The organism is Proteiniclasticum ruminis (assembly GCF_900115135.1).
Classification (GTDB): domain Bacteria; phylum Bacillota; class Clostridia; order Clostridiales; family Clostridiaceae; genus Proteiniclasticum; species Proteiniclasticum ruminis_A.
This window is the reverse complement of the sequence record NZ_FOVK01000005.1, coordinates 115,344-198,800: the sequence shown is the minus strand read 5'-3', so window position 1 is coordinate 198,800 and position 83,457 is coordinate 115,344. Positions and strand designations below refer to the sequence as shown.

63 protein-coding genes, 1 pseudogene and 1 riboswitch (1 of these 65 cut by a window edge) are annotated in these 83,457 nt (G+C 43.7%); of the genes and pseudogenes, 58 read left to right on the top strand and 6 right to left on the bottom strand.

The annotated features are described in order from the left end of the window. The 4 genes from BM243_RS09410 to BM243_RS09395 all read right to left on the bottom strand — a co-directional run. On the bottom strand, positions 1–443 hold a 443-nt coding region (locus BM243_RS09410), incomplete at its 3' end, for a helix-turn-helix domain-containing protein (protein ID WP_143093570.1). A gap of 59 nt (positions 444–502) precedes the next feature. Then, a complete protein-coding gene (locus BM243_RS15265) occupies positions 503–982 on the bottom strand; it encodes a DUF6431 domain-containing protein (RefSeq protein ID WP_074912115.1) in 480 nt (159 codons plus the stop codon). A 202-nt stretch (positions 983–1,184) separates the two neighbouring features. Continuing rightward, positions 1,185–1,310, bottom strand: coding sequence for a helix-turn-helix domain-containing protein (locus tag BM243_RS15580; protein WP_431602448.1), 126 nt, complete (start codon positions 1,308–1,310; stop codon positions 1,185–1,187). Next, positions 1,292–2,425 (bottom strand): hypothetical protein, encoded by a 1,134-nt coding sequence (locus BM243_RS09395; RefSeq protein ID WP_074912114.1) that lies wholly within the window; start codon positions 2,423–2,425, stop codon positions 1,292–1,294. Before BM243_RS09395 ends, BM243_RS15580 begins: the two co-directional genes overlap by 19 nt. A 262-nt stretch (positions 2,426–2,687) precedes the next feature. Between BM243_RS09395 and BM243_RS09390 the strand changes: the two genes are divergently transcribed. From BM243_RS09390 to BM243_RS09295, 20 genes are all read left to right on the top strand, one after another. Further along, positions 2,688–4,544: an FAD-dependent oxidoreductase gene (locus BM243_RS09390; protein WP_074912113.1), complete on the top strand. Its 1,857-nt coding sequence runs from the start codon at positions 2,688–2,690 to the stop codon at positions 4,542–4,544. A 493-nt stretch (positions 4,545–5,037) separates the two neighbouring features. Then, positions 5,038–5,628 carry a DUF5317 family protein gene (locus BM243_RS09385; RefSeq protein WP_074912112.1) on the top strand — a complete coding sequence of 197 codons (591 nt, stop codon included), beginning with the start codon at positions 5,038–5,040 and terminating at the stop codon, positions 5,626–5,628. After that, positions 5,610–6,095, top strand: a complete 486-nt coding sequence (locus tag BM243_RS15260; protein WP_074912111.1) for a hypothetical protein — start codon at positions 5,610–5,612, stop codon at positions 6,093–6,095. The genes BM243_RS09385 and BM243_RS15260 overlap by 19 nt, the downstream gene beginning before the upstream one ends. Beyond that, entirely contained in the window at positions 6,085–6,744 is a 660-nt protein-coding gene (locus BM243_RS09375) for an accessory gene regulator ArgB-like protein (RefSeq protein ID WP_074912110.1), read from the top strand. The genes BM243_RS15260 and BM243_RS09375 overlap by 11 nt, the downstream gene beginning before the upstream one ends. Positions 6,745–6,796: 52 nt before the next feature. Beyond that, entirely contained in the window at positions 6,797–6,925 is a 129-nt protein-coding gene (locus BM243_RS09370; RefSeq protein WP_074912109.1) for a cyclic lactone autoinducer peptide, read from the top strand. 438 nt (positions 6,926–7,363) lie between these two features. Next, positions 7,364–8,659, top strand: a complete 1,296-nt coding sequence (locus BM243_RS09365) for a bifunctional diguanylate cyclase/phosphohydrolase (RefSeq protein ID WP_177213498.1) — start codon at positions 7,364–7,366, stop codon at positions 8,657–8,659. Positions 8,660–8,976: 317 nt separating this feature from the next. Continuing rightward, positions 8,977–9,098: riboswitch (cobalamin riboswitch) on the top strand. Positions 9,099–9,359: 261 nt separating this feature from the next. Then, positions 9,360–10,838 (top strand): DUF4430 domain-containing protein, encoded by a 1,479-nt coding sequence (locus BM243_RS09360; RefSeq protein ID WP_074912107.1) that lies wholly within the window; start codon positions 9,360–9,362, stop codon positions 10,836–10,838. 67 nt (positions 10,839–10,905) lie between these two features. Continuing rightward, positions 10,906–15,663, top strand: coding sequence for a cadherin-like beta sandwich domain-containing protein (locus BM243_RS09355; protein WP_074912106.1), 4,758 nt, complete (start codon positions 10,906–10,908; stop codon positions 15,661–15,663). Between the two features lie 74 nt (positions 15,664–15,737). Next, positions 15,738–16,628, top strand: coding sequence for an energy-coupling factor transporter transmembrane component T (locus BM243_RS09350; RefSeq protein WP_074912105.1), 891 nt, complete (start codon positions 15,738–15,740; stop codon positions 16,626–16,628). Beyond that, positions 16,601–18,283 (top strand): ABC transporter ATP-binding protein, encoded by a 1,683-nt coding sequence (locus BM243_RS09345; RefSeq protein ID WP_074912104.1) that lies wholly within the window; start codon positions 16,601–16,603, stop codon positions 18,281–18,283. Before BM243_RS09350 ends, BM243_RS09345 begins: the two co-directional genes overlap by 28 nt. Then, positions 18,280–19,005 (top strand): ECF transporter S component, encoded by a 726-nt coding sequence (locus BM243_RS09340; protein ID WP_074912103.1) that lies wholly within the window; start codon positions 18,280–18,282, stop codon positions 19,003–19,005. Before BM243_RS09345 ends, BM243_RS09340 begins: the two co-directional genes overlap by 4 nt. After that, positions 18,995–19,888, top strand: coding sequence for an energy-coupling factor transporter transmembrane component T (locus BM243_RS09335; RefSeq protein ID WP_074912102.1), 894 nt, complete (start codon positions 18,995–18,997; stop codon positions 19,886–19,888). Before BM243_RS09340 ends, BM243_RS09335 begins: the two co-directional genes overlap by 11 nt. Before the next feature lie 311 nt (positions 19,889–20,199). Then, entirely contained in the window at positions 20,200–21,570 is a 1,371-nt protein-coding gene (locus BM243_RS09330; protein WP_143093566.1) for a hypothetical protein, read from the top strand. Between the two features lie 319 nt (positions 21,571–21,889). After that, entirely contained in the window at positions 21,890–26,704 is a 4,815-nt protein-coding gene (locus BM243_RS09325) for an InlB B-repeat-containing protein (protein ID WP_074912100.1), read from the top strand. A gap of 307 nt (positions 26,705–27,011) precedes the next feature. Continuing rightward, positions 27,012–28,247, top strand: a complete 1,236-nt coding sequence (locus tag BM243_RS09320) for a Fic family protein (protein WP_074912099.1) — start codon at positions 27,012–27,014, stop codon at positions 28,245–28,247. Between the two features lie 483 nt (positions 28,248–28,730). Then, positions 28,731–29,408, top strand: a complete 678-nt coding sequence (locus BM243_RS09315; protein WP_347499606.1) for a DUF969 domain-containing protein — start codon at positions 28,731–28,733, stop codon at positions 29,406–29,408. Further along, positions 29,409–30,338, top strand: coding sequence for a DUF979 domain-containing protein (locus BM243_RS09310; RefSeq protein ID WP_074912097.1), 930 nt, complete (start codon positions 29,409–29,411; stop codon positions 30,336–30,338). Between the two features lie 84 nt (positions 30,339–30,422). Next, the gene (pcp, locus tag BM243_RS09305; RefSeq protein ID WP_074912096.1) at positions 30,423–31,067 is read left to right on the top strand and encodes a pyroglutamyl-peptidase I; all 645 of its coding nucleotides are present in this window, start codon (positions 30,423–30,425) and stop codon (positions 31,065–31,067) included. Between the two features lie 284 nt (positions 31,068–31,351). Then, entirely contained in the window at positions 31,352–31,765 is a 414-nt protein-coding gene (locus tag BM243_RS09300) for a hypothetical protein (RefSeq protein WP_074912095.1), read from the top strand. A gap of 36 nt (positions 31,766–31,801) precedes the next feature. Further along, positions 31,802–32,845, top strand: coding sequence for a type II TA system antitoxin MqsA family protein (locus BM243_RS09295; RefSeq protein WP_074912094.1), 1,044 nt, complete (start codon positions 31,802–31,804; stop codon positions 32,843–32,845). Between the two features lie 244 nt (positions 32,846–33,089). Here the strand turns inward: BM243_RS09295 and BM243_RS09290 are convergent, their stop codons facing one another. Further along, on the bottom strand, positions 33,090–34,118 hold the full coding sequence (locus tag BM243_RS09290) for a LacI family DNA-binding transcriptional regulator (protein WP_074912093.1): 1,029 nt from the start codon (positions 34,116–34,118) through the stop codon (positions 33,090–33,092). 393 nt (positions 34,119–34,511) lie between these two features. On the opposite strand from BM243_RS09290, the gene BM243_RS09285 reads away from it, so the two are divergent. The 27 genes and pseudogenes from BM243_RS09285 to BM243_RS09155 all read left to right on the top strand — a co-directional run bounded on the left by BM243_RS09285 (position 34,512) and on the right by BM243_RS09155 (position 67,077). Then, the gene (locus BM243_RS09285) at positions 34,512–35,561 is read left to right on the top strand and encodes a BMP family lipoprotein (RefSeq protein WP_074912092.1); all 1,050 of its coding nucleotides are present in this window, start codon (positions 34,512–34,514) and stop codon (positions 35,559–35,561) included. Positions 35,562–35,629: 68 nt separating this feature from the next. After that, complete coding sequence (locus tag BM243_RS09280) at positions 35,630–37,180, top strand: ABC transporter ATP-binding protein (RefSeq protein WP_074912091.1); 1,551 nt, start codon at positions 35,630–35,632, stop codon at positions 37,178–37,180. Beyond that, complete coding sequence (locus BM243_RS09275) at positions 37,170–38,216, top strand: ABC transporter permease (protein ID WP_074912090.1); 1,047 nt, start codon at positions 37,170–37,172, stop codon at positions 38,214–38,216. Before BM243_RS09280 ends, BM243_RS09275 begins: the two co-directional genes overlap by 11 nt. Positions 38,217–38,226: 10 nt before the next feature. Beyond that, on the top strand, positions 38,227–39,171 hold the full coding sequence (locus BM243_RS09270; protein ID WP_074912089.1) for an ABC transporter permease: 945 nt from the start codon (positions 38,227–38,229) through the stop codon (positions 39,169–39,171). 22 nt (positions 39,172–39,193) lie between these two features. Continuing rightward, positions 39,194–40,135 (top strand): ribosylpyrimidine nucleosidase, encoded by a 942-nt coding sequence (gene rihB, locus BM243_RS09265; protein ID WP_074912088.1) that lies wholly within the window; start codon positions 39,194–39,196, stop codon positions 40,133–40,135. 5 nt (positions 40,136–40,140) lie between these two features. Continuing rightward, positions 40,141–41,418, top strand: coding sequence for a M20 family metallopeptidase (locus BM243_RS09260; protein WP_431602447.1), 1,278 nt, complete (start codon positions 40,141–40,143; stop codon positions 41,416–41,418). 20 nt (positions 41,419–41,438) lie between these two features. Then, positions 41,439–42,185: a glutamine amidotransferase gene (locus tag BM243_RS09255; RefSeq protein ID WP_074912087.1), complete on the top strand. Its 747-nt coding sequence runs from the start codon at positions 41,439–41,441 to the stop codon at positions 42,183–42,185. A gap of 10 nt (positions 42,186–42,195) precedes the next feature. Continuing rightward, positions 42,196–43,371 (top strand): M20 family metallopeptidase, encoded by a 1,176-nt coding sequence (locus tag BM243_RS09250; protein ID WP_177213497.1) that lies wholly within the window; start codon positions 42,196–42,198, stop codon positions 43,369–43,371. Further along, a complete protein-coding gene (locus BM243_RS09245; protein WP_074912085.1) occupies positions 43,368–44,258 on the top strand; it encodes a ribokinase in 891 nt (296 codons plus the stop codon). The genes BM243_RS09250 and BM243_RS09245 overlap by 4 nt, the downstream gene beginning before the upstream one ends. A 256-nt stretch (positions 44,259–44,514) precedes the next feature. Beyond that, a pseudogene (rbsB, locus tag BM243_RS09240) lies at positions 44,515–45,279 on the top strand (ribose ABC transporter substrate-binding protein RbsB); the annotation flags it as partial. A 321-nt stretch (positions 45,280–45,600) separates the two neighbouring features. Then, positions 45,601–47,028, top strand: a complete 1,428-nt coding sequence (locus BM243_RS09235) for an ATP-binding protein (protein ID WP_074912084.1) — start codon at positions 45,601–45,603, stop codon at positions 47,026–47,028. A gap of 98 nt (positions 47,029–47,126) precedes the next feature. Then, a complete protein-coding gene (locus BM243_RS09230; RefSeq protein WP_074912083.1) occupies positions 47,127–48,800 on the top strand; it encodes a hypothetical protein in 1,674 nt (557 codons plus the stop codon). Positions 48,801–49,046: 246 nt separating this feature from the next. Next, a complete protein-coding gene (locus BM243_RS09225; RefSeq protein WP_177213496.1) occupies positions 49,047–50,360 on the top strand; it encodes a M24 family metallopeptidase in 1,314 nt (437 codons plus the stop codon). Between the two features lie 435 nt (positions 50,361–50,795). After that, entirely contained in the window at positions 50,796–52,121 is a 1,326-nt protein-coding gene (locus tag BM243_RS09220; protein ID WP_074912130.1) for a fucose isomerase, read from the top strand. A gap of 18 nt (positions 52,122–52,139) precedes the next feature. Further along, entirely contained in the window at positions 52,140–52,826 is a 687-nt protein-coding gene (locus tag BM243_RS09215; protein ID WP_074912082.1) for a transaldolase family protein, read from the top strand. Between the two features lie 11 nt (positions 52,827–52,837). Continuing rightward, a complete protein-coding gene (locus BM243_RS09210; protein ID WP_074912081.1) occupies positions 52,838–53,707 on the top strand; it encodes an NAD(P)-dependent oxidoreductase in 870 nt (289 codons plus the stop codon). Next, complete coding sequence (locus BM243_RS09205) at positions 53,704–54,372, top strand: DUF4867 family protein (protein WP_347499605.1); 669 nt, start codon at positions 53,704–53,706, stop codon at positions 54,370–54,372. Before BM243_RS09210 ends, BM243_RS09205 begins: the two co-directional genes overlap by 4 nt. 47 nt (positions 54,373–54,419) lie before the next feature. Then, positions 54,420–56,201 carry a solute:sodium symporter family transporter gene (locus BM243_RS09200; RefSeq protein WP_074912079.1) on the top strand — a complete coding sequence of 594 codons (1,782 nt, stop codon included), beginning with the start codon at positions 54,420–54,422 and terminating at the stop codon, positions 56,199–56,201. Then, the gene (locus tag BM243_RS09195; protein ID WP_278335454.1) at positions 56,198–58,207 is read left to right on the top strand and encodes an alpha-glucosidase; all 2,010 of its coding nucleotides are present in this window, start codon (positions 56,198–56,200) and stop codon (positions 58,205–58,207) included. Before BM243_RS09200 ends, BM243_RS09195 begins: the two co-directional genes overlap by 4 nt. A gap of 51 nt (positions 58,208–58,258) precedes the next feature. After that, positions 58,259–58,969: a sulfite exporter TauE/SafE family protein gene (locus BM243_RS09190; RefSeq protein ID WP_074912077.1), complete on the top strand. Its 711-nt coding sequence runs from the start codon at positions 58,259–58,261 to the stop codon at positions 58,967–58,969. A gap of 34 nt (positions 58,970–59,003) precedes the next feature. Continuing rightward, positions 59,004–60,125 carry an ROK family transcriptional regulator gene (locus BM243_RS09185; RefSeq protein WP_074912076.1) on the top strand — a complete coding sequence of 374 codons (1,122 nt, stop codon included), beginning with the start codon at positions 59,004–59,006 and terminating at the stop codon, positions 60,123–60,125. Positions 60,126–60,854: 729 nt separating this feature from the next. Continuing rightward, complete coding sequence (locus tag BM243_RS09180; RefSeq protein WP_074912075.1) at positions 60,855–61,664, top strand: nuclease-related domain-containing protein; 810 nt, start codon at positions 60,855–60,857, stop codon at positions 61,662–61,664. 80 nt (positions 61,665–61,744) lie between these two features. After that, a complete protein-coding gene (locus BM243_RS09175; protein WP_074912074.1) occupies positions 61,745–62,176 on the top strand; it encodes a UPF0158 family protein in 432 nt (143 codons plus the stop codon). Continuing rightward, a complete protein-coding gene (locus BM243_RS15400; protein ID WP_143093571.1) occupies positions 62,173–62,304 on the top strand; it encodes a zinc ribbon domain-containing protein in 132 nt (43 codons plus the stop codon). The genes BM243_RS09175 and BM243_RS15400 overlap by 4 nt, the downstream gene beginning before the upstream one ends. 693 nt (positions 62,305–62,997) lie before the next feature. Further along, positions 62,998–65,049: a methyl-accepting chemotaxis protein gene (locus BM243_RS09165; protein WP_074912073.1), complete on the top strand. Its 2,052-nt coding sequence runs from the start codon at positions 62,998–63,000 to the stop codon at positions 65,047–65,049. Between the two features lie 163 nt (positions 65,050–65,212). Then, the gene (locus BM243_RS09160; RefSeq protein ID WP_074912072.1) at positions 65,213–66,184 is read left to right on the top strand and encodes an NAD(P)-dependent alcohol dehydrogenase; all 972 of its coding nucleotides are present in this window, start codon (positions 65,213–65,215) and stop codon (positions 66,182–66,184) included. 200 nt (positions 66,185–66,384) lie between these two features. Further along, positions 66,385–67,077 (top strand): nuclease-related domain-containing protein, encoded by a 693-nt coding sequence (locus BM243_RS09155; RefSeq protein WP_083422721.1) that lies wholly within the window; start codon positions 66,385–66,387, stop codon positions 67,075–67,077. A gap of 65 nt (positions 67,078–67,142) precedes the next feature. Here BM243_RS09155 and galE read toward each other — a convergent pair whose 3' ends face one another. After that, positions 67,143–68,135 carry a UDP-glucose 4-epimerase GalE gene (gene galE, locus BM243_RS09150; protein WP_074912071.1) on the bottom strand — a complete coding sequence of 331 codons (993 nt, stop codon included), beginning with the start codon at positions 68,133–68,135 and terminating at the stop codon, positions 67,143–67,145. A gap of 385 nt (positions 68,136–68,520) precedes the next feature. Between galE and BM243_RS09145 the strand changes: the two genes are divergently transcribed. From BM243_RS09145 to BM243_RS09095, 11 genes are all read left to right on the top strand, one after another. Further along, entirely contained in the window at positions 68,521–71,076 is a 2,556-nt protein-coding gene (locus tag BM243_RS09145) for an SH3 domain-containing protein (protein WP_074912070.1), read from the top strand. A 129-nt stretch (positions 71,077–71,205) separates the two neighbouring features. Continuing rightward, positions 71,206–72,372 (top strand): tetratricopeptide repeat protein, encoded by a 1,167-nt coding sequence (locus BM243_RS09140; protein WP_074912069.1) that lies wholly within the window; start codon positions 71,206–71,208, stop codon positions 72,370–72,372. Between the two features lie 175 nt (positions 72,373–72,547). After that, entirely contained in the window at positions 72,548–73,576 is a 1,029-nt protein-coding gene (locus BM243_RS09135; RefSeq protein WP_074912068.1) for an ABC transporter substrate-binding protein, read from the top strand. A gap of 62 nt (positions 73,577–73,638) precedes the next feature. After that, positions 73,639–74,712, top strand: a complete 1,074-nt coding sequence (locus BM243_RS09130; protein WP_074912067.1) for an ABC transporter ATP-binding protein — start codon at positions 73,639–73,641, stop codon at positions 74,710–74,712. A gap of 2 nt (positions 74,713–74,714) precedes the next feature. After that, positions 74,715–76,391 (top strand): ABC transporter permease, encoded by a 1,677-nt coding sequence (locus tag BM243_RS09125; RefSeq protein ID WP_074912066.1) that lies wholly within the window; start codon positions 74,715–74,717, stop codon positions 76,389–76,391. A 43-nt stretch (positions 76,392–76,434) separates the two neighbouring features. After that, on the top strand, positions 76,435–77,853 hold the full coding sequence (locus BM243_RS09120; protein ID WP_074912065.1) for a phosphoglucomutase/phosphomannomutase family protein: 1,419 nt from the start codon (positions 76,435–76,437) through the stop codon (positions 77,851–77,853). Between the two features lie 74 nt (positions 77,854–77,927). Next, positions 77,928–78,815: a nucleotidyltransferase family protein gene (locus tag BM243_RS09115; protein ID WP_074912064.1), complete on the top strand. Its 888-nt coding sequence runs from the start codon at positions 77,928–77,930 to the stop codon at positions 78,813–78,815. A gap of 47 nt (positions 78,816–78,862) precedes the next feature. Continuing rightward, entirely contained in the window at positions 78,863–80,620 is a 1,758-nt protein-coding gene (locus tag BM243_RS09110; RefSeq protein ID WP_074912063.1) for a sensor histidine kinase, read from the top strand. Continuing rightward, positions 80,621–81,418: a response regulator transcription factor gene (locus BM243_RS09105; protein WP_074912062.1), complete on the top strand. Its 798-nt coding sequence runs from the start codon at positions 80,621–80,623 to the stop codon at positions 81,416–81,418. It begins immediately after the preceding gene. After that, positions 81,405–82,034 (top strand): HAD family hydrolase, encoded by a 630-nt coding sequence (locus BM243_RS09100; RefSeq protein ID WP_074912061.1) that lies wholly within the window; start codon positions 81,405–81,407, stop codon positions 82,032–82,034. The genes BM243_RS09105 and BM243_RS09100 overlap by 14 nt, the downstream gene beginning before the upstream one ends. Positions 82,035–82,489: 455 nt before the next feature. Then, positions 82,490–83,457, top strand: partial view of an ABC transporter substrate-binding protein gene (locus BM243_RS09095; protein WP_074912060.1) — the 5' portion only. It continues 259 nt past the right edge of the window; 968 of the gene's 1,227 nt are visible here — the first part of the coding sequence; it begins with the start codon at positions 82,490–82,492; its stop codon lies off the right edge, out of view.

Below are 83,457 nucleotides of genomic sequence, written 5' to 3'. Positions count from 1 at the left end.
AACCTTCTTGTAGCCAGTTGTCCAGAATTATGATAGATTGCCATATGCTTACCGCTAAAGCCCTTTTCTTGGAGATTCTCCTGTAGAGTACTCCTTTTGATACTTCCCGGTGATACTAATCCATCCCATTCAAGAATTCTAATAATCTCGGACACGCTGCGGCTGGGGACTTCTTTCCGTAGTCTTATCGCTTCATCAAGAATTTCAGGAGAAATCACTCGGGAGGATTCACTGGATTTGGATTTAGGAATCAGACCGTTGAATCCCTTTTTCTGGTAATCAGAGAGATAGCGACGTATTGTCCGTTCAGAAAGTCCTGTCTCACGACAGATTCTTTCTTTGATGAGTCTGGCCTCTCCACGATCAAGTCCGTGGGAAAGAAGAGGTGCTATCAGCATAGCCCTCTGGGTTGCAATATCTTGAGCTTTTTCTTTGTCTTTCATGTCATACCTCCATTTTTTATTGGTTATGACATGATTTTATGAGAGTTCTTTCTGGACACCTACACGAACTGGGTATGTATCCAATGATTATTATTTACCAATATTCGGACAAGCCTCTTCAGCCAACCTGAAGACTTATCCACAAAGAAATGTATCCTTGAGAGTATGGATCTGGGAAGGGTGGACAGATCAACCCCAGAACCCTTATTGAGCACGGTATATACACCAATCAAACCACCAACCAGAGCGTCCGCTCTGTGATAGAACCAGTTTCTAATTCTCTGGATGGTGGATTCTTCTAAGGGAACCTCCTGAGTATCCTTCTCGATGATCTTCTCCAAGATCTCAGCTGCATGTATTTTATAAGGAACTAGGATGTCAGGCAATTCGTGGTGGATTTTCCTGCAAACGTTGTTAAGACATCTCATTCTTCGCACGATAAGGGTTTGTCTGCTTCCTGTACCTTCTATCACATAACGCCTTCTAGACCCTATAACTTCAAGTTTCCCCATACAGATTGGGCATACACTTTTCTCCATACTCCTAACAAAAAACGCTCTTTTCGCTATTCCATTCCAATTCAAAGTTTGTTATAATTACCATGCTATTAAGTTAGTAAGGGACCCTTCCAAACACTCTGGGCAAACATGAGGTGGAAGGGTCTCTTTCTATTTCTCCTTAAGTATTCTTAAGGACAGTATATCCGTCTATTCACGGACAAACAACTCCGTCATATTTATGTCATTTCACGAGAGCAAAAACATTATAGGTTAATAAGATTCTGAAAAGATCCTCTTCTTCAAAGGATTTGATTCCACTAATCTCCATAATTCGGTTAAGTCGGTGAATCATGGAGTTTCTATGGATAAAAAGTTTCTTCGCTGTTTCTGATAAATTGTACTGCGTATTAATATATAAGAGCAGCGAGATGCATAGGAAGAGTTGTGGTCTTTATCATATTGCAGCAGATTCTGAATGCCCCCATGAGCATAGTCAGAAAGAGGTGTTTTCAGTTGAAGTTCACGGATGAGATAAAGATCATAGTATTCATCATAGGAATAAATCGGAGATTTAGGTGAGAGTTTTTTGCCGTAGGTGAAGGCGTAAGCTGCCTGCTCATGGGCTGTCCTTAGTTTTCTCAAATGGTCAAAGGGAAAACTGACACCACAACACAGGTCATTGGTAGTGAGAAGCGTTCTTAGCGTCTCCCAAAAAGGGCTCAACTCTTCTTGGTCACGGAAACTTACAAGAATGAGAACTGATTTGTTGATGTAGACACGCTGAACCTGGCTTGAATATGTAGAAAGGTAAGAACATACGTATTCTATCTTGTAATGAGTATATATACTGGCCTCTATAGGAATGTAGAGCAGGTAAAAATTTGGATGGGGATACCACTTGGAAGCTCGCAATCGGTGTTCAATCTCATCCTCTTCCATGGCTGTATCCTGAATAAGATCAATGAAAAGATTTTCAAGCAATGTTCCCGTCAGTTTTGAAACTGCAGGGTTCTTTGAAAGTTCCACAGACAATACTGAAGAGAGGATGCTTGTTAGAAGTATATCTTCTTCAGTAAGAGGGTGGTTGACCTCAAAAACACCAACATAACCAACGGCTTTATCAGCGATGCAAATCTTGCCAAGAATACGATTCATATTCTTCCCAATACCATCCGATATGAGAATGGGCTGATCACTTGTAAGAACCCGATCAATGATTTGTTCTTTATTAAACTTCTCAATTACCTCCAAAGAGGACATGCCATGAACGATAATATCATGCCATACAGGATCATCTACTTCAGTATCTCTAGAATAATCTAGTAGACGGAAGGATGAGTCTGATACGGAAAGAGGATTACCCAGAATTTTCGAAGCCACCTGAACTAAATTACTCATTCCTCTCCCTGATACCAGGGCTTCATATAGCCGCAATGATTTTTCCTGAATTGAAGATTTTGCTGAACTTTCTTTATGATTCATCCCTATACTCCTCAAGCGAAATAATAAAACTGTGCATAATGCACAGTTTTGTTAATATTATATCATATGTTCATCACGATGCTAAGGTGAGAACTAGATGGTATGATTATTAGCAGTGATAAAAAAATAACAAATCTAGGGGGAGAGATGAAGTTTTATGAACTAAAAGAGCATTGAACGATGGATGAGTACCATGCAAGTCATATTAGTAACGAAGAAAAGGAATCAAGTAAAAATGATCTATGAACATTAGGAGGCTGACATGAAAAAGACTATTACAAGACTGATTGCTATATCCTTAATCCTTGGGATGTTCTCGGGCTGCTCTAAAGAAGGAGCAGAGGAGACACCTGTGGTGGAGTCACCAGGTCAAGTGGAGCAGAAACTCAAAACATCAACAGGAGAAGATGCGCCAGATTACAGTGAGACGCTTACCACAGATGTTCTTGTTTTGGGTGGTGGTGGAGCAGGGATTACCAGTGCACTTACAGCTTCCGAAAATGGAAGTAAGGTCATACTGGTAGAAAAAATCGCATACCTTGGGGGTGCCACCATTATTTCTGGTGGGATTGTTCCTGCAGCAGGAACAAAACAGCAGAAAGAAGCTGGAATAGTTGACAATAACGAATTATTCGTTCGGGATATTTTTAGGCCAAGCTCTTACAGTGTTCGGAAAGATCTGGTGTATACCATAGCGGAAAATGCCAAAGGGGTCATCGAATGGCTGGAAGAACAAGGAGTTGTCATGAGCCTGATTACAAATAATCTGTTCTATGGTCAGTCCAACTACCGAATGCATATTGCGGAAGGTAGTGGAGCTGGTATGACTCAGAAGCTTATTTCAAATCTAAATGATGACGAAAACATTGAAGTGATGCTTAATTCTCCAGCAGTGGAACTTGCTATAGAAGATGGTGCTGTGGTGGGTGCATTTATCCATAAAAATAACAGTGAAACCATCCTCATTCGTGCAGAAAATACAATTTTAGCCACCAGTGGCTTTGCCGCCAATAAAGAAATGCTGGAAGAGTATATTCCGGAAATGGTCGATGCGTATCCGCTGGTAGCTCCTGGAGCAACAGGAGAGGGAATTCTTTGGGGTCAGAACCTTGGAGCGGAAGTAGCCAATATGAAAGCTTACCAAGGCCATGGAGTGTTCAGTGAAGAACTGGGAAGATCAGTAGATCTTAATATTCTATACCGTGGCGGAATTCTAGTGAATATGAATGGTCATAGATTTACAAATGAACATAAAGGCTATTCAGAGCTTTCACCAGAAGTGCTGGCTCAAGACACAAATAATGTATATATGATCTTCAACAAGGCAAATGCGGAACAGACCAGTCAGTTTCAGGATTATGTTGATGCAGGGATTATAACAGAGGCCAACAGCATAGATGAGCTGTCAGCTAAGCTGAATTTAGATCAGAAGAAAGTTGCAGCATCTGTGGAAGACTTTTTGAATGGCATAAAGACTGGGCAAGATAGCTTGAACAGAACTTTATTTCCGGAACATTTTGATGGACCTTATTATGCATTGAAAATCACAGCTGACTTAAGGCATACACAAGGAGGGCTGGTGACCGATGTAGTGGGCCAGGTCTTAAAATCAGATGGAACACTTATAAAAGGACTCTATGCGGCTGGTGGAGTGATGGAAGGATTCTCAGATACTGCAGGCCCTGGTTATATGTCTGGTAATGGATTGTTACAAGCTTTTGTTTTTGGAAGGCTTGCTGGTAAACAAGCAGCCACTACTAAAAGAGATGAAGCGAAAGTTGTGGTAATGGAATTTGAGAAAGAGGTTTCAGAAGAAAAACCTTCAGACACAGAAACACCGGACGGCGATACTGTTTTTAAAGATGGTGTCTACGAAGGTACTGGAAAAGGATACCATGGAGACATAAAAGTGAAGGTTCTAGTTGAGAACAGTAAAATTAAAAATGTGGAGATTCTTGAGCAGTCAGAAACGGAAACCATTTTTAAAGCTGCAGAGAAACCGATTATTGATTCTATTGTAGCCAACAACACGTATTCTGTTGATGCTGTTACCGGATCAACAAAGTCCAGTAAAGGCATAATGATGGCAGTTGAAAATGCCTTAGAATCAGCGAAATAGGCAGCAACATATTCTATGTGGATTAAGTTTTATCGACGAGTAACGTATTAAAAACAGTGTAATAGAGGTACGCAAGAGCAGTTTGCTAAAGAATTGCTCTTGTGTGCTTTTTATTTTGAATAACTTACCGACGATATACTACGATATTTGATGTTCCTATGAGGATACTGTTTTACAAAGTCATCATTTGATGTCATATTTTGCCTATTGATAGCTATAATGAAGAACTGAAGTTAGGAAAGTGATGAGTCAGATACCTATCTTCCTATGTATGAAGGTATCAACCGATTCATTCAGTAGAACTTAAAAACTGAAACTGGTTCGTGGCAACCTACAACATAGTCATAACAATCGTTCACGATTTGTGAAAAGCACTACATAATGATTGATAACTATCTATAAGGTGTGTTATGCTTATAGAGGAATTGCATAACATTGCATAAAATTGTAATTTATAAATAAGAGTATATACGTTAAGCGTTGAGGGCTAAGAATGATCATTTATATTCTCCTGGCATTTCTTATCGCCAGAATGAAAGGCTACAGCATAAAACCTATCCTGAGAGACAGATCGCTCTACCCATTATTTGTGGCAGAAATTCTGTATCTTATGTTGCAGACTTCTGTGTTCCTTGGATACTACAGATTCATTCCTTATGCAGGAACTTTTAAAACCCTATATCTTTACACACTCATCGTTCCCATTGTGGTGCATAGGCTCTATAAAGCAGGATTTTTAGGATCTATCATGCTCACTGTGGGCTCTTTTTTAAACAGATTCGTCATGAGTCAAAATGGCGGGAAAATGCCTGTCTATGCTACGCTTTCCAAGTATACAGGGTACTTTGATGAAAAGGTCCTGGGGACCATAGATCAAGTGCATATTCTAGGAACCGAACAAACGAAATATAAAATCCTGACAGATTTCATTGATGTGGGATACAGTATCCTAAGCATTGGAGATATACTTATACACGCATTCATTTTTATCGTGGTCTATGACACAATAAAATCATACCATAGCAGTAAAACAAATCAGACTGGAAAAGAAAGGGAAACAACTTTATGGAACAACTTGAGCTAATTCTTATTAAATATATCTTAGGCTTCGGACTTCAGAGCTTTCTACTTGTCCTTGGCATCTATACCTTCAATAAAGAAAAGTTTCACCTTAAAAATTACTTGATTACATCCCTTGTTGTGACTTTAGTCACCTTCATTATGAAACTTCTGCCTATTTCTGTAGGAGTTCAGACCATTATGAACATGCTTTTTTTGTACCTCATCTGCGTTACTTATCTGAAGATGCATCCATACATTACCATACGTTCTACATCGTTTTGTGTGGTATTGATTTTGCTCTCAGAAATGATAGTTACTGCTGTAACAGTGATGTTTATCGGACAGGATAAGTTTCAAATGATTATTCGAGATACTTTCCAGAGGAACTATATCGGAACATTTGCAAATATTGTATTTGCCGTTATAATTGCAGTATTCTTCTTTATGTTCCATCGAAAGGGTGAGTACCATAGAAGCATTGGCAACTAGAATCGCTGAAGTAATTACTTTAAGACTCAGTTTGGAAAAAGAAAAACAATCAGTAATACGATACGGTCTCATAGGAATGCTTCAAATACTTACACTTTTTTTTATGACTGTTATCATGGGGCTACTAACAAAGACCCTTTATGAGAGCATAGTAGTCTTTCTTGCTGTAGGATTCATCAGAAAATCAACTGGTGGTGCCCATGCTAAAACCATGGGTGGTTGCAATAGTGTAAGCATTCTGTCTATCGCTATCCTAGCAATTACCTCTAGATATTTTTTGGGCGTACCCATAGATTTGATTATGAATATTGGAATCACAACAATAGTGTTTTTGATTTCATTTTATATTTTTTATCTAAGAGTACCAGTAGATAGCCCGAATAAACCCATCGTGAATCCTGAGAAAATCAGAAGACTAAGACGAGAAAGTTTTGGGAAACTGATATTGCTTATGATACTCACCATTATCGCTTTTTTAGCAGCGACCGAAGTAGAGAGACTCTACAGTATTGCTAGTAGTTTAAGGGTGGCTGTTTTGTGGCAAACCTTTACCCTGACAAACAGGGGCGGAGCCGTTCTAGCAACAGCAGATACAATGGTGGGGGAATTTTTTAATCAAGTACAACAAAGGGTACGAAGGGGTCATTAAATTGCGGTCCAATATTATGATATAGGATATTACATGGAAAGGGGGAAAGAACATGAAGAAAAAAAATCTATGGACACTTCTAGCTGCCATTGCGACTGTATTTGCCACCACCATGGCAACTTCAGCATGCATTTATTATTTCTATCAGCCTGAAGAGCCAGAGTCACTAAAAGATCTGTAACAGAAAACGTGAAAAGACTTGTTTACACAAGTCTTTTCATCATTTATATAGAGAAAGCGGGGGAGAACCATGTGGAATATAATTCCATCCTTGAGCAGCAGGAAACGAGAACAGATCAGAATTATGTTCTTTACCGTGAAAATTCTTGCTCTATTCTTCAGTGCCATTCCCATACTGGAGTATTTTAATAAAAAATATCAGGGTTATGACATTTACAATATTTATTACATAGGGATGACATTCATTATTTTTAGTATCATTATGTTATTTCTTATGTTTATTTTTAATAAGAAGAAACACGAAAAAGAATATTATATATTAGAAATCATTATTTTCACAATAGTATTTATTTTTTCTATCTATATTAGCGGTGCCAATGTAAGCGAAAATAAGTACATTTTTTTGTTCCTTATTATTTCTTATACAATAGAACATGGTATGAAGATTGGGATTATAATGGCTGCCATCTCCACAGGAGTCATAGCCTTTATGGATCTATTCCTTGGTGATAATACAGGTGTGAATATACAGTTTGAAAATGATTTAGCGCTTTTTGCCATGTTCTTTTTAGTAGCGTGGACCATCGGATATTATTCAAAGTTGGAACAGAGGCATATCCGAGAACTTACAAATTTTGCCAATATTGACGGACTTACTGGGGCTTATAACCATAGGTACTTTTATGAGGTTTTAGAAAAACTATTTGAAAAAAGTAGAATTGACGAGACACCACTGTCCCTGGTGATGCTGGATCTGGATAACTTCAAGACCTATAACGATGTTTATGGTCATGCCCAGGGAGATGCCTTCCTGAAAGAAATCGCAGGGGTACTAAAAGAAACCATCAGAGAGACAGATCTACATTGCCGCTATGGTGGAGACGAGTTCTGCGTCATCCTGCCGGATACGGACAAGGAAGAAGCCTGCAAGATGGCAGACAGATTACGGGAAGCCATCTGCAATTATGACTACCATGGCAAAGAAAACATGAACAACCAGATGATGACCGCCTCCATAGGCGTCTCCACCAGCAGCATGCAGATGGAACGACATATGAGCCTCATTGAGAATGCGGACATGGCTCTTTATCGGGCAAAGTTCTTAAGAAGAAACAAGGTGGAAGTCTATTCCTCCATCTTTGACCACATCATGGAAAAAGAACCCAATGAGGACCTCTTGGAGGAAATGAAGCCTCTAAAAACCCTCATGACGGTGATTAACTCCAGAGACACCTACACCTTCAATCATGTGGAACGGGTCTTCCACTATTCAAGGATTGTGGCAGACCATATGAAGCTTTCTCCAGAAGACAAGAGAAGTCTCCTTTTTGGGGCATATCTCCATGATCTTGGTAAGATCAATACGTCTAAGGAAACCCTCATCACCAATCAGAGGCTCACCGATGCCCAGTGGGAAGAACTGAAGAAGCATCCCCAGGACAGTGCGGACATCCTCAGTCAGATCCGTGGATTTGAGAAAATCGTACCCATTGTACTTCAGCATCATGAGAAGTATGACGGCACGGGCTATCCGAAAGGGCTGAAGGGAGAGGAAATCCATCCTCTGGCAAGGATTCTCACCATCGTGGATTCCTTCGACGCCATGACCAACCAAAGACCGTACCAGAAGGCCAAAACCTTCCAGGAGGCTTTTGAAGAAATCAAACGCTGCAAGGGCACCCACTTTGATCCCTATATGGCGGATCAGTTCATGGAAGCGCTGAAAGAAATGTAGGAAGATCCTAGAGGATGATAAGAAGGCGTAAAGGAATCTTTATACCATAATGCAGAAAGAAGCACTGATAGAGAATGAACTGCTCCCTGTCAGTGCTTTTAATCTGCATATAAGCCCTATAAAATGGAAAATCTGGCTCTAAGGAAATTTTCCTGAGGCACCAAAAGAATAGAAATCGATAAAGAAGAAAATATTACAGCAATAAAGTGCATTGCATATCGGAAGTCTTAATGTTATAGTATCTGTAGATTCAGGTTTTAGTATACTAGATGGAAAAAAGAAATGAATCTACACAAAAAAATATCAGGCACAGATAAAAGGAAGTCCGGTGAAACCGGCACAGGCTTGCCCCTACTGTATGCGGGTACGAATGATGACCATTGTTCTTTCAAAGAATGAGAAGGTCTCAGAGTAGAATGATCCGTAAGTCAGGATACTTTTATCAACGTGCTGATTAGGTTATTCTTGGGTAAGAGAATGAGACGATTTGAGATGCAGCAGCGTTTCCGTTCTCTACGGTACGCTGTTTTTATTTTTAGAATAATCTGACGTTTTAAGATCCATTAAAAGGCAAAAGAAAAACTGTACAGATGAAATGTTTGGTCGACGCCCATCTGTACAGTACCCGCAAAAACAAGCATTCAAGGAATGCTCTCTTTCTTGCGCCTTAAATTATACCTAAAAGGAGGTCGGGAATCAAGTGCGAGAACAGAAGGATGAACAGAAGAAGAAACGGCCCTCCAAGGCCAGAAAAAACAGCATCTATAACGGAGTAATGATTCTGATTCTAGTGGCCATTGTATTTTCCGCAGCCATGTTCGTCGGAAATATCCGCGGATGGTTCACAGAAGGCGGAAGCATTCTGGTGACAGGAAAATCAGGTCTTGCCCATGTGGAGAGAAAGGGCATCGCCTACAGTCTCCAAGAAGGAACTATTCTAAAAGAAGGGGACCGTCTGAAAACCCTGGATGGGGCCAGTGTCCACCTTGAGATTCCAGGCCAAGGAGAAGCGGTGCTCCATGAGGATACCACCCTAATGATCCAGGAAGAAAAAGAAAACACGCTAGGACTCCAGGTCATGAACGGAGAAGTGTTTTTTCATACGAACACCAAAGATAATAAATCACTTTCAGTCTTTGCAAAGGAAGAAGAACTGTCCTCTGCTACAGGAGTCTTCTCTGTCAGTGTCCGTCAGGGGACAAGCACCGTTTATGTCTATGGTGGTGAGGTAATACACTGCAGAATAGAGGAAGAAACCCTTCTTCAGAAGGGAGACATGCTCACCATCCTGAAAACTGAAAAAGAAGAGAACCTTTATGAGAAAAGAAGGCTTACGGAAGAGACTCTTTCAGACTTCATTCTGCGTCAGCTGCAGAAAGACTATGAAGGAAAAGATCTGTTCCTCACAAAGGAGGAGGCAGAAAGAATCCTAGGGAAGAGGCAGGAAACAGTAAGCCTTGTGCTGGAAGAGCAAATAAATCAAGAAACCCTCTCCAAGAAAGAGGAGGGAGACAAAGAACCGGGGAAGAGTCCGGAAGAAGAAGTGAATGAAACCCAGGCTGGAGGAGAAAAAGCACCTTCCGAAAGCCAGGAAAAAAATCCTTCAAAGGAACCTCAAGATGAGAAAAAGGAACCAGGAATCGCATCAGGTAACATAGAAGCGCAGCCAGGAAAGACCAAAGAGACAGAAAAGGAAAAGAAAGAAGAACAGCCCACGGAGATTGTGCCACCGGTGGCTGAACCAGAAAAACCTCAGAAACCTGCGGCCAAAGTTCTGAAAGCTACCATCTCCATCCGGGTGGACAGCATTTTGGACAATATGAAAGATCTCACCCCAGGGAAAGAACAGTACGTGCCTCAAAATGGGGTTCTGTTAAAAGCCACCACGGTGGAATTCACCCAAGGGGAAACAGTGTTTGATGTGCTGAAAAGAGTGGCAAAGGCCGCGAACATGCAGCTGGAATATGCCTATACGCCGCTATATAAGAGCTACTACGTGGAAGGCATCCAGCATCTCTATGAATTTGATGTGGGTTCTGAATCCGGATGGATGTATCAGGTGAACGGATGGTTCCCCAATTACGGAAGTTCAGCCTACAAGCTGAAAGACGGGGATGTCATCCTCTGGGCCTACACCTGTAAAGGACTGGGCGCAGACATAGGCGGATCTGTACTGTAGAGGAAAGTAAAAAGAGCAAAATAACAGCAAGAAGAAACAAGAAGGAACAAGAAGGAGCGTTATTTCAATGAAATTAAAAAACAGATGGATCTCCTCCCTACTACTACTCCTCATGATGATCAATCTGCTGCCGGTTTCGGTAAAAGCAGAAGAAGCACTGGGCTTTGTCAAGGTCATCGTCGAGAACACCACCTTCCTGGAGGAAGTGGAGGGCACTCCGCCCGCCTGGACAGGAGTACTCATAGAAGAGAATGTGCCCCTGGAAGACGAGTCCACCATGATGAGCCTTGTGGCCGATGCCCTGAAATCAAAAGACTATGAAATAATAGGGGCAGAGTATAACTACATCTCCTCCATCCATGGACTGGAAGCCTTCCATGGGGGCAGCATGAGCGGCTGGATGGGGACACTGAACGACTGGTTCACAGACCGGGGATTTGGAGAGTTCACCGTGAAAAATGGAGAACTGAAAAATGGAGACGAGATCCGAATCCAATATACGAAAAACTGGGGAGAAGACCTGGGGATGAACTGGTCCAGCTCGGACCAGAGCCTAAAAACCATCCAGTTCAATGAGGGCACCCTAAGCCCAGCCTTTGACAGCGGTGTGACGGCGTATACCCTGACCCTGCCAAAATCTCTTCAAAAGCTTCGGGTAACACCCACCGCTGCGAACAAGAATTTTAAAGTGGAAGCGTTTTTAGAAGATGAGGGGTACCGACGAAACGACGACATCCCTGTGGCCTTTGGGAAAGACCTCCGTCTTACCGTAGGCGGAGAGACCGGTAAAGTCTACACCTTCTTACTGGTTCCAGGAAATGAGGTGCCAGTAAGAAAAGAGAATGTGCAGGAGAAAGCCGAAGGTTTCCTCACCCTAGGAAAGACCCTGGAGATGAACCTGTCTGATTTCTTCACCGATGAAGATGGAGACGATCTGACCTATACCGTGTCCATAGACGGAGAGAAAGAAATAGAAGCCCTGAATGCCTTTTTGTTCACCCCGGAAGAAGAAAAGACCTATGAACTGGTTTTCCGTGCCCATGATGGGGAAGCATACTCTAAAGACACGTATACCCTGATCCTTCAGGTGTCGAAAGAGAAGGAAAGCCTTCTGCAGTCTCTTCTCATCCACACTTCCTACAGCCCCACTGATGCCACGGTGCTTCTGAAAAATCCTGGCGAAGCCTATAAAACAGAAGCGGTCTTTCAGAAGGAAGAGAAAAGCTATACCCTAGCTGCCCAGACCGATGGGGTGACCCAGCTGAGATTCCGGGCAATGCCGGAAGAAGGCAGTGCAAAAGTGATCCTTTACTATGGGGAAGGACAAAGTAAAGACATCACCTGGAAAAGCGGATCCTCCAAATGGGCGGATGTGCTGGTGCCAGGAAAGAACGAGTTCCGGCTGGAAGTGCAGCCGGAAGAAGGATCAGAGAAGAAAGCCGGTGTGTACTACTTTTCAGTAGATGTTCTGCCCACCCTTACAGATCTTCGCCTCTTGGAAGGAAAGACCCCTTACGATCTGGACAAGGCTTTTAGTCCAACAGAAAAAGAGTATACGGTGATCCTTCCAGAGGATCTAGACACTGTGAAGATTGAGGCTGAACCAGCCAAGAGCGGCTATGTGATGACATATGACGGAGAAGCGTCCAGCATAGTGGATCTTCGCGGAAAAGACAAAATCACCGTTTCGGTGTCCACCTCAGACGAAAAAGATGCTTTGTCAGAAACCTATACCCTGAACCTTCAACGGGCACAGCGAAAAGCAGTGCAGTTTGAGGTTTCACCAGAAGATGCTCTGGTGAAAGTCTATGATGAAGAAGGAAGAGCCGTGGAACCGGATGAAACCGGAACCTACAGAGGACTCTTTGGCGTGAAGTCCTATACCTACAGCATCACAAAATATGGCTATATCACAAAGCAAGGTCCAATTCCTGCCGAAGGCGGAGTCCTTACAGCTTCCTTGGAGAAAGTCACTGGAAATAAGCTCCCTGAAGTGGATGCCTACTGGAAAAATTTCAGAGGCAGCGACAGCAACATGGCCATCACAGATGTGAAACTGCCCATTGATACAGAAAACATCAACCTCAAGTGGAACAAGAAGCTTGGCAGCGGCTGGAGTGCAGCACCCAGTGTGCAGATCATTGTGGATAATGCCCTGATCGTCATGGCAGGCACGGTGATCTACAAGCTGGATTTAAGAACCGGTGAAATTCTCGCCCAAGGGGACATGGTGGGTTCTCCAAGTTTTGGGTATACTCCCCCCACCTATGCAGAAGGGATGATTTTTGCACCACTTGGCAATGGCACCATCCAGGCGTTTAACGCCAAGACCCTGGAATCTGTCTGGGTCTACAAGGATGCGCTGGGGGGCCAGTCCTTGAGCGCCATTGCTTATGAGGATGGATACATTTATACAGGATTCTGGAACGGAGAAACAAGGGATGCAAATTTTGTCAGCATCAGTGTCACCGATGAGGATCCAGAAAATACAAAGGAAGCAAAAGAAGCCAGCTGGAAATACACCCATAAGGGTGGCTTCTACTGGGCCGGAGCAGTGGTGGTAGGAGATACCGTCATTGTGGGATCTGATGATGGAACCAGCGGATTTGGCGGCACATCCACCTTATTTGCCTTCCACCAGTTCACCGGTGAAGTGATTTCAGCCCTGGAAATTGTTGGCGATCAGAGATCTGCCATCGCTTATGAGAAAGAAAGCGGCAGGGTGTATTTCACCACGAAAAATGGGTATCTCTACCGGGCAGACGTGGATCCTGTCACGGGCGTTCTCTCAAACCTTCATGGGATAAACCATAACGCCCAGTCCACCGCAACCCCTGTGGTCTACAAGAACCGTGTGTATGTGGGGGTAGGTTCAGGCATCAGCGCTACAGGCTCCTCAGGGAACCTTCTGGTGGCGGATGCAGAAAGCCTGGAAATGATCTATGCAGTGGGACTGAAAGGCTATCCTCAGAACGCAGTGCTTCTCACCACGGCTTATGAGAAAGAGACAGGATTCATCTATCTCTACTCCACCTACAACGCCCTGCCTGGTGGTATATCCATGATCAAAGCCGATCCTAACGCCACCTCCGGGGAAGACGCAGAACTCATCGAGCTCTATGATGCGGCAGGCTTTGCCCAGTACAATTTAACAGGCATCATTCATGATGCCCGTGGAACCCTGTTCTATAAAAATGACTCTGGAAATGTTCTGGCTGTGGGGGTGCCTGAAGCTCTGGGGGTCATAAAGCTCATCGACGCCATCGGCGACGTGACACTTGACTCCAAGGATGCGCTGATCATTGCAAGAAATGCCTATGAGGCCATGTACGAGGAAGAAAAAGCCCAGGTCACAAACTATGAGGTTCTTGTTCAAAAAGAGAAGACCTATAGAGAACTGATCCTCCATCATGTCCACGGACTCATTGAAAAGATCGGAGCGGTGAGCCTTCAGAGTGAGCCACAGATCCTTCTTGCACGAGTAGCCTATGACAGCCTGACAGAAGCTGAAAAAGAAGGGATCAAAACCCTTGATGTTCTTCTGGATGCAGAAAGAAGCCTTGGGCTTCTGAAAAATCAGATCCAGAGGGTGATAGAGCTCATCGATGACATTGGCGACGTGACCCTTTTGAAAGAAGAAACCATCAGATCCGCAAGAAGATCTTATGAAGCTCTCACCATGGAGCAGAAAGAGCAAGTGCATAATGTGGACTGGCTCCTTTATGCAGAAGAAAAACTGTTGTATCTGCAATCTGAGGAAGCGGACAAAACTGCCGCAGGGAAGGTGATGGACCTCATCCGCAGCATCGGCGCTGTGAGTGAAAAGAGCAAAGAGGCTCTTGTTGAGGCAAGAAACGCCTATGAGGCCCTCACCCTAAGGCAGAAAAGTCTCGTGACAAACCTAAAAGTTCTTCAGGAAGCAGAAGCTTTCTACGAATTCCTTCTGAACGAACCAGAAGAAGACAAGGAAGAAGAGAAAAATGAAGATCAAGAAGTGCCGAAAGAGGAAGGGAAGAATCCACAGGAGGGACCATCCAAGGAAGAAAAACCTGATAAAGCGCCATCCACGGGAGGAGGAGTCCCTCTAGAAGAGGAAAAAGACGATGCAGTCAAGGAGGAGAGCTCAGTTTCTGAGGATGCGGAAGAAGAAGAAACTCTAGAACGCGTCAGAAACATGATCCGCAGTCTGAAAGTGGAGTCTGACGGCTTGACTGACCTGAAGGCCCTTTTTGAAGCATACAGCGCCTATGAATCTCTTTCTGAGGAAGAGAAGAAGGAAGTGGAAAATGCAGAGAATCTTAAGGCCTATACAGAAGCTTATAAAAAGCACCATCATCAGGACCCTGAGACCCAGATAAAGGTCCAGGGACTGCCCTGGTATGTGAAAATCCAGGTAGAGGTGCACTCTTTGGAAGAAGAGTCCCTGAAAAGATTTAAAGAAGAAGCCGCGGCCCACAAGATCCTTGGCATCTTCAACCTATCCATGCTCAATGCCCTGACAAAGGAGGAGTACATCCCAGAGGAAGCTCTGGAGGTCCGTATCCCGCGTCAAGAAGGCCATGAGGGACAGATTCTCATCCTCCACGAAAAAAAGGATGGAACCTTTGAATATCTGGAGGCGGTCCTGAAAGACAAAGAACTGGTTTTCAAGACAGAAAGCTTCTCCGTCTTTGGGGTCCTTGGACTGGAAGCCGGAGAGGCCTTAGAAGCGGCAGAAGTGGAGAAAAGCAGCGCCACCTTGTGGCTGGTGCTGGGGGTACTTCTGGCAGGGGCCTTGGTAGGAGTAACTGTCATGAGAAAGAAAAACACCAAGAGGGAATCCTGATTCCAGGCTGCCCCAAGAGAAAGAAGGTAAAGGGGAGATGTTTTCCTTTACCTTCCTTTTTGAAAGGAGATTACATGCATAGAGACAGACTGTTTTCTCATCATCCTTATGTAGGGGGGTTATATTTTTTGGGAGTCTTAGGCTTTGGCATGTTTTATACAAAGCCTATGTTCCTTCTTTTGTCTGGAGGTCTGTCCACGCTCTACTACAGATCATTAAAGGGAGACCAGGCGTGGAAACGTATTTCAGGTCTTCTTCTGGCAGCCCTGGTGATTTCTCTTGTGAATCCGTTTTTTTCAGAATTTGGTGAGAGGGTTCTATTCACTTACCTTGGCGGCAGAAAGTATACGGCGGAAGCACTGGTTTATGGGCTTTTTACCGGAGGCCTCTTCTACACGATGATGATGTGGTTTGGCAGTTATCATCTCTTTATGACCAGTGATCGCTATGCGTATCTCTTTCGAAACATGGCCCCTTCCATGTCCCTTCTGCTGGTGATGATCGAAAGGCTCCTGCCACTTCTTCATAAGAAGTACAAAGCCATGGAGACTGCCCGCAGCGTCATGGGGAGGGAGAAGAAGGAAGAAACCCTCCTGGAAAAGATACGGGAAAGGGCAGTGCTCTTCAGCGCTCTTCTTGGATGGACCCTAGAAGGATCCATCAGCACAGCAGATTCCATGATCAGCAGGGGATATGGACTGCCTGGACGAAGGAGTTTTTCATTGTATACGCTGAAGAAGGAAGACTGGATTCTCCTGATCTATATGGCCTTTCTTATTCTGATGCTGATGCTCGCTCTTTTTCTTGGAGACCAAGGAGGAGGAAGAACAGCCTTTATAGAAGATATGGGACCCTTTTTCCGTTCTATGCTTACGCCAGGAGTCTATGGGCTCTTTCTGGCTACCCCACTCATTTTAAACCTGTTGGAGGAGATCAAATGGTTCATTTTGAAATCAGAAATTTAAGTTTTGCCTATCCCGAGACCAAGAAGAAGATCCTGAAGGACCTTCAGGTGACCATCCGGAAAGGGGAATTTGTTACTCTTTGTGGGAGAAGCGGCAGTGGAAAAACCACCCTTCTCCGTCACTTGAAAAGCGTTTTGAGTCCCGTGGGAAAAAGAGAGGGGCAGGTGCTTTATAAAGGAAGAGATTTGGAAAAATGGGATCTTTCAAATCAGGCAGGTGAAATCGGATTTGTCCTGCAAAACCCGGATCATCAGCTTGTCACAGACAAAGTGTGGCATGAACTGGCCTTTGGTCTGGAGAGCCTAGGCATGGAGGAGAACGCCATGAGAGGACGGGTGGCGGAGATGGCAAACTACTTTGGCATCCATCACTGGTTCCACAAAAAAGTGACAGATCTTTCAGGAGGAGAAAAACAGCTTCTTAATCTTGCCTCCATCATGGCCATGCAGCCGGAGGTCCTCATTTTAGATGAACCGACTTCACAGCTGGACCCCATTGCAGCGGCAGACTTCATCGATACCCTCCGGAAGATCAATGAAGACTTAGGCACCACCGTGATTCTTTCAGAGCATCGTCTGGAACAGCTTTTTGCCCTTTCAGACCGGATTCTTGTGATGGAGGAGGGGGCACTCATCGCCGATGATAACCCGAAGCGTGTGGGGAAAAAGATCCAAAAGACCCATCCGGAGATCTTCACCTCCTTCCCAACCCCCATGCAGATCTTTGAAGACCTGGAGGAAGAAGGCGACAGCCCGCTGACAGTGAAAGAAGGAAGACAGTGGCTTTTAAAGAAAGCCGATGGAATCCATGAAGAAAAACACTTGGTTGCGCCTTCTTATGAGGAGGCTCCAGAGGCACTAAGACTGAAGGAAGTGTGGTTCCGTTATGAGAAAGACAGTGCCGATGTGCTTAAAGGACTCAGCCTAAGCGTTCCGGAGAGAAGCCTATTTGCCGTCATGGGCGGAAACGGCTCTGGAAAAACAACCATGCTGAAGATTCTCAGCGGGGTAAAACGGCCCTACAGAGGGAAAGTGGAGATTGGCGGAAAACGCATTGAAAAATACAAAGGGGGTGCACTCTATGAGCATACCCTGGCTTTTCTGCCCCAGGATCCCCAGACCCTTTTTGTCCGGAAAACCGTGGAGGAAGACCTCTTGGAAATACTGCCCAAGAACATGGGGGAAGAGGAAAAAAGAAGGCGCATCGAAGACTTGGCAAGAAAAACTGAAATCACGGATCTTCTTTCTGCCCATCCTTACGATCTGTCTGGAGGAGAACAGCAACGGGCAGCCCTTTGTAAACTTCTCCTTACAGAGCCAAAGCTGCTGCTTCTGGATGAACCCACCAAAGGCATTGACACCTATTTCAAAAAGAAGCTTGCATCCATTTTACGAAGACTGATGGTAGAAGGCATGACTGTTCTTCTGGTATCCCACGATGTGGAGTTTTGTGCAAGCTATGCAGACCACGTTGCCTTCTTTTTCGACGGGCAGATTCTCACCCAGAATACGCCCCGGAACTTCTTTTCTGCCCATGCCTACTATACCACCACAGCACACCGGATGAGCCGGGGCATCTTTCAGCAGGCCATCACCAAAGAGGATGTGCTGGACCTTTTAAGAAGTGCCCCTTTGGAAGGAGGAGTAAAAATATGAGAAAAAGTACATGGAGTAAAAGAACAAAGCTGTCCTTCGTCCTTATTCTTCTGGCCATGCCCCTGGTGATCTATATGGGGATGAACCTTGCAGACCGCAAGTATTACGTGGTCAGCGTGCTTCTCATTGGCCTTTCCATGTTTCCCTTCCTGTACAGATTTGAAAAGAGAAAACCCCAGGCGCGAGAACTGCTGATCCTCTCTGTGCTATCGGCCATGGCCGTGATCAGCAGGACCGTCTTCATCTTTGTGCCCTTTTTTAAGCCCATGGCGGCAGTCGTCATCATCACGGGCATTTCCTTTGGACCGGAGGCCGGCTTCCTATGTGGGGTCCTCAGCAGCTTTGTCTCTAACTTCATTTTTGGACAGGGACCCTGGACGCCCTATCAGATGTTTGCCTTTGGGATGGCGGGATTTCTTTCCGGATTCTTCTATAGGACAGGACTTTTAAAGAGAGATCGAAGCTCCCTGGCCATTCATGGTGCATTTACTATACTTCTGGTGGTGGGGCCTCTTTTGGATCTCTCCGCACTCTTTACCTCCGTTTCTTCCATCACCTGGAAAAATGCTGGAATTTTTATCCTATCAGGCGTTACGGTGAACACCATCCATGCCTTGGCCACGGCGGTGTTTCTATTCCTTCTTTCCGGGCCGATCTTTGAGAAGATTGATCGGATGAAGCTGAAATATGGCCTTCTTGAGGAGACAAACCATGAGATTTGATGCGTATCACCCGATGATCAGTGCACTGTATTTTCTATTTCTCCTTTCCTTTGTAATGTTCATAGAGCATCCGGTGTATCTTGTGATTTCCTTTCTGACCGGCCTTATTTATGCCACAAAGCTGAAAGGAAAAAGTGCGCTTCTTTTTGGCTTGCTGCTTCTTCCTGGCGTAGGGGTTTATGCCTATTATTATTCTAGATACAACCATTTTGGCGTGACGAATCTGAGAGAAACAGCCATTGGTAATATGATCACCTTGGAGTCCATCCTCTATGGAGGCCTGCGTGGGCTGAAAGCGTCTAGTCTCCTTTTATGGCTTCTTTGTGTCCACGAGATTTTCACCACGGACAAAATCGTCTATCTTCTTGGAAGAATCAGTCCAAAGCTCTCCCTTTACTTCGCCATTTTGTTACGCACCGCACCGAAAACCGTCACCACAGCCCACCGCATCCAAAGCGGACAGGAGGCCATGGGCAGAGGAATTCGCCAAGGAAACTTCTACAAGAGGGTACGGAATCTTCTTCGGGTGGGATCCATACTGCTTACCTTTATGACTGAAAGCTTTGTGGAAACAGCAGATTCCATGAGAAGTAGAGGTTATGGCCTCAGGGGAAGAACCGCATTCTCTCTGTACCGGTTTGACAACCGCGACCGGGCAGTGGTGGTCACTCTTTTCCTAGGAGGCACCCTCCTGGGAAGTGCCTGTCTTCTGGATCAGATGGTTGCACTCTATGACCCTGAGATCATCCTCAATCCCATCACGGGGGTCAGTGTTCTTTTTTATGTCATCTACACATTTTTAGCACTCCTTCCCATGCTTCTTCAGTGTTTGGGAGAGTGGTCCTTTGAGAAGAACCGCAAGATGCTTCCGGAGAGAGGATAAGAAAAGGCTTTCTGTTTTTTATCGCTTTCTCATATCAATTTTATCGTCACTTGGAGTTTTTAAAAGGATGCACCTATGTGAGGCAGTCGCCTCATCTTGAAGGCATCCTTTCTCTTTTCTTAGGATGTATGACGGAAGATTCTCCAAGATGTGAAAGGGAGAAGGAAAATCAAAAATGATTCCGATGCACTCGTCAAGAACACAGGAGCCCGATATAATAAAGGAAAGGAGATTTTTACTATCCATACGATAGAAGTCATTTTATGAAAAGATGATATTGAATGAAACTTTATGAAAGAAGGGAAGAAAGCATGAAACCGAAAGCATACCTGGAAACAATAGATGATCTTGAGGCATGGGGAAAGCAACTGGAAGGAAAGACCAAAGAAGAACTGATTGAGTTCATCCTCATTAAAGCCATGGGAGACCCGAAGTTTCAAAGAGAAGTCTATTATCGGCTGTTTCCTGAAGTGATGAGTACGGAAGAGTATCTCTCGGGGTATCTCTCCTACATGGAAGAAGAAAGAGGGGAGGAGAATCCTTCTCTGGATGACATGATCTATTTTACGGAAGATCTTCTGGAAAAGGCAGAGGATGAGATGAGCTTACTTCTTCAGGTGAAAGTCTACACCTCTATCATCCGGGCGCTGAATGATGCTCTGGAAGATGGGATAGAAAGAGACCAGAAGCAAGAGGATCTCATCATAACCCTCATGGATGAATGTCTTACTTTCATGGAAGAAGTGATGGAAGAAAAAACAGACGATATGAGTGTGGAAGAGATTCTAGAAGTAAGGGACGCCCTGGTTTCCATGGAAAGGAAGTATAAGCCCGTGGATGGGGAAAACCGCATAGAAGAAGCCTTGCAGATTCTTACCGACCTCACCATAGAGAGAACAAAGATCAATGAGAAAGAGGGCTATATAAGAGGGGCGGCGTACTACGCAGGTGTAGATGAAAGGACTCTTCAGCATGATGCTGAAGAAAGAGCGAAGAGAAAAAAAGAAAAAGCACGAAAGAAAGAAGTAAGTGACTACGTCATCGCCCTCTGCAATCTCTATGGCATGGTCCATAAAAAGAAAGTGGTGGACATCTATAATATGCAAAACACCGAAAAGATTACGCTAAAAGAGGTGGAAAGCATTCAGGAAAAACTGCCTAAGGAAATAGAGGAGGCCTGGATCGATGTGCATCAAGGATACTTTGTTTCAATGTCCATCTTAGAGCATCGGGAGTTTCTCTACTACATCCGGGAAAAGGGATCAAAGCCCTACTATATTCCAGAGAAACAAGAACTTCTGAACTATGTGAGCGGCCTGTATTTTGAAAAAACCAAGGAGTATCATCAGTTTGTGCTGACGCTGAAGAAGGATTTTGGGGTGGATCAGGAGAGAGCGGAGGATATGGCTCATGAGGTGGTGGCCGATTGCCAGGTGGATTACGGCATGGATCAGATACTAGAACACCTGGAGGAGATGGGCCTGGTCTTCGAAGAAGAAAAAGAAATTCAGAAGATGGTGAAGCTCATCATAAACCTAAAGAACAATACCAGAATCTGGGAGAATAATGGATATACCCCTGAAGAACTGTTCCATTTGGAAGAAAAAGACAGGCTGAAGCCAGCCCCTTTACTGTCCACCGCCTATCTGCCAACAGACAGAAACATAGGAAAGAAGAAATAAGAAAGAAATGGAGCATAGAACTCTTGAGTTTGAGGAGTTCTAAGAACAAAAAAATAGAAAAGAGACCAGCCAAATCATGTGAAGAGTCCATCATAGCAGCCTATGGTGGTCTTTTTTTGTCTGAAAAAAGAAGAGAAGAAATCAAGAATTACCATTCAAGGCGTAAAAATAGCATTTCACGCCATGGAGATTCATAACCCTTTACCGGATGCTATAGTAAGCAGAGTAAGGAATCATCTTCGCCATAGGTGATATGTTAAAACTTTATCCCAAAAGGTGATACTTGTTAAATCAATGCTATATCGAAGGAAGGATGAACATGAAAAAAAGAGAAAAAACAAAAAAGCAGATGATCTCTCTGGGGTTATCTGTCATGGTCCTCACCTCTTATTTGCCCCTCACCCATGCAGCGGAAGCTCAGGAGGTTACATCACAAAAAGAATCTAAAACCCTCATGAATGCTTCTCTTCTGGATGCAGGCGTAGAAGGAGTCGGCACCGGTGGGACAGGACCTAGAAGCCTCTCAAATGCAATGGGAGATGTTTTCTTAGGCAATGATTTCATTGAAATTGGTATTTCAAGGGCAGGGTCTTATGGGACAAGTTGGGATGCTCCAATCAGTGGGACGAAATACTTTCATCCAGATGCTGATTGGAGTTCTAGAATCGGTTTGCGATCTGATGGAGATGGTTGGGAAAAAGGAAATGCACCAACCACAAGAGACTTTTTTCTACCAGGAACCATAGATGAGGGATTCATGGTGGGATGGGCTGGAAGCAAAGAAGGAGAGACGACCTTGAAATCCAGCGTTTCTACCATCGGTGCTGGCGGTGTCATGGGATATGCTCCAGTCTATTCCCTAGATAAGAGCACATTGTCTCACCTTCAGGCTGAAAATAAAGGAATCATCGCAGGTGCGCTGGAATACACGCAAAATATCATCTTTGGACAAGAGGACAAACGGTTCACCACAGTGATCACCATGAAGAACACCACAGGAGAAACCCTCAATAATGCCAGCTATATCAGGAAGTTTGATCCGGATCAGAATCCTTTAAGCCATGAAACAGACAATTACTTCTTTAAAGACGGTACAGGAGGCATCTGGGCCGTTGCATCCTCCTCCCGGATCGACGCCCCAAGTCCTGTAGCGCCAGACGAGCATAAGGCGGTCCTTCAGCAGGTGGAGAACCCCTTCATTTTCTACACCAGCGACCATCGGGCTCAGGTCATCAGCTGCGGAGTTGGTACATACACCTACTCAGAAATTATGTATCGCGGAGAAGATTTGTATGGAAGACATGAGTATAACGATGTAGGAATGGGACTGGAGTTTATTTTCTCTGAGATTAAACCCGGTGAAACCGTCACCTTCAGCTATGAGTCTTCTCTGGACCCGGACATCGAAAGTGCTCAGGAAGCCATTGAAAACCTGGCGGTGTTCATCTCTAAGCAGCCTGTCTCCAGAACCTATGCCGTAGGCCAGGTGGAGGGAAAACTCGTGGTTCAGGGAAATGCCGTGGTGGATGGAGAAGTTTCAGAAAGCGGTTCTCTTTCCTACCAGTGGTACCAGAATGAAGAGAACTCCTTAGAGGGAGCAACTCTGATTCCAGGGGCTACAGAGAACAGTTATGATCTGCCAAAGGATCTCCCTATAGGAACAGAAATCTACTATTTCTGTAGAGTCACGGCGGAAAAAGACGGTGTCCTTGCAAAAGTTGATTCCGGCATTGCTAAAATCAGCGTGGTGGCAGAAGATACCAGCATCCATGAAGTGAGATTTATAGAAAACACCACAAATCTCGTTCGTAATATGCCTGGAAAGCAGACCGTGAAAAATGAAGACCAGCCCATGAAACCACTGGATCCTGCCAGTGAAGGACTGGAATTCATGGGATGGTATACAGAAAGCACCGGTGGAGACCTCTTTGATTTTACAAAAGGGATCACAAGTCCCACCGCAGTCTTTGCCCAGTGGCTTCCCGTGGACACGATAAAACCGGAGATCACAGAAGTTACAGGAAACCCTGAAACCTGGATGAATAAGAATGCCCTCATCACATTCAAAGCCACAGACAACAGAGGCATTGAAAAAGTGACGCTATCTAAAGATGGAGAAGATGAAGTTACATTAAGCAGTGAGACATCAGAGTATTCCTTTACAGCAGAAGAAAACGGAAGGTATGTCATAACCGTGACAGATGTCAAAGGAAATGCAGCGACGAAAGAAATCATTGTCAGCAAGATTGATAAAATAGGACCTGTTATAGAAAGCATGGTAAGAACTCCCGCGAACTGGACCAATGGAACTGTGCAGGTCATGGTCTTCGCAAAGGATGCGGAAAGTGGACTGTCTCCTCTGGCCTACAGCTTTGATGGAGGAATAACCTATCAAGCAGAACCCAGTAAGACCCTTAACGTAAATGATAGATTAGGGATCAGGGTAAAGGATGCTTCCGGAAATGAATCCAGTGTAGTATCCATCAGCGTGGACAACATTGATAAAAAAGCACCGGTGATTTTAGACGCCACAGGAAACCTTACGGGGTGGACAAAAGAGGTGCTTCTTAGCGTCAGCGCAGAAGACAAAGAAAGCGGTCTGTCTCCCATGGCATACAGTTTTGATGGCGGAAAAACCTGGAAGAATACAAACGAGAAAACCGTCACTGAAAATGGAAAAGTGGAGATTCTGGTGAAGGATCTTGCCGGAAATCTTTCTTTACTCAAAACCGTTGACATTCAGAACATAGACGATCAAGCACCTAGTATCAGTGGAATCAAGAAAACCCCTGACACCTGGACAAAAGATCAGGTTCTTGTGGAAGTCAGCGCAGAAGATGAAGAAAGCGGTCTTGCAGCGGACGCCTACAGCTTTGACGGAGGAAAAACCTGGCAAAAAGAAGCCGCAAAATCTGTATCCGTAAACGAAGTGCTTGAAATTCAAGTGAAGGACCAGATGGGAAATATCTCGGAGATGCAAAGAGTGGCTGTGGAAAACATCGACAAAACAAAACCTGAGATTTTAACAGTGAGCGGAAATCCCACAGCATGGACAAAAGAGGAAGTGCTCCTTACCGTCAATGCACAAGACATGGAAAGCGGACTTGCGGTAGAAGCTTACAGCTTCGATGGCGGAAAAACCTTCCAGAAAGAAAACTATAAGCTCTTCAGTAAAAATGAAGCCGTAGAAATCCTGGTCAAAGATCTTGTAGGAAACCTCTCAGAGGTAAAGGTCACAGAAATCACAAAGATCGATCAGGCGAAGCCTGTGGTGGTGGGTGCCCTTCTAAAACCAGAAACCTGGACCAACGGATCTGTGACCATAGAAGTCACAGGAAGCGATACAGGAAGTGGCCTTGCAGTAGAAGCCTACAGCTTCAATGGCGGAAAAACCTGGCAGAAGGAAAACGAGAAAATCTTCACTGAAAATGGAAAAGTGGAGATCCTGGTGAAAGACATGGCAGGAAATGTCTCCTTGCTCAAAATCGTCGACATCAAAAACTTGGATCATAAAGCACCTGTTGTCAGTGAAATCAAGAAGGCCCCTGACACCTGGACAAAAGACCAGGTTCTTGTGGAAGTCAAGGCAGAAGATGAAGAAAGCGGCCTTGCGGCGGACGCCTACAGCTTCGACGGAGGAAGAACCTGGCAGAAAGAAGCCATAAAATCTGTATCCGTAAACGAAGTCCTTGAAATTCAAGTGAAGGATCAGGTGGGAAATATCACGGAGATTCAAATAGTGGCTGTGGAAAACATCGATAAAACAAAGCCTGAGATTCTAGAGGTGACCGGAAATCCCACAGCATGGACAAAAGAAGAAGTACTCCTTACCGTCAATGCAGAAGACAAGGAAAGCGGCCTTGCGGTAGAAGCCTACAGCTTCGACGGAGGAAAAACCTTCCAGAAAGAAAACTATAAAACCTTCAGTAAGAATGCAGCCGTAGAAGTCGTGGTGAAAGATCTTGCTGGAAATCTCTCAGAGGTGAACATCACGGAGATCACAAAGATCGATCAGGCGAAGCCTGTGGTGGTGGGTGCCCTTCTAAAACCAGAAACCTGGACCAACGGAACTGTGACCATAGAAGTCATAGGAAACGATACAGGAAGTGGCCTTGCGGTAGAAGCATACAGCTTCGATGGCGGAAAAACCTGGCAGAAAGAAAACGAGAAAACCTTCACTGAAAATGAGAAAGTGGAAATCCTGGTGAAAGACCTGGCTGGGAATATTTCAGAAGTGTACCATACTGAGGTGAAAAGCATTGACAAAGTAGCCCCCACTGGGACCATCATCCTTCAGGAGACTCCATGGAAGAGCATGCTGAGAGTACTCACATTGAACCTGCTCTTTAAGGACAACCTGGAAGTGAAGGTAGAAGCAGAAGATGAGCTAAGTGGCGTGGAAAAGGTAGAGGTATATCGTGCATTCAAGAAGCTCACAGAGGAAGAACTTAAAGACGTATCCTGGAGCGATTATACCGGGGCCATTTCTGTGAAGGCTGCAGACAAGGATCAGTTCATCTATTATGCAAAGATCACCGATGAAGCCGGAAACAGCGTGGTGATCCACTCCGAAGAGGCCGTATTTGACACACAGGCTCCAGTCATTCTACATCTAAAAGATGGGGGAGAGTACTACACATCCCAAAGGCTCATGGTCACCGATGATCATTTAGGTGAAATCCGCGTCAATGGAGAAGTGGTGCAGAGTGGGACAGTTCTTGAAGGAAATAAAGAGGCTGTCTATAAGATCGAGGCCATGGATGAAGCTGGAAACATCACGGTCTATGAGATCCTCATGAAGCCTGTGACAGCACTGACAGAAGAGACAGAGAACCTCAAGAAGGACACCGTGAAGAAAGAGGATGAAAAAACCATCAAAGAAGCCTTGGAAGACCTTTCCGCTTTAGATCTCACTGATGCAACAGCGGAAGAAAAGAAGCAGGTGGAAGATCAGATAGAAAATCTTCAGGAACTTCTTCTTGAGATCGAGAAGATTAAGGCAGAAAACAAACTTCCAGAAACAGGAAGCAGAAAAGATGCTCCTCTATGGATGGGACTTGCTGCCATAGCCCTGGGTGGATTCGTGCTCTCTGAAGCCGATAAGAAAAGACAGAAAGCAGAAAGACAAGAATAAAGAAAAAGCAGCGACAAGACAGCACTGGAACATAGAGACTCTGTTCCGGTGCTGTTTTTCTTTTCTATCTCCTATAGGCAATTATGCGGTAGTTATAACTGCACGAGTATTGTGAATAACTGCAGAAACTGTAGAGGAATCATAAAAACAGAAGAAGTATAGGAGAGAAAATAAGAGGTTCATCTAACTTGAAAGTAATATTATTCTTTACTAATTGCAACTATTTGAGTTAAAACTCTTGAATATATATCTATAAATTAAAAAATGGGGTATATTTTAATTAAGGATATTATTTGGGGTGATATTAATGAAAAAATACAAAACTTTAAGAGTAATGAAATATGAAAGTGTTGAAAAAGCCAGAATGGAATACGAAAAGAGAATTAATGATTATTGTACGTATAAGACCGGGGTGGAGATAAACCCAATGCTAAGAGGTTTAAGGCAATCTAAATCCTATGAAGTATTTGTCGTAAATAATATTGAGCTGGATATGATGCAGGAAACAATAGAAGAGAATGCAGCTATAATTAATAATATGCTTAGAAAGGTTCCTGCTGTTGGCAGAAAGCAATATTTTCACACTGTGTTGATTGAAGAAATTCAAAGCACAAATGAAATAGAAGGAGTGAGAAGTACAAGAAAAGAAATAGATGATGCAATAGTCTCAATACAAAACAATGATACAAAAAATGAAAGATTTACAGGCATTGTAAAATCATATCAGTCACTATTTTATGATCAATTTTCACCTATAAAAGATGTTAAGGAAATCAGATTTATTTATGATCAGATGGTAGAAGATGAAATTGATCAAGAAAACAAGCTGGATGGTGAATTATTTAGGGCTGGACCAGTAGTGATTCAAGGGGATAAAAATCAAGTACTACATCGTGGAGATTCTCATGAGTCTAGTATCATAGAAAATTTAGGATTGTTTCTTGACCTCATGAACTCTGAAAGCTATCCATATTTAATAAAAATTATGATAGGTCATTATTTTTTTGAATACATACACCCTTTCTATGATGGAAACGGTAGAGTTGGCAGATATATTGCTTGTAAGTATTTGGCACAAAAATTAGATCCTTTGACTGCTATTAGTTTCTCTTTCATGATTAGCAGTAAAAAAAACAAATACTACGAAGCTTTTGCAGAAACATCTGATCCCAATAATTATGGAGAAGCTACTATGTTCGTTTTTCAAATGCTTAAGATTGTAAGAGAAGGGCAGAAGCGCCTCATTGAAGATCTAGCTAAGAAAATTCAGTTATTGAATAAAGCAAAATATGTACTAGGTGAGCTTAATATAAATAAAGATGATAAAGGCGTTCTCTATTTACTGTTTCAATCGTGGTCATTTGAAAAACCAATTTTTGATATGCAAATTAGTAAACAATTGAAGATATCAGATTATAGAACCAGAAAATCCTTGGCAAATCTGATAGAACTGAATTACATTGAAAAAATAAGTAAAAGGCCATCCAGACACAGGATAACAAAAGAAACCCAACAGAGAATAGTGGATGCTCCTACAGAATGAAGACCCGGATGATACATCAAACTTTTTCATAACATGATTTTCTGATTTTAAACTACTGTTATTGTTTTCATGCCACTTTACAGGCAGAAACATACCGATAATTCATTAGTTTTAAGGATAAGTCATACAAAAGTTCTAATAGCTTCATCAGATCACTCGAAAGGGTGGTCTTTTCTATTACACTTGTAATCCCATGACCTTATATTGCCATTTATAGACTGAGACCTCCATGAGATCTCTGCATTTCAGGAATCATGAGCATTGTAAGTAGGAATACTGATGATTCGTTCAGAAATAATCACCAATAAAAGCAAAAATGATAAGAATTTCTGAAAACTAAAATGAAAAATAAAAGAAAAATACAAAAACCATACGAATATTTCAATGTAAATGTTTTCTGAATATTGTAACAAATACTTCCTGGTGATATAGTAAGTTATACTCAAAAAAAGAAAGAAGGAGTGTGTGTTAAACATGGAAGCATTGAAACTCATCGGTGTTCTTGTAGTGGTCCTGGGATTCGCCCTCAAGAAAGACACCATCGCTACTGTTGTGGTGGCCGGCGTAGTCACGGGCCTTGTGGCTGGGATGACGCCCATGGAGATTCTGGAGGTTCTCGGAAACTCTTTTATCACCCAAAGAACCGCAACTTTATTTGTACTGACCTTGCCAGTCATTGGCATCAGTGAGCGGTATGGTCTAAAAGACAAAGCCGTGGACTTCATCGGCAGCATCAAAGGGGCTACCACAGGCAAGGTCCTCTCCATTTATCAGACCATCAGAGCCGCAGCTGCAGCTTTTTCTGTAAGACTGGGCGGACATCCACAGTTCATCAGACCCTTGGTGAACCCCATGGCTCAAGCTGCCGCCATCGCCAAATATGGTGAAGTGGACGAGAAGACAGAAGACGAGATCAAAGGAGCAGCCGCCGCATCAGAGAACTATGGAAACTTCTTTGCACAGAACGTCTTCATGGGTGCATCAGGAACACTTCTCATCGTCAGCACCATGGTGGAGCAAGGATATGCGGAAGTGACAGCGCTTAACATTGCCATGTGGTCCATTCCCGTGGCTGTGATCTCTGTGGTTTTAGGCATCATTAAAAATGCACTGCTTGATAAAAAGCTCAAAGCAAAACTCAGCAAGAAGGAGGAGAAGTAGATGGACACCAATACCCTCATCGGCGAATTTTTCTATATCATCATCGGCATTATATTTATACTCTGCGGTGTGTACGCATTAAAAGACAAAGCGCTGAAGACAAGAATCCCCACAGCGCTCTTCTGGTTCATCTTAGCCTTCACTTTCATTGTGGGACCTCATATCCCCAGATGGATCACAGGTCTTTGTATTCTGGTCATTGCAGGACTCACCTCCATGAACCAGGTGAAGCAGCCGAAATCTGATGTCCCTACAGAGGAATTCACCCGAAAAAGCGCCGACAGGATCGGCAACAAGATCTTTATCCCAGCGGTATCTCTTGCTGTGGTTGCCGTTGGTGTAGCCTATGTTCTGGTGGAACTGGAACTTTCTACAAACCATGCCATCGGTATTTCTGCTGCCATCGCTCTTGTGATCACCTTCTTCATCACCAAAGCGCCTGTGAAGTATGCACAGGTGGACGGAACAAGGCTCATGATGAATGTGGGACCCGTGGGAATTCTGCCTCAGCTCTTGGCAGCTCTGGGTGCTCTTTTTACAGCAGCGGGTGTTGGCACCGTCATTGCCAATGGCGTTGCCACGGTGATTCCCGATGGAAGCAGATTCATCGGTGTTGTAGCCTACTGTCTGGGAATGGCACTCTTTACCATCATCATGGGCAATGGCTTTGCTGCGTTCTCTGTCATTACCGTTGGGATCGGAATTCCTTTTGTGATTCTTCAGGGAGCAAATCCTATTGTAGTGGGAGCACTTGGACTGACTGCAGGATACTGTGGAACCCTATTAACCCCTATGGCGGCAAACTTCAACATCATGCCTGCAGCGCTTCTGGAAACCAAGGACAAATATTCTATTATCAAGTCCCAGGCACCTATGGCTGCAGTGATGCTTCTGGTGCATATCTTCCTCATGTACTTCTTTGCTTTCTAAAGAGAAGAATACGATAGGAGTTCATAGGGACTTCAAAAAATAATGATACGATAAACAAAAGAAAGAAAAGGAGGTTTTCATCTGATGAAAATACTAGTCACAGCTTTTGATCCTTTTGGTGGAGAATCCATCAATCCGGCTTTGGAAGCAGTGAAACTGATGAAAGACAACATTGACGGAGCAGAGATTGTGAAGCTTGAGATTCCCACTGTATTTAGAAAGTCCATAGATAAAGTAGCAGAAGCTATTGTAAAAGAGGATCCAGATGTGGTGCTGTCCATCGGACAGGCTGGCGGAAGGTTTGAAGTGACCCCTGAAAGGGTAGCCATCAACGTGGATGATGCGAGAATCCCCGATAATGAAGGGAATCAGCCCATCGATGTGCCCATCTATGAGGATGGGGCACCGGCTTACTTTACGACACTTCCTGTGAAAGCCATGGTGGAGGCCATAAGATCTGCAGGTCTTCCATCGTCTCTTTCAAACTCTGCAGGCACCTTTGTCTGCAACCATATTATGTATGGGGTGCTGTATCAGATTGAAAAGATGGGAAAGAATATCCGTGCAGGATTCATCCATGTGCCCTTTATCCCGGAGCAGGTGGCAAGAAGGCCAGCACCAGCACCATGCATGTCCATGGTGGATATCGCAAAAGCATTGGAAGCTGCGGTTTCGGCCATTGTGAAGTATGATAAGGATATTGTGGCTGTGGGTGGAAAGATTGATTAAGCTCCTTTAGGAAACAGACGTGAGTAAAGGAAAATCGTAGTTCTAGTAAAACAGGTACTTTAGATACAGATCAACAGAACAGGAGAGTCCTATAGATTGTATGAAAAAGCCTTTGGCTTATAGATCAGTCTTATCGGACTCTTTTTTAATTGTCTCCGTAATCCTTTCCATTGATAAAATTAGCAAGTAATGAACGAAGACAAATCCCAATAGCCGTCTGCATTCAATAAGCATCTTGACAACTATCAATTGATAGTTATAATGAAGATAACAGGAGGTGCTTTGTGGACAATAGGATTATATCTTCAGAAGAAGAAGTTCGAATATTTCTAAAAGAACTGAAGGAAGTACTATCAAACCCTATGTTTGTTGTTAGCCGCGATTTAGATATCATGATGAAAAAGAAAAGTGAATCTCCGATAGATCCGTATACTACTGCAAACACATTGTTGGAACTGGAGTTTGATAGTTATGATGTTTATAGTCAGCTCTTAGCACTTGATGTTCGTGAATATTTGGAGACCATCATTGATAACAAAGATCCTGAACTGCCACCTTTTTTTGCTTTTGGCAAAGTGATCCAAAAGAAAGATGTGTACATTAAAGTCAAAATTAGAGATAGTATGAAACGAAAGGTTTTCTGTGTTTCATTTCATTTTGCGAGATATCCATTTCCACAAAGCCGACCATTTGAATAGAAGGGTCCTCATTTCTATAAGAAAGAGGTGTAAAGAATGAAAAAAGAATACGGGAGTAAAATCATAAAAATGGATTGCCCAATATGTAATAAAGTACATGAGTTAGAGATAAAGACTAGAGAAACCCAAGGATTCATTAAAGGTGAAGTGGTAGAGTATGAGGAGAATTATTTCGAATGCCCAGACACGGAAAGTGAAGAAAATGAGTTTATTTCTGCGTCTATGATGGATGAGAATTTACTTAGAGCCAGAGACGCCTATCGAACAAAAAAAGCTTTGCTTACTTCTTATGAAATCGCTGAAATTCGGAGGTTCTATGAACTCACACAGAATGAGTTTTCCAGCCTGTTAGGATGGGGTGAAGTGACGGTCACAAGATATGAGAGTAAAAGCATACAGGATGAAACCTACGATCATCTAATGCGGATGACCAGGGAAGATCCGCTATTTGCTTTAGAGAGTCTTACAAGACATAAAGAAAAGTTTTCAAAAGAGAAATATGAAAGAATTCGAAGCAGTATCATCTCAAAAGTTCAGGATTTAGGAACACAGTTTCTGAAGAAAAAAGAAATACAGTCCATCTATGTTGGCTTTCACAGTGAAAGTGCATACAATGGATATAAAGTACTTGATATTGAAAAAGTTAATGACGTGATGGGGTATTTTGCCCAAAACACCAATAGACTCTATAAAGTGAAGCTAATGAAGCTTTTGTGGTACGCAGATGTGCTGCATTATAGAAGGCACGGGAAGGCAATGATGGGACTAGTCTACCAGCATAAAACCCACGGAGCACTCCCCTTGGCTTACAATGAGATCATCTCTTTGCCTTCGGTGAAGGTGCAGGAAGAGATGTGTTATGAGGATATAGGCTATAAGATTCTACCGGTGGAAGAGATTGACTTAGCTAAGTTTACGCCTGAAGAACTGGACATTCTTCAGATGTTATCCCATAAGTTCAAAGACCTTCGAGCAAAAGAAATAGTGGATTACATGCATGAAGAACATGCCTACAAGGAAACGCAGCCGAACCAAATCATTTCCTACGAGGTTGCCAAAGAATTAAATGAGCTTGAGTAATGTCAGCAGCAAGTCTATCACGATGTGATGGGCTTGTTTTTTTGTGTCAATCTAACGAGATAAGGGGCTGAAAACAAAAGAAGTGCCTACAAAAGACACTTCTAACTAGATCGCGATTGAACTGTATACATCAAAACAAGTACTTAAATGATTAGCATAAATCATCTAAGAAACGGATGCAATAACTTTTTCTCACTGAAATCAGCTGCTTAAAATCCCGTCTCCATTTTGGTGTGAGAAGTAATTAAGTGGGGGGATTCTTTCTTTTCATGGTACTATCACGCTTAATCAGCTTTGGTGACAACATAGGTACTTCTTCGGCGGAAGATGGATCGTCAATATACTCAATAATAAACCGAACTGCCAGTTTTCCTGCTTTTCCTATGGGCTGACGTATCGTGGTAAGGGGAACTTCCAGCATTTCCGAGAAGACGATATCATCATATCCGACCAAAGAAACGTCTTCTGGTATCTTCTTTTTCATTTGCTTTAAAGCTTTGTATGCACCAAAGGCCATAAGGTCATTGAATGCAAACACTGCTGTGAACTCTTGCTGCTTGAGTTCAGTAATCCCGTGAACCCCACCGCTCATCTGATAATTACCGTGGTAAATAAGGCTCTGGTCAAAAACAATTCCATGCTTTTCCAATGCATCCTTGTATCCTGAGAGTCTTGCCTGTGTATCCATTAGGTTCATTGGACCAGTGATGCATGCAATTTTAGAATGGCCTAGAGAAATGAGGTGCTCCGTAGCTAGGAATCCGCCAAGCCTGTTGTCAATCTTCGCTGCATGAACATTTTTCAAGTCATAAGTTCGGTCAATCATAATAAACGGTAATTTATAGATCTGTAGTAGCTCATGAACTTCCTGAAATTTTTCTAGTGTGGTGTCAGAAGCCATACAGTAGATGACACCGTCCACATTTTTACTGGCAAGCACATCGATGTATTCGAGATCTCTATGATGCTGATCTCCAGTATTGCAAAGGATCATAGTCCAGCCCATTTTGTGGCATTCATCTTCTACCTCCTTAGCCAGCATAGAGAAGAAGCTGTTCCGAATATCAGGTATCAGGAGGCCTAATGTTTTTGTCTTTTTCTTTACCAGGCTGATTGCAATCTGGTTTGGTCTATAGTTCATATCCTTTGCAGTTTTCTGAACCAGTTCTTTGGTTCTCTCTGGTATTTTATCTGCTTTCTGATTGAGCACCAATGAGACAGTGGTCACAGAGAGGCCCGTAGCCTGTGCAATATCTTTAATTGTTGTTGCCATAAGAATCACCTTGCCAATCTATAGTACTTATTAAGAATTACTCTTCACGTTTACCTTACCATTTTTCGTGATACTTCCATTATACTTTAATAAAGATGAAGTGGATGAAATTGTTTACAAAATCACAATATAACCATATTTCTGCTAATTTTTAGATTGTTGGAATATATCCTTGAAAAAATGAAATTTGCTGTTCGGTAAAGTTGTTCAATGTTATCATTTTCATAATTTCAAAAATGTTGCTTGACATGATATGGAGAATACGATTACAATAAACACAAGTTAGTAAAACGCTTTACCTAAGCATACAAGAGAATTGATGCAAATTCAATTTATTTTTTTGGGGTGGTAAAACGTTTTACCAATTGGGAGAAAATTTAGGAGGAAACGAACATGAAAAAAATTCTATCACTAGTTGTATCTCTAGTTTTGACCATGGGTGTACTAGCAGGTTGCGGAGAAAAAAGTGAGACTCCTTCAGGCGATGGGGACAAGCTAAAAGTAGCTCTGGTATATTCCGGGTTCCTCGGTGACAAATCTTTTAATGACTCTGCACATGAAGGTGCCATGAGAGCAGTCGAGGAGTTTGGCATCGAACTTAAAGAAATGGAAAGTAAAGAACCAACTGAATGGGAATCAAACTTTGTAGCTATGGCAGCAGATGGTTATGATCTGGTTATCGCTGTTTCTACACAATTTGAAGAAATTGTGACCAAACATGCGCCAGAATTCCCAGAAACGAAGTTTGCACTGATTGATGGCGTCGTAAAAGGAGATAATGTTGTTTCCTCTACCTTCGCACAGAATGAAGGATCCTTCTTAGCTGGTGCAGCTGCAGCTATGTTCACAACTAAAACCGATATTGAAGGCGTAAACCCAGAGAAAATCATCGGATGGGTTGGCGGAATGGATATCCCAGTTCTTTCTGATTTCTTTACCGGTTATGAGCAAGGAGCAAAGTACATTGATCCAGAAGTGCAGATTCTTCAGTCTTTTGCAGGATCTTTCAATGATCCTCTAAAAGGTAAAGAACTTACAGTAGCACAATACAGCCAGGGTGCAGACATCGTTATGAATGTAGCTTCTGGTACAGGAAATGGAATTCTTGAAGGGGCAAAGGATGAAGGCAAGTATGCCATCGGTGTTGACCTGAATCAGGATGATGTGTATCCAGGAAGCATTCTTACTTCTATGCTGAAGAGAGTAGACGTTGCAACTTACATGGTTATTGAATCCGTCATCAACGGAACCTATAAAGGGAATGTGACAAACTATCTTGATATCTCTAATGGTGGAGTAAGCCTTACAGACATGAGTGTTATGAAAGAAGCTCTTGGAGATAAGTTCCCACAGGACATTCTGGATAAAATCAAGGAACTTGAAGAAAAAGTGAAGAACGGCGAAATTAAAGTAGAATCTTTCGAGGGATTCGGTAGAAAGTAGAGAATTTTAAAGCGATTGGTGTGCAACCCACACCAATCGTCTTCATTAAAGGAGGAAGGAGGAATCTTATGGAACCCTATATCATTGAGATGGTGGACATCAAGAAGAACTTTGAGTTTGTCAAAGCCATTCAGGATGGACAGTTCAATCTAAAAGCAGGAGAAATCCATTCTCTCATAGGAGAAAATGGTGCAGGAAAATCCACCATGATGAAAATCATATATGGGATGTATCCTCATGACGGTGGTGTGATCAAATTAAGAGGAAAGCTATTTGAGAAGATCACTCCAAAGCTGGCAATTATGGAAGGCATTGGGATGGTACACCAGGAGTTCATGCTCGTAGATGAACTTACAGTTTTAGAGAACATCATTTTGGGATTTGAACCCAAAAAAGGCGTTACGATTGATTTTAATAAAGCAAGAGAAGAAATTCAGCACTATATTGACAATTATAAAATGGACATTCAGCTGAACAAAAAAATCAATCAGATTTCTGTAGGAGAAGCTCAAAGAGTAGAAATTATTAAAACCCTTTATAGAGGGGCTGAAGTGCTCATTCTGGATGAGCCTACAGCGGTGTTAACTCCACAGGAAACTACAAAGTTCTTTGAGATTCTTAAAAATTTGAGAGATGGTGGAAAGTCCATCGTGTTCATCTCCCATAAACTGAATGAGGTTATGGATATTTCTGACCGTATTACAGTTATGAGACAAGGTAAATATGAAGGCACCATAACACCTGAGGAAACATCACCAGAAGATCTTGCCAGAAGAATGGTAGGAAGAGATGTATTTTTAAGAATCGAAAAGGAAGAAGTGAAAACTGGGAAGACGATATTAGAAATCAAGAATCTCTGGACCTCAGGGGACAAAGAGATTTCTAAAATCAAAGGAATTGATCTGCATGTAAAAGAAGGAGAGATTCTTGGGATCGCAGGCATTGATGGAAATGGTCAAAGCGAGTTCATCGAAGCCATTGCAGGCTTAAGAAAAGTGGAGAAAGGACAAATTCTGCTGGACGGAAAAGACATAACAAACTTTTCTCCTTTAAAAGCAAGAAAAGCTGGTTTAACCCATATACCTGAAGACAGAAATCTTCGTGGACTGAACCGATCCATGTCCATCATGGATAATATGATTGCCCTCAAGGTAGATGAGAAACCCTTCGCTAAAGGAATTGCTCAGGATAAGAAAGAAATCAGAAGTTTTTCTGAAAAGCTTATCGAACGGTATGATGTAAGACCAAGTGCACCAGAGAATATCACGCAAGCCCTATCAGGAGGTAATGCTCAGAAGATTGTTGTTGCCCGTGAAGTAGAAGAGGAAGGAAAACTTCTTATTGCCGCTCAACCTACCAGAGGCGTTGACATCGGTGCCATCGAATCCATAAGACGAATTCTGAATGAAGTAAAATCAAGAGGAACAGGAATTCTCTTAGTGTCAGCGGACCTTGAAGAAGTACTGTCACTGTCTGACCGTGTAGCAGTAATGTACGAAGGGGAAATTATGGCTGTATTTTCCAGTAAAGAAGCGAACAGAGATAACGTTGGGCTGGCTATGATGGGCGGTACGAAAGAATCACTAGAGAAAATGGGAGGAGATCTGAATGAAGCTTAAAAATAAATATTTCAATCTGTTTCTCACCTCTTTGGTGTCTCTAGTCATTGGTGCTTTCATCATGATTGCGTTGGGGCATAATCCCATTGAAGCATACTATTACCTGTTCCGCGGTGCCTTCGTTGGCAAACTGAATTTAGGTACGACGCTTCAGAAATTTCTTCCACTTCTTATGACCTCAATGGCATTTGCTATTGCAGCAAGAACAGGCGCGTTTAATGTTGGTGTGGAAGGCAGTATGTACTTGGGTGCCATTATGGCAGCTTTTGTAGGGTACACACTGACGGATCTTCCAGGAGTGCTCATCATCCTCATTGCCATTGTTTCCGCAGGTGTAGTTGGAGCTCTCTGGACAGCGATTCCAGCTTCATTGAAGGTATATCTTGGTGTGAATGAAGTTTGTAGCACAATTCTACTTAATTATGTGGCCATCAATATTACTTCCTACTTAGTCAATGGACCTATGAGTGCGAAAACAGGCGTGCCTCAGACACCTACAGTAGCAGCTTCAGCAAAGCTGACTCAGTTTCTTAAGCCAAGTCAGGCGCATACGGGTCTTTTCATAGGAATTCTCATGGTTGTTTTTATCATATGGTTACTGAACAGATCCACAGTAGGATACAAGTTTACCAGTATCGGTCTTAATCCAAAGCATGCAGAGTATATCGGGATAGATCCCAAAAAGGGAATCATGGCCGCTATGCTACTAAGTGGGGTTTTTGGCGGAGTTACTGGAGGACTGGAAGTCCTTGGCACTTATGGATATTTCTTGGGTGGATTTTCAGCAGGAATTGCCTTTGACGGTATGCTGGCTTCACTCATCGTAAAGAATGACATCAAGATGGTTCCATTCATGGCCTTCTTCCTGGCTGCACTGAAGTCAGGAGCACTAGGAATGGAAAGATACACGGGAGTACCGAAGTCTATAGTTGATATGATTATAGCCATCTTCATCATTTTTGCCACCATGGAAACATTGTTCGCATTTCTGGAGAAAAGAAAAAAGAAAGCAACACTAGAAAGAGTAGAAGGGTAGGGAGGAAAACATGGATATATTATCAATTTTTGATTTATCACTGGTATATGCGACAATTCGTGCTTCAACTCCTATTCTCTTCGCAGCTCTTGCCGCAACCATAACACAGCAGGGAAACATCACTAACATCGGTACGGAAGGAATTATGCTGATGTCTGCGTTCATGGCGGTATGGGTCAGCGTCAGTACGGGAAGCTGGGTTTTGGCAATTCTTGTATCTGTCATTGCCGGTGTTGCAACAGCTATGATCATGGCAGTTGCGCATATCAAATATGATGCAGATATTACGGCCATTGGTGTTGGAGTCAATACGTTAGCACTTGCAGCGACTAAATTCGGAATTCAGCAGTTTCTTGGAACTACAGGAAGCTTCACAAGCCCTGACATCAAAGCGATTCCAAGAATTCATATTCCTTTTTTGGAAAAGTCTGAAGTGCTGAATGTGCTGTTCAACAACTGGTCTCTTATGGAAATACTAGGGATTGTTTCTGTATTTGTACTTTACTTTATACTGTACCGCACCGTGTGGGGTCTACGATTGAGATCCGTTGGCCGATTCCCTCTTGCTGCAGAGACAGCAGGTATAAAAGTAAATCAGATGAAATACAGCGTAATGGCCATATCTGGAATCTTTGGAGGAATTGCTGGAGCACATCTTTCCATTGGGTATTCACAGATGTTTATTGAAAACATGACCAACGGAAGAGGGTTTATGGGAGTCGCTGCCATGTTTTTTGGAGGAGCAAATCCTCTTCTGGCCTGGGTAGGCGCACTTCTCTTCGGATTTGTAGACAGCGTAGGCGGAAGACTTCAAGCCTACGGATGGCCATCCCAATTTGTGCTCATGCTTCCCTATGTCATCACTGTTGCGGTCCTTTCCATATCTCTTTATCAGAAGAAGAGAAAGGATGCAAAATCAAAGAGCTCACTGAGCCTTAGTAAAGCAGAAAACTAATACATAATAAAGGAGATTCGAAATGAAAGAAAACGTAAGAAAGATTATTCTAGACTGTGATCCAGGACATGATGATGCTGTAGCCATCATCATGGCTGCAAAACATCCCATGATTGATTTACTTGGTATTACCATCGTAGCTGGGAATCAGACGTTGGAAAAAACCACCAGAAATGGTCTGAATGTAGTTCAGAAGCTAGGTTTAGATGTGCCTGTATATGCAGGGTGTGGTATCCCAATGGTTCGCGACAGACAAATCATAGCAGATGATATTCATGGAGAAACAGGACTTGATGGTCCAGTTTTCGATCCTTTAACAAGAGAAGCTGAAAAAGAACATGCTGTAGATTTCATCATCAGGACCCTGATGGAATCAGATGGAGATGTGACACTTGTTCCAACAGGTCCACTGACAAACATCGCCATGGCCATGAGAAGAGAACCAAGAATTGTGGATAAGATTCAAGAGATTGTTCTTATGGGAGGAGCATATCAGTTAGGAAACGTAACTCCAGCAGGTGAGTTCAATATCGTGGCGGATGCAGAAGCTGCCTATGTAGTATTCAATTCTGGAAGACCCGTTGTGATGATGGGCTTGGATCTTACAAGACAAGCACTTTGCTACCCCGAGATTGTAGAAAGAATGAGAAGTATTGGTAATCCAGCATCTGAACTTTTTGCGGATCTTATGACATTTTTTGGGAAAACCCAGAAGGCGGTCTTTGGATGGGAAGGTGGTCCACTACACGACCCAACTTGCATCGCTTATCTCATCAATCCAGATTGCATAGAAGTAAAAGATATGTATACAGAAGTAGAAATAAGAAGTGAAAGATGTTATGGAAGAACCCTTTGTGATTACTTCGGCATTACAGGCAAAGAACCAAACTCGAAAGTTGCTGTAAAGCTGGATAAAGAAGGTTTCTGGAATACCGTGGAGGAATGTCTTAAGCTCTATAACTAATCGAGGTGATTGTATTGAGTAAGTTACGAGAGACTCTAGAAAAAAACAAAGCACTATATGTAGATAAACTCATGGATCTTGTGAGAATTGATACCCATGATATCGGTCATGGTATTTTTGGTGGTTTAGAAAAGGAAGGTCAGGAGTATTTTATATCACTTCTAAAAGAAATGGGTGCGGATGAGATTGAAACACACCCTGTGACAGAAGCACTCATCTCAGAATCTATAGAAAAGTATCAGGAAGGTAATCCTGGACATAATTATGAAAACCGCTTTAATGTATACGGCACATTTAAAGGTAATGGAGGAAAATCCATTCTCTTCAACAGCCATATGGATACCATGCCAGCGCAAAAAGAGTTATGGAGAAGAGATCCCCATGAACCCTATGTGGAAAATGGTAAAATGTATGGACTGGGCGTATGTGACATGAAAAGTGGACTGATGGCCAGCACCATGGCTGTTCATCTGTTAAAAGATGCAGGATATGATCTCCCCGGAGACGTTCTCATTACATCCGTCATTGACGAAGAAGGTGGCGGAAATGGTTCCATTGCAGCTGTGATGCATGGTATTAGAGCGGATGCTGCAGTAGTGTGTGAACCCTCAGACAATGAGCTCATTGCTGCTCATATGGGCTTTGTATTCTTTGAAGTGGAAGTTTCAGGGATTGCAGTCCATTCAGGCACTAAGTGGAATGGTGTGAATGCCATTCATAAAGCCATGAAGCTGGTTGACGCCATTGACGAACTGGAACATAACTGGTTATTGACCTATAAGCATCCTCTGCTTCCTCCACCCAATTCCAATGTGGGAGTGATGGAAGGTGGAACAGCTGGATCAACAGTTCCAGATCGTTGTATCTTTAGAACCTGCGTCCATTATCTGCCAGAAGTTATGACGAGAGATCAGGTCATCAAAGAGTATACTGGCGCCATCCTCGAGCGTTGTCAGGGAGACAGTTGGCTGAAGAATCATCCTCCTAAAATATCGATCTATCAGGCAGGCGGTTCTTTTGAAATGGATTTGTCCCACGAGTTTGTATCCAGCTTCAAAGAATCCTTCAAATCAGTAAAAAATGAAGAGGTCAAGATAGTTGGTTCTCCATCAGGATGCGATTCGAGACTATGGAAAAACATCGCTAAGATGCCGACACTGCAGTATGGACCTGGAACACTTGCTCAGTGTCATGCAGTGGATGAACACATTGATCTGGACCAGTACTTTGATGCAATCCTTGTCTATGCAGAACTGATTCTGAACTGGGGAAATAATAAGTAGAACTAAAGGAGAAGAATAGAATGAATAAGAGAGTACTAATTGCAGGAGAGTCCTGGGTGAGTTACACCACACACATCAAGGGATTCGATACTTTTTATACATCCAATTATGAAGAAGGCGTAAAATATATCAGAAGCGCCATTGAAAAAGCAGGGTATGAGGTAGATTACCTTCCTAATCATGAGGCATCTTCCAAATTCCCAACTACTATGGAAGAAATCAAGAAGTATGATGCAGTCATCCTGTCAGATATTGGATCCAATACGTTGCTGCTTCCACACAATACCTTCACAAAGAGTGAAACGACACCAAACAGAACAGCTTTAATCAGAGACTATGTTCTTGAGGGTGGAAGTTTCTTAATGGTGGGAGGCTACATGTCCTTTACAGGTATCGATGCAAAAACAAGATACGGAATGACAGAGGTGAAGGATATTCTCCCAGTAAAGTGTCTGGATGTAGACGATAGAGTAGAGCGTCCAGAAGGGATTGTTCCACAAAAAGTGAAAGATCATGAAGCAATAAGGAATTTACCTGAAGAGTGGCCACACTTCCTTGGGTACAATAAGACCCTTCCTATAGAAGGAGCTGAGGTGCTGGTTGAAATCGGAGGAGATCCTTTGATCGCAGTGGGAAGCTTTGGCAAAGGAAAGTCTTCAGTATTCACATCTGACTGTGCACCACACTGGGGACCTCCAGCCTTCGTCAACTGGACTCATTATGATGAACTTTGGAAAGGGCTTCTGGACTATATGACTTCCAAGTAGGAGGTGTATTTTGAAAGGACTTACAGAAAAAGAAAAACTCGAATCAAAGCAGTTCCTCTATGAGGTACTAAAGATTCCTACTGTGAATCCTCCGGGAAAAGAGGCAGTGCTTGCAAAGTATCTGGCAAGATACGGAGCAGAGTATGGGTTGATGTCTGATGTGCTTTTAGAGACATCTGAAAGGGCAAATGTTCGCATAAGTCTACCAGGGAGAAAGAAAGAAGTAAGGCTGATATTAAATGGTCATTTGGATACGGTACCTGTAGGGGACGTATCCAAATGGAATACCAATCCTTATGTTCCTGAGGAGATAGATGGAAGAGTTTATTGCCGTGGAGCCAGTGACATGAAGGGTGGACTCTGTGCCATGATCTATGCGATGCAGCTGCTTAAAGCAGAAAACTTTATACCCGAAGAAACCATTCACTTTTATGGAACCTTTGATGAGGAGTCTGATGGACTTGGGGCATCACAAATAGCGGAAGAGATTGCAGCCGAGAAGGATGCCGTTCTTTACATCTCGGAACCCACAGGAAATACCATATCGATTGCTTCAAAAGGAGCGATTTGGCTGGAAGTGAGATCCGCTGGAAAAACTGCGCATGGAGCATACAGTGATGAGGGAATCAATGCCATTGAAAGCCTCATAGATTTCGTCACTGAACTCAAAAAGCTTCTTCCTCCTGGAAAGAACCTTTTTTTAGGAGAGAATACATGCCAACTGACCACGATGAAAGGCGGAATTAAGACCAATGTGATTCCTGATTCTGCGGAAGCAAATCTAGATATCAGACTGATTCCTGAGACGGACAGTGTTCAGTTTCTTAGAGATCTGGAGAAACTTCAAGAGAAGTTCAACAGCATTCATAAAGGTAAGATCACGGTGAAAATTCTAAATCATCGAGAGTCAGTTTCAGTAGATAAAGTAGATGATGCAGTTCTACTTCTTCAGAAGGCTCACGAGAATGCTTTTGGAGAAGAGGCATTGTTCAGTGGCACAAATTTCTTCAGCGATGCCTCTATCATCCGAAAAAATAGAAAGATTCCAACAGTGTTGTATGGTCCTGGAGAAATGAGAGAAGCTCATATTCCAAATGAGTCACTGGAACTCGAAAAATATTATCAGGCGATTAGAACATATTATGAACTCATGAAAAACTACAAGAGATGGGAGGAAAATATTTGAAAATCTTAAATTTCGGCTCCCTCAATATCGACTATGTATATCAGGTGGAACATCTGGTTCGCCCTGGTGAAACCCTCTCCTCCGTTGATAGAAAGGTATTTGCTGGCGGAAAAGGATTAAATCAGTCCATTGCCATGGCAAGAGCAGGAGCAAAAGTATATCATGCAGGAGTAGTTGGAGAAGAAGGGGTATTCCTTACTGAGATTTTACGTCGGAACGATGTTGATACAGAGTATATAGAGAAAGAGATTGGCCAATCCACAGGACATGCAGTAATTTTAGTAGACCAACAGGGTCAGAACAGTATCATCCTTTATGGTGGAACAAATCAAAGACAAAACAGATCCCATATCGAAAAAATACTGAATGGGTTTGATAAAGGGGATTATTTGGTACTGCAAAATGAGATCAATGAGCTTAGTTTTATCATGGACAAGGCTTATGAGAGAGGGATGAAAGTGATCCTCAATCCGTCTCCCATGAATGAAAAAATACAGAGTCTTGATCTTAATAAAGTGTCCATGCTGATTCTGAATGAAGTAGAAGGAAGAGATCTGTCAGGAGAAGAGGATCCGCAGGAGATCCTAAAGGTGCTTTCTGAGACGTATCCATCTATGACAATCATTCTAACGGTAGGTGTTAACGGTGCATATTATAAAAGTGGAGAAGAAAGCGTATTCCAATCCGCTTATAAGGTTCAGGCAGTAGATACAACGGGTGCAGGAGATACTTTTACAGGATATCTTATTGCAGCGCTTTCTAGAGGAGAAACGGTTGAAAACTCTATGAATCTTGCTGCGAAAGCATCCGCCATATCTGTTACAAGAAATGGTGCAGAAGCATCGATTCCAATTATCGCAGAAGTTTTGGACTATACATTCGATTAAAGTTATTTCGAAAGTCTTATGGCTGAGCCAACAAGACACCCCTCAATATCTGGTGAGTTTTGCAAGCGATTCACCAGTATGGCTGGTCCAGACTAAATTCTTAGTCTGGACCAGCTTTTAATATGTGAATGTAGGATATTCTTAATAGAGTCCGTGAAAGAATCAAGGCGGGTACAGTGCAGGTGAACAGTGTAAATGGATCTTTAGGAATAAAAATTCCTATTACATTTATTAGGAGGACTCCAACCAAACTAATAACACCCTTGAAGCTGGGGCCAAAGTAAAAGCAGCCGAGCTGGGTGCAACACTCATTACTTTAGACTCTCAGGATGATTCAGCCACTGAAATGTCCAACGTGGAAGACCTCATCAACCAGAAGGTAGACCTGATCCTCATTAACCCTACAGATTCAGATGCGGTAAAGAGTGCAGTGGAAGCTGCCAATGCTGCGGACATTCCCGTGATTACTCTGGACAGAGGCGCCAACGGTGGAGAAGTAGTAGCGCATATTGCTTCTGACAACGTAGCTGGTGGTGTTCTTGCTGGAGAGTTTATCGTAGAGCAGCTGGGTGGAGAAGGTAAGGTTGTAGAACTGGAAGGTATCCCAGGTGCTTCTGCTGCAAGAGACAGAGGCGAAGGGTTCAACAAGGCTTTGGAAGGAACAAATATTGAAGTAGTAGCCCGTCAGACAGCAAACTTTGACCGTGCAGAAGGACTTTCTGTTATGGAGAATATCCTGCAGGCTCAGACAGAGATCGATGCAGTTTTTGCTCATAATGATGAAATGGCGCTGGGTGCTCTTGAAGCCATCAAGGCTTCTGGAAGAGACATCCTTGTGGTAGGTTTTGATGCCACAGCCGATGCAAAAGCAGCAGTAGAAGATGGTTCCATGGCTGCAACGGTAGAGCAGCTGCCAAAGATGATTGGTTCACTGGGTGTTGAGAACGCCATGAAGGTCATCAATGGAGAATCTGTGGAGAAAACCATCCCTGTAAATCTACAGTTGGTCACCAAGAAGTAATTGTAATTTAAAATCAAAGAAGTCTGTAGAAGTCCGGATGGAGAAGAATTATTGCTCCATCCGGACTTTTATTGCATCAGAATAGCAATGCTCAGCATACACGACATTACCTATGGGGATAGTAAGAGTCCATAAGAAGATTTCTTGTGAAACATATTGAAATCAAAGAAAAAAATTCATGTAAATTTGCTTAATATTTGCCTAAAATAATTATATTTTAAGTAAAAAGAAGAAATTTGATTAAAATAAATATAATTTGCTTAAAAAGTTGGATTTTACACAAGACTATAGTATGATTGTAGATGAGAAGGAGGGAGATAAATGTTAGAAGAAGAACTGGTTCAACTAGTCCATAAAGTTACTTTAGAGAAATGTGAGCAGCAACATATAGAACTGAAGAAAGCCTCAGGTGGAATACCGACTAGACTTTATGATACACTATCTAGCTTTTCCAACCAGATTGGTGGCGGAATTATTATTTTTGGGATTGATGAAGACTCTGATTATAAGGTAGTAGGGGTTTATGATGCTCAAGACCTTCAAAAAAAAATAGTGGAACAGTCTTTACAAATGGAACCAGTCGTGAGACCTCTTTTTACAGTTGCAACAGTTGAAGGAAAACTGGTTGTGAGTGCAGAGATATCAGAGTGCGACATTTACGATAAGCCATGTTTCTATAAAGGTGCCGGAAGGCTTAGAGGATCCTATATTCGTGTAGGTGATTCAGATCAGCCAATGACTGAATATGAAATATATAGTTATGAAGCCTTTAAGAGGAAAATACATGATGAAATCCGGACTGTCGAGCGGGCAACTCTATCTAATCTTAAGAGAGATAATATTACCGAGTATTTATTAAATTTACGCAGACAAAAAAACAATCTCTCCAATCTTGATGATCAGCGAGTACTAGAGACCCAAGGTATAATTCAAAATGAGTTGCCTACATTGGCTGGACTCATATTATTTGGTGAATATCCCCAAGAGTTTTTTCCACAGCTCAGCGTCACAGCAATGGTGGTACAGGGAACAGAGATGGGAGAACTAGGCGATTCTGGAGAAAGATTTATAGACAATAAGCGAATTGAAGGCACCGTATCTCAGATGCTCGAAAGCACATTAGCTTTTGTTCGAAGGAATATGAAGGTTATGACCATTGTAACTGATGAAGGGACTAGGGCGGATAAACCGGAATATCCTATGAAAGCAGTTAGAGAAATAGTGCTAAATGCACTGATACACAGAGACTATAGTGTTCACACAGAACGTTCGCCAATAAGGCTTATCATGTATGAAGATAGACTGGAGTTAGAGAACCCTGGTGGACTTTATGGAAGAATTACCATTGATGATTTGGGGAAGGCAGCAGCAGATACGAGAAATCCATACTTAGCAGGTGCGCTAGAAATTATGATAGATACTGAGAATCGATTTTCTGGCATCCCGACGGTTATTGCGGAGCTAAAAAAGTTTAATATGCCTGCGCCTGTATTCATAGATAGACGTGGTGTATTTAAGGTGGTTTTCTACAAAAAGAAAAGTTCTCAAGATGAAAGCTCTGGGCTTCACCAGGATATTCTAGAGTACTGTAGAACACCTAGGACAAGAGAAGAGCTCGCCAAGAGATTTGGGTTTGAAGCACCCAGCTATTTTATAAAAACTTATATTTCACCTTTAATCGATGATGGGCAAATAAAAATGACTTTACCGGATAAACCAAAGAGTAAATTTCAAAAGTATTATTCATGAAGAAACTGATGTTCATGCAATCTATTTCTTATTGATGTTCACATGAGCGCGTGAGTACGATTATAAATCTATGAATTAATAGAATCAGGGAGAGTTTTATGAATTATCTAGAGTATGCGAAAAGGATTGAACAAGAGATGAAAGCCATGAAGGAAAGCCGGAAAGATGATCTTTTGCGGCATCTTCTGCTGCAGGTAGCAGAAGAACGAAGAGAAGAATACCTACATCTTCTTACTGGGAACGCCTTGGAGAAGGATCTGAGAATTGATCATGAGGAATTTGCAACTTGGTGTCAAAAAATTGAGGATGGAAGTATGCACTTTGATGTGGAAACTTATATTGATTATCAGTTCTCCCCCTACGATGATGAGTATGAGGAGGTATTCAGCGATGCGTATGGCATTGCGAAAGCCTTTGAGAAATATTATGCATTGGCGCTGGACTTGAACCAAAGAATGCAGTATAAAGATGCCTTAAGTCTCCTTGAACCGTTACTCCTTTTGGATTTTTATGCGTACTCTGAAGAGGATGAGGAGTTTGTGATGTTCTCTTTAGAAGAACTCATTGATAAAGAGGTGATCCGCGTGAAACGCAAAGAGGCTTTTTTGAAGCTTTTATATCTTTATTACCAAACCTATGAAGGCGAGACTCGGGTTCAGAAGATCTATGGAGTACTTTTGAGAAACCATTACCTTAAGTTCACGCTGGAAGAGATCTTCACCGCAGGACCAGAAGAGGTGAAAGGGATTGATACCTTCTTATCCGTGTCCATGATCTATCTTGAAGACATAGAAGCGGATGAAGCTGCGATTCTTATGGCAGATGCAGCGCTTCTTTTGGGAGACTCAGACTACTTTTCCGCTGTGGCAAAGAAAAGCGGGGAGAAGCATCCGCTGCTGCATCTTAAGGTTTGTGAAGTGCTCCAAGAAGAGAAGAGGAACGATGAAGCACTACAAAGTGCCCTTTGGGCTTTGGAGAACCTGCCAAGAAGTCTTGAAATCCGTGGAAATATTGCACAAAAGGCAGCAAATGCTGCTAAGAACTTGGGTCAGATAGAACTCTATCAATATGCCATAAAAGAGACTTATTATTCCAACACCACCGCTTTCCATTTTCTGGAGCTCTGTGGTGTCACTGAAGACAGAGAAATGCTAAAGGAAGCAGCCCTATATGCAGAAAACCTCTGGATCGAATCAGAGAAAGAAGTTCCTAAAGAAGCGGGGCAGTGGCGCAGGAACCAGATATCGCTGAAAGAAAAAGATGCAATCCTCTTTCTTTCAGGCGACTGGGAATCCATCTATCAGCAGTATAAAGGCATATCCAGATCCTTAGGATGGACGAGAGATCCCAAAGGGGTTATCGTGCCACTATTTCTTCTTGGGCTCTATGACGGACAGAGGCTTCAAAAAGCGGGATTGAATATGTTTCAAGATACATGCTGTAAACTTGGTATGTACAGCATAAATGAAGACTGGAATCAAATCCTGTTTGAGAATTGGAAGAAGATTTATAGATTCAGCGAGGAAGAAAGCAGTCGTTATTTATCCTGGGTTCAGACGGAAGTGGAACAGAGAGTAGAGGGAATTGTAGGAGGCTCCTTCCGACATAGTTATCATAAGGCAGCGCTTCTTGTGGCTATGCTGGGAGAAGTGATGGAATCCCGAGGGGAAGAGAACGGGAAAAGGCGACTCATAGAGTTCTATAAGAAAAAATACTATAGAAGAAGAGCATTCAAGGAAGAGCTGGATCCATATTATGAAGTCGGTGTATGAATTTAAAGAAGCCCAAGAATGTTTTTGGTCTTTCATGCAATGAACCGATACAAAAACATCCAAAGAGTATTTTAAAGAGCTTTCCATCTACAATTTCATATATTATAGGGTTTACTAGTAGAGAATAGTAAAGTTTACGGAGGAACGTATTTTTGATTACAGAAAACCAGATTGACTATGAAGTAGTAGAAGACCCTAGCATACCATCACCCAGCATCCAGCATCCAGCAGGTTCTGCCCGATGATGTGTATCATAATCGTCTGAAGCGAACACTTCAGGAGATGAGTAAGAGAAATCTGAAGTATCTTATGATCTATGCAGACCGGGAACATTATGGGAACTTTGAGTATCTCACAGGGTATGGCCCACGATTTGAAGAAGCACTTTTAATAGTGGACCAGAGTGGGAAATCTTACACACTTCTGGGAAATGAGTGTCTTGGCATGGCTAAGCAGAGCAGAATCCCCACTGAAGGCATTCTCTTTCATACATTTTCCCTTCCCAATCAGCCCATCCATGACAATAAGACTCTGAAGGAAATTTTGCAGTATATAGGTGTGGATGCCAATGTCCGGATGGGTATGGCAGTGTGGAAACTTCTATATCCAGACTTTGGCACAAGACAGGACTTTGATGTACCGTCCTTTATTGTGGATAAGGTGAAGGAGGTCACAGGAGAAGGATCTTTAGAAAATGTCACGGATCTCTTTATTGATCCCCAGTATGGACTTCGTGTCATAAACACAGCCCACGACATCGCATACTTTGAGTTTGGAGCAGCCTATGCCTCTGATGCGGTGCAAAATATGCTTCGTCATACCCGGACGGGCCTCACAGAAATCGAAGTATCACAGTACAGCACTTCTGGGTCTCTGCCCACATCCTTATTTCCGAAAGTGCTGGCAGGGGAGCGTATGGACTTTGGAATGGTTAGCCCAACCACCAATAAACTGAGGCTAGGAGACCGCTTTCAGGTGTCCATGGGACTTATTGGAGGGCAGAGTAATAGAAGAGGCTTTGCAGTATACTCAGAAAAGGACCTTCCAGAAGAATCCAGAGATTTTCTGGATAAAATCGCGAAACCTTATTTCACCGTCATGGTCAACTGGTATGAGAATATGCAAATTGGCGTCAAAGGGTCAGAAATCTATCAGATGGTGAAAGACACCTATCCTAGAAATATTCATGGATGGTTTCTCAATCCCGGCCATCTCATTTCTACGGAAGAATGGATGTCTTCTCCTGTTTATGAAGGATCAGAGATTACGATCAAAAGCGGTATGATGCTTCAGATGGACATCATTCCATTTCTTGAAAAGAAATATGCTGCGCCAAACTGTGAAGACGGGATTGCCATTGCCGATGAAAAGCTGAGGGAAGAGATTAAAGCGCTCTATCCGGAAGTATACGGCAGGATCATGGCAAGAAGAAAATTCATGGAGGAGAAGCTCAACATAAGACTGAAACCGGAAGTGCTTCCTTTATCAAACATCACAGGTCTATATCGGCCCTACATGCTGAATAAAGACAAGGCTTTTGTGATTAGAAGAGAAGACTAACCCCATAGAGAAATCATTAGAGAAGGATCTAGCGCGTTATCATACAACGCACCAGATCCTTTTTATGTATACCTAATATCAAATTAAAATGAATAAATTTCTACCATGCCCCAAAAACCTAACAGCAGAGAAGAGGTAGAGAAGGAAGAAGAAGTGAAGAGGATATAGGGGGCACCATAGTAGATTGACGGGCAGAAAAAAATGCTGAGGAAATAAATTAGCACTTGATCCAATGCTGTTGATATCCGCATAAACATAGAGCCCATCACTCAGAGCATCAAAATAGAAGAAAAGAGTTCTATTATCCTTCTGTATGAAGAAAGATTGATATTTAATATTTATGTTGACAACGATTCCAAATTTAAGTAAACTCTACTTGTATAATTAATTAATAAAGTTAATCAATTAATAAGGAGGAACAAAAGATTGATAAAAATGGCTTACATTCCGATAGGGGTTCCTACGTTTGACCTGGAAGCTGCACAGATTCAATTTGATGATTCTGTAAAAGTACTCAGAGAAATCAGTGAAGATGTCCTGGTGCCTGAGAAGCCCCTTCTTACATTAAATGACCTGAAAGCTTACCTTGGTTCCATTTCACCGGACTTCATCGTTCTTCAGAATTTGACCTTTGCAAATTCTGCTTATGCACAGATGGTTGTGCAGCATATCAACTGTCCAGTAATTCTTTGGACGCTGAAAGAACCGGTGGTAGATGGCACAAGACTTCGCCTTAATTCTTTAACTGGAGCTTACTCGGCAGCAAACCTCTTTCATCAGATGGGCAGAACAGATTTTCAGTATGTCATCGGTTCTCCAAAAGAAGAGGAAGTGAAGAAGACATTAAACGCCGCATACAAGGCAGCTGAAATGAAATATAAACTTAAATCGCTTCAAGTAGCAAGCATTGGACATACTCCACAAGGATTCGGGTTTGGCGCAGCGCTGGATAGTGACCTTGCAAGAGTTTTTGGATCAACGCTTCACTTTGTGGAAGCAAGAGAGCTTATGGACAAGGCAAGAAAAATGAAGGATGAAGATGCCACTCATGAAAAAAATGAATCAGAAAGGAAGATGAAAAATATTCAGCTTCTTCCAGAGGAGAATGTCCTTTCTCATCATAAGCTGTATAAAGCCTATAAGGATTACATCGAAGCAAATGGAATAAAAGCCATCGCATCCAGGTGCTGGCCAGACTATTTTGTAGACTATGGGACACCAGTATGTGGAGTGCTTGGACTTCTGAACGACAATAAGATTGCGGCCGCATGTGAAGCGGATATTTATGGGGCAGTGACCATGTTTATCGGCATGGAACTTTCAGAGCAGCCGGTGTTCTTTGGAGATCCAGTTTCTCTAAATGTAGAGGAGAACTCCATAACCTATTGGCATTGCGGAACTGCCGCATGTTCTCTAGCCAGAGAAGATCTAGGGCCAGAAACAGGAGTGCATCCAAACAGAAAAATCGGACCAACCATGGAGTTTGGATGTAAACCATGTGAAGAAGCCACCATCTTTAGAGTGGGAAGAAAGCCAGATGGAAGCTTCAGATTCTTCATTGCAAATGGAGAAGCTTTAGACAAACCAAAGCAGTTTTATGGAACATCTGTTGTTGTAAAAACAAAGCAGAATGCAAAGCAGATTGTAGAGAACAGTGTTCAAGAGGGGTGGGAACCACACTTCGCTGTAATCTATAAAGATGTGAAACAAGAGCTGGAAATGCTCGCAAAATTATTAAAAATCGAAATATGTAATTATTAAACCTAGGAGGATATATAAATGAAATATTTTTTGGACAGCGCAAAAATTGAAGAGATCCGTTATGCTTTCGATACTTTTGGTATCGACGGAGTGACCACAAACCCTAAACATGTCATGAACAGCGGGAAATCTTTCTATGCCTTTTTGGAGGAAATGAAAGACTGGCTGAAGGAGAACCATCTGGAAGGAAAAGAGAGGTTCCCGGTTTCAGTGGAGATTGATCCAAATTTTACAGATGCGAAAGACATGATAGAAATGGGCAGAAAAATCGCTGCACTTTCTGAGAATTTTGTGATCAAGATTCCTTGTATTGAGGGAGGCGTTACGGCAGCTAGAAAACTGGAAGAAGAGGGGATTCGAACCAATCTGACCTTAGTGTTCTCTCCAGCTCAGGCTATTATTGCTGCTAAGAACGGATCTATGTTTGTATCACCATTCATCGGATGGAAGGAAGCGAACGGAGAAGACTGCAGACAGTATATCAAGGATATTTCTACCATTTATGATAATTTCGGATATAAAGGAAAGACAGAAATCATCTGTGCAGCGGTGAGAACACCGAAGCAAATGGTGGACTGTGCGGTAGCAGGAGCAGACATTATTACAGCAGGACTGGATGTTTATCTGGACAGCTTCAAACATGCATTCACCACACAAGGTGTTGGAATCTTCTGTGATGCATGGAATAATACTGTGACAGAGTAAGGAGGAACAATATGAATATTGGATTCATTGGACTTGGCATCATGGGGGAATCCATGTGTGAGAACATCATCAAGAAACACGATGGAAAGGTATTTGTGTATGATTTCATCGAAAGTCAGGTAAAGAAGTTATCTGATTTAGGAGCCGTAGCCTGTAAAAGCTCAAAAGAAGTTGCAGAAAAAGCAGATATCATAATCTCTATGGTCCCCAAATCAGAACACTCCAAAAGTTTGTATACGGAAGTATTACCTGTGCTCAAGGAAGGAAAAACATGCATTGATATGAGCACCATCGATCCTTCTGTATCTGTAGAAATTGCAAAAATGGTCAGAGAAACAGGAGCAGAATTTGCGGATGCTCCCGTTGTGAAATCAAAGCCTGCAGCAGTTTCAGGTACGTTAGGCATCTATGTAGGATCTCATGAAGAGACCTTCCATAAGATCAGACCTATATTGGCCTATATGGGCAGTAATATCATTCGGATGGGAGAAAATGGAAAAGGGCTCATTATGAAGATATGCCATAACACGTTGGTTGCAGAAATTCAGAATGGGGTCAATGAGACCATCGCATTGGCGATGAAAAACGGTATTGCTGTGGAAACCTATGCCGAAGCGATTTCTTATGGAGGGGGTCAGAACTTTTATCTAGACGGAAAAGCAAAAGCCATCGCAGAAGGGAACTACACCACTGCTTTTTCTGTGGAGAATATGGCAAAAGATTTGGGGATTTGTCAGGTCCTCGCAGAGGAAAGTGAACTTTCCATGCCTGGGCTCCATGTTTCAAGAGCAGTTTATGAAAATGCACTGGAAAGCGGATATGGGAAAGAAGACTTTTCTGCGACCTATAAAGTGGTAGCAAAAGATCTGGAGGTCGTATGATGCTGGAAAAACTTACAAGAGTGAATGACAGACCGGTTTACTCTATAGAAGATGAGCATTTCAAAACCTATGGTAGAGTGCTGAAAGGCTATGACTTCAGTGAACTGATCCAATATATGGAGGCTCATACAGAAATCCCCAAAGAAGGCAATGTATACTTTCCTTCGATTATGGAGATGGAAGAGATGGACATCTATAAAGAAATCAGAGACAATCTCTATGGGGGAATGGATATTCAGATCGGATACTGCAATGGGGTGAACTCTACGATGAACGGATTTGAGTATCACCGGGGCTGCGAGGTGAATATTGCAGTAACAGACCAGGCCTTTTTTCTTGGGCACACCTGGGACTTGGAGGGAAACTGTTATAAGCAGGAGAAAGCAGAAATCTTCTTTGCAAAAAAAGGGCAAGCCATGGTAATGCATGAAACCACGCTTCATCTTTCACCTTGCAAAGTAGAGGATACAGGGTTCAAGACCATTGTGATCCTATTAAGAGGAACCAACACAACACTTGAAAAAACAGTACGAAAGAGGGAAGAAGGAGATACTCTCCTTCTTATGAAGAACAAATGGATCCTGTCCCATAAAGATAGAGAACCCTTGATGAAAAGAGGAGCATTTCCAGGTCTTTTGGGTGTGAATACAGAACTGAAATACTAGTATCACTTAATAAAATATAATAAGGCAATAATAATTGGAGGGGAATTATGAATCACTTATTTTTTACACTACTGACCTTTGTTCTTTTCACCGCACTGGTGGGCATTGTTTCATCGAAGCTTGTGACAAAAGATGATCAGACTACATCTAAAGGCTACTTTCTTGCTGGTAATGGCTTGAGTGGAATATTTATCGCTGGTTCCATGATGCTGACAAATCTTTCTGCGGAAAACCTGGTAGGGCTCAGCGGCCAGTCCTACGGTTTCAACATGTCAGGTATGGCTTGGGAATCCACCGCTGTGGTTGCTACCATTGTCATGGCATTCCTGTTTTTGCCTATATATCTGAAAAAAGGCTATACAACCCTTCCGGAATTTATGGAAGACAGATATGGTACCTGGGTTAGAAGAGCTGTGTCCTTACTGTTTCTAATCGGCTATTTGGTAGTAGGAATTCCTGTAACTCTCTACGCAGGTGCCATCGGATTCAATCAGATATTCAATTTGCCTGAAATATTCGGCATCAGTTCTCAGATGTCTCTGACCATTATCATTGTTCTCGTAGGCATTGTTGGGGCAGCCTATGCTGTGTTTGGTGGTCTTAAAGCTGTTGCGGTATCTGATACCATCAATGGTATTCTGTTGGTGGTAGGTGGTGTTCTTATCCCTGTATTTGGATTTATTGTACTGGGACAGACCCAAGGAGGTGGGTTTTTTGCGGGAATAGCTGAAGTGCTGAATAATGCGCCGGAAAAGTTCAATGCCATTGGCAGCCAGTCAGATCCAGTGCCTTTCGCTACCATTTTCACCGGTATGGTTCTTGCGAACCTGTTCTACTGGGGAACCAATCAAGTGCTGATTCAGAGAACGCTTGGCGCAAAAAACCTCAAAGAGGGACAAAAGGGTGTTCTTCTCTCAGGATTTTTGAAAATGCTGGTGCCACTGATTATGGTAATCCCTGGTGTAATTGCATCCAGACTGATTCCTGGATTGGAGCAGAATGATTTTGCTTATCCAAGCCTTGTGGCAAAAGTACTTCCTTGGCCACTTGTAGGACTCTTCTGTGCAGCACTGTTCGGAGCTATTGTATCTACTTACAATTCTTTCCTGAATTCTGCATCCACCATATTTATGCTGGACTTCTATAAGCCCATCATAAATCCGAAAATCAGTGATCGAGATCTTGTGAAGAAAGCAAAATTTTATGGAACACTCTTTGCAGTCTTTGCCATTTGCTTCACACCATTTCTTCAAGTACTGAGCACAGGTCTTTATAATTTTGGAAGAAGCTTCACAGGTTTCTATAATATTCCGATTATCACGTTGGTACTCATTGGTATGTTCACGAGATTTGGCTCTGTGAAAGGAGCGAAGATTGCCATCGGCTGGCATATTTTCTTCTACTCAGGATATAAGTTCTGGTTTAAACTCATTGACAGCCCAATCACCGAAGGAATTTTGAAAATCAACTTCATTCATACCTATGCGATCTCTTTCATCATCATGATCTTCATTCTAGTAGTGACAACGAATAAAGAAGAAGCAGCTGTCTTCCAGAATGAAGTAAAAAGAGACGACAATTATGATATGACGCCTTGGATGCATAAAAACGAGACCGCAATATGGCTGATCTCATTCCTGATCTATAATTACATTATTTTCTCTCCCTTGGGTATTGCCACCGAGAACAGAAACAACACCTTTATCTTTGGTGTTACAGTGGCCCTGGTCCTAGAGACCGTTGGATTGCTTCTGTATGCGAAGAAGAAGAGAAAAAATGCATCACTCACTACAGAAACGAGCAATACTGAAGCAAAAAAAGCCATTTGAAACAGGAGGTACTAATGAGAATTAATCACTGGACAAACGGATTTGAAGTTGTCCATAATGGAAAGCAGGTCCTCTGCCACACCTATGATAATCCAATGCTTTTTATAGGTACTGGTCAGGAAGATATAGAAATGTACAGAGGGAACTTTAAGATTGAAGATTATGTTACGGAGCGCATGGCGCTTCGTACCTTCACCCTCAAAGAGGATGAAGGGAGCATACTCATCGATTTCGCTGGAATGATTGAAATGAGGCTGGAAATTTCAGAGGAAGAGATGAAGCTGAAGTTTAAGTGTTTGGATGATGCTCTGAACCGTTTTTGGATCAGGCTATCCTCGGATGAAGAGGAGCACCTTTATGGCCTCGGTGAGCAGATGAGTCATTTCAGCCTAAGAGGAAAAGACTATCCCATCTGGACATCGGAACCTGGGGTGGGCAGAAATAAGAACACCTATATCACTTGGAGAAGCGATGTAGAAAATAAAGCTGGCGGAGATTACTACAACTCCAATTATCCAGAACCTACATATGTTTCCAGCAGACACTATTTTGTTCATGTCCATTCAACCGCATATTCTAAATTCAACTTCAAACAAAAAACTTTCCATGAAATAGAAGTTTGGGAAGTGCCTGAAGAAATCAGTATTGTCAGTGCTGATGGTTACTTACCACTTTTAGAGAAGCTCACTGCTGAATTTGGACGTCAACCCGAACTTCCAGACTGGGTTTATAATGGACTCATCATTGGAGCTCAAGGGGGTACCGAAAGAAGCTTCAGCATATTAGAACAGGCACTGGAGAAAGGAATCAAGGTTTCAGGGCTTTGGTGTCAGGATTGGGTAGGAAAGAAAGTGACTTCTTTTGGCAAAAGACTTCGATGGAACTGGGTTTGGGATGAGGAAATGTACCCAGACCTACCAAAGAAGATGAAGGAGTATAAAGAGAAGGGAATTCGTTTCTTAGGATACATCAATCCCTATATCTTAGAAGGCACTGCTCTCTATCAAGAAGGATTTGAAAATGGTTATTTTGCGAAGACCTTTGAAGATCAGGAGTATCTGGTGGATTTTGGCGAGTTTTACTGTGGCGTAGTGGACTTTACAAACCCCGATGCATTCAACTGGTTTAAAGACATCATCAAAAAGAACCTCATTAATTTCGGACTGGACGGCTGGATGGCGGATTTTGGAGAGTATCTGCCGACGGATCTGAAGCTTTATAATGGGAAAAGTGCAATGATCGAACACAACCATTGGCCTGTGCTTTGGGCGAAATGCAACTATGATGCAGTGGTTGAATCAGGAAAACTTGGTGAGATTGTATACTTCATGAGAGCAGGTGGTAATGGCACTCAGAAATACTGTCCACTGTTATGGGCAGGAGATCAGTCTGTAGATTTTTCTATAGACGATGGCCTCGCATCAGTCATCTGTGGCACGTTAAGTTCTGCTATGGTTGGGAATGGTATCAATCATAGTGATATTGGAGGGTATACGTCCCTGTTTGACAACTTCAGAACCAAAGAACTGTTCTTAAGATGGGCAGAAATGGGGGCATTCACACCAGTGATGAGAACCCATGAAGGAAACCGACCCGAGACAAATTTTCAGTTCTATAATGATGAAGACACGATGGTGCAGCTTGCTCGTCTAACAACCATCTATACATCTTTGAAGGATTACTTAAAAGAAGCTGTGAAAGAGAATCATGAGAAGGGCACTCCGGTTCAAAGACCGCTTTTCCTTCACTATGATGAGGACAATAACCTTCAAAAGCTTCAGACGCAGTACCTTCTTGGACGAGATCTTTTAGTCGCACCGGTCTATCTGGAAGGCGCTGAAACTAGAGATGTTTATCTGCCTGAGGATGAGTGGATACATCTTTGGAGTGGGAAAGAATATGCGCAAGGTGTATATACGATAGAAGTGCCCATGGGCCAACCAGCTGTATTTTACCGTAAGAATTCTTTTTACAAAGGATTATTCGAAAAAATTGGAACACTATAAAGTACTCCGCCTGAGATCATCTCAGGCGGAGATTTTAGAAAAGAGGAAAAAATGTTAAATGATGTGATTTTTATACTGCTGGTTTTTTTCAGTAATATCATTCAGACACTGACTGGATTTGCAGGCACCATGTTGGCTATGCCCGGAGCCATGCTCCTCATAGGGGTTGAAAACGCTAAGGTCGTGCTTAATATCATGGGGCTCGTTGCCAGTTTATATATCGGTCTAAAAAACTGGAAATCTGTCCATAAGAAAGAACTGATTAAAATTACTGTGCTTATGTTTATGGGGCTGCTTATAGGGATTCAAATCTTTAAAGTGCTTCAGATGAATATGCTTCTGACCATCTATGGAATAATGATTGTAGGGATTGCACTTAAAAATCTTTTCTTTAAGAAGAAACTCAGAATTCATGAGGTGTTTTTGACAGCAATCCTCATTATCGCAGGAATCATCCATGGTATGTTTATTTCTGGCGGTGCACTTCTTGTAGTATACGCCGCCATGAGATTCAAAGAAAAAGCAGAGTTCCGCTCTACTTTGGCATTTGTATGGGTGTTCTTAAACAGTTATTTACTGATGATACAGATAGGTGACGGCATGGTGAATTCTGAAACGCTTACGCTTACAGCAGTCAGCCTTATTCCGTTGGCACTTGCGATTTACTTAGGAAATATACTCCATCATCGGATTGACCAGAACGCTTTCATGAAGATTACCTACGTGCTGCTTCTTGCATCCGGGATGATGCTTTTGGTATGATAGCGTTAATGAATGAGCAGTAAAGGAGTAGGACATGACACTGGGAGATAAAGAACTAAATAGTAAATCAACTAAAAATCGTATTATTTCATATATCATCAAAAATGGTTCAGCATCCAGAAAAGAGATTGCTAAGCATTTAGGCGTAACTACGGCCACTTTGACAATTGCTACATCAGGTCTGATTGATGCCGGAATCGTAGAAGAACTCGGGACGGTAGAAGAGGGCAAGGTAGGAAGAAAACAGGTGATGCTGGATGTGAAAGAGGATCTCTGGTTTGCGGTGGGAGTAGATATAACAAGTACAGCTCTTTGTATCACGATTCTTAATATCAAATCAGACATCCTTGAAGAAATGACTTGGAAGTATAAGCTTCTTACAGAGACTATATTAGAAGAAGCTATGGATTATTTGGGCAAGATTATGCAAAAATATAAGCAAAAAAGAATATTAGGAATCGGACTTCTTATGCAAGGATACGTAGAAAACGACCAATGTTATACTTTACCGATTCATGATATCAAAGAGAAAATAAACAACCGTTTTACAGTGCCTGTTTTTATGATGAACAATGTCAAAGGACTGGCAGTAGCAGAATACTATTTTGGAAATGCTACACAAAATTTCCTTCTGGTGAAGTACGGGCCAGGAGTTGGTGGTGTCATTGTCGTAAACGGAGAAATTGTCGAAGGGTTTCATAATCGAGCAGGAGAGATTGGTCATATTCGATGGAACAGTAAATCCGATAAAGTCTGTGGAATATGCGGGAAAAAAGGTTGCTTGGAAACGCTGGTACATTTTAATACTATACTCGGAAGACTAGGACAGGATGTTGAAAATATTGATTGTGATTTGTGTGCAATCTTAGAGCATTCTGAAAAAGACCAGTTTAAGATTTTGAACGAGTCGCTCAGCACTCTTGCTGAAGCTACTAGTGTATTCGTAGACATATTGGATCCTGATCAGATTTTTTTAGCGGGAGATATTTTTAAAGAAGAATCCTTATTTCAGCATTTCTTAAATGAAGTAAATGATAAATCCGGAATTGAATCTTCAAGAATCAAGCGAGTGGAAAATTACAGAATGAAAAGAAGGAAAGCATCAGGAGTCATTGTACTCAATGAATATTTTGGGAAAGGCGATATGCCGATATAATTATTCCGATGAAGAAGGAGTAGATTTTTACTTGGATTCATTTCTGTACTGATATTTTTCAGTAATACTAAATATAGAACAAAAGAATAACAAATTAATAAGATCTGAGCGCTATGAAGCTGTGTCTCAGATCTTTTTTTACTTTTAAGAATTTCTCCTGATAATGCAATATATCATTCTTGCTGCTACACTTGATGTTTTAATTGGTATATTACGGAAGCCTTAGCAATTCGAAAAGTGATTTGGAAAATTATAGCTATTGTCTAGAGTACCTTAAGAAATATCCCAAATCTCATGGAATAGCCGTTGCATCTTCCTGGATCTAATATGAGTGAACTAAATGGGTTACCTAAAGATGAGTAACTGAAAGTACAGTTATTTATGCTCATATATCGACCTCAGAAAAGTGGGAAAAATCAAAAGTTAAAGGACCTATGAGACAATAGAACTTAGTGTTTTACCGTTTATACCTGAAAAAACACACTAAAATGAAAAGTTATTCGAGTATAAGCGCAAAAGTTTTTGGAGCGTTGGCTTATGCAGAACTATCAATTACATTGAGATACAATGATCTCATTAAAGAAGGGCAGGAGAATGAAAAGGACTTCTTATCTAGAGATAAAGAATTCTAGAGGACCTAAGAGAATCTTCCTAAAGTCCTTATCAAAACTCTAGGGAAAAGGTATACTATAAGTGAATTTTCTGATATTTATCGAGGGGGGCGAATAGATGGAGCTGATCCTTGTTGTTGCACTCATTGTATTTCTTCTCAGAAAGAAAGATCTCTTTAAAGGACTGGATTTTCTAAATAAGATCTCATTGCCACAGAGTCTGTTTTCTGATGAGAAGGATCTAAAAGGAGCCATCGGAGAAGACTACATCCAGGGGATATTGCTGAAGCTTCCATCCTCGAATAGCATTCTCCGAAATATCTATGTGCCAACCAAAGAAGGGAATACCGTAGAGGTTGACCTAGTCTACATCACAGAAGTAGGAATCTATGTCATAGAATCAAAGAACTACAGCGGATGGATCTTTGGAAATGATCAGCAGAAGTACTGGATACAAACACTCAAAAGTGGAGAAAAGAACAGGTTCTATAATCCGGTATGGCAGAATGAAGGCCATATAAGAGCTCTTAGTCAGTATCTGCAGGCAGATCCTGGATTGTTCCGCTCCTATATCATCTTCAGCAACCGATGCACCATCAAGGAAATGTCAGTATCCAAAAAGCATGTGGTTGTGATGAACAGGTCTGATCTATATGATACTTTGCTTTTAGAGATGAGTGAGAAGCCTTGTATACTGACTAAGGAGAAGATGGAAGCCTTCAGCGAGAAGCTGAAGGAGCTTACGTTCATTTCAACTGAGATGAAGGAAAGGCATATAGAACAAGTGCAGAAAAGGACTGATTCTCTGACTTGGAAAAATCCTAAAAGAAGATCAGAATCCCAGAACAGAGTCGTTCCTTTATCTCGCAACAAAGGTGATAAGAATAATGAAACAGGGAAAGTCATTTACCTGAACCTCAAGAAGTAGGGGAGCGGAGCACACATTTCTATGAGGATAGGATCTTATCCATTTATGTTCGGTTCAATCATCTTATAGGAGAATGAGCTATGAGGGTATATTTAAGAGAGGTTTTGGATGCTTTGGATGCGGCAACTGACAGTACAGTCTTTGTGTTCAGCAAAAGAAGAAATCGAGTGCTGTTATTCTTTGAAGGTTCCTTAGCAGATGATTTAGAAGAAAACCTAACATTGGAGGATGCTTTGAATGACCCTGACAGCTATATACCGCTGCCTACAGAATATGAGATTCACGAGTATCAGATTATGGAGAATTTTGTGAATAGCTTGGAGGATGAAGACGCAGCCCGCGAACTACTCAATGCCATGCAAGGAAAAGGCGCATTCCGGCGTTTTAAAGAGAAGGTCAGCCTCTTGAGTCTAGAGGATAGGTGGTACAATCATCGGGACGAAGCCTATGAAAAAATAGCGATGGAATGGTGCGGGGAAAATGGTATTGAAGTGATTAAAAATGAGGAATAATTTGGGCTTGTCTCTATTTTGACGGTAAGGTCAAAAACCACGCCATCAGAGAATGGACTTGTCCAAATTGTCACACCACACATGACCGAGACTATAATGCAGCTAAGAACCTACTAAAAATAGGCTGATATAACTTCTCAGGGTGGTGACCACCCGTTGAGCTTGGAGATCCTTATCTCACTGGAGATATTGACCAAGAAGCTCCCACTTCAAAATGATGTCAATCATTTAAGTGGTGAGTAGTTCACGCTTCTGTAATTAAACTCCTTCACTTCTTCCAACTGCCTATTTTCGTTTCTATCTGCATAAAATCATCATTATTATATGCAGATAACAAATAAAATATGCAGATAAATCTCTTCGAAACTCTTAACGCCTATAGAATCGTTCTGATCATCTTGATTTCGGCTTCGTAATCAAAAGACACTAAAGAATAAAGTGTTTTGTTTTCCTGCCTTAGAATAGGAAAACCATTTGATTCTACTTATAACTAGGAAACAATGAATTATGATACTGGAAGAGTCTCAATGTTCTCTAATCGCTACGGGAATATATAGATGCGGTAGAGCTTATGAATGAAGAAAAGTAAATACATGACACTGCCTGATGCAGCGGAAGAGGATCCTAAACCTCTCTCCGCTGCATTTCTTTGACTTTTAGGCCATCAGCACCGAAGAACACTTTCTTAATAAAAGCGAAGCCTTAATTTGAACACCAAAATATTATTGAGATTCCCTTAAGGAAAAAATCCTCCTGCCGATACTAAGAAAAGACAGGATGATGGAGACAAAAGAAGAAATAATGCAAAAGAGGGGAAAAAAATGGGATTTTACAACAAAAGAAAAAGCATCCGCACCAAAATGCTCCTGGTGTTCTTGCCAATATTATTGGTCGCAACAGGTGCCATCGCAGCAGTTTCAGTGACAGATGCAAAGAGTGCGCTGGAAAAGCAGATCGAGGAGCGCGTCGGAAAAGAGCTCACGGCCATCTATGAATCCATCGAGCATGAGTTCACCGCCCACGAGAAAGTGGCGGAAGCCGTAGCATCGGTCTATCGTGCCAAAGAAAATACACTTCAGAAAAGCGACTACAAAGTAATGCTGGAAGAACTGGTCACCATGAACAAAAATACCTTAGGAAGTGGACTATGGCTGGAACCCAATAAATTCAGTCCTGAGGACTATTATTTCGGACCGTACGTCTACCGGGATGGGGATAGCATATTGTATACGGAAGACTATGAAACGGAAGACTACGACTATCCCAGCACCGACTGGTACCTGGCTGGAAAGGCCATCAAGGAAGGCAGTGTATGGTCCAGCCCGTACTTTGATGAAACCACCGGCATCACCATGATCACCACATCCGTTCCTGTGGTGACAGCTGGAAGCTTTCAGGGCGTCGTCACAGCGGACTATGATCTTTCCACCATTCAGGAAAGAATCGGAGAAGTACAGCTGGGAGAGACCGGCTATGCTTTTCTTTTGGACCAGGAAGGGCTCTACATCGCCCACGAAGATCAGGACAAGGTCATGGAAAAAAACATCAGCGAGGAAGAAGAGCTGAAGAGCCTTGCGGTGAAGATCAGCGAAGCACCTCACGGGAAATCACCTGTAACACAAAATGGAAAAGACTTTGATGCTTATTTTCTCACTCTAGGCAGCACCGGATGGAAGCTGGTGGTCATGGCACCCATCGATGAGCTGTACAGTGCAGTGGATGCCATGGTGCTGAAAGGGGTTATCGTAGCGTTTGCAGTTCTTCTTCTGGGCTCTCTTCTCATCAGCCTTTACAGCGCATCCCTCACCAAAGGGATCAAAGGCTTTGCCCATAATCTTTCCTTCCTTGCAGAGGGAGACTTCACAAAGCCTGTGGAGGTGAAAACCAAAGATGAGCTGGGCCAGATGGGAGAATCCTACAACCAGGTGCTGAAGGATCTGAGAACTATGGTGGAGCAGGTTTCTGGCAATGCAGAAGAGATGGCTGAGCTCACAGAGCTTCTTGCAAGAACCTCTGGAGAAGCTTCCCATGTGTCTGATGAAGTGGCCAAGACCATCGAAGAGATTGCAAAGGGAGCCAGCGATCAGGCACTGGATACAGAAGTTACAGCAGAAAATGTTTATGATATGGGCAGACTCTTGGAAGAAGATGAAAAAGAACTGGGGCATCTTAATGCAGCAGCCATGGCCATTGATAAAGAGAAGGTGGAAGGGTTTGAGACCCTGAAGAAACTGGTGGAGAAGACCATCGAAAGCAGTAAAGCCACTGAGGAAATTCATCAGTCTATTCTTCGGAATAATCTTAGTGCAGAAAAGATTGATCGAGCCAGTTCCATGATCCAGAATATTTCAGACCAGACCAATCTTTTGGCTTTGAATGCAGCTATTGAAGCAGCTAGAGCAGGAGAAGCAGGAAGAGGATTCTCTGTGGTGGCAGAAGAAATCAGAAAGCTTGCCGAACAGTCCGGTGCTTTCAGCAGTGAAATCAAAAATGACATTAAGGAACTCAAAGAGAACTCAGAAGTTGCTGTGAAAGTCATGGAAAAGGTCGTGCACATCATAAATGATCAAGAAAGCAGCGTACATACCACAGAAGAGAAGTTCGAGTCCATTGCCAGCTCCATTGATGACATCAGGAGTGTTTTAAAGCTTCTTAATGACTCCTCTCTTAAGATGAATAAGAACAAAGAAAGAATCATCGAACTGACTCAGAATCTTTCGGCCATCTCTGAGGAGAATGCTGCAGGAACCGAAGAGGCTTCCGCGGCTATAGAAGAGCAAGCAGCCACCATCAATGAGATTGCGGCCAGCGGAGAAAAACTGCAGAGGATCTCAAACCGTCTGAAAGAACTGATACAGAAGTTCAAAATATAACAGGCAATCAAAAGAGGGTTCTTCCAATATCGGAAGGACTCTTTTTCGTTCACATACTGTGCTCCGTTGGAGAAGAGTTTTATGCTCTAATCAAATAATTATTGACAGAGTATTCAGAATAAAGGTACTGTAGAACTATATCTTAGGAAGAAGGTGAAGGTTTATGAAAGCAGTTGTTCAGAAGCGATATGGAGACTACAAAGCTCTTACCATAGAAGAAGTAGAAAAGCCTAAACCGGGAAAAGGAGAGGTGCTCATAAAAGTGCAGGGGGTTTCACTAAATGCACCGGACTGGAGGCTGTTAGAAGGGAAGCCTTTTATCATTCGCTTTAGCTCCGGGCTCATTAAACCAAAACACCCAGTGAAAGGTGGAGACTTCTCTGGCACCGTGGTGGAAACGGGAGAAGGAGTATCGAACCTCAAAGCGGGAGACGAGGTATTTGGAGATCTTGCAGACAGCGGCTTTGGCGCATTCTCAGAGTTCGTTTCCGCCAAAGCATCCATCCTATCCAAAAAGCCACGTAACCTCAGCTTCTTAGAATCCGCTGCCCTGCCTCTGGCGTCTGTCACTGCGCTTCAAGGAATCCGGGATGCAGGCAGACTGAAAGAAGGAGAAGAGGTGCTGATTTTAGGTGCTTCCGGTGGCGTTGGAACCTACGCAGTGCAGCTTTCCAAGTACTTTGGAGGAGAGGTTACAGCTGTGACATCAAAAAAGAATGAGAATCAGGCTTTGTCCTTAGGCGCTAAGAAAGTCCTAGACTATAAAACCATGGAGCTTAATAAACTGCAAAGCTCCTTTGACCTCATTCTTGCCATTAATGGTTATTATCCTGTGAAGCTTGTGAAAGATCTTCTGAAACCACAAGGACGGTTTGTCCTCATTGGCAGCAGCTCCACAAAAGAGCTTCTAAAAATGTCCATCTTCGGGTCCCTGCTCTCCAAAAAAGAGGGGAAAAGCTACCAGGTGCTTATGGCAAAACCCAGTGGGAAGGATCTGGCATTCATCGCAAAGCTTGCGGAAGAAGGAGGGCTCACCCCTGTCATTGTGAAAGAGATTCCCTTTGAGAAGATTCCAGAAGGGATCAAAGAGCTTTCTGAAGGTCATGTGTCAGGAAAGATTGTCTCAAAACCATAGTTTAAAGCTGAGTATCAACCAAAGCAAAAGGGCTTCTACCATCGTCAGAAAAGAGGAGCCCTTTTTTGTTGGCCTCTCAAGTCAGCAGTATCCTGAATACGCTGCTATAAAACGAGAAAGAAATCCATTCAAACTAATTATAGAATTACGATGGATTATATTGTAGAATAATAGTACTAGTGTATTTATGGAGGTAAGTAATGGAGATACTGATACTAGGTATAATTCTTTTCATACTATTTTTAGAACCCAAACGCAGGGAGTACAGGACATCAGGATATAAGGAAGCCAGTGGAAAAAAGATGATGGAAGTCTTTCGGGACAAAGGACTCTATGGAGAATACCTGACCTTTCTGACTTTAGAGAAGCTGGATGTATACCACAGGCTTCTCACCAATGTCTATATCCCAAAGGAAGATGGAACCACCACAGAGATTGATCTCATCATGATCGCAGAAACTGGAGTCTATGTCTTTGAATCCAAAAACTACAGCGGATGGATCTTCGGAAACAACAAGCAAAAGGACTGGGTTCAGACGCTACCCGGAGGAAAAAAGTATTCCTTCTTTAATCCGGTGTGGCAAAATGACGGACACATCAAAGCGCTGGAAAGCGTCGTGAAGATGAACCATCCGAAGCTTTTCAAATCCTATATCATCTTCAGTGAACGGTGTGAGCTGAAAAATGTGGATGTCTATAAAGAAGAGGTGGAAGTTCTTAAAAGAAACCAGCTGAAAGAGTATCTGGAGAAAGACCTGAGAAGAAGAGAAGAGATCATGACCACCTGGACGGTGGACGGACTTTACTATCATCTTTCCCAGTATGCGCTGCAGAAAGAGGATGTGAAAGCAAAGCACATTGAGGACCTTCGGAGCCGAAAAGAGAATCCATAACAAAAAAGAAGACTTCAGAACGTAATGCTGAGCCAGCGAACATTCTGAAGTCTTTCGTTTTTCTCTTATTTTGTGTTTTTCTCAAAGTTCCAGGAATCTCTCACCATATCCTCAATGGTAAAGGTGGTCTTCCACTGAAGCTCCTTCCATGCTTTCTCCGCGTCTGCATAGCAGGTGGCGATGTCTCCAGGACGTCTTCCCACGATGGCATAAGGCACTTCTACCTGATTTTCCTTGATGAAGGCATGGACCAGTTCCAGTACAGAGGTGCCTTTTCCGGTGCCAAGATTGTAAATGTGCACGCCTTCCGTAAGATGCTCAATGGCCTTCACATGACCCTTGGCAAGATCCACCACATGGATGTAGTCTCGGACGCCTGTGCCATCGACGGTGTCATAATCGTCTCCGAAAATGCTGAGCTTTTCAAGTTTTCCCTTGGCTACTCTCGTCACAAAGGGCATCAGGTTGTTTGGAATACCATTGGGGTCTTCTCCGATGAGGCCGCTCTCATGGGCGCCTACAGGATTAAAGTATCTGAGAAGAGTTACAGCAAAGCCTTCATTGGCCGCTGCAGCATCTGTGAGGATGCGTTCACTCATGGCTTTGGTTTCCCCGTAAGGATTGGTGGTTTTCATGAGGGGCATATCCTCTTTCAGTGGAGATGGCTGATCACCATAGACCGTGGCTGAAGAGCTGAAAACAAACTTAGGAATATCAAACTCCACAGCAAGCTTAGCCAGCACCATGGTGGAAACCAGGTTGTTGTAGTAATAAGCAAGAGGCTTCGCCACAGATTCTCCCACGGCTTTCAGACCGGCAAAATGGATGATGCCATCAAACTTATGGGCTTTAAAGATGTCCCGGACCTTGGCTTCGTCTGTCACATCTGCTTCATAGAAGGGAATGGAAACGCCTGTGATGGTTTCAATGTGGGACAGCACTTCGATTTTACTGTTCACCAGATTGTCTGCAATGACCACCTGATGTCCGGATTTAATGAGCTCAATACAGGTGTGGCTGCCGATGTAGCCAGTACCTCCAGTAACAAATATATTCACGATTTGTCCTCCTTGTGCATTTTCGTCATTTCTATCTTATTATACGACATAAAATAGGAGTTTTTACAGTTTGGAGAAATAATTGTGCTATTTTGGCTATGGAAAACATAGATGAAATTGGGGGAAAGAAAAATAAGAAAGAAGAGAGAATAAGAGGGGGAACAGCACGATGAAAAAAGAATCAGAAAAGATTCTGCGAAAAGTTAAACTAAACTCTAATAACCATTAGAAATTCTGAATAAATATAGAATTATCAAGGGGTTAATGCTATAATTCAAAGTGTAACATGAGAGTCATATACCTTGTATGTAGGGACAGTTTTTTGGTTGAACAATATATTTTGAAATAGTTTTAGATATACTTTCTTTGAAAGTGAGGGAATCAGATGTTAAGTAAGAATACACGCAATTTACTGGTGAAAACAGGAGTCGTGCTGACACTAAGCCTCAGCAGCGTTGTGAATCCTATGGTGAACATACCTGTGACCGTGGAAGCGTCCACGCTGGTCAATCAGACTCAGGGCGTACTGACTGTTAAGGCACAGTCCTTATGGGCTTACTCCAAACCAGACTGGAATGCGAGAACCAAGGTGTTCTCCCAAGGGACAAAACTGAATGTGGTGGCGAAGTATCTCGTCAGTGGCAGAGAAATGTATAAACTCTCCAACGGGCTGTATATCACAGCAAGTACCCAATATGTGTCCTTTGCAGCCAGCGGTGGAACCACAGTGGTGACACCAGAAGCGCCAAGACCCACATCTCCAGCTGGAACACAGACAGCAAAAACCACCGCAAATTTAAATATGAGAACCGGTGCATCCACAAGCTACAGCATCATTCTGACCATCCCCAGAGGTGGCCAGGTGACAGTGCTTTCTTCCAGTAATGGTTGGTCTCAGGTGACTTATAACGGCAGAACAGGATATGTTTCAAGCAGCTACTTGGGATCTTACAGTAGTGTACCCTCAACGCCAGCGCCGCCAACATCACCTGCGCCTACAACGCCGACTGCACCTGCCACCAGCCAGACAACCACGACAGCAAACCTCAATATGAGAACCGGTGCATCCACAAGCTTTGGCATCATCCTCACCATTCCCAAGGGGAAGGCTGTGACGGTGAACAGCACATCCGGCGGCTGGTCCAATGTGACGTACAGCGGTAAAACGGGTTGGGTGTCCAATGCGTACCTGAAAACCGTAACGGTCACAGCACCAACGACGCCAACACCAACTCCGACTCCGACTCCGACTCCGACTCCAACTCCAACACCGGAGGCTCCGGTGGGTATCGGCACCAGCACCACCACGGCGAACCTTAATCTTCGCTCTGGTGCATCCACAAGCAACAGCATCCTGCTCACCATTCCAAAAGGAAAGACGGTGACAGTACTGAAGGTTTCTGGTGGATGGACCAATGTGACGTACAGCGGTAGAACCGGTTGGGTGTCCAATGCGTATCTCACCAAGGTGGTGGCACATCCTGCTCCAACACCAACACCGACGCCAACGCCAACACCAGATCCTACACCGACGCCAACCCCAACACCAACACCAGAACCACCCGTGGTGGAAAAGAAGCCTCAAGTGCTTCTTCTGGAAGACCTGAAGTCCAGCTACAATAATGTGGACGTGACGGTCAGCGGCAGAGCTTTGTCTCATGATGGCATTGTTTCTGTTACCGTCAAAGTGGATGGAAAAGATGTGGCTGTAAATCGTGTAGCAAGACCAGATCTCAACTCTTTATACAGCGAAGGCTATAACCTGGAGAACACTGGGTTTACCTTTACCATACCAAAATCAACCTTAGCTCCTGGAGTGCATAAGCTTGACGTGGAGAGTAAAGGAAAAGACGGCACCGTGAAGAAGACTTCACTGAGCTTCAGCATGGTGAAGCCATCTCCTGTGATCGCTATTGGTGGTCTTACAGATGGTGGAGCAGTGCCATCGGGAACTGCGGCTGTCACAGGATCCACCTCCTATGTGGATGGTGTTTCTTCTGTGAGATACTATATCAATGGAGTTCAGAAGGGAACGCTTCCAGCTGGTAACTTCTCCTTTACTGTTGGTGCAGGGGACTTCAAGGCAGGGATGAATACTTTGGCCATAGAAGTGACTGGAAACGACGGAACGGTTTACCGAAGCGGTATTGTGCTGAAAGGCGCAGGTACAGAGAACTTTGTATCGGAGCAGCAGACGAAGACCAGAGATGAGTATGCAGCACTTGAATACAACAAGAGCATCACTTCCTCCAGAGACTTCAGAACCATTGAATCCTACTTGGATCCTGTGAACTATATTTACAGCGATGCAGACAGATATATGTTCCTTCAGCTCAACTACACCAAGGGACAGATGTCTCTTACGGCTGAAGACCTGAATCTGATTTTAAAAGGAAAAGGAGTGCTGGATGGAATGGGTCAAGCCTTCCTCGATGGAGCAGACCTTTATGGAGTGAATCCTTTCTATCTCATCACCCATGCCATCCATGAGACAGGACACGGCACCTCCACCCTGGCCAAAGGACAGCTGGTGAAAGACACCTATACCAAGTTTGGTGACAACTCCACCATCATTGTGGATGGACTGCCGGAAGATCAGCGCAAGATCGCATACAACGTATTTGGTATTGGCGCCTGGGACGTGGATGCCAACTTCTGGGGGGCTCAGAGAGCCTATGCAGAGGGCTGGTTCACCGTGGAGGATGCCATCAACGGCGGAGCCAAGTGGATCAGTGAGAATTATATCAACCGTGCCACCAAACAGAACACCTTGTACAAGATGAGATTCAACCTGGCAGAAAACATGAACCATCAGTATGCCACCGATCTCGGATGGGCCATCAAGCAGGCAGGAAGACTGAAATCTCAGATTGAAGGCTATATTGCAGCCGGAGGCAAAGGTCTGACCCAGACCTTCATCTATCCTACCTTCAAGAAATAGAAGTATAGAGAACCAAAACTGCAGAACGGGAAGGGATTTCCGCTCTGCAGTTTTCTTTTTCCCCAAATGACATCACTGTGTAGTATAATAGGTGAGTGTAAATAGTAAAGTGAATGGGTGAAAAGAACATTGAAAGAAAAAATACAGGCACAAAAAGCCTATGAAGACGCCATAAAACGCTATGAAGAAAAAGACCTCACAGGTGCGCTCGCCCTGGTTATGGAAGCGCTGAAAATGGCCCCCAAGGATCCGGATTTTCTGAACCTTTTGGGGCTTTTACAGCATCTCTTGTGTGATTTTGAGAAAGCCACTGCCGCGTGGCAGAAAAGCTTCTCTTCTCAAAAGACTGGAAATAAAGCAAAAGAGTATCTTTCCTACTACAGCTCCGAAGAGTTTAAGACCCTAAGGGAAGTCTACCTGGAAGGCGAAAGGAGTCTGGAGCGGAAGGAATATGAGAAAGCCTACGGAATCTTTGAGCTGCTTTTAAGCGGAAACAGAAACCTTGTGGGGGTGCCGCTCAAGCTTGCAGAATGCGCTCTCGGGATGAAAGAGAAAGAAAAGGCAAGAACGCATCTGGAGGAGGTCCTTTTGCTGGACGCAAGAAATCCCAGGGCGAAGGAGCTTCTGGAAAGCCTGGAATATAGATCCCTTGGAAAGGGCAGTGAAAAGACCAGGACCCTTCTTTTCTCAGGAATCCTTCTTCTCCTTTTTGCTTCTCTTCTATTCGGATTTTACCGGTACAGTGAAATGGAAAAGGAGCTGAAAGAGCTGAAGCTTCTTTCAGAGGATCTCAAGAAGGAAGCGGAAGGTTATAAAGAGGAAAAAGAAAAACTGGAAGTGCTCCTCCAACAGATGGAGACAGAAGAAGCACCAGGCGAAACAAAGGAAGAGGAAGTAGCTCCGGAAGAGCCCATTTCTGGCACAGAAGTGGAGATCTTTGAAGAAGGCCTTGCGGCCTACCGGGCGGAAGACTACGAAAAAGCCATCCGGTATTTTGCCCAGGTGGTAGATGAGGGGGCCCTAGAGGCCTACCGGTCTGAAGCCGTCTACTTTCTCTCCGCCACCTACAAGAAGCTTCTAAACCCGGAGAAGGTGAAAGAGTATTACAGAAGATACATGGAGGAGTTTCCAGGGTCCAACTACTATGCGGAGGTTCTCTACCACTACGGCCTTCTTCTTTACGAGGAAGGGGATCTTACCGGCGCCAAAGAGGTCTTACAAAGAATTCCGGAAGAAGTGCCCGAAAGTCCCTACAACAACTCCAGAGTGGAGGCTGTGCTGGAGGAGACGCCTTAATAAAAATACAATCCTAGAAACCGGAGCCTATTTCAGGCTCTTTTTTCATAAAATACTGGATAATTAGGGAAGAAAAGAGAAGAGTGCGGGATATTCCACAAAAGTGCCGGATTCTTCATTGTTAATGGTTTACATGAAAAATATAATAAAGGTATCACAAATTCAGGAGGGAATTATGAAGAAGAAAATCAGCTTACTGCTTATCGCCATGTTGTCCCTTGCTTCATTGGCTGCATGTGGAGAAAAAGCCGATGCCGAAACACCACAAGAAGGTGGCGGAAGCGTCGTGGTCTACTCCCCGCACAATGCAGAGGAAATCAACCCCATCATCAATGAATTTACAGAAAGAACAGGCATCCGTGTGGATGTGGTAGCTGCCGGTACAGGAGAGCTCTTAAAGAGAGTGGAGGCGGAAAGTGCCAATCCTCTGGGAGACGTTATGTGGGGAGGCGGAGCAGAGTCTCTGGATTCCTTTAAAGAGTACTTTGCAAGCTACACCATTGAAGACGACGCCAAGATTCCAGATCTGTTCAAGGATCCGGAAAGACTCTGGTACGGCTTCAGTGCTCTGCCTATGGTCATCATCTACAACAACAAACTGGTCTCCGCGGAAGAAGCCCCTAAGTCCTGGGAAGACCTGACCGATCCAAAGTGGAAGGGCAAGATTGCCTTTGCAGACCCTGCAAAATCCGGTTCCTCCTACACCATCATGGCCACCATGCTGGAAGCCTTCAAAAATGACGGCGAAGACGGATGGAAGACCATGAAGGCGTTCATTGAGAACCTGGACAACAAAATCTTGGGAAGCTCCTCAGGTACCTACAAGGGTGTTTCCGATGGAGAGTATGCTGTGGGTCTTACCCTGGAAAAAGCAGCCTCCCGATACATCATCGCAGGCAGTGATATGACCATTGTGTATCCTGAAGAAGGAACCTCAGCTGCTCCAGACGGTATTGCACTCATCAAGGGCGCAAAGAATGAAGAAAATGCCAAGAAGTTCATCGAGTTCACTTTCTCCAAGGAAGTGCAGGACCTGGCAGCCAAGGATTTCAGCTGGAGATCCACAAGAACAGACGCCAACAACCCAGAAGGTCTGGGATCCATCGACGACATCAAGCTTCTGGACTACGACTTCAAGTTCGCTGCAGAAAACAAAGATGCACTGCTTGAAAGATGGAAGAACATCGTCACAGGACAGGAATAAAAAGGAAATAGAAAAGAATAGGGCAATGCACATTGCCCTTTCTTTCATTTTAGGAGGAACCAATGAGCTACGCTGTACATTTTAAAGAGATCGATAAATACTATGGAGACTTCCATGCGGTGAAAAATGCAAACTTCACTGTGAAAGAAGGGGAGTTCTTTACCCTGCTGGGCCCCTCAGGATGCGGAAAGACCACGCTTCTTCGGATGATCGCGGGATTCAACTCCATCGAAGGCGGCACCATCTCCTTCGGAGACAAAGTCATCAACAAGATCCCCGCCCACAAAAGAAACATCGGCATGGTGTTCCAGAACTACGCCATCTTCCCGCATATGACCGTGTTTAATAACGTGGCCTATGGGTTAAAAGCCAGAAGCATCGGGAAGAAAGAAGCAGAAGAACGAGTGCTGAAAGCTCTGCGCCTGGTGCGCATGGAAGAATATAAGGACCGAGAGCCCTCCAAGCTTTCCGGAGGGCAGCAGCAGAGAATTGCCCTGGCAAGAGCCATCGTCATTGAGCCGGATGTGCTTCTCATGGATGAGCCTTTAAGCAACCTGGACGCCAAGCTCCGCCTGGAGATGAGAACCATCATCAAGAAGCTCCAAAGAGAGCTGGGCATCACCACCATCTATGTGACCCATGACCAGGAAGAGGCCTTGGCCATTTCCGACCGCATCGCCGTCATGAAGCTGGGGGTCATCCAGCAGATCGATGTGCCGGAAAACATCTACAAGAGCCCAGCCAATGCCTTTGTGGCAGGCTTCATCGGCACCAGCAATTTCCTCAAAGGGGAAGCCGTGAAGGAAAACGGAAAAGTCTATCTTCATGCCCATGGTGGAAAGCTTTCCTATGACAGAGACCTTGCCTATGAAGGACCTGTGACCTTGTCCCTCCGTCCGGAAGAAGGCGTCCTCACAAAGAACCTGGAAGAAGAGGGGCTTCGCGGCACCATCACCTTATCCACCTTCCTGGGAGACTTCATGAATTATGAGATCACCCTCACCGACGGCACCATCATGGAAGTCAATGAATACACCAAAGATGGAAAAACCCTCCGGGAAATCGGAGAGGAAGTGGTGGTGAAAGCCGACGCTGCGGTACTGAAGGTGTACAACGAAGAAGGGCAGGTGATGTAATCATGGCGAAAAAATCACCTGCGAAGAAAAGCTTTGACTTTTCAAACAGCCTGAACTTCTGGAACTTTGTATCCGTAGGGAGCTTTATTCTCCTTCTCATCTTCCTCATCTATCCCTTCTCCTCCCTGTTTTTGGAGAGCTTTCAGGGGAAAGACGGAGCCTTTACCTTAAAGACCTACGTGAACTTCTTTAAACTGCCGTATTACTTTAATACGCTGAAGAACAGCTTTATTGTATGTACCCTGGCAACCATCTTCTCCGTTCTGGTGGGACTGCCCATGGCGTACATCACCAACCGGTTCCATATTGCCGGGAAAAAGTTCATCAACCTCATGGTGATCCTGTCCCTTCTGTCCCCTCCATTCATCGGGGCCTATGCCTGGATCATTCTCTTAGGAAGAAATGGCGTGCTGACAAACTTTTTTGCGGGACTAGGCATCACGATGCCTACCATTTACGGACTGGGCGGCATCATATTTGTTTTTACGTTAAAGTTTTTCCCTTATGTGTATCTCTACGCATCAGGCGCCCTCACAAGCATTGACGCTTCTTTAGAGGAAGCAGGAGAAAACCTTGGTATGTCCTCTTTTAAGAGAATCATGACCATCACGTTCCCCTTGATCCTTCCCACCATCACATCCTCGGCTCTACTGGTCTTCATGACCTCGCTGGCGGATTTTGGTACCCCCATGCTCATCGGAGAAGGCTTCAAGACCCTGCCGGTCATTGTTTATGATGAGTTCATGAGTGAGCTGGGCGGAAATGCCGCCATGGCCAGCACTTTAAGCGTCATCATCGTGCTCTTTTCTTTATCGGTGCTCTACATCCAGAAGAAAGTGGTGGAGAAGAGAAGCTATATGATGAGCTCCCTGAGACCACCTGAAGTAAAAGAGCTGCCAAGAGGAAAGAAGATCCTGGCGACCCTCTTCCTGTATACCGTGGTGCTCCTTGCCATGGCGCAGCAGATTGTCGTCATCATCACCTCCTTTATGAAGACCCAGGGACCCATCTTCCTGAAGGAGTTCAGTCTGGACAACTATACTTTGGTTTTGAACCGTCTGTCCTTAAACATCCGGAACACCTTCAGCTATGCAGTGATTGCCCTGGCGGTGATGATCATCCTGGGAATCCTGCTGGCGTACATCATCGTACGAAGAAGATCGAAGTTCAATAACTTCCTGGATACGCTCATCATGTTCCCATATGTCATTCCTGGAGCGGTGCTTGGTATTACGCTTCTTGTGGCCTTCAATAGAAAGCCGGTGATCTTAAGCGGAACGGCGGCCATCATCATCATTGCCTACATCATCCGTAAGCTGCCCTATACCGTAAGATCCTCCGCATCCATTTTGTATCAGATCGATCCAAGTATTGAGGAAGCTTCCATCAACCTCGGCGTATCGCCAATGAAGACTTTCTTCAAGGTCACCGCGGTGATGATGGCCCCAGGGGTGTTCTCTGGAGCGATCCTTTCCTGGATCACCACCATCAATGAACTGAGCTCCACCGTCATCCTTTATACCGGAAGAACCTCCACCATCGCTGTGGCGGTGTATACCGAGGTGGTCCGGGCAAGCTTTGGTACTGCAGGTGCTCTGGCATCTATCCTGACCCTCACCACCATCATTTCCATTCTGATCTTCAACAAGGTGTCTGGAGGCAGAAGTATTTCCCTCTAAAGGTTTCAAGATTTTGCATTCAGACAGACAGGAGGAATAGAGTATGATACAGTTTGGCACCGGCGGCTGGAGAGACATCATCGGCGACGGTTTCATCAAAGACAACATTGTGCTGGTGGCCCAGGCCCTGGCAAACCTCATGAAGGAAGAGAAAGTGGACAGCCATGGCATCGTCATCGGCTATGACAAGCGCTTTTTAAGCGACAAAGCCAGCCGCTGGATCGCGGAAGTATTTGCAGGCAACGGCATTGCCGTGAATTTCATCGAAAAAGTCAGCCCAACACCCCTCATCATGTATACGGTGAAATCTTTTGCCTGCGATTATGGCCTGGCGGTGACGGCCAGCCACAATCCAGCAGACTACAACGGCATCAAAATCTTCACCAAAGGCGGAAAAGATGCGGACCTGTCCGTGACGAAGAAGCTGGAGGAGATCCTCAAGGGTCTTTCTGCAGATCAGGTGAAGACCCTGAAGTTTCAGGAAGGGAAGGACAAAGGCGTCATCCGAAGTGTCAGTCCCTTCAATGACTATGTGGATGCCATCATCTCCATGCTGGACAAAGAAGCCATCCGGAACCGGGAACTGAAAGTGCTGGTGGACCCCATGTACGGGGTATCCAAAGCAGCCCTTCAGACGGTGCTCATCACGGTGCGCTGCGAGGTGGATGTCATCAATGACCGCCACGACACCAGTTTTGGCGGAAGGATGCCGTCTCCCACCAAAGAGACCCTGGGAAAACTCCGGGATATGGTGAAAGCCGGAAACTATGACATCGGCATCGGCACCGATGGGGATGCGGACCGTCTGGGCATCATCGACGAAGAAGGAAACTATGTGACGAGCAATGACATCATGGCGCTTCTTTACTACTATCTTCTGAACTACAAAGGCATGAAAGGACCTGTGGTGAGAAACCTCTCCACCACCCATCTTCTGGATAGGATCGCCGAAGACTTCGGAGAGACCTGCTACGAGGTGCCTGTGGGCTTTAAATATATTTCCGGTAAAATGCTGGAGACCGATGCCATCATCGGTGGAGAAAGCAGTGGAGGCCTCACCATCAAAGGCCACATCAAAGGAAAAGACGGCATTTTTGCCGCAGCGCTTCTTGTGGAGATGATCAGCGTCACAGGAAAGAGAATCCATGAGATGCTGAAGGACCTTCAGGAAAAGTACGGCGCCTTCCATATGCACGAGGAGAACCTGGCGCTCACCGAAGAGGAAGAACGCTCTCTAAAATTGAGGCTTTTTGAAGAGAAGGAAGTGCCGCATTTTACAGAGGCAGTAAAAACCGTCAGCTATCAGGACGGTCTGAAGCTCTATTTTGACAATGGAGGCTGGCTGGTGGCAAGATTCTCCGGTACAGAAAAGCTTCTGAGGGTCTTCACAGAAATGGGAACCCTCCGGGAAGCAAAGCAGATTGCAGGAGAATTTCTGGGCCATTTTGGCATAGACGGATAGAAAAAAAGGCATCGAGACATCGGTGCCTTTCTTCAAAAGAAAAAAAGAAGAAAGAGAGAAGGAGTGACAAAAAGATGCATAAGACCCTGATATTCATGGCCGCAGGTATGGGGAAGAGGTTCGGTGGAAACAAACAGCTGGCGGAGCTGGGACCCATGGGCCAAAGCCTCATGGAGTATACCGCCTATGACGCGGTGCGCCTTGGTATAGACAAACTGGTATTTGTCCTTCGGGAGGACATGGAGGAAGCCTTCCTGGAGACTTTAGGACACAGGCTCCAGGGAAAAGTGCCCTTTGAGCTGGTGTTTCAGAAAGAAGAGGATCTGCCCATAAAGATGCCTGTAAAGATAACAAGAGAAAAACCCTGGGGCACGGGGCAGTGCCTCTATGCCGCCAGGGAAGCCATAGAGGAAGGGTTTCTCATTCTGAATGCCGATGACTTTTATGGAAGATCCGTTCTTTCGGATCTTATGGAGGCTCTGGAAGAAGGAGAAGTCCTGGCCATTCCAGGGTACCCTGTGAAAAACACCCTGTCGGAGGAAGGGGCGGTGTCCCGGGGCGTCCTGAAACTCAATGAGATGGACCAGGTGGTGGAGATTAGAGAACGGGAAAGGATCTTCATGGAAAAAGGTCAGCTGTACTATGAGGAACATGGGATTCATCCCATGACAGGGGTAGAGCTGGTGTCCATGAACATCTGGGCGGGGCAGAAGAGCATGCTGAAGCATCTGCCGGAAGTGTTCCAGGTGTTTCTGGAGACCCCAGGAAGAGACCTCTCAAAGGAGGAGTTTTATCTGCCCCTGGCCATGGAGGCGCTTTTAAAAATGGAGGAGATTCCCCTGAAGGTGCTGCCCGTGACGGAAGAGTGGATGGGAGTCACCTACAAAGAAGACCGGGAACGGGTCATGGAAAGGCTGAAGGCGCTCACGGAGTCTGGGGTGTATCCGAAGGTCCTCTTCTAGGAAGGATCCGTGGAAAAGAAAAGCCGTATCCCGTATAATGAGAGAGAATGAATGAAAGACAAGACCATGCAGTGGGGGAAGAACCGTCTATGAAATCTATGAAAAGCTCTTTTTTTGCCAAACTCTTTCTGAATGTGTTTCTGGTGGCCATGATTCCGCTGCTTCTCATCACAGCAGTGCTCTATGGATTCTCCGAAAGAATCTTCCGCAGCAGCATCGAAGAGGAGTCTCTTTCCTATGTGGAAGAAGTGGAGAAGGATGTGGTGAGTCTGTACAGCTTCTACGAAGAAGCGGTGTTGAGGCTTTCAAAGGACCCGCTGGTTCTGGAGATTCTAGAAAAGCAGGCGGTCACCCGGGAGGAGACCCGGGACCTTTATGAGAAAATGTATCTTCTGTTTTCCGGAAGAACCAGTGAAGTGTCCCTCTATATCCTGGGCACCAACGGCGTAACCCTCTTTGCATCAGACACTTTGCCCAAACACTATGACACCAAGAACTATTCAAGCTGGGGTGTTCTTCGAAAGGTCAGCGAGCTGCCCGGTGAAGTGGTGTTTCACAGCGCCAGCCAAAGGGAGCGGGATCTTCATGACAAAAGCCTCACCGCTGCCATGGGCATCACCATGGAGGAGACCTTCAAAGGAGTCATCCTGGTGGATGTGCACCGGGAAGCATTTTCCGGGATCCTTCAGGGGAAATCCCAGGGGAACATCTGGGAAGCGGCGGTGCTCAATGAGATCGGCAACGTGCTGTATGCAAAGAACAGTCTTCTGGAGGAAGGGCGCCCCTTGGAAAGAGACACAGGGCACAGCTTCTACGACAGAAGAGGGTCATTCACGGCCGAGAAAGAGGGCTCAGATTTTTATGGCACGTACCTGAAGAGTACAGCCTATCCCTTTGAAGTGCTGACCTATGCCTCCTTAAGCGATGTGGAAAGTAACGCCCGGTATCTTCTGAAAAATCTTCTCTACATAGGAACGCTGACCCTTCTTATTTCTCTTCTGGCTTCCTACAGGATCTCAAAGTCCGTGTCAAAGCCTGTGAAGGATCTGGTGCACCATATGAAGAAGATCGAAAAGGGAGACTTTTCCGAGCGGTTCCAGACGGACCGCACCGATGAGATGGGAGAGCTCATGGAGCGGTACAACAAGATGGCCAAGCGGCTGGATCTTCTCATCCGGAACATGATTGAAAGCCGGGACCGGCTGAAAAAATCGGAGATGAAAATGCTCCAGTCCCAGATCAATCCTCATTTCCTCTACAATACCCTGGACACCATCAAGTGGATGGCCAAGATGGGAGAGTCCGAGGAAGTGGTGACCCTCATCACAAACCTGGCGAAGCTTCTTCGCATCTCGCTGGAAGACGCAGAGGAGTATCAGACAGTGGACATGAACCTCAGCTGGCTGAAAAGCTATCTGGAGATCCAGAAAGCCCGGTATGATGATGATCTCACCTATGAGATCCATGTGGAGGAGTCTCTTTATGAGCGGAAGATTCCAAAGCTACTGCTGCAGCCCATCGTGGAGAACGCCATTCTTCATGGGCTGGACGGGAAAGGGAAAATTGTGGTCAAAGGCTATGAGGAAGAGGAGCGCATCGTCTTTGAAGTGGAGGATGATGGAAAAGGCATGGAGGAAGATCAGCGCAGAAAGCTTCTTTCCGAGCATTCAGGAGAAGGCATCGGACTTCTCAACGTCCATAAGAGAATTGAGCTTTATTACGGCAAAGGGTATGGACTGGAAATAAAGAGCAAAGTGAACCAGGGCACCAGGGTGCGGATGGTGCTTGGGGAAGGAGGACTGTAAATGATCCGTGTGGTAGTGGTGGAAGATGAGAAGATGATCCGAAAAGGCATCATCATGACCACAGACTGGCAGTCCTTCGGATGCCAGGTGGTGGGAGAAGCTCAGAGCGGGGAGGAAGGGCTTTCAGTGATCAAGGAGAAAAAGCCCCATCTGGTGCTCACCGACATCCGGATGAAAGGGATGACGGGCATTGAGATGATCGAAGAGCTGAAAGGGGAAAGACCCATCCAGTTCATCATTCTTTCCGGATATTCTGACTTCGAATATGCAAGAAGCGCCCTTCGGCTGGGCGTGACAGATTATCTTCTGAAGCCCTTTCAGGATGAGGAGCTGACCAAAGCACTGAAGCATGCGGTGGATAAAATCCGAAGCAGGGAAAAGGAAGAAGAGGAGGAGTTTTCCTTCTTTCAGGAATATCAGAAGAACAAAGGGGAAGAGTACAATCCTTATATAGTGAAATCCATCCAGTATCTGGAAGAGAACTATATGAAGGATGTGAGCTGCCAGAAGGTGGCGGAAGAGATTGGCATCAGCGAGAGCTATCTAGGAAAGCTCTTCCGGAAGGAAACCGGGTACACCTTTGTGGATTACCTCACCTTAACCAGGATGAAAAAAGCGGTGCTTCTTCTTCAGAAGGATCCACTGAAAATCTACGAGCTGGCGTATCTGGTGGGCTATAATGATGCCCACTATTTCAGCAATCTATTCAAGAAAATCACAGGGAAAAGTCCCAGCGCTTACAAGCGGACGCTTTCCATGGAACAGAAGCATCAAGGAGGAGAACATGAAGGAAATTAAGAACATTATTTTTGATCTGGGGAATGTCCTCATAGAATTTGATCCCTTAAAGTGGCTCACAAAGAGCTATGACAGTTTTGATACGGTGGAAACACTCTACAAAGAGGTGTTTCAGAGTGAGGAGTGGAAGCTTCTGGACCGGGGAAGCATCACAGACCAAGAAGCCTATGAGCGGGTTTCCAAAAGGCTCCCTGGCATGGAAAAAGAAGTGGAGCGGATCCTTTTTCACTGGGAAAGTTTTCTCATTGAGGAGATGACCCAGTCCACAGCCATCTTAAGAAAACTGAAAGGGCTGGGATACAGTCTCTATGCCCTGTCCAACTATCCGGAGAGAGGATTCACAAATACAGAGAAGTTTTATCCCTTCTTTGATCTGTTTGACGGTAAAGTGGTGAGCTACGCCTATGGAGAAATAAAGCCGGACCGGAAGATCTATGAGATTCTTCTGGAGAAGTACGGCCTGAAACCGGAGGAGTGCGTCTTTATCGATGACACCCTGGTCAATGTGGAGGCCGCCAGAAGCTTAGGAATGAAAGCGGTGCACTTTTTCCACAGCAATCATCTCATGGATCTCTATCTTCAGCTGAAGGACCAGTGCGGCAAAGAAGACGTCTAGCAGCCTTTTGCCAAAGAGAGCTTCAAAGAAGTAAATTGAAATACAGTCTAAAACGAGGCCCCAGAGGGAAGAGAAACTCTTCTTTCTGGGGTTTTCTGCGTCCTCCCGTACCGTGGACGGTTCTTCGCAGGATCTTTTTGGCATTTTACTGAAAACATAAAGGGGAGATCAGTAAAGAATGCGTTATGGAGTACAAGTAAAATGAAATCCTCATAATTTTACTAAAATTATTCAAGGGGGTTCCGGTGGAGTCCATGGATTCAAAAACACCATTTCAAAGCCTGCAGACGCTGTAATGGTTGATTCTTATGATGCGCAAGGGATTATCTGTTGCATAAAATTGGAACTGGTTCCAGATGTTTCGTGAAAATATATTAGTAAAATCGACAATAAACCGTTTACTTTTAGTAAAATCGTGTTTATAATGAGGATATCAAATTTGAGAGGTGAACCGAATGAAACTGAAAAAAATCGTTGCCCTTTTATCCTTATCTGCCCTGATCCTGTCCGCTTGCGGAACCAAGGAAGAGAATCCTTCCAGCGGTGCCGGGGATACCGTAAAAATCCGCTTTGCCACCTGGGACTCTGAAGAAAGCCTGACTCTTCAGCAGGAGCTGGTGGATAAATTCAACAGCTCCCAGGAGAAGATCCAAGTGACCTTGGAAGCCTATGGAGATGAATATGACACCAAGCTTGCTGCTGGCATGGGGGCCAAAGATGCACCGGATGTCATGTACATGTGGAACTATCCTGCCTATAAGGATGCGCTGGAACCTCTGGACAGCTACATCGAGAAAGAAGGCGAAGAGTATGGGGAAAACTTCTATGAAGCCCTCTGGAACTACAACAAGGCTGATGATATGATCCTGGGACTTCCTGTAGGCTATACCACCCACGTGATGTACTACAACAAGGACCTTTTTGATGCCAAAGGCGTTTCTTATCCAGAAACCGGATGGACCTGGGAAGATGCCAAGGAAATCGCCAAGAAGCTTTCTGACGAAGGAGAGGACACCAAAGGACTGGTCTTCTCTGGAAAGCCCGATCCCTTTGATTTTGAAATGTATCTCTGGAGCAACGGCAGCGCCTATGTGGATGAATCCGGAAACCTTTCTGGAAATCTTAATTCCAAAGAGACTGTGGAAGTGTTCACCATGTTCCAGGATATGCTGAAAGAGGGCATTGCAGTCGCTTCTGAAGGATCCGGCACCACAGAGATGAAAACCGGAAAAGTCGGCATGTATGTCAACGGATCCTGGGGCATCTCCTCCCTGAAAGATGCGGGCATCAACTACGGTATCGTAGAGCTTCCTTCCTTTGAAGGAAAAGAGGGCGTCAGCATCGTCTCCTCTTCCGGACTCTCCATGTCCAAAGACTCCAAAAACAAGGAAGCAGCCTTTGAGTTCATGAAATTCTGGACCGG

Coding starts and splice junctions, on each gene's coding strand:
- BM243_RS09280 (WP_074912091.1), top strand. CDS start 35,630: ATGGAACCCTATATCATTGAGATGGTGGACATCAAGAAGAACTTTGAG.
- BM243_RS09285 (WP_074912092.1), top strand. CDS start 34,512: ATGAAAAAAATTCTATCACTAGTTGTATCTCTAGTTTTGACCATGGGT.
- BM243_RS09310 (WP_074912097.1), top strand. CDS start 29,409: ATGGACACCAATACCCTCATCGGCGAATTTTTCTATATCATCATCGGC.
- BM243_RS09215 (WP_074912082.1), top strand. CDS start 52,140: ATGAAATATTTTTTGGACAGCGCAAAAATTGAAGAGATCCGTTATGCT.
- BM243_RS09275 (WP_074912090.1), top strand. CDS start 37,170: ATGAAGCTTAAAAATAAATATTTCAATCTGTTTCTCACCTCTTTGGTG.
- BM243_RS09160 (WP_074912072.1), top strand. CDS start 65,213: ATGAAAGCAGTTGTTCAGAAGCGATATGGAGACTACAAAGCTCTTACC.
- BM243_RS09100 (WP_074912061.1), top strand. CDS start 81,405: ATGAAGGAAATTAAGAACATTATTTTTGATCTGGGGAATGTCCTCATA.
- BM243_RS09115 (WP_074912064.1), top strand. CDS start 77,928: ATGCATAAGACCCTGATATTCATGGCCGCAGGTATGGGGAAGAGGTTC.
- BM243_RS09210 (WP_074912081.1), top strand. CDS start 52,838: ATGAATATTGGATTCATTGGACTTGGCATCATGGGGGAATCCATGTGT.
- BM243_RS09350 (WP_074912105.1), top strand. CDS start 15,738: ATGCATAGAGACAGACTGTTTTCTCATCATCCTTATGTAGGGGGGTTA.
- BM243_RS09390 (WP_074912113.1), top strand. CDS start 2,688: ATGAAAAAGACTATTACAAGACTGATTGCTATATCCTTAATCCTTGGG.
- BM243_RS09180 (WP_074912075.1), top strand. CDS start 60,855: ATGGAGCTGATCCTTGTTGTTGCACTCATTGTATTTCTTCTCAGAAAG.
- BM243_RS15265 (WP_074912115.1), bottom strand. CDS start 982: ATGGAGAAAAGTGTATGCCCAATCTGTATGGGGAAACTTGAAGTTATA.
- BM243_RS09295 (WP_074912094.1), top strand. CDS start 31,802: ATGAAAAAAGAATACGGGAGTAAAATCATAAAAATGGATTGCCCAATA.
- BM243_RS09235 (WP_074912084.1), top strand. CDS start 45,601: ATGTTAGAAGAAGAACTGGTTCAACTAGTCCATAAAGTTACTTTAGAG.
- BM243_RS09230 (WP_074912083.1), top strand. CDS start 47,127: ATGAATTATCTAGAGTATGCGAAAAGGATTGAACAAGAGATGAAAGCC.
- BM243_RS09325 (WP_074912100.1), top strand. CDS start 21,890: ATGAAAAAAAGAGAAAAAACAAAAAAGCAGATGATCTCTCTGGGGTTA.
- BM243_RS09120 (WP_074912065.1), top strand. CDS start 76,435: ATGATACAGTTTGGCACCGGCGGCTGGAGAGACATCATCGGCGACGGT.
- BM243_RS09205 (WP_347499605.1), top strand. CDS start 53,704: ATGATGCTGGAAAAACTTACAAGAGTGAATGACAGACCGGTTTACTCT.
- BM243_RS09330 (WP_143093566.1), top strand. CDS start 20,200: ATGAAACCGAAAGCATACCTGGAAACAATAGATGATCTTGAGGCATGG.
- BM243_RS09220 (WP_074912130.1), top strand. CDS start 50,796: ATGGCTTACATTCCGATAGGGGTTCCTACGTTTGACCTGGAAGCTGCA.
- BM243_RS09345 (WP_074912104.1), top strand. CDS start 16,601: ATGGTTCATTTTGAAATCAGAAATTTAAGTTTTGCCTATCCCGAGACC.
- pcp (WP_074912096.1), top strand. CDS start 30,423: ATGAAAATACTAGTCACAGCTTTTGATCCTTTTGGTGGAGAATCCATC.
- BM243_RS09105 (WP_074912062.1), top strand. CDS start 80,621: ATGATCCGTGTGGTAGTGGTGGAAGATGAGAAGATGATCCGAAAAGGC.
- BM243_RS09290 (WP_074912093.1), bottom strand. CDS start 34,118: ATGGCAACAACAATTAAAGATATTGCACAGGCTACGGGCCTCTCTGTG.
- BM243_RS15260 (WP_074912111.1), top strand. CDS start 5,610: ATGGAACAACTTGAGCTAATTCTTATTAAATATATCTTAGGCTTCGGA.
- BM243_RS09185 (WP_074912076.1), top strand. CDS start 59,004: ATGACACTGGGAGATAAAGAACTAAATAGTAAATCAACTAAAAATCGT.
- BM243_RS09355 (WP_074912106.1), top strand. CDS start 10,906: ATGAAATTAAAAAACAGATGGATCTCCTCCCTACTACTACTCCTCATG.
- BM243_RS09370 (WP_074912109.1), top strand. CDS start 6,797: ATGAAGAAAAAAAATCTATGGACACTTCTAGCTGCCATTGCGACTGTA.
- BM243_RS09340 (WP_074912103.1), top strand. CDS start 18,280: ATGAGAAAAAGTACATGGAGTAAAAGAACAAAGCTGTCCTTCGTCCTT.
- BM243_RS09110 (WP_074912063.1), top strand. CDS start 78,863: ATGAATGAAAGACAAGACCATGCAGTGGGGGAAGAACCGTCTATGAAA.
- BM243_RS09335 (WP_074912102.1), top strand. CDS start 18,995: ATGAGATTTGATGCGTATCACCCGATGATCAGTGCACTGTATTTTCTA.
- rihB (WP_074912088.1), top strand. CDS start 39,194: ATGAAAGAAAACGTAAGAAAGATTATTCTAGACTGTGATCCAGGACAT.
- BM243_RS09130 (WP_074912067.1), top strand. CDS start 73,639: ATGAGCTACGCTGTACATTTTAAAGAGATCGATAAATACTATGGAGAC.
- BM243_RS09190 (WP_074912077.1), top strand. CDS start 58,259: ATGTTAAATGATGTGATTTTTATACTGCTGGTTTTTTTCAGTAATATC.
- BM243_RS09320 (WP_074912099.1), top strand. CDS start 27,012: ATGAAAAAATACAAAACTTTAAGAGTAATGAAATATGAAAGTGTTGAA.
- BM243_RS09385 (WP_074912112.1), top strand. CDS start 5,038: ATGATCATTTATATTCTCCTGGCATTTCTTATCGCCAGAATGAAAGGC.
- BM243_RS09135 (WP_074912068.1), top strand. CDS start 72,548: ATGAAGAAGAAAATCAGCTTACTGCTTATCGCCATGTTGTCCCTTGCT.
- BM243_RS09270 (WP_074912089.1), top strand. CDS start 38,227: ATGGATATATTATCAATTTTTGATTTATCACTGGTATATGCGACAATT.
- BM243_RS09255 (WP_074912087.1), top strand. CDS start 41,439: ATGAATAAGAGAGTACTAATTGCAGGAGAGTCCTGGGTGAGTTACACC.
- BM243_RS09165 (WP_074912073.1), top strand. CDS start 62,998: ATGGGATTTTACAACAAAAGAAAAAGCATCCGCACCAAAATGCTCCTG.
- BM243_RS09365 (WP_177213498.1), top strand. CDS start 7,364: ATGAAGATTGGGATTATAATGGCTGCCATCTCCACAGGAGTCATAGCC.
- BM243_RS09155 (WP_083422721.1), top strand. CDS start 66,385: ATGGAGATACTGATACTAGGTATAATTCTTTTCATACTATTTTTAGAA.
- BM243_RS09125 (WP_074912066.1), top strand. CDS start 74,715: ATGGCGAAAAAATCACCTGCGAAGAAAAGCTTTGACTTTTCAAACAGC.
- BM243_RS09175 (WP_074912074.1), top strand. CDS start 61,745: ATGAGGGTATATTTAAGAGAGGTTTTGGATGCTTTGGATGCGGCAACT.
- BM243_RS09200 (WP_074912079.1), top strand. CDS start 54,420: ATGAATCACTTATTTTTTACACTACTGACCTTTGTTCTTTTCACCGCA.
- BM243_RS09145 (WP_074912070.1), top strand. CDS start 68,521: ATGTTAAGTAAGAATACACGCAATTTACTGGTGAAAACAGGAGTCGTG.
- BM243_RS09395 (WP_074912114.1), bottom strand. CDS start 2,425: ATGAATCATAAAGAAAGTTCAGCAAAATCTTCAATTCAGGAAAAATCA.